At 70.7% G+C, this 82455-nt stretch carries 87 protein-coding genes and 1 pseudogene; 51 read left to right on the plus strand and 37 right to left on the minus strand.

Features of this window, described 5'->3' with window-relative positions; translation table 11 throughout:
* The coding region (locus HII36_RS08000; protein WP_173522433.1) for an alpha/beta hydrolase family protein at positions 1-1019 on the plus strand (1019 nt) is incomplete at its 5' end.
* A 27-nt stretch (positions 1020-1046) separates the two neighbouring features.
* Here HII36_RS08000 and HII36_RS08005 read toward each other — a convergent pair.
* Genes HII36_RS08005 through HII36_RS08015 form a run of 3 tightly spaced genes read right to left on the minus strand, consistent with a single transcriptional unit; the run spans position 1047 to position 3381 of the window.
* Positions 1047-1787, minus strand: coding sequence for an ABC transporter permease (locus HII36_RS08005; protein ID WP_173522434.1), 741 nt, complete (start codon positions 1785-1787; stop codon positions 1047-1049).
* Complete coding sequence (locus tag HII36_RS08010; RefSeq protein WP_173522435.1) at positions 1784-2689, minus strand: ABC transporter ATP-binding protein; 906 nt, start codon at positions 2687-2689, stop codon at positions 1784-1786. The genes HII36_RS08005 and HII36_RS08010 overlap by 4 nt, the downstream gene beginning before the upstream one ends.
* Positions 2686-3381 (minus strand): DUF998 domain-containing protein, encoded by a 696-nt coding sequence (locus HII36_RS08015; RefSeq protein ID WP_173522436.1) that lies wholly within the window; start codon positions 3379-3381, stop codon positions 2686-2688. The genes HII36_RS08010 and HII36_RS08015 overlap by 4 nt, the downstream gene beginning before the upstream one ends.
* A gap of 119 nt (positions 3382-3500) precedes the next feature.
* Between HII36_RS08015 and HII36_RS56395 the strand changes: the two genes are divergently transcribed.
* Together HII36_RS56395 and HII36_RS08025 are read left to right on the plus strand one after the other, a co-directional pair.
* The gene (locus tag HII36_RS56395) at positions 3501-4688 is read left to right on the plus strand and encodes a sensor histidine kinase (protein ID WP_217369296.1); all 1188 of its coding nucleotides are present in this window, start codon (positions 3501-3503) and stop codon (positions 4686-4688) included.
* Positions 4682-5329 carry a response regulator transcription factor gene (locus HII36_RS08025; RefSeq protein WP_173522437.1) on the plus strand — a complete coding sequence of 216 codons (648 nt, stop codon included), beginning with the start codon at positions 4682-4684 and terminating at the stop codon, positions 5327-5329. Before HII36_RS56395 ends, HII36_RS08025 begins: the two co-directional genes overlap by 7 nt.
* 28 nt (positions 5330-5357) lie before the next feature.
* Here the strand turns inward: HII36_RS08025 and HII36_RS08030 are convergent, their stop codons facing one another.
* Complete coding sequence (locus HII36_RS08030; RefSeq protein WP_173522438.1) at positions 5358-6125, minus strand: FadR/GntR family transcriptional regulator; 768 nt, start codon at positions 6123-6125, stop codon at positions 5358-5360.
* A 164-nt stretch (positions 6126-6289) separates the two neighbouring features.
* Here HII36_RS08030 and HII36_RS08035 point away from each other — a divergent pair, with 164 nt between their 5' ends.
* The 5 genes from HII36_RS08035 (at position 6290) to HII36_RS08055 (ending at position 10153) form a co-directional block, all read left to right on the plus strand.
* Positions 6290-6613: a 2Fe-2S iron-sulfur cluster-binding protein gene (locus HII36_RS08035; RefSeq protein WP_173522439.1), complete on the plus strand. Its 324-nt coding sequence runs from the start codon at positions 6290-6292 to the stop codon at positions 6611-6613.
* Positions 6614-6682: 69 nt separating this feature from the next.
* Positions 6683-7966, plus strand: coding sequence for an aromatic ring-hydroxylating dioxygenase subunit alpha (locus tag HII36_RS08040; RefSeq protein WP_173522440.1), 1284 nt, complete (start codon positions 6683-6685; stop codon positions 7964-7966).
* Positions 7967-7989: 23 nt separating this feature from the next.
* Complete coding sequence (locus HII36_RS08045) at positions 7990-8469, plus strand: 3-methyl-2-oxobutanoate hydroxymethyltransferase (protein WP_173522441.1); 480 nt, start codon at positions 7990-7992, stop codon at positions 8467-8469.
* A complete protein-coding gene (locus HII36_RS08050; RefSeq protein WP_173522442.1) occupies positions 8466-9296 on the plus strand; it encodes a 3-methyl-2-oxobutanoate hydroxymethyltransferase in 831 nt (276 codons plus the stop codon). The genes HII36_RS08045 and HII36_RS08050 overlap by 4 nt, the downstream gene beginning before the upstream one ends.
* Positions 9297-9304: 8 nt before the next feature.
* Entirely contained in the window at positions 9305-10153 is an 849-nt protein-coding gene (locus HII36_RS08055) for an alpha/beta fold hydrolase (protein WP_173522443.1), read from the plus strand.
* Here HII36_RS08055 and HII36_RS08060 read toward each other — a convergent pair.
* Together HII36_RS08060 and HII36_RS08065 are read right to left on the minus strand one after the other, a co-directional pair.
* Positions 10147-10611: an RpiB/LacA/LacB family sugar-phosphate isomerase gene (locus HII36_RS08060; protein ID WP_173522444.1), complete on the minus strand. Its 465-nt coding sequence runs from the start codon at positions 10609-10611 to the stop codon at positions 10147-10149. The genes HII36_RS08055 and HII36_RS08060 overlap by 7 nt on opposite strands.
* Positions 10612-10614: 3 nt before the next feature.
* Positions 10615-11547 (minus strand): ABC transporter substrate-binding protein, encoded by a 933-nt coding sequence (locus HII36_RS08065; RefSeq protein WP_173522445.1) that lies wholly within the window; start codon positions 11545-11547, stop codon positions 10615-10617.
* A 46-nt stretch (positions 11548-11593) separates the two neighbouring features.
* Here HII36_RS08065 and HII36_RS08070 point away from each other — a divergent pair, with 46 nt between their 5' ends.
* Genes HII36_RS08070 through HII36_RS08090 form a run of 5 tightly spaced genes read left to right on the plus strand, consistent with a single transcriptional unit; the run spans position 11594 to position 16154 of the window.
* Positions 11594-12739 carry a zinc-dependent alcohol dehydrogenase gene (locus HII36_RS08070; protein ID WP_173522446.1) on the plus strand — a complete coding sequence of 382 codons (1146 nt, stop codon included), beginning with the start codon at positions 11594-11596 and terminating at the stop codon, positions 12737-12739.
* Positions 12736-13440 carry a 4-carboxy-4-hydroxy-2-oxoadipate aldolase/oxaloacetate decarboxylase gene (locus tag HII36_RS08075; protein WP_217369303.1) on the plus strand — a complete coding sequence of 235 codons (705 nt, stop codon included), beginning with the start codon at positions 12736-12738 and terminating at the stop codon, positions 13438-13440. The genes HII36_RS08070 and HII36_RS08075 overlap by 4 nt, the downstream gene beginning before the upstream one ends.
* Positions 13437-14432 carry an amidohydrolase family protein gene (locus tag HII36_RS08080; RefSeq protein WP_173522447.1) on the plus strand — a complete coding sequence of 332 codons (996 nt, stop codon included), beginning with the start codon at positions 13437-13439 and terminating at the stop codon, positions 14430-14432. The genes HII36_RS08075 and HII36_RS08080 overlap by 4 nt, the downstream gene beginning before the upstream one ends.
* Position 14433: 1 nt before the next feature.
* Positions 14434-15420: a substrate-binding domain-containing protein gene (locus HII36_RS08085; RefSeq protein ID WP_173522448.1), complete on the plus strand. Its 987-nt coding sequence runs from the start codon at positions 14434-14436 to the stop codon at positions 15418-15420.
* Complete coding sequence (locus tag HII36_RS08090) at positions 15420-16154, plus strand: class II aldolase/adducin family protein (RefSeq protein WP_173522449.1); 735 nt, start codon at positions 15420-15422, stop codon at positions 16152-16154. Before HII36_RS08085 ends, HII36_RS08090 begins: the two co-directional genes overlap by 1 nt.
* A 13-nt stretch (positions 16155-16167) precedes the next feature.
* On the opposite strand, the gene HII36_RS08095 is transcribed toward HII36_RS08090, so the two are convergent.
* Entirely contained in the window at positions 16168-17433 is a 1266-nt protein-coding gene (locus tag HII36_RS08095) for an NAD(P)/FAD-dependent oxidoreductase (protein ID WP_217369297.1), read from the minus strand.
* Positions 17434-17571: 138 nt separating this feature from the next.
* Here HII36_RS08095 and HII36_RS08100 point away from each other — a divergent pair, with 138 nt between their 5' ends.
* Both HII36_RS08100 and HII36_RS08105 read left to right on the plus strand, forming a co-directional pair.
* Positions 17572-18564: a cupin domain-containing protein gene (locus HII36_RS08100; protein ID WP_173522450.1), complete on the plus strand. Its 993-nt coding sequence runs from the start codon at positions 17572-17574 to the stop codon at positions 18562-18564.
* Between the two features lie 2 nt (positions 18565-18566).
* Positions 18567-19349: a phosphoglyceromutase gene (locus HII36_RS08105; protein ID WP_236003297.1), complete on the plus strand. Its 783-nt coding sequence runs from the start codon at positions 18567-18569 to the stop codon at positions 19347-19349.
* A gap of 1 nt (position 19350) precedes the next feature.
* Here the strand turns inward: HII36_RS08105 and HII36_RS08110 are convergent, their stop codons facing one another.
* The 5 genes from HII36_RS08110 to HII36_RS08130 all read right to left on the minus strand — a co-directional run bounded on the left by HII36_RS08110 (position 19351) and on the right by HII36_RS08130 (position 25823).
* Positions 19351-20565 (minus strand): MFS transporter, encoded by a 1215-nt coding sequence (locus tag HII36_RS08110; protein WP_217369298.1) that lies wholly within the window; start codon positions 20563-20565, stop codon positions 19351-19353.
* A gap of 2 nt (positions 20566-20567) precedes the next feature.
* A complete protein-coding gene (locus HII36_RS08115; RefSeq protein WP_173522452.1) occupies positions 20568-21719 on the minus strand; it encodes an ABC transporter ATP-binding protein in 1152 nt (383 codons plus the stop codon).
* Positions 21720-21746: 27 nt separating this feature from the next.
* A complete protein-coding gene (locus HII36_RS08120; RefSeq protein ID WP_173522453.1) occupies positions 21747-23474 on the minus strand; it encodes an ABC transporter permease in 1728 nt (575 codons plus the stop codon).
* A 79-nt stretch (positions 23475-23553) separates the two neighbouring features.
* Positions 23554-24627: an ABC transporter substrate-binding protein gene (locus tag HII36_RS08125; protein ID WP_173522454.1), complete on the minus strand. Its 1074-nt coding sequence runs from the start codon at positions 24625-24627 to the stop codon at positions 23554-23556.
* A 71-nt stretch (positions 24628-24698) separates the two neighbouring features.
* Positions 24699-25823: an ABC transporter substrate-binding protein gene (locus HII36_RS08130; protein ID WP_173522455.1), complete on the minus strand. Its 1125-nt coding sequence runs from the start codon at positions 25821-25823 to the stop codon at positions 24699-24701.
* 376 nt (positions 25824-26199) lie between these two features.
* Between HII36_RS08130 and HII36_RS08135 the strand changes: the two genes are divergently transcribed.
* Positions 26200-27453: an MFS transporter gene (locus HII36_RS08135; RefSeq protein ID WP_173522456.1), complete on the plus strand. Its 1254-nt coding sequence runs from the start codon at positions 26200-26202 to the stop codon at positions 27451-27453.
* Between the two features lie 32 nt (positions 27454-27485).
* Here the strand turns inward: HII36_RS08135 and HII36_RS08140 are convergent, their stop codons facing one another.
* On the minus strand, positions 27486-28223 hold the full coding sequence (locus tag HII36_RS08140; protein WP_173522457.1) for a FadR/GntR family transcriptional regulator: 738 nt from the start codon (positions 28221-28223) through the stop codon (positions 27486-27488).
* Between the two features lie 166 nt (positions 28224-28389).
* On the opposite strand from HII36_RS08140, the gene HII36_RS08145 reads away from it, so the two are divergent.
* Positions 28390-29526 carry a cupin domain-containing protein gene (locus HII36_RS08145; RefSeq protein ID WP_173522458.1) on the plus strand — a complete coding sequence of 379 codons (1137 nt, stop codon included), beginning with the start codon at positions 28390-28392 and terminating at the stop codon, positions 29524-29526.
* On the plus strand, positions 29523-31061 hold the full coding sequence (locus tag HII36_RS08150; protein ID WP_173522459.1) for an ethanolamine ammonia-lyase reactivating factor EutA: 1539 nt from the start codon (positions 29523-29525) through the stop codon (positions 31059-31061). Before HII36_RS08145 ends, HII36_RS08150 begins: the two co-directional genes overlap by 4 nt.
* 250 nt (positions 31062-31311) lie before the next feature.
* Here HII36_RS08150 and HII36_RS08155 read toward each other — a convergent pair whose 3' ends face one another.
* On the minus strand, positions 31312-31932 hold the full coding sequence (locus HII36_RS08155; protein WP_173522460.1) for a TetR/AcrR family transcriptional regulator: 621 nt from the start codon (positions 31930-31932) through the stop codon (positions 31312-31314).
* 129 nt (positions 31933-32061) lie between these two features.
* On the opposite strand from HII36_RS08155, the gene HII36_RS08160 reads away from it, so the two are divergent.
* From HII36_RS08160 to HII36_RS08170, 3 genes are all read left to right on the plus strand, one after another.
* Positions 32062-32490 carry a MarR family winged helix-turn-helix transcriptional regulator gene (locus HII36_RS08160; protein ID WP_173522461.1) on the plus strand — a complete coding sequence of 143 codons (429 nt, stop codon included), beginning with the start codon at positions 32062-32064 and terminating at the stop codon, positions 32488-32490.
* 346 nt (positions 32491-32836) lie between these two features.
* A complete protein-coding gene (locus HII36_RS08165) occupies positions 32837-33682 on the plus strand; it encodes an endonuclease/exonuclease/phosphatase family protein (protein ID WP_173522462.1) in 846 nt (281 codons plus the stop codon).
* Positions 33683-33801: 119 nt separating this feature from the next.
* Positions 33802-34398, plus strand: coding sequence for a hypothetical protein (locus tag HII36_RS08170; protein ID WP_173522463.1), 597 nt, complete (start codon positions 33802-33804; stop codon positions 34396-34398).
* A 71-nt stretch (positions 34399-34469) separates the two neighbouring features.
* Here the strand turns inward: HII36_RS08170 and HII36_RS08175 are convergent, their stop codons facing one another.
* Entirely contained in the window at positions 34470-35561 is a 1092-nt protein-coding gene (locus HII36_RS08175; protein WP_173522464.1) for a hypothetical protein, read from the minus strand.
* A 322-nt stretch (positions 35562-35883) separates the two neighbouring features.
* Between HII36_RS08175 and HII36_RS08180 the strand changes: the two genes are divergently transcribed.
* Entirely contained in the window at positions 35884-36882 is a 999-nt protein-coding gene (locus HII36_RS08180; protein WP_173522465.1) for a TetR/AcrR family transcriptional regulator C-terminal domain-containing protein, read from the plus strand.
* 27 nt (positions 36883-36909) lie between these two features.
* Here the strand turns inward: HII36_RS08180 and HII36_RS57785 are convergent, their stop codons facing one another.
* The 3 genes from HII36_RS57785 to HII36_RS08195 form a co-directional block, all read right to left on the minus strand.
* Complete coding sequence (locus tag HII36_RS57785) at positions 36910-37116, minus strand: transposase (RefSeq protein WP_173522466.1); 207 nt, start codon at positions 37114-37116, stop codon at positions 36910-36912.
* Between the two features lie 60 nt (positions 37117-37176).
* Positions 37177-37719: a DUF6882 domain-containing protein gene (locus HII36_RS08190; protein WP_217369299.1), complete on the minus strand. Its 543-nt coding sequence runs from the start codon at positions 37717-37719 to the stop codon at positions 37177-37179.
* Positions 37720-38051: 332 nt separating this feature from the next.
* Positions 38052-38261, minus strand: a complete 210-nt coding sequence (locus tag HII36_RS08195; protein ID WP_173522467.1) for a hypothetical protein — start codon at positions 38259-38261, stop codon at positions 38052-38054.
* A 158-nt stretch (positions 38262-38419) separates the two neighbouring features.
* Here HII36_RS08195 and HII36_RS08200 point away from each other — a divergent pair, with 158 nt between their 5' ends.
* From HII36_RS08200 to HII36_RS08215, 4 genes are all read left to right on the plus strand, one after another.
* The gene (locus HII36_RS08200) at positions 38420-41188 is read left to right on the plus strand and encodes a hypothetical protein (RefSeq protein ID WP_173522468.1); all 2769 of its coding nucleotides are present in this window, start codon (positions 38420-38422) and stop codon (positions 41186-41188) included.
* A 62-nt stretch (positions 41189-41250) separates the two neighbouring features.
* Positions 41251-41778: a hypothetical protein gene (locus tag HII36_RS08205; RefSeq protein WP_173522469.1), complete on the plus strand. Its 528-nt coding sequence runs from the start codon at positions 41251-41253 to the stop codon at positions 41776-41778.
* Between the two features lie 255 nt (positions 41779-42033).
* On the plus strand, positions 42034-42861 hold the full coding sequence (locus HII36_RS08210) for a hypothetical protein (RefSeq protein WP_173522470.1): 828 nt from the start codon (positions 42034-42036) through the stop codon (positions 42859-42861).
* A 29-nt stretch (positions 42862-42890) separates the two neighbouring features.
* Positions 42891-43403 carry a hypothetical protein gene (locus HII36_RS08215; RefSeq protein WP_328807637.1) on the plus strand — a complete coding sequence of 171 codons (513 nt, stop codon included), beginning with the start codon at positions 42891-42893 and terminating at the stop codon, positions 43401-43403.
* 320 nt (positions 43404-43723) lie between these two features.
* Here the strand turns inward: HII36_RS08215 and HII36_RS08220 are convergent, their stop codons facing one another.
* From HII36_RS08220 to HII36_RS08235, 4 genes are all read right to left on the minus strand, one after another.
* The gene (locus HII36_RS08220) at positions 43724-44125 is read right to left on the minus strand and encodes a hypothetical protein (RefSeq protein WP_173522471.1); all 402 of its coding nucleotides are present in this window, start codon (positions 44123-44125) and stop codon (positions 43724-43726) included.
* On the minus strand, positions 44122-44796 hold the full coding sequence (locus HII36_RS08225; RefSeq protein WP_173522472.1) for a DUF6461 domain-containing protein: 675 nt from the start codon (positions 44794-44796) through the stop codon (positions 44122-44124). Before HII36_RS08225 ends, HII36_RS08220 begins: the two co-directional genes overlap by 4 nt.
* 306 nt (positions 44797-45102) lie before the next feature.
* Complete coding sequence (locus tag HII36_RS08230) at positions 45103-45729, minus strand: MarR family winged helix-turn-helix transcriptional regulator (protein WP_173522473.1); 627 nt, start codon at positions 45727-45729, stop codon at positions 45103-45105.
* Positions 45730-46130: 401 nt separating this feature from the next.
* On the minus strand, positions 46131-47501 hold the full coding sequence (locus HII36_RS08235; RefSeq protein ID WP_173522474.1) for an MFS transporter: 1371 nt from the start codon (positions 47499-47501) through the stop codon (positions 46131-46133).
* Positions 47502-47663: 162 nt separating this feature from the next.
* Between HII36_RS08235 and pdxR the strand changes: the two genes are divergently transcribed.
* Positions 47664-49037 (plus strand): MocR-like pyridoxine biosynthesis transcription factor PdxR, encoded by a 1374-nt coding sequence (gene pdxR, locus HII36_RS08240; RefSeq protein WP_173522475.1) that lies wholly within the window; start codon positions 47664-47666, stop codon positions 49035-49037.
* Between the two features lie 214 nt (positions 49038-49251).
* Complete coding sequence (locus HII36_RS08245; RefSeq protein ID WP_173522476.1) at positions 49252-49413, plus strand: hypothetical protein; 162 nt, start codon at positions 49252-49254, stop codon at positions 49411-49413.
* Positions 49414-49590: 177 nt separating this feature from the next.
* Here HII36_RS08245 and HII36_RS08250 read toward each other — a convergent pair whose 3' ends face one another.
* The 3 genes from HII36_RS08250 to HII36_RS08260 are packed head-to-tail and all read right to left on the minus strand — an operon-like array spanning position 49591 to position 51311.
* The gene (locus HII36_RS08250) at positions 49591-50535 is read right to left on the minus strand and encodes a serine hydrolase (RefSeq protein ID WP_173522477.1); all 945 of its coding nucleotides are present in this window, start codon (positions 50533-50535) and stop codon (positions 49591-49593) included.
* Between the two features lie 42 nt (positions 50536-50577).
* Positions 50578-50883, minus strand: a complete 306-nt coding sequence (locus HII36_RS08255) for a winged helix-turn-helix domain-containing protein (RefSeq protein WP_173522478.1) — start codon at positions 50881-50883, stop codon at positions 50578-50580.
* Positions 50880-51311 (minus strand): hypothetical protein, encoded by a 432-nt coding sequence (locus HII36_RS08260; protein WP_173522479.1) that lies wholly within the window; start codon positions 51309-51311, stop codon positions 50880-50882. The genes HII36_RS08255 and HII36_RS08260 overlap by 4 nt, the downstream gene beginning before the upstream one ends.
* An 82-nt stretch (positions 51312-51393) precedes the next feature.
* On the opposite strand from HII36_RS08260, the gene HII36_RS08265 reads away from it, so the two are divergent.
* The 3 genes and pseudogenes from HII36_RS08265 to HII36_RS08275 all read left to right on the plus strand — a co-directional run.
* A complete protein-coding gene (locus HII36_RS08265) occupies positions 51394-51981 on the plus strand; it encodes a DUF6192 family protein (RefSeq protein WP_268959472.1) in 588 nt (195 codons plus the stop codon).
* 4 nt (positions 51982-51985) lie between these two features.
* Entirely contained in the window at positions 51986-52402 is a 417-nt protein-coding gene (locus tag HII36_RS08270) for a hypothetical protein (RefSeq protein WP_173522481.1), read from the plus strand.
* Positions 52403-52406: 4 nt separating this feature from the next.
* Positions 52407-52586 (plus strand): annotated as a pseudogene (locus HII36_RS08275) (transposase); the annotation flags it as partial.
* A 462-nt stretch (positions 52587-53048) separates the two neighbouring features.
* On the opposite strand, the gene HII36_RS08280 reads toward HII36_RS08275, so the two are convergent.
* The 3 genes from HII36_RS08280 to HII36_RS08290 form a co-directional block, all read right to left on the minus strand.
* Positions 53049-53402, minus strand: a complete 354-nt coding sequence (locus HII36_RS08280; protein WP_173522482.1) for a hypothetical protein — start codon at positions 53400-53402, stop codon at positions 53049-53051.
* A 628-nt stretch (positions 53403-54030) separates the two neighbouring features.
* Positions 54031-54861, minus strand: coding sequence for a hypothetical protein (locus HII36_RS08285; protein WP_173522483.1), 831 nt, complete (start codon positions 54859-54861; stop codon positions 54031-54033).
* A 379-nt stretch (positions 54862-55240) separates the two neighbouring features.
* Positions 55241-55822 carry a TetR/AcrR family transcriptional regulator gene (locus HII36_RS08290; RefSeq protein ID WP_236003289.1) on the minus strand — a complete coding sequence of 194 codons (582 nt, stop codon included), beginning with the start codon at positions 55820-55822 and terminating at the stop codon, positions 55241-55243.
* Positions 55823-55950: 128 nt separating this feature from the next.
* Between HII36_RS08290 and HII36_RS08295 the strand changes: the two genes are divergently transcribed.
* From HII36_RS08295 to HII36_RS08325, 7 genes are all read left to right on the plus strand, one after another.
* The gene (locus HII36_RS08295) at positions 55951-56709 is read left to right on the plus strand and encodes an ABC transporter ATP-binding protein (RefSeq protein ID WP_173522484.1); all 759 of its coding nucleotides are present in this window, start codon (positions 55951-55953) and stop codon (positions 56707-56709) included.
* The gene (locus HII36_RS08300; RefSeq protein WP_173522485.1) at positions 56694-58577 is read left to right on the plus strand and encodes a hypothetical protein; all 1884 of its coding nucleotides are present in this window, start codon (positions 56694-56696) and stop codon (positions 58575-58577) included. The genes HII36_RS08295 and HII36_RS08300 overlap by 16 nt, the downstream gene beginning before the upstream one ends.
* 236 nt (positions 58578-58813) lie before the next feature.
* Positions 58814-59959, plus strand: a complete 1146-nt coding sequence (locus HII36_RS08305) for an MFS transporter (protein ID WP_173522486.1) — start codon at positions 58814-58816, stop codon at positions 59957-59959.
* A 28-nt stretch (positions 59960-59987) separates the two neighbouring features.
* A complete protein-coding gene (locus HII36_RS08310; protein WP_173522487.1) occupies positions 59988-60386 on the plus strand; it encodes a cupin domain-containing protein in 399 nt (132 codons plus the stop codon).
* A gap of 64 nt (positions 60387-60450) precedes the next feature.
* Positions 60451-61149, plus strand: a complete 699-nt coding sequence (locus tag HII36_RS08315) for a DUF2975 domain-containing protein (RefSeq protein WP_173522488.1) — start codon at positions 60451-60453, stop codon at positions 61147-61149.
* Positions 61149-61388: a helix-turn-helix domain-containing protein gene (locus tag HII36_RS08320; RefSeq protein WP_173522489.1), complete on the plus strand. Its 240-nt coding sequence runs from the start codon at positions 61149-61151 to the stop codon at positions 61386-61388. The genes HII36_RS08315 and HII36_RS08320 overlap by 1 nt, the downstream gene beginning before the upstream one ends.
* A 32-nt stretch (positions 61389-61420) precedes the next feature.
* The gene (locus tag HII36_RS08325; protein WP_173522490.1) at positions 61421-62143 is read left to right on the plus strand and encodes a hypothetical protein; all 723 of its coding nucleotides are present in this window, start codon (positions 61421-61423) and stop codon (positions 62141-62143) included.
* Positions 62144-62214: 71 nt separating this feature from the next.
* Here HII36_RS08325 and HII36_RS08330 read toward each other — a convergent pair whose 3' ends face one another.
* Positions 62215-63213, minus strand: coding sequence for a zinc-dependent alcohol dehydrogenase family protein (locus HII36_RS08330; protein ID WP_173522491.1), 999 nt, complete (start codon positions 63211-63213; stop codon positions 62215-62217).
* 280 nt (positions 63214-63493) lie between these two features.
* On the opposite strand from HII36_RS08330, the gene HII36_RS08335 reads away from it, so the two are divergent.
* Positions 63494-64216: a DUF3558 family protein gene (locus tag HII36_RS08335; protein WP_173522492.1), complete on the plus strand. Its 723-nt coding sequence runs from the start codon at positions 63494-63496 to the stop codon at positions 64214-64216.
* Positions 64217-64313: 97 nt separating this feature from the next.
* On the opposite strand, the gene HII36_RS08340 is transcribed toward HII36_RS08335, so the two are convergent.
* From HII36_RS08340 to HII36_RS08355, 4 genes are all read right to left on the minus strand, one after another.
* Positions 64314-64892, minus strand: a complete 579-nt coding sequence (locus HII36_RS08340) for a TIGR03086 family metal-binding protein (RefSeq protein WP_173522493.1) — start codon at positions 64890-64892, stop codon at positions 64314-64316.
* A gap of 52 nt (positions 64893-64944) precedes the next feature.
* Positions 64945-66156, minus strand: a complete 1212-nt coding sequence (locus HII36_RS08345; RefSeq protein ID WP_173522494.1) for an MFS transporter — start codon at positions 66154-66156, stop codon at positions 64945-64947.
* Positions 66157-66290: 134 nt separating this feature from the next.
* Entirely contained in the window at positions 66291-67541 is a 1251-nt protein-coding gene (locus HII36_RS08350; protein ID WP_173522495.1) for an MFS transporter, read from the minus strand.
* Between the two features lie 57 nt (positions 67542-67598).
* Complete coding sequence (locus HII36_RS08355) at positions 67599-68063, minus strand: winged helix-turn-helix transcriptional regulator (RefSeq protein WP_173522496.1); 465 nt, start codon at positions 68061-68063, stop codon at positions 67599-67601.
* Between the two features lie 114 nt (positions 68064-68177).
* On the opposite strand from HII36_RS08355, the gene HII36_RS08360 reads away from it, so the two are divergent.
* The 7 genes from HII36_RS08360 to HII36_RS08390 all read left to right on the plus strand — a co-directional run bounded on the left by HII36_RS08360 (position 68178) and on the right by HII36_RS08390 (position 76292).
* Positions 68178-69134 (plus strand): NADP-dependent oxidoreductase, encoded by a 957-nt coding sequence (locus HII36_RS08360; RefSeq protein WP_173522497.1) that lies wholly within the window; start codon positions 68178-68180, stop codon positions 69132-69134.
* A gap of 194 nt (positions 69135-69328) precedes the next feature.
* Positions 69329-70708: an ATP-binding protein gene (locus tag HII36_RS08365; protein ID WP_173522498.1), complete on the plus strand. Its 1380-nt coding sequence runs from the start codon at positions 69329-69331 to the stop codon at positions 70706-70708.
* A gap of 2 nt (positions 70709-70710) precedes the next feature.
* Positions 70711-71466, plus strand: coding sequence for a response regulator transcription factor (locus tag HII36_RS08370; RefSeq protein WP_173522499.1), 756 nt, complete (start codon positions 70711-70713; stop codon positions 71464-71466).
* Positions 71463-72146 carry a hypothetical protein gene (locus HII36_RS08375; RefSeq protein WP_173522500.1) on the plus strand — a complete coding sequence of 228 codons (684 nt, stop codon included), beginning with the start codon at positions 71463-71465 and terminating at the stop codon, positions 72144-72146. The genes HII36_RS08370 and HII36_RS08375 overlap by 4 nt, the downstream gene beginning before the upstream one ends.
* 143 nt (positions 72147-72289) lie before the next feature.
* A complete protein-coding gene (locus tag HII36_RS08380; RefSeq protein WP_173522501.1) occupies positions 72290-72466 on the plus strand; it encodes a hypothetical protein in 177 nt (58 codons plus the stop codon).
* Between the two features lie 257 nt (positions 72467-72723).
* Complete coding sequence (locus HII36_RS08385) at positions 72724-74046, plus strand: S1 RNA-binding domain-containing protein (RefSeq protein ID WP_173522502.1); 1323 nt, start codon at positions 72724-72726, stop codon at positions 74044-74046.
* A 320-nt stretch (positions 74047-74366) separates the two neighbouring features.
* A complete protein-coding gene (locus tag HII36_RS08390) occupies positions 74367-76292 on the plus strand; it encodes a tetratricopeptide repeat protein (RefSeq protein WP_173522503.1) in 1926 nt (641 codons plus the stop codon).
* A gap of 119 nt (positions 76293-76411) precedes the next feature.
* Here the strand turns inward: HII36_RS08390 and HII36_RS08395 are convergent, their stop codons facing one another.
* Both HII36_RS08395 and HII36_RS08400 read right to left on the minus strand, forming a co-directional pair.
* Entirely contained in the window at positions 76412-76840 is a 429-nt protein-coding gene (locus HII36_RS08395) for an Ohr family peroxiredoxin (RefSeq protein WP_173522504.1), read from the minus strand.
* A 26-nt stretch (positions 76841-76866) separates the two neighbouring features.
* On the minus strand, positions 76867-77241 hold the full coding sequence (locus tag HII36_RS08400; RefSeq protein WP_173522505.1) for an RICIN domain-containing protein: 375 nt from the start codon (positions 77239-77241) through the stop codon (positions 76867-76869).
* Positions 77242-77257: 16 nt separating this feature from the next.
* Here HII36_RS08400 and HII36_RS08405 point away from each other — a divergent pair, with 16 nt between their 5' ends.
* The gene (locus tag HII36_RS08405; RefSeq protein WP_173522506.1) at positions 77258-77527 is read left to right on the plus strand and encodes a hypothetical protein; all 270 of its coding nucleotides are present in this window, start codon (positions 77258-77260) and stop codon (positions 77525-77527) included.
* Positions 77528-77542: 15 nt separating this feature from the next.
* Here HII36_RS08405 and HII36_RS08410 read toward each other — a convergent pair whose 3' ends face one another.
* On the minus strand, positions 77543-78466 hold the full coding sequence (locus tag HII36_RS08410; RefSeq protein ID WP_173522507.1) for an LLM class flavin-dependent oxidoreductase: 924 nt from the start codon (positions 78464-78466) through the stop codon (positions 77543-77545).
* Positions 78467-78701: 235 nt separating this feature from the next.
* On the opposite strand from HII36_RS08410, the gene HII36_RS08415 reads away from it, so the two are divergent.
* The 4 genes from HII36_RS08415 to HII36_RS08430 all read left to right on the plus strand — a co-directional run bounded on the left by HII36_RS08415 (position 78702) and on the right by HII36_RS08430 (position 81489).
* Entirely contained in the window at positions 78702-79652 is a 951-nt protein-coding gene (locus HII36_RS08415; protein ID WP_173522508.1) for an NmrA family NAD(P)-binding protein, read from the plus strand.
* A gap of 37 nt (positions 79653-79689) precedes the next feature.
* On the plus strand, positions 79690-80022 hold the full coding sequence (locus HII36_RS08420; RefSeq protein WP_173522509.1) for a hypothetical protein: 333 nt from the start codon (positions 79690-79692) through the stop codon (positions 80020-80022).
* A 2-nt stretch (positions 80023-80024) separates the two neighbouring features.
* A complete protein-coding gene (locus HII36_RS08425) occupies positions 80025-80396 on the plus strand; it encodes a nuclear transport factor 2 family protein (protein ID WP_173522510.1) in 372 nt (123 codons plus the stop codon).
* Between the two features lie 115 nt (positions 80397-80511).
* Complete coding sequence (locus tag HII36_RS08430; protein ID WP_328807638.1) at positions 80512-81489, plus strand: sigma-70 family RNA polymerase sigma factor; 978 nt, start codon at positions 80512-80514, stop codon at positions 81487-81489.
* On the opposite strand, the gene HII36_RS08435 is transcribed toward HII36_RS08430, so the two are convergent.
* On the minus strand, positions 81486-82455 hold a 970-nt coding region (locus tag HII36_RS08435), incomplete at its 5' end, for a TIGR04222 domain-containing membrane protein (RefSeq protein WP_217369300.1). The two genes, HII36_RS08430 and HII36_RS08435, sit on opposite strands and share 4 nt — an antisense overlap.

The raw sequence follows: 82455 nt of genomic DNA on the forward strand, positions 1-82455 counted from the left end.
CCCCCACCGGTCCGCACCCGGTCGGCACCACCGCCTTCCATCTCACGGACGCCTCCCGTCCCGACCCCTGGAACCTCGACGCCGAGGCCCGGGAGCTCAAGGTCACCCTGTGGTACCCGACCGGGCGACGCGACGGCGAGCGGGCGCCGTACATGACGCCCAAGGAGTCGGAGCTCCTCATCAAGGGCACCGGGATCGCGGGCGCGCCGGACGACACGCTGAGCAAGATCCGGACGAACGCCGTCAAGGACGCCGAACCCGCGGGCCGGTCGCTGCCGCTGGTGGTGCTCTCCCCCGGCTTCACCAAGCCGATGAGCACCCTCACCTCCCTGGCCGAGGACCTGGCCAGCCGCGGGTACGTGGTGGCCGGAATCGACCACACCTACGAGAACTACGCCACCACCTTCCCCGGCGGGCGGGTGGCCGAATGCCTGGCCTGCGACAGCAATACCGACCCCGGCTTCGGGGCCGGCCTGGTGCGGGGCCGGGCCGCCGACGTCTCGTTCGTGCTCGACCGGCTGCCCTCCCGGTGGGACGGCTCCGACCGGATCGACCGTTCCCGCATCGCCATGGTCGGGCAGTCGATCGGCGGGTCCAGCGCCATGGCGGCCATGCTCGAAGACTCCCGCGTGCGGGCCGGAATCGACATGGACGGCACCGCCTACGCCCGGATCCCCAAGCGCGGCTTCTCCCGGCCGTTCATGTTCCTGGGCTCGGCGCAGCACGTCTCCGGCGGCCCCGCCCCCACCTGGGACCGCGACTGGAAGCTGCTCACCGGATGGAAACGCTGGATCGTGCTGTCGGGCGCCGAACACCAGTCCTTCACCGACAGCCCGTTGCTGTCCGGCGCCCTCGGCATCGCGCCCCTGCCCGGGGTGCTGCCCGCGGCGCGCGCCGCCGAGCTCACCCGCGCCTACGTGGCGGCCTTCCTCGACCAGCACCTGAAGGACGAGCCGCAGCCCCTCCTGGACCGGCCGTCCGCCCGCTACCCCGAGGCGAGGTTCTGCCCCGGATGCTGAACGGCTCCGCCGTGCCTTCGGCCGGGCTCACGCGTCCTTGCGGCGGAACGTCACCAGAGCCGCCCCGGTGAGCGCGGCGACGAAGGCGGCGTACAGCAGGAAGCCGGGCCAGGGCGAGGAGTGCGGCAGCGTCGCGACGACCTGCGTGCCGGCGACGGTCGGCCAGAGGCCGGCGACCTGCGGCGGCAGCAGTTGCAGCACGGCCAGGACGAGGACGGTCATCGACGTCAGCAGGGTGACGCCGGCGGCGGTGGACCGGGTCAGGAACCCCAGCGCCAGGCCGAGCGGCCCGATCAGCGCGAGGTAGAGCCCGCCCCCGAGCACGGCCCGGGCCACCTCAGGATCGCCGAGGCCCGCGTGCGGCACCCCGTTCGCGGCGAGCGCGGCCTGGCCGACGAGGAACGAGCCGAGCGCCGCCGTCAGCCCGGCGACGGCGGCGACCAGGCCGACGACGACGGCCTTGGCGGCGAACAGCCGGCCGCGCCCGGGCACCGCGGTCAGGCTCGCGTGGATGGTGCCGGTGGCGTACTCGGAGGTGATCGACAGCACCCCGAGGAGGCCGACGACGAGCTGGCCGAACATCATCCCGCCCTGGAGGCTGAGCGCGGTGGGGTCGAAGTCGGCGGGCCGCTCGCGATGGATCTCGCTCGCGCCGCCGCTGAACAGCGCCGCGAAACCGACGCTCAGGAGCGCCAGGGCGGCCAGGCAGGCGGAGGTGGACCGGAGCGTGCGCAGCTTGCGCCATTCGCCCCGCAGCGCCGCCTTCACCGGTCCGCTCCGCGTGCCCCGCCGAACTCGGCGCTGCCGGCGGTCAGATCCAGGTACGCCTGCTCCAGGGTGGCCCGCTGCGGCGTCAGCTCGGTCAGCGCCAGCCCGCGGGCGGCGGCGAGCGCGCCGACGGCGGCGCTGTCCATGCCGGTGACGGTCAGCGCCGGCCCGGACCACCGGATCGAGGCGCCCTCGCCCGAGAGGAGACGGGCCAGCTCGGCCGATCGGGTGGCCCGCACCAGCACCGACTGCGCGCCGGTGAGCTCCGCCAGCCCCGTGTCTGCCAGGAGCCGGCCGCGCCCGATCACGATCAGGTGGTCCGCGGTCAGCGCCATCTCGCTCATCAGATGGCTGGAGACGAGGACCGTGCGCCCTTCCGCGGCCAGGTCGCGCACGAGTCCGCGGATCCACCTGATGCCTTCCGGGTCCAGGCCGTTCACCGGTTCGTCGAAGATCAGCACTTCGGGGTCGCCCAGGAGCGCCGCCGCGATCCCCAGACGCTGGCTCATGCCGAGCGAGAACGTCCCCGCCCGGCGGTGCGCCGCCTGTTCGAGCCCGGCGAGGCCGAGCACCTCGTCGACGCGGCGGTCGGGGATGCCGCCGCTCGCCGCCAGGCAGTGCAGGTGGTCGCGGGCCGTCCTGCGCGGGTGCACGGCGCGCGCGTCGAGCAGGGCGCCGACGGTGCGCAGCGGGTGGGCCAGGTCGGCGTAGCGGCGTCCGGCCACGGTCGCCGTCCCGTGTGTCGGCCGGTCCAGCCCCATGACCAGGCGCAGCGTGGTGGATTTGCCCGCGCCGTTGGGTCCGAGGAACCCGGTGACGACGCCGGGTTCGACGGTGAACGTGAGCTGGTCGACGGCGCGTCCCGTGCCGTAGGTCTTGGTGAGCGAGGAGACCTCGATCATGACCGTGCCTCCCCGGACCGGGTCCTGAGCAGGCGGAGCGGCACCAGCGCGGCCCAGACCCAGCCGAGCGGGATGACCATCCGGCCCGCGATCCCGTCGAGGGCGGCGTACCATTCGCCGGAGACGGCCAGCGGCTGGAGGACGAGGCTGCCGCCGTACATGATCGACGGGGCCAGGACGCCGGTGGCGGCGAGGCAGGCCGCCCAGGCGCGCCCGCCGGGCTCGGCGGCGAAGCGCCGGGCGAAGGTGAAGCAGGCCAGGGTGGTGGCGGCGTAGATGACGAACGCCGTCATCCAGTGCAGCTGCCCATGCCAGCTCACCTGGGCGTTCACGCCGGGCAGGAGGTCCGACGGGGTCCCCGGCGGGTAGCCCAGCTGCGGATCGGTGACGAACACCCCGGTGGCGATCATGGCCGCGCCGTACACGGCCACCAGCCGGGGACCCCATCGAGCGGCGCGCCCGGCGGGCAGCGCGCGCCGGATCCCGGCGGCGCAGGCGATCATCAGCGTCCCGGTGATCACGAAGTTGGCGATCTGCAGCCAGCCGCGGTCACCGGTCATCATCGAGCTCGGCGCGTGGCGCAGCGGGTCGTACCCGGCGCGGAACGCCATGTCGAGGTGGAAGACCAGCAGCGAGGCGAGCGGTGCGACGGCCCCGCAGATCAGCAGGGCCCGTGTCGTTCGGTAGGACATGCCCCGATTCGACCGTGGGGTGAAGGTGCGGCGGGAGCTGCGATGGTGGGGTTCTCCGCGCCCCAAGACCCTACTTTCGTAGGGTCCGCGCCGGCGGGCCGCCGCCTAGGGTGAGGGTTGTGCGTGCCCGGCTGATCCGCGACACGGTCGTCGACGCGGCGATCGTGGTGTTCTGCCTGATCCTGGCGGGGGAACAGCTGGGGCACGGGCCGGCCACGACCGTCGTGCTGATCGCCGCCGCGCTCGCGCCGGCGCTCCGCAGGCGGGCGCCGGTGGCCGTCGCCTGGCTGGTGTGCGGCGCCGCCGTGGCGCTCGCCCTCCTGCCCGGCGGCGTCCCGAGCGACCCGGCCGTGCTCTGGTGGCTGCCCGCGGCGCCGTTCGCCGCCTACGCGGCGATGCTCTTCCCGGCCGATCGCCGCCTGGCGGCGATCCCGGTGGTCGCGCTCGTCGTGCTGCCCACGCCCGTGCTCCCGCCGGGCGAGGTCGGCCTGCGCAGCTCGCTGGTCACCCTGGCCGGCGCGTTGCTCGGCCTGTACGTGGCCGCGCGCCGGCAACTGATCGCCTCGCTGCGCGAACGGGCCGAACGCGCCGAGCGCGAGCGGCACCTGGTGGCCGAGCAGGTCCGCGGCGAGGAACGGGTGCGGCTGGCGGCCGAGATCCACGACGTGGTCACCCATCGGGTCAGCCTGATGGTCCTCCAGGCGGGGGCGTTACAGGTGTCCTCCGCCGACGCCCAGGCCAGGGAGGCCGCCGAGACGCTGCGGGTGACCGGCTGCCAGGCGTTGCGGGAGCTGCGCGACCTCGTCGGGATCCTGCACGACCCCGACGGCGACGGGATGCGCGAGCAGGAGCTGCCCGACCTCGTCACGCTGGTCGCCGAGTCGGAGTCCGTGGGCGTCCGGGTCGAGCTCGTCGAGCACGGGGACCGGTCGCCGATCTCGCCCGTCGTGGGGCGTACCGCCCATCGGGTCGTCCAGGAGGCGCTGACCAACGTGCGCAAGCACGCGCCGGGCGCGTCGGCCCGCGTCGAGGTGCGCTACGAGCGCGACGGCGTGCTGCTGCTCGTGCGCAACACCGCGCCCACGCGTGCCCCCGACCCGGCGCTGATCGGCGTCGGCCCGGCCGGTGCCGGGCCGGCACTGACCGGTGCCGGGCCGGCACTGACCGGTGCCGGTCCTGCGGCCGGGACCGGGCTGCTGGGCCTGCGGCAGCGGGTCGAGCTGGTCGACGGCACGCTGCTGGCCGGCCCGTACGGCGACGGCGGCTTCGAGCTGCGCGTGACCCTGCCCCGGGGCACGCGATGGTGAGGGTCGTCGTGGTCGACGACGAGCCGATGGTGTGCACGCACCTGCGCACGATCCTCGGCTCGGCCGGCGACGTCGAGGTGGTCGGCGAGGCCTACGACGGGGCGGCGGGCGTCGAGGAGGTCGTCCGGCACCGGCCGGACCTCGTGCTGATGGATCTGCGGATGCCGCGCGTCGACGGGATCACGGCCATCGGCATGATCGCGGCGCTGGCCGGGCCGCCGCATGTGGTCGTGCTGACCACGTTCGACGCCGACCAGTACGTGCTGCGCGCACTGCACGCGGGCGCCTCGGGTTTCCTGCTCAAGTCCACCCCGCCCCAGGACTTGATCGGCCTGGTCCGGGTCGCCGCCGAGGGCCACACCGTGATGTCGCGCACCGCCACCAGGCGGCTGCTCGCCACCGCCGACGGCCGGCGCGCCGCCCGTGATCACCGGCTGGCCCTCCTGGAGGAGCTGACCGAGCGGGAGCGGGAGGTGCTGGTGTGCGTGTCCCGTGGCATGTCGAACGCGGAGATCGCCGCCGCGCTGTTCCTGAGCGAGACCACCGTCAAAGGCCACATCTCCCGCATCCTGGCCAAGACGCAGTGCACCAACCGCACTCAGGTCGGCCTGCTCGCCTACGAGGCCGGCCTGGGCCGTTAGCCGGCCGTGTGCGTCGAGCGGCGCGCGCTCACTCCTCGGCCTCCGGGTTGGCCAGGCGGTCGGCGGTGCGCTGCAGGTGGCGGGTCATGACGGCGCGGGCCCGCTCGACGTCGCGCTGCTCGATCGCCTCGACCAGCTCGAAGTGCTCGTGGGCGCCGCGAAGGCCCATCAGCGGCGCGGAGACCTGAGCCCGCTGCAACGACATGAGCAGCGGGCCGTGGAAGGTGTGCACCAGCATCTCCATCGCCGGGTTGTGCGCCGACGAGGCGACCCGCACGTGGAAGGCGGCCGACATGGCCATCGTGTAGGTGCCGTCCTCCAGCGCGCTGAGACCCTGGTCGACCAGGACGCGCAACTCCGCGATGTCCGCCTCGGTGGCGCGCTCCACCACCAGGGGCAGGATGCCGAGCTCGACGACCATCCGGGCCTCGGTGACGTCGAGTGCGGTCATCGGGGCCAGGGTCAGCAGCTCCGCGAGCCCTTTGCCGACGCGTTCGCTCGACGGGCGGGTGACGAAGGCGCCGCCCCGCGCCCCGACGCGGATCTCCACCAGGCCGCTGGCCTCCAGGACGCGAAGCGCCTCGCGGACGGTCACCCGGCTGACCCCGAACTGCTCGCACAGGTTGCGCTCGCTGGGCAGCCGGTCACCGGGGACGAGCTTGCCCTCCCTGATCAGGAGCCGCATCTGCTCCACGATGACCTCGGAGATGCGATCGACGCTGACCGGGCTGAACAGGTCTGCGGTGCTTCTCTTGCCCGGTGTGTCGTCCGACGGCCTCACTGACGCACTGGCCATGCCGGCGCCCCCTTCACGATCTCGGTCGGTCCCCCGGCTGCATCGTATCAAGAAATGGTCTAACCAATCTCTAGAACAGTCCACTGGTTGGCTCCCGGGCTGTTGACCTACCCGATACGCATCTAGGTATATTGGTTAGGCCATTATCCCGGAAGGAGTCGTACGTGCCGAAGGTCGTCTATGTCAGCACCCAGGGCGACGAGCACGTCGTCGAGGCCGCGGCCGGTGACACGGTGATGTCCGCCGCGGTGCGCAACGGAGTGCCCGGGATCATCGGCGAGTGCGGGGGCAACAACTCCTGCGCCACCTGCCACGTCTGGGTGCGCGCCGACTTCGCCGAACGCGCGGGAGGCCCGGGCGACCTCGAGGACGACCTGCTCGACCTCGGCGTCGAGGACCGGCGGGCCACCAGCAGGCTCGGCTGCCAGATCGAGGTCACCGAGGACCTCGACGGCCTCGTCGTCGAGGTGCCGCCCAGCCAGGCGTGAGCCTCCACTCGCCCATTGCTCGGCCAAGAATGGTCTGATAGTTATTCCTTATAGTGAAAGGACCATAGGATGCTACGCCCCGAGATCAACGAGCTGCTGACCCAGACCGGACCCGGCACCCCGATGGGCGACCTGTTCCGCCGCTACTGGCAGCCGGTGTTGCTGGCGGAGGAGCTCCCGGCGAACGACGGCCCGCCGGTCCGCGTCAAGGTCCTCTCCGAACGGCTGATCGCCTTCCGCGACTCCGAGGGCCGCTACGGCCTGATGGACGAGTTCTGCGCCCACCGCGGCGTCTCGCTCTGGTTCGGCCGCAACGAGGAAGGCGGCCTGCGCTGCCCGTACCACGGCTGGAAGTACGACTACACCGGCCAGGCCATCGAGGTGCCCAGCGAGCCCGAGACCAGCAACTTCTGCGCCAACGTGAAGCTGAAGTCCTACCCCCTGGTCAAGCGCGGCGACGTGCTGTGGGCCTACCTCGGCGACCCCGACAAGCGGCCGCCGCTGCCCGAGTGGGAGTTCGCCACCGTTCCTGAGACCCAGACGTACACCTCCAAGCGGCTGCAGGAGTGCAACTGGCTGCAGGCGCTCGAAGGCGGCATCGACTCCAGCCACGTCACCTTCCTGCACTCCGGCAGCCTCGACAGCGACCCGCTGTTCAAGGGGTCGCGGGGCAACGCGTACAACAGGGGCGACCTCAAGCCGTTCTTCGAGGTCGTCGACTACGAGGGCGGCCTGCTGATCGGCGCCAGGCGCAACGCCGAGGAGGGCCACTACTACTGGCGGGTGACGCCGTGGGTGCTGCCCAACTTCACGATGGTGCCACCGCGCGGAGACCACCCGATGCACGGCCACTTCTGGGTGCCGATCGACGACGAGAACTGCTGGGCCTGGAGCTTCGACTACCACCCGACCCGCCCGCTCACCGAGGACGAGGTCACGGCCATGCGGGCCGGCATGGGCGTGCACAGCGCGAACGACGAGAACTACCGCCCGCTCGCCAACAAGGACAACGACTACCTGATGGACCGCGAGGCCCAGCGCCGCGGCGAGACCTACTCCGGGATCAAGGGCATCGCCCTCCAGGACGCCTCGCTGCAGGAGTCGATGGGCCCGATCGTCGACCGCACCAAGGAACGCCTGGTCGCCACCGACGCCGGCATCATCAAGGCACGTCAGAAGCTGCGCAAGGCGGCGCTGGCGCTCAAGCAGGAGGGCGCGGAGCCGGTCGGCAACCGCGCGCGGGATCAGCGGGTGCGCTCGGTCGCCATCGTGCTGCCGGCCGACCAGTCGTTCGTCGACGGCATCGGCGAGGCCATGGTCGCCAGGCCCGGCGTCCCGCAGACCACCGTCTGACATCCCATCAGAGGAGCACTCCGATGACACCATCGCGCCTGGTCAGCAGCTGCGCCCGCGCGGCGACCGCCGAGGAGGCGGCCTTCAGGATCGACTATCCCCTCTCGGCCGCCAGGAACACCCGGGTGGTGGCGCTGGACGCCGCGGCCGAGCAGATCGTGCGCCGGGCGGCGCGGATGCGGTGGGCGCAGGCGAAGTTCTACCTCGCCGCCGATCCCGGGCACCACCTCGTCACCCTGTCCGGCGAGAGCGTGCCGCTGGCCGGGGAACTGGCGGACAGCAACACCCTCATGCTCGTCTCGACCAGCGGAGAGAACGCCGAGGCGGCCGCGACCATCGGCGCGGCCTGCAAGGTGCGCGGCATCATGACGGCGGGCCTGGCCGTCACACCGGGGCGGCTGACCAGCGAGGCGCTGTTCGCGCTGCGGCCCCACGCCCGCATGCTGCTGGTCCCCGCCGAGGAGGACGACCTCTTCGAGCTGCTCAGGGCGACCCGCGCATGAGCGCCGCGACCGCGTCCGGCAAGGTGACCGTCCCGTCGCTGCGGGCGATGAAGGCCGCCGGGGACAAGAGCGTCTGCCTCGTCGCCTGGGACTACCAGATGGCGCGCATCGCCGACCGGGTGGGCGTCGAGATCGTCTCGGTGGGCGACACCGTCGGGGTGAACCTCTGGGGCCAGCCGCATCCGCTGCGGATCACCATGGAGGAGATGCTGGTCGTGGCGAAGGCGGTGCGGCGCGGGGTCAGCCGCGCGCTGCTGAGCTGCGACTTCCCGTTCGGCCCGCTGCAGGAGGGCCCGGCCGCGGCCGTCCGCGCCGCCGTCCGGCTGGTCAAGGAGGCCGGCGCCGACCTGGTCAAGCTCGACGGCGCGGCGAGCTTCCCCGAGGCCGTGGAGGCGGTGACCCGGGCCGGCATCCCCGTCTTCGCGCAGTTCGGGATCACCCCGCAGACCGCGCTCAAGCACGGCGTCGAGTACTCGGCGGCCGCGTCCGCGCGCGTTCCCGACGAGCTGCTGGACGAGCTGGTCGGCGAGGCCAGGCGGCTGGAGTCGGCCGGCGCCATCGCGCTCAACTTCACCAACTCCGGTCCCGTCGTGGGGCCGGCCGTGGTCGAGGCGGTGTCGATCCCCGTGCTGGGCGGCTTCGGCGGCGGGCCGTGGCTCGACGGCCGGATCAGGATGACCACCGCCGCGCTCGGCTACTCCGCCGACAACCTCGACCACGAGCCCGACACCTACCTCAACGTCGCCCGCCTCGCCTACGACGCGCTCAGCCGGTGCGCGGCCGACATCCGCGCCGGGCGGCAGATCCGCGGCGGCATCACGATCTAGGAGGCTCCATGCCCTTCGCCGACCTCGACGGCATCCGCACCCGCTACGAGACGGTGGGACAGGGCCCGGCGCTGCTGATGTTCAGCCCGGGCGGCTTCGACTCCGGGCTGGAGAACTGGACCGGCTTCGGCCGCTACCGTGACCTGGGCTTCGTCGAGGCGTTCGCGCCGCACTACACCTGCGTGATCTTCGACCGGCGCGAGGCCGCCGCGTCGGGCGGCCGGGTCGAGCGGCTGACCTGGGACAAGTACGCCGGCCAGGCGCTCGCGCTGCTCGACCACCTCGGCATCGACTCCGCCCACACGATGGGGGGCTGCGTGGGCTGCTCGACGGCCGCCGCGCTCGCCGTCGCGGCCCCGGACCGGGTGCGGAGCATGGTGCTCTTCTCCCCCGCCGGCGGGCCCCGCTACCGGATGGCCCAGCACCGGCGCTTCGCGCGGCATCTGGCGTTCGTCGCCGAGCGGGGGCTGGGCGCGGTCGCCGAGCTGGCCCGCGCCACGACGGACGGCTTCGGCAAGGACCCGCGGGTCGGCCCGTGGGCGGCTCCGCTGCGTACCGACGAGGCGTTCGCCGCGTCCTACGCCGCGCTCGACCCGGCCCGCTACGAGCTGGTCGTGACGGGCAGCGTGGGCGGGCTCTTCGACCGCGACACCGTCCCAGGCCCGGGGGCCGAGGAGCTGATGACGCTCGACGTGCCGGCGCTGATCGTGCCCGGCCAGGACGCCTCGCACGCGCCGTCGGCCGCGCGCTATCTCCAGGAGTGCCTGCCCGTCCACGAGTACTGGGACGTCCCGGTGGCCGAGCAGACCGCGCGGACGGCTCCGGCCCGCATCCTGGAGTTCCTCCGCTCTCACTGACCGGCGGACCCGAGCCGACCGGCGTCTTCGAGCGCGCCGATCTGCGCCACCCGGGCCGCGTGCACACCGCCCTTGAACGGCGTGGCGAGCCACAACGCGAGCAGGTCCTCGGCCTCGTCGTCGCCGAGGACCTTGGTGCCCAGCACCATCACGTTGGCGTCGTTGTTGCCACGGGAGATCTCGACCGCGAAGCGGCTGTAGGCCAGCCCGGCGCGCACGCCGCGCACCTTGTTGCAGGCGATCACCTCGCCCTGGCCGCTGCCGCCGATGACGACGCCGAGGTCGGCCTCCCCCGCGGCCACCCGCCGGCCCACCGCGGCGCACAGCGGCGGGTAGTCGGCGAGGTCGGCCGTGTGGGTGCCGAGGTCGTCGACCAGGTGGCCGCGTGCCGTCAGCCAGCCGGTCAGCCGGCTCTTGAGCGCGACACCGTGGTGGTCGCCGGCGATCACGACGCGCACGGCTCAGCCCGCCAGCTTCAGGGTGGCGGGCGCGAACAGGTCCTCGATCCTGGCCGGCGCGGCGAGGATGCGCTGCCGCACGGCATGACCCATGAGCTCCTCCAGGACGGCCCGGTTGGGCTCCAGCCCGTACGGCAGGGGGTCCGCGCCGGTCTCGGCCAGCACGCGGGCGTACATCCGGTCGGTGGCGTCGGCCACCTCCCCTGACCTGAGCCGTTCGACGTAGCGCCGCTTGGACTCGGCGAACGCCTCGAAGACGGCGGCGGCGATCCCCGGCCGCTCGGCCAGGACGTCGTCCTTGACGACCACGAGATGGTTGATCGGGTACAGGCCGCGCGAGCGCAGGGCGGCGAAGCCGGCCTCGACGGGGTCGGCGATGAGCGGCGCGAGGTCCGGGTCGTCGGTGTCGACGCCGATCACCGCGTCGAGCTCACCCGCCTTCAGCAGGTCGACCAGCGTGCGGCCGGCGGGGGCCGAGACGACGTTGGCGGGCGGCCGGTAGCCGGCGACGTGCTCGTCACCGGAGCGCACCCACGTGACCGAGTCGAGGTCGAGCCCGCCCTCGGTGCCCAGGATCGCCCGGCCCCAGACGCCCGTGGTGACCGTGTAGCCGCGGTTGACGCCGACCCGCCGGCCGCTCAGCTGCCCGGCCTCGGTGATCGAGCCGTCGCCGCGCACCAGGATCGCGCCGTGGTGGAAGCCGCGGACCAGGAAGATCGGCAGCGCGTTGAAGCGCACGCCGTGCTCGCGGGCGCACAGGTAGGTGGTCAGCGCCATCTCACTGACGTCGTAGGCCAGGTCGCGGACCATCTTGCGGAACCCCTGGACGAGGACCGCCTCCTGGGCGAACTCGAGCGGGAAGCCCTCGGGAGCCACGCTCCCGTCGATGACGGCCCGGTTGTTGCCCTGGGCTCGGGTGAGAGTTACGCAACGCATTGGCCTATGGTACTAATGGCATGACCATTTGGCCATAAGGAGCGACATGAGCGACACAGTGCGCGCGGCGGTGCGCGTCGCGCCAGGCACGACCGAGATGCAGGAGTTCCCCTTCCCGGCGATCGACGCGGATTCGGCGCTGCTGCGGGTGGAGGTCGCCGGCATCTGCGGCACCGACGTGAAGATGTACGGCAGCCCGCCGAGCGCGATCCACGGCCAGGTGATCATGGGCCATGAGAACGTCGGCGTGATCGCCCAGGCCGGCGCCCGCTTCAAGGCCCGGCACGGCCTGAGCGAGGGCGACCGGGTCTTCGTCGAGCACTATGTCGGCTGCTTCACCTGCGAGTGGTGCCGCATCGGCGAGTACCGCCACTGCGCGGCCACCGACTGGCGCACCAACCCCGACGCCCGCCGCTACGGCTACACCTCGGCGGAGAACCCCGGCACCCTGTGGGGCGGCTTCAGCGAGTACATGTACCTGCCGTGGAACGCCGTGCTCCACCGCGTGCCCGACACCGTCACCGCCGAGCTCGCCGGCCTGGTCACCCCCCTGTCGAACGGCATCGAGTGGGCGCTGCGCGCGGCCGGCGTCGGCTACGGCCACACCGTGCTGATCCAGGGCCCCGGCCAGCAGGGCCTCTCCCAGGTGGTGGCCTGCAAGCAGGCCGGCGCCGCGCGGATCATCGTCAGCGGCACCACCCGCGACCGGGCCAGGCTCGACCTGGCCCGCGAACTCGGCGCCGACGACGTCGTCGACGTCCTGACGCAGGACCCGCTGGAGCAGGTCATGGACCTCACCGGCGGCCGCGGGGTGGACTTCGTGCTCGACTGCACCTCGCGCGCCGGGACCGCGCCCGTGCTGCTCGGCATCGACGCGCTGGTGCGCAGGGAGGGCACGCTGCTCGTCCAGGGCGAGCTGGCCGCCTTCCCGGACTTCCCGATCAAGAAGCTGACCGAGAAGGCGATCACCGTCAAGAGCGCCCGCGGTCACTCGTTCAAGTCCTGCGAGCTCGCCCTCGACCAGCTCGCCTCCGGCCGCTTCCCGCTGGAGCGGCTGGCCACCCACCGCTACGGCATCGACCAGGTCGACCACGCCATCCGCGTGCTGGCGGGCGAGACCGAGGAGGACGCCATCCACATCTCGCTCATGCCCGAGCTGATCGGCCAGGCCGGTGGGGCGGTGGCCCGGTGAACGGCATCGTCGTCACCGATCCGCCGCGCACCCCGGCCGGCCTGCGCGACGGCCTCGGCAGATACGGCGTCGCCACCGTCCACGAGGCGCAGGGCCGCACCGGGCTGCTGGCGCCGTCCATCTCCCCGGTCTACCGGGGCGCGCACGTCACCGGCACGGCGGTCACGGTCAGCGTGCCGCCTGGCGACAACTGGATGATCCACGTCGCCGTCGAGCAGTGCCGGCCGGGCGACGTCGTCGTGGTGTCGCCGACCTCGCCGTCGGACGCCGGCTACTTCGGCGACCTGCTGGCGACCTCGCTGCAGGCGCGCGGGGTGCGCGGCATCGTGGTCGACGCCGGCGTGCGCGACGTCGCCGAGCTCGAGGCGATGCGCTTCCCCGCCTGGTCGAGATGCGTCTCGGCCGAGGGCACGGTCAAGGAGACCCTCGGCGCGGTGAACGTGCCGATCGTCTGCGCCGGGCGGCTGGTCGAGCCGGGCGACGTGATCGTCGCCGACGACGACGGCGTGGTGGTCGTCCGCAGGGCCGAGGCGGCGGCCGTGCTCGCGGCCGCCGAGGCGCGCGAGGAGAAGGAGGCGCTCTCCCGCCTGCGCTACGCCGACGGCGAGCTGGGGCTGGACGTGAACGCCATGCGCGAGCGGCTCGAACGCAAGGGCCTGCGCTACCTCGACCACGAGACCTACCGGAGGGAGCACGGATGATCATCGACGTCCACGGCCACTACACCACCGCCCCGCCCGCGCTCCAGGCCTTCCGCGACGCCCAGCTCGCCGGCGGCGCCGCCGCCATGGCCCCCGTCTCCGACGACGAGTTGCGGGAGAGCGTCGAGGGCAACCAGCTACGCGTCCTGCGCGAGCGCGGCGGCGACGTGATGCTGTTCTCCCCCAAGGCCTCGGCCATGGAGCACCACGTGCCCGGCGCCGCCGTGGCCGACGCGTGGGCCCGCGCGTCCAACGACCTGGTCCACCGGCTCTGCGAGCTGTACCCGCGCCACTTCGCCCCGGTCGCGCAGCTGCCGCAGACGCCCGGCGGCGACCTCGGCGGCGTGCTCGCCGAGCTGCGCCGGACGGTCGGTGAGCTGGGCTTCGTCGGCTGCAACCTCAACCCCGACCCGTCGGGCACCTGGGCGGGGCTGCCGCTCACCGACGAGTCGTGGTTCCCGCTGTACGAGGCGCTCCAGGAGCTGGACGTCCCGGCCATGGTGCACGTCTCGACCGCGTGCAACCCGAACTTCCACACCCTCGGCGCGCACTACCTCAACGCCGACACCAGCGTCTTCGTCCAGCTGCTGCAGAGCGACCTGTTCCGGCGCTTCCCCGGCCTGCGCCTGGTCATCCCGCACGGCGGGGGCGCGGTCCCCTACCACTGGGGCCGCTACCGGGGGCTGGCGACGCGCAACGGCTGGCCGGATCCGGCCGGGCTGCTCGGCAACGTCTTCTTCGACACCGCGGTCTACCACCAGGCCGGCATCGACCTGCTGACGCGCGTCGTCCCGGCCGCGAACGTGCTGTTCGCCTCGGAGATGCTCGGCGCGGTGCGCGGCGCGGACCCCGACACCGGCATCGCCTGGGACGACACGCTGAGGTACGTCGAGGCCGCGGGCCTGTCCCCCGCCGACCGGACGGCCGTCCTGGAGGCGAACGCGCTGCGGGTCTACCCCCGGCTCGCGACCCGACTCACAACAGGGGCCTGACATGGGCAGACTCGGATTGACCCTCGCCTGCGGCGACTACGACCGCACCCGCGCGCTCGAGGACGGCAGCATCCGCCCCGACGGCATCGACCTGACCTACCTGCGGCTCCCGGTCGAGGAGACCTTCTTCCGCATGTTGCAGCACCGCGAGTTCGACGTGGCGGAGATGTCGCTGTCGACGTACGTCGCCACGCTCGACGCGGAGACGCCGCCGTTCGTGGCGCTGCCCGTCTTCACCTCGCGGATGTTCCGGCACGGCGGCATCTACCTCAACGCCGGAGCCGGCATCGAGCAGCCGTCCGACCTGCGCGGCAAGCGCGTCGGCAACCCGGAGTTCCAGCTCACCGCGGGCGTGTGGATCCGCGGCATCCTGGCCGAGCACCACGGCGTGCCGCTCGACTCGGTCACCTACGTCTCCGGCGGCCAGGAGTCGCCGGGGCGCGTGGAGAAGGGCCGGGTCGAGACGCCGTTCAGGATGGAGACGGCGCCGCCCGGCCGAACTCTGTCCGACCTGCTGGCGACCGGCGAGATCGACGCGCTCTACACCCCGCGCGTGCCCAGCCCCTTCCAGCAGGGGGATCCCCGGGTCAGGCGGCTGTTCCCCGACGTCGCCGTGGCGGAGCGCGCCTACTTCGCCGCGACGGGCATCTTCCCGATCATGCATGTGGTGGTCGTCCGCCGCGACGTCTACGAGCGGTACCGCTGGGTGGCGCAGTCGCTGTGCAAGGCGTTCACGGCCGCGCGCGACGACGCCTACGGCCGGATCTACGACTCCTCCGCGCTGCGTTTCATGACCCCGTGGCTGATCCAGGAGATCGAGCAGGCCCGTGACCTGCTCGGCGCCGACTACTGGTCCTACGGCGTGGCGGCGAACCGGCACGTGCTGGCCACGTTCCTGCGTTACCACCACGAGCAAGGTCTGTCGCGCGTGCTCCGCGAGCCGGAGGCGATCTTCGCCCCGGAGAGCCTGGAGGCGTTCGTCATCTGATGGCCGGCGAACTCGACGAGTTGCGCAGGACGGTCGCGCTCGGCTGCCGCATCGTGGCGGCGGCCGGGCTGACCACGCCACTGCTCGGGCACATCAGCCTGCGCGTCGGCCGGGACCGGGTCCTGGTCCGCTGCCGCGGCCCGCGTGAGCGCGGGCTGCTGTTCACCACCGTGGCCGACGTCCGGCTCGTCTCGCTCGACGACGAGGGTGACGTCGGCGACGGCTACCGGCTGCCCCACGAGTATCCGATCCATGCCGAGATCCTGCGCGCCCGCCCGGACCTGGTGTCCGTGCTGCACGCCCACCCGCGCTCGGCGCTGCTCGGCGGGCTCGCGCGGGTGCCGCTCCGCCCGGTCTTCGGCGCCTACGACATCCCGGCGTTCCTGCTGGCCGACGGCGGCGTGCCCGTCTACCCGCACGCCGGTCTGGTGCGCACCGCCGCCGCGGGCGCGCGGCTGGCCCGCGTGCTCGGCGGATCCGCGGTCGTCCTGCTGCGCGGCCACGGGGTCGTGACGGCCGGGCAGGACGTGCCGCAGGCGCTGAGCCGGCTGCTCGCGCTCGACGAGCTGCTGCGGATCAGCGTCGAGCTGGCCCGGCTGGGCGCCGCGCCGGCCGAGGTCTCGGAGCAGGATCGCGCGCATCTGCCCGATCTGGGCGCGGCGTTCAACGAGCAGGCGCTGTGGCGCCACCACGTGGCGCTGCTGGAGCTGCGGGGGCTCGCCGACGCCGGCTGATTCGCGACCGCGCTCAGGCGACCGCCGTCGGCGGGTTCACCAGGTTCTTCAGCGAGATCGACTCGTCACCGACGCGGTCGGGCGGCAGCGTGCCTCCGTCGCCGAGCACCTTGCGCACCAGCATGTAGTCGCGGGGCGCGTTGACGGAGTCGGAGGCGATCAGCCGGCCGGTCTTGTAGTAGAACACCGAGAACCGCTCGGTGGCCGGGTCGCCGCGCACGACGCAGTCGTCGTAGCCCGCGGACAGGCCGGCGATCTGCAGTTTCAGGTCGGCCTGATCCGACCAGAACCACGGCACGGCCCGCGTCTCCTGGGTGAGCCCGAGCAGCGAGGCGGCGGCGACCTGCGCCTGCGCCACGGCGTTCTGCACCGACTCGATCCGCACCCGGCCCTGCCGGGTCAGCGGATGGGGCAGGACGGTGCAGTCGCCTGCGGCCACGATCGCCGGGTTGCTGGTGCGCGCGGCGGCGTCGACGACGATGCCGTGCTCGACCCGCAGCCCCAGTTGCCCGGCCAGCTCGGTGCGCGGTTCCAGGCCGATGCCCACGACCACCACGTCCGCGGGCAGCAGGGTGCCGTCGCTCAGCCGCACGCCGCGTACGCGCTCGTCGCCCGTGAACGCGGTCACCGTCGTGCCGGTGCGCACCTCGGTGCCCCGGCGGCGGTGGGCGTCGGCGTAGAAGCCGGAGACGGCGGGCGCGACCGCGCGCGCCATCAGCCGGTCGGCGGCCTCGACCACGACGACGTCCTTGCCGGCGGCCCGCGCGGCGGCGGCGGCCTCCAGGCCGACGAATCCGCCGCCGACGACCACGACGCGCCCGGCGCCCGCCAGGTCGCGGCGCAGCGCGAGCGCGTCGTCGACGTCGCGCAGGTAGTGGATGCCGCTCAGGCCGTGTCCTGGCACGCGCATGCGCCTGGGGGTGCCGCCGACGGTCAGGGCGAGCCTGGTGAAGGCGAGCCGCCGGCCGCCGCGCGTCACGGCCTCACCCGCGCCCGTGACGGGGTCGGTGAGACGGATGGTCTCGATCCATTCGCCGCAGATCAGCTCGATCCCGTTGCTCGCGTAGAAGTCCGCGCCGCGCAGCGCGAGCCGGTCCTCGGCGAGATCGCCCTGGAGGAACCGTTTGGACAGCGGCGGTCGCTGGTAGGGCGGGCGCGCCTCGCCGCCGATCAGGGTGATCGGCTCGGTCGCGCCCAGCTCCCGAAGGCTCGTCGCCACCTGCAGCCCGGCCTGGCTGGCACCCACGATCAGCGTGCCCACGCGGTCGCTGGAGTTCACCGCACCTCCCTTGAAAGGTCTAACATTTATACCTTAGTCGGGCGCGAGCCTCCGTTCAACCTTGACGGTCGTTGCGGGCTTCGGTAGGAAGGTAATACCATTAAGCCTAATTGTGTAGGGCCGATGCTAGGAGGACCCATGGGCAAGAGCGGACGAGTGTTCGTACGCGGCCTGATCTCGCAGACCTACGGCCTCGGGGAGTTCCGCCGCCGCCAGCTGGCGGTCGAGCGCGTCCGCGACGACAGCGTCGTCGTGGACGACGCGAAGGTCGCGCACTCCGGTGACAGCGCGAAGAGCAAGACCTGGTGGCGCATCGGCCCCGGTGACGAGGACTTCCTCACCCAGACGATCCAGGTGCACTTCGTGGAGTTGCCGCCGGAGTCGTCGAACCACGGCCACGGCCATCAGAACGAGGCCGCCTTCTACATCCTGGAGGGCCGCGGCTACGAGATCCACGACGACCAGCGCTACGACTGGGCCAAGGACGACCTGGTCTTCGTGCACACCGACTCCGTGCACCGGCACTTCAACCCCTACCAGGAGCGCGCCGTCGCGCTGGTGGTGAAGGCCAAGTGCACGTGGATGTTCATGGGGCTGATCCAGCAGGGCCGGTCCGGGCCGGTCGAGGAGGAGGAGCGTTTCGGCCCGCGCGAGGACTGGTCGCGCATCTGGACGCCGGGCGTGCTCGACCGCAAGAAGGTGATCTCTCCCGCCGACACGACCTGGGAGCGGACCCCGCTCGGGCGGGTGCGCGTCATGTCCTCGGCCGAGCGCACCGACGGCCGCATCTTCAGCGTGGACGCCTTCGAGCTCGACATCCCCGCCGGCGGCCACAGCGGCAAGTACTGGAAGATGGCCGACGAGGTCTACTACGTGCTCGACGGCGACGGCTACGCGCTGCAGTGGGAGGTCGAGGCCGAGATCGCGGAGAAGTACTACGCGCGGATCGCCCTGGAGCCCAAGCGCTACGAGATCAGGCGGGGCGACACGCTCTACGTCCCGCAGAACCACGTCTGCCAGATCTTCGCCGCGGACGGCACCCCGCTGCGGCTGTTCAACGCGCAGAACCGCGTCTTCAAGCACCTCGGTTACGACACCGTCCACTACTTCGAGCCGGCCTCGGCGGAGTGACCCTGCGGCTGAAGGACGCCCCGTTCCGGCACCCGGAGCGGGGCGTCTCCCCGTTGGTCCTGCTGCGGCACGGCGAGAGCGAGTGGAACGCCGGGAACCTGTTCACCGGCTGGGTCGACGTCGACCTGACGCCGTCCGGCGCGGAGCAGGCGCGGCGGGCCGGGCGGCTGCTGCGCCGGGCCGGGCTGCCGCCGACCGTGGCGCACACCTCCCTGCTCACCCGCGCGGTGCGCACCGGGGATCTCGCGCTGGCCGCGGCAGGCCGGGCCTGGGCGCAGGTCCGCAGGAACTGGCGGCTCAACGAGCGGCACTACGGCGCGCTGCAGGGCAAGGACAAGAGGGAGATCCTCCGCGAGTACGGCGAGGAGCGCTTCCGGCTCTGGCGCCGCTCCTACGACGTGCCGCCGCCGCCCGACCCGGACGACGCCTGGCACGTGCGTGACGACCCGCGCTACGCCGATCTGCCCCGCGACCTGCTGCCCCGGGCCGAGTCGCTGGCCGACGTCGCCGCCCGCCTGCTGCCCCACTGGTACGACGGCATCGTGCCCGACCTGCGCGCCGGGCACACGGTACTGGTCGTGGCGCACAGCAACTCGCTGCGGGCGCTCGTCGCGCACCTCGACCGCCTCGACCGCGAGGAGGTCATGGGCCTGAACATCCCGACCGGCATCCCGCTGCGCTACGACCTCGACGAGGATCTGCGTCCGCTCCAGCGCGGCGGCCGCTACCTCGACCCGGCGGCGGCCGCGGCGGGCGCCCTGGCGGTGGCCGGCCAGGGGCGCTGAGCTACCGCTCGGCCTCGGCCATCCCGGTGTAGGAGCGCACCACGCCGCCGCGCAGCCACGCCCATCCGGCGACGAGCACCGGACCCAGCCCTCCGACGGTGAGCGCCGCCACGGGGCCGATCACGCCGGCCACCGCCCCGACGACGACGTCCCCGATCGCCGGGCCGCCCCGCGAGGACATCTGGTAGAAGGCCGTGACCCGGCCCCGGATCTCGTCCGGGGTGTCGATCTGGACGGCGGCGTGCCTGATCGTGGTGGCCATGGCGTCGAAGGCGCCGAGCAGCAGGGCGGCGAGCACGGCCAGGGGGAAGACCGGCGAGTGCGCCAGCAGCATGGCCGAGACGCCGTAGCAGAGCGTGGCCGCGAGCAGGACCCGGCCCTGCCGCCGGCTGCTCCGCACCGTGCGGACGATCGCGTAGGTCGCGATCAGCGCCCCGGCCGACGGGGCGCCGGACAGCACGCCGTACCCGGTCGCGCCGACCTGCAGCACGTCCAGCGCGAGCGCCGGCAGCAGCACCCGGTAGGCGCTGAACACCGTCGCCGACAGGTCGAGCAGCATGAGGTGGTAGATGAGCGGCCGGCGGGCGATGTATCCGGCGCCGTCGGCGATCGAGCCCAGGATCGAGCGGCGCTCGGCGGCCGGCGCCGGCGCGGGGAGCCGCAGCAGGGCGAGCACCCCGACCAGCACCGCGTAGGTCACCGCGTCGACGACGTACATCAGCCCGGGCCCGGCCACGCTGATGAGCACGCCCGCCAGCAGCGGGCCGGCCAGCACGGCCAGCTCGCGCGACGGGTTGAGCAGCGCGATCGCCTCCCCGATCCGGTGCTTCGGCACCAGCGCGGGGATCAGCGCCTGCCTGGCCGGCTGGTCGAACGTCGCCGCGGCCGTGGTGAGCACCACGGAGACCACGACGTGCCAGGCCTCGGCCCGGCCGGTTAGCGTCAGCCAGGAGAGCGCGGCGGCTACGAGCAGCGCGACGGCCTGCGCGGCCTGCAGCAGCCGGCGCCGGTCCAGGCGGTCGGCCAGCGCCCCGCCCAGCGGGCTGAGGACGAGCAGCGCGACCGCCTGCGCGGCGCCGACCAGCCCGGTGTGCACCACCGAGCCGGTCAGCTGGTAGACCTGGTAGAAATTGGCCGCCACGGTGCCGCGGGTGCCGATCTGGGACAACACGACTCCGCACCAGTACAGCGCGAAGTCGCGGTTGCGCAGAATCACGGTCAATCGACGGGGACCAGCACGAGCTTGGCCGGATCCATCCGCAGATAGACCTCGGTCCCTGGTTCGATCGAGGTCGAGGGGTTCCCGCGGGTGCGCAGCTCGTGCTTGCCGACCGCCACCACGTGGTCGAGGCTGTCTCCCAGGTAGGCGCGGGTGAGCACGGTGCCCTTCCACTCGTTGGGCACCTCGCCCGCCCTGGAGGTGGTGCTGACCTCCACCACCTCAGGACGCGCCGACACGATCACGTCGGTGCCCAGCGGCAGGGCCATGGCGGAGTCGAGCGCGAGCTGGCCGTCGAGGGTGTTGACGGTGTAGCGGTCGCCGTCCCTGGCCACCACGTTGCCGGACAGGAAGTTCGACGTGCCGATGAACTCCGCGACGAACCGGCAGTTGGGGTTCTCGTAGATGTCGCGGGGCCGGCCGAGCTGCACGACGCTGCCGTTGCGCATCACCGCGATCGCGTTGCTCAGCGCCAGCGCCTCGACCTGGTCGTGCGTCACGTACACCGAGGTGATGCCGAGTTCGCGCTGCACCCGCTTCAGCTCGTAGCGCAGCGACTCGCGCAGTTTCGCGTCCAGGTTGGACAGCGGCTCGTCGAGCAGCAGGAGCGGGGGTTCGATGACGAGGGCGCGGGCCAGGGCGAGCCGCTGCTGCTGGCCGCCGGACAGCTTGGTGGCCTGCCGGTCTGCCAGGTGGGCCAGCTCCATCGTCTCCAGCACGCGCAGCACCCGCTCGGAGATCTCCTTGCGGCCCAGCCGGTCGCCGCGCTTCTTCACCTGCAGGGGGAAGGCGACGTTGTCGAAGACCGTCATGTGCGGCCAGATGGCGTAGGACTGGAAGACCATGCCCAGTCCCCGCTCGTTGGCGGGGACGTTGACCGATCTCCTGCCCTCGTCGGCGGAGAAGAGCACGCGGTCGCCGACCTCGATGGTGCCCGAGTCGGGGCGTTCCAGCCCGGCGATCGCGCGCAGCGTCGTCGTCTTGCCGCAGCCCGAGGGCCCGAGCAAGGTGAACAACTGGCCGTTCTCCACGGTGAAGCTGACGTCGTTGACCGCGAACACCCGGGCCTCCTGTGCCGAGGCGGCGCGCGAGTCACGCCGGCGGCGGCGCTCCCCGTCGAAGGTCTTGACGAGGTTGTTGATGCTGAGCATCTGTCCTCCTGATGAAAGCCCGGTGGGTCAGTCCTGCCGGAGCCCGACTTTGGCGCCGAGCTTGTAGGCGATGACGACGAGCACGGCGAGGGTGAGCACCATGACGACACCGAGTGCCGCCAGGACGGTGAACTGGCCGTTCTCGTACTGCTCGAAGATGAGAATGGAGAGGACCTCGTTGCCCGGGCTGTAGAGCAGGATCGAGCTCGACAGTTCGCGGAAGGAGACGACGAGGATGTAGATCCACCCGTCCAGCAGGCCGGGCGAGAGGAGGGGCAGCAGCACCCGGCGGAACGTCTGCCACCAGCTCGCCCCGCTGACCTGGGCCGACTCCTCCAGCTCGGCCGAGATCTGGTGCATCGAGGTGACCGCGTAGCGCATGCCGTACGGCATGTAGCGGGTGCAGTAGGCGATCAGCAGGATGAAGATCGTGCCGTAGATCGGGATGGGGCTGCGCAGGTACACGAAGGAGAGCGCGAGCCCGAGCACCAGGCCGGGGATCACCAGCGGGACGAACGAGAAGTGGTCCACGAGCTGCCGCCCGGGGATGCGTGAGCGCACGACGATCCACGCGCCGACCGCCATCAGGATCATGACGAGCGTCGCCGACCCCAGACCGAGCGCCAGGGAGTTCGTCAGCGCCGTCATCGCGTCGGACATCTCGAAGAGCTGGCGGTAGTTGTCCAGCGACATCGAGGCGAAGGCGTCGCCCGACGGCGCCTGGTAGAACTTCAGCAGCGAGGTGTAGAGCAGCACGAGCAGCGGCCCGACGACGGTGAAGAAGAAGTACAGCACGATGAGTGCGCCCATGACCGGCCGCCACTTGCCGAGCTCCATCGGCCGCGGCCGGAACCCCTTGCCCGTCACGGTCTGGTAGGTCTTGCCCGACCTGCCGACGAAATTGGAGATCGTCACGCCGATCAGCGCGAGCACCAGCAGGCCCACCGCCAGCGCGCCGGCCGAGGCGAGGTCGGGCGGGTAGGAACGCAGCACGAAGTAGATGCGGCTGGTGAAGACGTAGATCCCGTTCTGCAGGCCGAGCAGGGCGGGCACCTCGAAGCTCTCCAGGCTGCGCACCACCATGATGAGCACCGCGGCGACGATCGCCGGGCGCGTCAGCGGCACGGTGATCCGGCGGAACACCTGCCACCTGCTGGCCCCCGACATCAGGGCCGACTCCTCCAGCGAGGGGTCCATCGACCGGAACGCGGCGACCATGAGCAGGAACACGATGGGAGAAAGGTGCAGACCTTCCACCCAGACCATCCCCCACACGGTGAAGATGTCGAGGAAGGCCGGGCCGAAGACCGGTTCGAGCAGCTTGTTGAGCAGGCCGATGTCCGGGCTCGCCAGGAAGATCCACGAGATGGTGTACAGGATGCCCGGGATGATCAAGGGGATGATCGAGGCCGCGAAGAAGAGTCCCTTGAACGGGACGTCCGTCCGCACGTTGAGGTAGGCGAGTGCGGTGCCGACGACCAACGACAGCACGGCCGATCCCACCGCGAACCACAACGAGTTCCCGATCATGTCGCCGACGCGCGGATCACCGTAGGCGCGGGCGAAACCGCCGAGCGTGAAACCGTCGGCGTCGAAGAAGGTGCCCCAGATCAAGTAGTAGAGGGGCACGAGCGCGAGATAGCCGATCAGACCGGCGACCACGGCGATGATGACGATCTTGGGGGTTGCCAACCGGCGCAGCCGGCCGAGCACGGCTGCCTTGCGGGCAGGGACGGCGGGAGACGCCGTGGTCATGCCCTCACCTCTTTCCGAACCAGGTTGCGATGATCAAGCGCGCGGCGGCACCGGGGGCGCCGCCGCGCGATCGGGTGACTCACTTGCCGTCGACCTGCTCACCGTTGGAGATGACCTGGTCATAGCGCTTGCTCCACTCGTCACCGTTCTTCGTCAGCTCAGCGACGTCGATCGGGACGATCTCCACCCCCTTGAGCGGGTCGTCGCCCTCCACGATGGCCGGGGTGAGGCCCTGCTTCACCAGCAGCTCCTGGCCCTCCTGCAGCATCCAGTCGGCGAACAACATCGCCGCGGCGGGATGCTTGGCCGTCTTCATCAGGCCGAAGCCGTTGGGCCTGGCGATGACCGGCTGCACGAGGGGCAGGTAGTCGACCGGCGCGCCCTTGGCCTTGGCCTGCTCGACGATGTAGGTGTAGTTGGAGGCGGCGACCGAGAACTGGCCGGCCGACAGCAACTGGCCCTGCACCGTGTGGCCCTTGACGATCTTCGCGCCGCCGGCCATGCCGGTGAAGAGCTTGTCGATCTCCTCCTTGGTCTTGCCCTGCTTCTCCCAGTACCGGTAGAGGGTCAGGTACCAGTCGGAGTCGCTGAGCTCCATGGCCAGCTTGCCGTCCCACTTGGGGTCGGCGAGCTCCTCCCAGGTCTTCGGCGCCTGCTCCGAGGTCACCATCTTGGTGTTCCAGCTCGGCGCGAACAGGTTCATGCGCGTGGCCGTCCAGCCCTGCTGCCGCCCGGCCTCCTGGACCATGCGCCGCCGTTCACCGTCGTAGGTGGCCAGAACGCCTTCGGTGTTCAGGTCGAACAGCTCGGTCGCGTTGGTCTCCACCACGTCGTTGCCCTGGTAGCCGGCCTTCTGCTCCTGCACGATCCGCTGCAGCACCGTCTCGGACCCGGCGCGGTACAGGTTCACCTTGACGTCGAACTGGCCTTCGAACGCCTTCAGCACGGCGTCGGCCACCTCGCTCGTCATGGACGTGTAGAGGTCGAGCGTGCCCTCCTTCTCGGCCAGCGGGACGAGCTTGTCGCGCCGCTGCTGCCCGGTCATCGCGTTGACCTCGGTGTAGAGCTGCTCCGCCGCGGTGGGCCCGCCGCCGGTCGCGGCCTTGGGCACGCCGGCCGTGGGCGGGCCGCCGCAGCCCGCGAGCAGGAGCACGAGCGCGGACCCTGAGGCCAGAGCGTGCTTGACGGGCCTACCTCCGCGGTGGCCCGGCACAGGTGCGGTGTTCACTGGACCTCCCGGCCTGACTGGACGATCTCCTCGTAGAGGGCGTCCCACTTCTTGGGGTTGTCGAGCATCTCCTGCTCGGGCACGGTGATCGTGGTGAGCCCGGCCAGGGGATCGTCCGCGGTGGGGATCGATCCGACCCGGAAGGACTCGCCGAGGATCTTCTGACCTTCGGTCAGCTCGTAGTCGATGAAGAGCATCGCCGCCGCGGGGTGTGTCGCCGTCTTCATCAGCGCCACGCCGTTGGGCCGGATCACGATGGGCTGCACCGGGGTTCCCGAGGCCGGGTGCCAGCTCACCGGGGCGCCCTGGTCGGCGGCCTTGTCGATGGTGTGGCTGTAGGAGGAGGCCGTCACCGCGAACTGACCGGCCGAGAGCAGCTCACCCTGCGCCGTGTGCCCCTTGGCGATCTTCGCGTTGGCGACGACCCGGTTGAACAGGTCGCGGACCTCGGCGTCCGTCTTGCCCTGGGCCAGGTAGTGCTTGTACATGGCGGCGAACCAGTCGACGTCGCCGACCTCCAGGGAGACGAGTCCCTTCCACTTCGGGTCGGCGAGCTCCTCGAACGACTTCGGCTCCGCGCCGGGCTTCACCTTGGCGGTGTTCCAGCCGACCACGAACACGTTGAACCGGGTCGCGGTCCAGCCGTCCGCCTGGCCCTCCTTGCGCACCGCGGCCCGCAGCGCGCCCTCGTAGGGGTAGAGCATGTTCTGCTTGGCCATGACGTTGAGCTCGCCGGCGTTCGTCTCGACGAGATCGTTGCCGTGGTAGTTCGCCTGCTGCTCCTGCGCCACCCGCTGGAGCACCGACTCCGAGTTCCCGCGGTAGACCTCCACGTCGATCGGGTAGGCCTTCTCGAACCCGTCGATGACCTTGTCCAGGTCGGTGTTCGAGGTGTAGATCGACAGCGCGCCTTCCTGTTTCGCGAGGTCGAGCAGGACCTTGGTCCGTTCGTCACCGGTGAGCCCGTTGACGCGGTCGTAGACCTCCTGAGCTTTCGTGCCGGACGCGCCGGCCTTGTCGGCCGGTGCGGGCCCGCCTGCTGACGGCGAAGCGCCGCAGGCCGTCAGGAGGAGGACGGCGGCGGCCGCCGCCGCCGATCCGAAGATTTTCTGGTGTTGCATGGATGCTCTCCCGCGAGCTCGGCGGGGCGGTGTGCGCACCGACCCGGCGATGATGCGTTTGTGGTCCCCCCGCGAGAAGTAGTGCTCAGATCACGCCCGTCTCTCCGGCGAGAGCTCCAGCCCGATAGTCATCGCACATCTTGCCTCCTTTGAGCGAATTACCCGAGTACACACCGTGGTCGGACTAAAGGTCTAACCTTTCGGCCAAGTTTTATCGGACCGTTACCTCGGGGCCGATTCAGGCCACGTACGGGCACGTCGCCCACCTGACCGGCCACGCGATCGTCCAGCGAGGCACGTCACGGCGATGGCCGCGAGCCTCTTCCTCTCGACTCGAAAGGTAATACCATTAGCCGAATCTAGAGAAGGGGCTTTCATGGGTTCGGCAGACGACACGTTCACCGCCCGCATCCGCACCGCGCCCCGGCGGGTCTTCCGCTCGCTCGCCGTGCCCAACTACCGGCGCTTCTTCGCCGGCCACGCGGTGAGCGTGATCGGGACCTGGATGCAGCGGGTGGCGCAGGACTGGCTCGTGCTGGAGCTGACGGACTCCCCCGTCGCGCTCGGCATCTCGACCGCCCTGCAGTTCCTGCCCACGCTCCTGCTCGGCCTGTGGGGCGGCGTCCTCGTCGACCGGCTCGACCGCCGCCGTACGATCATGGCGACGCAGGCGGTCAGCGCCGTGCTCGCGGCCGTGCTCGCGGTGCTCGTCCTGGGCGACCTGGTGCGGCTGTGGATGGTCTACGCGCTCGCACTCGGGCTCGGCCTGGTCACCGTGCTCGACGTCCCCGCACGGCACGCCTTCATCACCGAGCTGGTCAGCCCGGACAACTACGTGAACGCCCAGGCGCTGAACTCGACCGTGCACAACGCCGGCCGCCTGGTCGGCCCGGCGATCGCCGGGGTCCTCATCGCGACCGTCGACATCGGGGTGGCGTTCGCGATCAACGCGCTGTCGTTCGTGGCGGTGCTGCTCGGGCTCTGGCGGGTCGACCCCCGCGAGCTGCACCGGGTCCCCGCCCTGCCGCGGGCCAAGGGCCAGGCCAGGCAGGGCCTGCGCTACGCGTGGGCGCACCCCGAGCTACGCGCGTGCCTGTTCCTCGTCGCCGTGGTCGCGCTGCTCGGCCAGCACTTCCGCGTCGTGTTCCCGCTGCTGGCGCGCGACACCTTCGGCGGCGGCGCCGAGGTCTACGGCTGGCTCACCTCCGCGCTCGGGGTGGGCGCGGTGCTCGGGGCCCTGGCCAGCGCCGCGCGCGTGAGCGCCGGCGCGTGGTCCCTGCTGCTGTGGACGTTCGCCTTCGCCGGCGTGAACCTCGCCGCCGCGGCCGCCCCCACGCTCGGCCTGGCGCTGGCGGCGGTCGTCGCACTCGGCGTGGCGAACATCTGCTTCAACACGCTCGCCCGCACGCTGCTGCAGATCAAGGCCGACCCGACGATGCAGGGACGGCTGATCGCCCTGCACAGCCTGATATTCCTGGGCAGCACCCCGTTGGGCGCGCCGATCGCGGGGTGGGTGTGCGAGCAGTGGGGGGCGCGCACCGGGCTCCTGCTGGCCGGGATCCCGGCCGGGCTCGCGGCGCTCGCGCTGCTGCCGTGGCTGCGGAAGATCCGCACCCCGCGAGAGGAGTGACGGAGGCGCGGCCCTGCCCAGAAGGGGTCCGGTCAGGTGTCGCGCCGGACGCGGCGGGCCGTCCGCTCGAGGTGGCGGGTCATCACCGCGCGGGCCGCCGCCTCGTCGCGGGCCTGGATGGCGCGGGTGAGCGCCAGGTGCTCCTCGGTCCCCTGACGCCCCATCGGCGCGTCGGCGTGCGACTCCTCCAGCGACATCAGCAGCGGGCCGTGGAAGCTCTGGACCAGCATCTCGATGGCGGGGTTGTGCGTGCACGCGGCCACCCGGGTGTGGAACGCGGCCGACATCTCGATGGCGTATTCGCCCCGCTCGACGGCCCGGCCGCTCTCCTCGGCCATGGCCAGCAGGTCGGCGATGTCGGCCTCGGTCGCCCGCTCGACGACCAGGGGAAGGATGCCCAGTTCCACGACCGTGCGCGCCTCGGTGACGTTCGCGGCCGTCAACGGCGCCAGCGAGATGAGGTCGGCCAGCCCGGCGCCGAGGCGCTCGGCCGAAGGCGCGGTCAGGAAGGCGCCGCCGTGCGAGCCGACCTTGATCGTGACGAGCCCGCCGGCCTCCAGCACGCGCAGCGCCTCGCGCACGGTCACCCGGCTGACGCCGAAGCGCTGGCCCAGCTCGCGCTCGCTGGGCAGGCGATCGCCGGCGCTCAGCCGGCCGTCGCGGATGAGCAGCTTGATCTGGTCGACGATGACCTGCGAGACGCGGTCGACGTTGACGCGGCTGAAGAGCTCCGCCGGGCCGTCGCCGTCCTCGGCCCTCTTCGTCCCCATGTGCGCTCCTCACGTCCGCGGTGGCCGTTTGCCAGGTCTGATGGTATGTCCTTTGGCGGGGTCGCCGCGCAGGCGCGGGAGGGCCGAGCTGCGCGTTCGATCGGGTGTGGTTGACGTCACGTCGCGATTGGTCTTACCGTTGGACCACATGAATGCGGAGGTTGCAATGGCAAAGAATGCGCTCGTTTCGGACGGCATGGCGAAGAACTTCGCTCGCGAGAAGGACACCCCGTACGCCTCATGGGTCCGCAACGAGGGTCTGGACATCATCTCCGCCCACTACATCCCCGATCTCAACACCGTCGAGCTGAAACCATGGGAACGCCGCGGCGGCCGGGGCGTCTTCATCAACCACGAAGCCTCCCGCACGTCCAACGACTGTTACGTGTGCGAGATCCCCGCCGGCGGCAAGCTGGCCCCGCAACGCCAGCTCTTCGAAGAAATGATCATGGTGCTCTCGGGCCACGGCTCGACCAGCGTGTGGAACGACGCCGGCCGGAAGGTCACCTTCGAATGGGGGCCGGGCTCGCTCTTCGCGATCCCGCTCAACACCTGGCACCAGCACTTCAACGGCTCCGGAAGCACCGCCGCCCGCTTCGTCTCCTCGACGAACCTGCCGCCTGTGCTGAACATGTACGACGAGCCGGAGTTCGTCTTCGGCACCGCGCACGACTTCGCCGGCCGCTTCAACGGCGAACCCGACTACTTCGCCGACAAGGACGAGGTCGAGGGCCTGCTGCTCAAGACGAACTTCGTCGCCGACGCGGTGAACCTGCCGCTCATCCACGCCAAGGAACGCGGTGCGGGCGGCGGCCACATCCGCTTCATGATGGCCAAGGGCTCCATGAACAGCCACATCTCGCAGTTCCCCGTCGCCACGTACAAGAAGGGGCACCGCCACGGGCCCGGCGCGCACGTCATCATCATGAGCGGTGAGGGCTTCAGCCTGATGTGGCCGGAAGGCGAGGAGCCCAAGCGCTACGACTGGCAGCCCGGCACGCTCATCGTCCCGCCCAACATGTGGTTCCACCAGCACTTCAACACCGGCGACAGCCCGGCCAGGTACCTGGCGTTCAAGCACGAGGTGGTCTCGATCCGCAACGCCCAGGGCGTGCCGAAGGCCTGGATCAGCCGGCGGATCGGCGGCGACCAGATCGACTACGCCGACGAGGCGCCCATCGTCCGCGACACCTTCGCCAAGGCGCTCGCCCACAAGGGGCTGACCCCGCAGATGGACGCCGCCTACGCGGCCGAACTCGAGGACCTGCCGCCGCTGCCGGGCGAGAGCACCGCCACGGCATGAGCACAGGCCACGGGCATGGGCACGGTCATGGGCATCACGACGACCACGACGACCACGACGACGTGCCCGATCTCCCCGCGGAGGAGAACCCGATCTGGCAGCAGGACAACGTCACGCTGCACAGCGTCGGCGTCGACATCGGCTCCTCCGGCACCCAGCTCGCCTTCTCCCGGCTCCATCTGCGGCGCCTGAGCGAGGACCTCACCAGCCGGTACGTCGTGGTCCGGCGCGAGTCGCTGTACGAGTCGCCGGTCCACCTGACGCCGTTCGGCCCGGACCTGCGGATCGACGCGGCCCGCCTCGGCGTGCTCCTCGACGAGGCGTACGCCGAGGCGCGGGTCACCCCCGAGTCGATCGACACCGGCGCGGTCATCCTCACCGGTGAGGCGCTGCGCCGCCGCAACTCCGAGGCCATCGCCGAGGTGGTCAGCGAACGCGCCGGCGACCTGGTCTGCGCGACGGCCGGCCATCACATGGAGGCCATGCTCGCCGCCTACGGCTCGGGGTCCGTCCGGGCCTCCAGCCGGGACCACGGCCGCCTGCTCAATGTCGACATCGGCGGCGGCACCACCAAACTGACCCTGGTGGACGACGGCCGGATCACCGCGACGGCGGCCTTCCACGTCGGCGGCCGGCTCATCGCGGCCACCGACGGCGTCGTCACCAGGATCGAGCCCGGCGGCCGCCGGCACGCCCTGCGGGCCGGGCACGACCTGGCACTCGGCGCACCGGTGACCGCCGACCAGCTCGACGACGTGGCCGCGCTCATGGCCGCCGACCTGCTGAACGTACTCAACGGGCGGCACACCGAGGCGACCGCGGACCTGTGGCTCACGCAGCCGCTCGCCGTCCCCGGGCGGCTCGACGGCATCGTCTTCTCCGGCGGCGTGGCCGAGTACGTCTACGACGCCCGCACCGCCGACTTCGGCGACCTCGGCCGCCGGCTCGGCGACGAACTACGACACGCCGCAGAACACGGGCTCCTGCCCGCGCCCGTACTGCCCGCCGCCGAACGCATCCGCGCGACGGTGTTGGGCGCCTCGCAGTACACCGTCCAGCTCAGCGGCATCACCAGCCACATCGACGCGGCCGAGCGCACCCTGCCCCGGCGCAACCTGCCGGTGGCGCGGCCCGCGTACGCACTCGGCGACACCGTCGACTCCGCGGCCGTGGCCGACGCGCTCGGCGAGCACCTCGCCCGATTCGCCCAGGGCGACCTCGCCGTCGCACTCACGTGGAGCGGCGACCCGGAGTACCACCGGCTGCGCGCCTTCGGCGAGGGCATCGTCAAGGGGCTGGCGGCACGGATCGACGCCGGTGAGCGGCTCTACCTCGTGGTGGAGTGCGACATCGCCCGCACGCTCGGCCGCATCCTGCGCGACGAGCTGGGGGTCGCCAACGACCTCCTGATCCTGGACGGGCTGTTGTTGCGCGACTTCGACTACGTCGACCTCGGCCGCGTGCGACAGCCCTCGGGCACGGTGCCGGTGACGATCAAGTCGCTGCTCTTCGACGACATGAACGCCACCGGCTGAACACCCCCTGTCGACCCGCCGGACGGCGCGGCTTCCGTCGACGGAGGCCGCCCGCCGACGTCTGGTGGATTTGCTCTGGCGTCGGCGGGTGGCAGGGCGGATCCACCCTCAGGCGAGCCGAGGGAGCCTGCAGGCGGTCGCCCGCAGTGGGCACGAAGAACCACCGATAGTCGAGCCACGCCACCCCATTGACGCCGGGCAGCGAACGGCGCGGATGAGCAGCCACCCCAGTGGGGATGACGTCCAGCAGTCACGGCGCGGCGAGGTGCAGGCTCGCCGGGATGGCTTCGAACGCGCCCTCCAGCCGCCGGACGAGGGCCCGCCGCCCGCCGCGCCCGCCCTCGCGAACCCAGTCGCGGCCCGACACGCTCCAGGCGGTGACGGCCAGCTCGGCCAGCACGTGCAGGCGCAGGTCATCGGCGTCCAGGCCGAGCTTGCCCGCCAGGCAGCCGATCACGTCCTTCTTGACCCCGGATCGGTGGTGCTCCACGTAGGCGAGCAGCGCGGGAGCGGTGAGCACCAGCCGGCGGGTGGCGACGTAGCGTTCGTCCCAGCCCGGCTCCAGCGCGGAGGCGGTCTCCAGCAACGCATCGCGCAGCTCACCCAGGACGAGGCCGGTCAGCTCCCGCCGCTCCAACGTGGCCAGGTACGCCGACCACAGGTGGATCTCGGCCTCGATCGCCACCGCCTCCTTGGCCGGGAAGGTGCGGAAGAACGTGCTCTTCGACACCTCCACCTCGGCGACCAGTTCCTCCAGCGTGGTCGCGTCGAAGCCCTTGTCGCTGAACAGTCGCAGGGCGGCGTCGGCCAGTGCGCGGCGGGTGCGCAGCTTCTTGCGTTCGCGCAGCGGGAGTGGACGGTCGTCGGTCATGCGCGCCATCCTAGCCGAATCGACCCCGAGACTCAGATGACCCTGAGCACTAGTTGGCACTTGCTCTTATTTGAGACTGAGTGTCATTATTGGCGGCGTCCGGGAAACCACTCCAGTCAAGGAGCGACCATGACCGCGCCGATCACCCTCAACCCTCAGATCCTCGGCCAGGCCGAGAACGCACACCGAGCCCTGCTGGAGCGCACCCTGACCGGCACCGGCCTCACCTACCGCCACTGGGTCACCCTCAAGATCGCCGCTGTCAGCGGCCCGGCCATCCAGCACGAGCAACTCGCCGCCCGCGCCGCCGGCGCCCTGAAGATCGATGTCCAGGCGGTGGGCGAGTCCATCACCCACCTGGCCTCCTCCGGGCTGCTGGACGTCCGCTCCGGCGCCGTCGGCCTCACCGCCCGAGGCCACGACCTGCACCAGCGCCTCAGCGCCGCCATCGGCCAGACCATCTCCCGGCTCTACAGCGCGGTGTCCGCCGAAGACTTGCAGGTCGCCGGACGCGTACTGGCCACCATCACCGCCCACGCCAACACTGAACTCACCTAAATCCGCCGCCTTTACGCATGGGCGCGCACTGATGGGTATGTCGCACTCTTGAGCCAGGCAGAAGGGACGCCACCACCCCTTGGTCCACCGGCTTCAGAACACGGACCAACGGCTACAAAAAATGCAGGTGGCAAGTGTCAGGTCAGGTATGGCGGGCGACAGAAAGAATTCACGCCATTCCGTGGCGTGCAGGCCGCCGGTCGCCACGTTCCGCGCGGGCCGTTCGACACCCCGAGGTTCGGAATCCCCCGGCGTCCCCAGCTCACCGAACCTCGCGAAACGCTCGCACCGCGGCGAACCCGCCCGCTCGCCCCCAGGCACCCCCTGCGGGAGAGGAAGGACCACAGTGAAGCGCAAGTTGATCGGTGGCATGACCGCCGCGGCCGCCGCGGTACTGATGAGTGCGGGCGCTACGGCGTCGGCGCAGGAGCAGCCGACCGACCCCACCCGGCTGAAGGTGATGACCTGGAATCTCGACTACCAGCGGGAGAACTTCGACGGCTGGGTCGACACCATCGACAAGCTCAAGCCGGCCGTCGCCGGGCTGCAGGAGGCCTGTGTCACCGATCTCTCCGGTCTCAACGGCGTCCTCTGGCAGCTCAGGCAGAGGGGCCTGCACTACTACAAGGCGCACGGTACGTGGACCTACAAGTACCAGTGCGCCCAACTCTCCCATAAGGGCCAATACGGCAGTGCGATCATCTCGCTCTACCCGATGACCCGGGTCAAACACGTCCCGTACAAGGCCGACGACGGCGAGGGCCGCGGCTTCACGGTCGCCACGATCGATGTGGCCAGGATCGGCAAGATCCGCGTGTACGTCACCCACCTCGGTTCGGGCGGGAACGCGCAGAGCGAGCGCGTGCGCGCGAAGGAAGTCGCCCAGTTGATGAGGTTCCACAAAGCCGACGCCAGGAAGCACAAGGTGCAGGGCACCGTGATCCTCGGCGACTTCAACACCGGCCCGGCCGGCAAGGCGCTCAAGCCGATCTGGCGCGCCGGGTTCCGCGACGTCGACCCGAACTGCTACAAGCGCTCCCCCGGCTGCAAGACGACCCATACCAACGAGGACAACGGCAAGAAGAGCAAACTGGACTACATCTTCCACAAGGACCTGCGAATCGCCGACCGGCACCTGTCCAGGACAGGCCACTCCGACCACGACATCTGGCAGATGACCATAGCCGGGTAGCCCCCTCACATCGGGCGCGAGAAACGGTCCGCTCGGCGGCGCCACCCTCGGTGTTCCAGACGCCCATCATGAGTACCCGGACATCCGTTCTTCGCCCGCTTCCCGGGTACTTCTCCGTCATGTCTGATCCCCTCATCACCGCCATGACCACCGAGCATTTCGTGCTGCAGAGCGCTGCCGGCACGGCCACCAGCGAGGAGTCCGCCCGCGCGAGCCTGTACGTGATGGCCCTGTCCAGCACGCTGGTGGCGATGGGTTTCACGGTCCAGACCCCGGCGTTCGCGCCGCTGGCCGCGATCACCCTCCCCGTGCTGGTGCTGCTCGGCCTGTTCACGATCGCGCGCCTGGTGGACACCGGCCTGCAAACCATTCATCTCCGTACGGCCATCGCCCGGATTCGCGCCTACTACCGCCGGCTCAGCCCCGACGCCCCCGAGCACATCCCCGCGTGGGGCACCGACGCCGCGACCGAGGCGATGAGCACGCTCACGGTCACGGGACGGCGCGACTGGCAGGTCGGCCTGGTCACGATCGCGACGATGATCGCCACCATCAACAGCGTGGTGACGGGCGCCGGGATCACGCTGCTCGTGCTCGTCCTGGCCGATTCCCTGGCCGTCGCCCTCGTCGCGGGCATCGTCCTGGGCCTCGCCCACCTGGCGGGCTTCCTCCTCTACCAGCGCCGCCGTTACCGCAACAGGCCCACCCCTTCGTGAAGGCACCCATCACAGCCGAAACTGACGAAGCCCTGACGCGTTTCTCAGCCCAACCTCCGACAGTCCGATGTTCAGCCCCAGCGGGTCGGCGTTGAGCCGGAGGGACGGGCCGGGGTGATCGCCGCATCGAGGTGCGGGTCCGTCTCCCTGGAGCCGGCGGGTGTCGTCGTCTCACCGGGCGCGAGCCCATTGCGGTGCGCCGCCTTCCCGCGGCGGACCAGCTCGCTTCGACTCGCCGCCTCGGCGCGTCGAGCAAGCTCGGTGCGATGAGCAAGCTCGGTGCGGTGGGCGGCCGTGACGGCCAGGGCCGCCAGCAGCGCGGTCAGGACGGCCGTCGCCGCGAGCGCGCTCCAGGTGGCCGCGTCGGGGTGGATCAGCGACTGACCGCGCAGCGCCTGCCAGGCGGTGATGGCGAACAGCGCGCCGTAGCCCACGATGACGACCCCGGTGAGTTGGGCGCGTGTGCGTTCGTGGCGTAAGTGACCGATCCGAGGCGCGAGGGCGGCGAGAACCAGCACCGTGAGCACGAACACCTGGATGGAGTGCAGGCCGATGAAGTGCGGAACGCGCAGGTCGCCGCCGGTGCTGCTCCAGTTCGTGATCGGCATGCCGCCGCCGTCCGGCGCCCCGACCCCGTGTCCGCCCACCAGCGGGACCGGGCTGCCGTAGGCGTCCTGGACGGTGCGGGGTCCGGCCGAGGAGGTCCACCCGGTGATGAAGGACGCCAACGCCATGCCGAGGACGGCCAGCCCGAGCCCGGCACGCAGGGCCCAGGTGAGCGCCGCATCACCGATGCGCTGGAACAGCAGCATGATGGCGACGATCAGGCTCGCTCCGAACAATCCGAACACACCGGTGGCGAAGATCTGCTGTCCGATCTGGTTGAACGTGTCGGTGCCGGCGTTGAAGTGACTGAAAGTGCCGCGGGCGGCCTGCACCGCGACGAACCCGACGTCGAGCAGCCCGGCGACGGCGAAGAGCGTTCCGACGGTCCACATCGTGCGCCGCGCTCGGTGCAATTTGGGTATCAGCCAGGCGAGCGTCGCGCCGTACATGACGAACGACACCCCGAACTTCAACGGCTTGGCCCAGATCGACTGCCGCAGGAGCTCGCGGCCGTCGACGAAGAGACCGACACTCGCGACGATGACCAGCGCGGACATGGCCGCCACCATGATCATAAGCGGCCGATGCCACGACCGCACCTCGGTATACGAGGTGGACAACCGGCTCCCCCACTGGTTCATGCGTCCTCCGCCGACCATGCCGAGTCCCCCGCGCAATGCCCTCGCCGGCATGCCGGCTTCGCGTGCCACAAGTATGCGTACGGCGTATCAGATGTCATGCGTACATCGTACGAGCATGCTTTGCCGAAATCACGCTGTTCACGCTCACCAAAGGTATAAAGTGCACTAGTATGTCGATTGAATGAACTAGTACATTGGAAGCCGCGCGCGACCACCGTCAAAGGATGGGAAGGCACTCATGACCTCGGCCACGCAACGTCCGGATCCGCCCTACCGGCGTATCCTCGCGGAGTTCCGTACCCGGATTCTGGCCGGTGACCTGCGGCCAGGCGATCGCGTGCCATCCATCAGGCAGATCGCCCAGCGATGGGGTGTCGCGGTCGCGACCGCGACCAAGGTCGTGGCGGCCCTGCGTGACGAGGGGCTGGTCGAGGCGAAGGTCGGCGCCGGTACGGTGGTCGCCGCACGCGCGAGCCGGCAGGAGCGGTCGCCCGATCCGACCGATCCGACCGATCCGGCCGGGCCGCCGACGGCGCGGCCGGCCGGCGCCCCCAAGGGCTCGCTGAACCGCGAGCACGTCCTGCGTGCCGCCATCGCGATCGCCGACGCCGAAGGGCTCGGCGCGGTGTCCATGCGGCGGCTCGCCGCCGAGCTCGGCGCGGGCCCGATGTCGCTGTATCGGCACGTGACGAGCAAGGACGAACTGGTGACGCAGATGGCCGACGAGGTCTTCGGCGAGGTGGAACTGCCCGTCCCCGGGCCGGAGGGGTGGCGGGCCAAGCTCGAGCTGATCGCCCGCCGGCAGTGGGAGCTGTCCCGGCGGCACCTCTGGCTCCCCAGGGCCGTCTCGTTCACCCGCCCCTTGCTGGCGCCCAACATGATGGCCCACACCGAGTGGACCCTGCGCGCACTCGACGAGCTCGGCCTGCCCATGGAAACCCGGATCCGGGAGGCGCTCACGCTGCCCGCGCTGGTCCACACGGTGGCGCTGTCCATGGCGGAGGAGGCCGAAACCGAGCAGGAGACCGGCGTGACGCTCGACGGGTGGCGGCTGCTCCAGCGCAAGCGGGCCGACGAACTCCTCAGCACCGGACGATTCCCGCTCCTGGCCATGCTCCCCGAGGAGACGGTGTCGGACCTGGACGGGATGTTCGACTACATCCTGGCACGCCATCTCGACGGGTTCGCCGTCATGCTGAGCAGGGATTCTGCCGCTGAGGGGCGGTCGGCACGCTAATTCGCTTGGAGCTGTTCGGAGTTCGGATCATGTGGTTGAGGCGAGGAGTCTTGACCACTTGTCCAGGACGGTGGTGAACCGCGGGCAGTCAGCGGCTTGACCGAGCGTGAGCACGCGCGAGCCGGCCTCGGCGATCAACGCCTTGGCCCAGCCGTTGAACCGGGAGTAGACCGTGGACCAAGGCCCGTACCGTTCCGGCACGTCCCGCCGGCCCGACCCGGACAGAGATTCCAATCCTCCAGAGTTCAGCCGGACAACCTTCGGTTCGTATGGACCTTTCTTGGCGACTGGAGATCAGTCGATGGCGATTCTGAAGGTCGAGGTCGTGCCGTCCTGGTCGGTGAGGGTGACCGGCCCGAAGGTGATGATCGGGACGGAGACGCTTCCGGTTCCTCGATAGAAGCCCGTGCCCTGGGTGATTCTCAATGAAAGCGCGGCAAGCGTCGCGGCCTTCGCCTCGTCGGCGTGGATCTTCGGCTCGGTGAGCGAAGAGTGGCCCTGGGCCGTCGCCCAGTCGCGGATGGCGCGGGAGTCCCGGCTCATCTCAGGCAGGATGCTCTCGTTGGCCCAAGCCCAGAGCCATGAGGCTGCCGAGGGATTGTGAGAGGCGATGATCTGCGCCGGAGCCGTGGCTGTCTTGTCAGGGAAAGTCCAGGTGATGAGGCCAGTGCGCTGATCGAGCCCCCAGCGGAGCGCCGATCCCAGCCCCCATGACATGTGTGCCTGGGCCAGTTGTTCGATCATGTCCTCGCCCTGCAGGAGCAGGACACCCAGATCAGCCTGATCGAGTGCGGCCACAGCCACGTCCGCCTTGTCGTTTCGCTTGAACAATGCCACGCCGCGAAGTCTCGCATACCGGACAATGTCCTGGTCACGAGGGTTAGGTCAGCTTGAAGGCCAGCCGGTTTTGGGGATTGCGACCAGGGCATCGGTACCTGTCTTCCTTTTCACGACCGAAGCATGGTGGTGGCGGCCGGATCGCTGACCACGGACGCCTCGACAGGGACGTGACGGGGACCGACTCTCACGAGTTCCCGCCAGGCGGCCTTCCGGGAATCACCAGAAGCGACGACTGACCGCGGGCTGGCACGAGCAGAGGCTAGAGTCGAGGTCATGGCCCTCGTCGTCTCCCTGAGGCGTGCTCGCCGATCTTCTCCCGCCACCCCCGCTCAGTCTCCTGACCCGTCGGGCACGGACGGCTCCCCGACGTCGCCCGTGATGGCCGCCCGCACCTCCTGCGCTGCGGCGATCAAGGGCAGGCAGGCACGTAGCAGCCGGGTCAACGCGGCCACCAGCGTGGCCAGGCTGTCGGGGATTCGGGCGGCGGCGGCTATCACGACGATGCCGGCGGCCAAGGCGGTCAGCAGGGTGCTGGTCATGAGCGGTCTCCCGGAGTCGGTGTCCGGGCCGGGCGGCTCGGGCCACCCCAGGACGTCATGTCCGCCCAGGCGCCGGCAAGGGCTCCCACCCTCGCTCCCCCACGTGAGCAGGGACGATGTCTTATCCGGACCGGTCCGGACCGGAGCCGGGAGTACGTGTGCCGAATGAGCAGGAGCCCGATCCGCGTCACGTACTGGCCGGACGGCTACGCGAGCTGCTGACCGCCGCCGACGTCAAGCGGGCGGCCATCGCGCGGGAAGCCACCAGCCGCCTGCGCGCGTCCGCCGCAGCCCCGGGGCAGGGGCCAGGACCGGCGTCAGCGTCGAGGAGCGCGCCGCAGGAGATCACCGAGCAGCGGATCAGCGACTGGTGCAAGGGCAAGCACCTGCCCGCCAGGAAGGAAAGCCTGCTCGCCGTGGTGCGCGTGGCGCTGCGGCTCGCGCACGGCCCGGCCGGCGAAGCCCAGCTGAAATCCTGGAGCCAGCTGTACGACACCGCAGTCCAGGCGAATCGGGACAGGCACACCCCCGCTCCACCATCGCAGGACGAGCAGCGCCCGCCCGACGCGGACACCGTCGCCCAGGCGGACCCGCTGCGGCTCGGGGTCCATCCCGCGCTGGGCGCGGAGCCGGCGGCGACCCCGTCAGAGGCTCGGCTGCCGGACTACTTGACACGCCCGCACGACGACCTCCTGCGGGCGACGCTGGCACGGGCCGCCGACCCGGCCGACGGCAGGTCGGTGCTCGTGGTGCTCACCGGGGACTCCTCGGTCGGCAAGACCCGCGCCTTGTGGGAGGCCGTGCACGAGGTCGCGCCCGGCCACTGGCGGTTGCTGGCCCCCGCCGACGCCGCCGACCTGCACACCCTCCTCCAGGATGAGGGCGTGGCGCCGGACACGGTGCTGTGGCTCAACGAGATGCAGCGGCACCTGGACGGCGACGCCGGCGCGGCCGCCGCCCGTGCTCTCGAACGCGTGCTGGCGACCGTCCCGCGAGTGATGGCGGTGGGAGCGATGTGGACGTGGCCCTACTGGCACGCCTTCACCACCCAGGGCGGCTTCCCGGACGGCGTCGCCGCAGCCAGAACACTCCTCACCGGACCGCACACCCACCGCATCGAGGTCCCCGACCGCCTCGACGACGGCCAGCGGCGGGAACTGGCCCGCAAGAATCGGCACCACGCGGACGGTGCTGACCAGCGCCTGATCAGCGCCCTGGCCGCCGGCTCCGACGACGGCCGGGTGATCCAGCATCTGACCGGCGGTCCCGCGTTGCTGGACGCCTTCCGGCACGGCGGCCTGTTCACCCCCGTCGAACAGGCGCTGATCACCGCGCTGCTGGACGCCCGCCGGATGGGACGTCTCGCTCCCGTCCCGGCCGAGTTCCTGGTCGCGGCGGCCGATGGTTATCTGTCGCCCTGGGAACGTCCTGCCGATCCGGGTGCGTTCGCCGTCGCGCTGGAGGATCTGACCCGCGGTCACCGCGCGGACGGGACGCCCACCAGCGTCCGCAGGGCGCTGACCGCGCTGACGGCGCGGCGTGAACACGCGGGCGGCCCCGCCGATTTCGAGCCCAACGACTATCTTCAGCAGCACGCCTTCAGGGAACGCCGCTACCGGATCCCGCCCGGCAGCTTCTGGACCGCCGCGACCCGTCCTGGCTCCTCCGTCGCGGGCAGCCTCGCGTACGCGGCCGAGGCGCACGGACTCAGCCGCCATGCCGCACGGCTGCGCAAGCACGCCGCCGCCGCTGGCGACACCCTCTCGGCGGCGGAACTGCTCATGCAGTTGCAGCGGCTGCATCCGGACGACGTACGACCCGCCGTCTGGGTCACCACGCGACCAACGATGATCGAGCCCTACTTCCTCGGCCGGATCATCGATGCCCTCACCAAGGCGGGCGGCCGGCGGCAGGCCGCCGTGCTGGCCGAATACGCCGCAGCCCACACCGACGTCACCGACCCCAGCAGCGTGAGCTACGTGCTGGAGGCGCTGCACCAGGCCGACGCGCGGGAAGCGATCGACACGCTGCTGGCCCGTGACCCGGCCGGCCACGTCCGTGCGGACTCACCGGGCGACCTCGCCAGGCTGCTCGGCGTCCTGGCAGGGCTCTCGGCTGAGCGCCAGGTCGACGGGCTGGCCGAGCGCGCCGGCCGGATCGAGACCGAGCGCCTGTTCGGGCAGGAGCAGTGGGGTCTGGAATCCCTGTTGCGAACCCTGCACGACGTCGGCGCCCAGCAGCAGGTCCATGACCTCGCCGACCGGATCGTCGCGAACGCCGACGCGTACCCGATCGGGCGGTTTCTCCATGAGTCACTGCGGAAAGCCGGCGCTGAGAGGCAGGCCGCGGCGCTCGCCACCAGATTCAAGGACGCCTCGCCGCTCCCCGCCGACTTCTGGCCGGCCTTGCTCGCTTCCGGTCCCGAGCGGACGGACGAAGACACCGCACCCACCGACCCGGACGATCCAGAAGTCCTGGCCGAGAGCATCAGGGATGCCCTTCTCGCCATCCGATGGATGGGAGGTGACCCGCAGCTCCTCACCGCGCTCCTGGCCGGCGACCCCGCGGCACGTGTCAGTCTCGAGGATCCGGGCAAGGTGGCCGGGCTGCTCCGCACCCTGCTGGACGCCGGGGCCGGCCCGCAGGCCGAGGCCCTGGCGCACCGCGCGGCCGCCCAACTGGGTCTGCGCACGTCCACCTATTTCATCCATGAACGGGCGATGGGCACCGATCAGCTCCTCAGCGCCATGGACGCCGCCGGCCTGGACGGCCCGGCCCGGGTGCTGACCGACCGGCTGCCGGACGCAGGACTGTTCCACCTGTACCTCCGCCGCGGCGATCACGCGCACCGCTTCCGGTTCGGCCGCGATCCGGAGGACGGCACCCCCGCCCCCGCCTGGGACTGGAGCGACGTGTCCGGCCAGTGACCCGGCGACCCTGCCTGCGATGATCCTTTCGCCCGGCGGACAGCGGAGAGGCGGACGAGGCCATGGGAATCTGGGACGTCAAGAAGGACGAGGACCGTCTTGCATGGGATCTCACACCGCTCGTCGGCGTGGGCCCGCTGGCCTTCGGGATGCGTCCCGGCGAAGTGTCGGAAGCGCTGGGCGGGGGCCCTGCCACGTCCCAAGGGCGCTGGGACCGTGACGCCCAGACCACCCGGATCGACTCCGCGACATACTCCGAAGTCGGCGTCACCGTGTACTACACGGACTATTCCTGCTTGGCCGGCGTGGCCGTCGATGCTCTGACGGGGCCGCAGGTGACGCTGGACGGTGTCGCGCTGGTCGCGCGCGTGCCGTCCGAGCTGGAGCGGTGGCTCATCGATCACACGGAGTCCCGGGAGCTGGATCTGCACTACGTCCCCGAGGGAAATCCGGCATCCGCCGACCTCGGCCTGATGCTTCGCGCGCAGAGGGCCGGCGACGCCGCCGTGACCCGGCCGCTCTTCCTCATGCGGCAGTGGATGCGGGACGTCTGGGAGTCCCTTCCCGCGTCCGAGTGGGCGACGTTCTGACGAGCCGGTCGATCAGGCTCGCACGTCGCAGACGTCCGCATGGGTCGAGGTTCTCCCTGCGCGACCGCCCTCCCTTCGTTACGAACGGAAGCAGGGCGGCGATATCAGGACATGAAGGTCAACGACCTCGCCCATGGAACCCACCGCCGACGACGGCGGTGGGTTCCATGAGCGAGCCGGTCACGGCCAACAGCACCACCACCGGCAGCACGAGCCCCCATTTCCAGGGCGGCCCGAACCGATGTGGAGGAAGTCGTGCGTCTGCTGCATCGTCTCGCCGCGCCCGCGGCCGCGGTACTCGTCTCGGCGGCACTCATCACCGTCCCGCACCCGGCCCACGCCGCCGCCGCTCCCTCGGTGATCACCGTCCGACCCGCCGCCGCCCCCGGCTCCCTGGACCCGGTGATCGCCGCCATCAAACGTCAGTTCGCCGGGAAGAGCGGTGTACGGTTCACCGCCAAAGCGGTGGAACGGACATACGGCTTCATCGGAACGGTGATCTCCTCCGGCGCGTACCGCTTCTCGGCTTCCGGGGTGTACGCCTCCGACGTCATGAGCCGTGACGAGGACGGATGGCGCTTTCGCCTGCGCAACGTCGGACGGGTCAGCTACGTCCAGGACAGCAGGTACGACTCCCTGCCCAAAGGGAAGAAGTGGCGCTTGCAGGGGGACGCTCCCAACTTCCGCTGGAACAACGATCTGGTCGACGGAATCAACCTCGGCTTCCTCGCGCTGGCGGCCTCCCAGAGCCACAGCGTCGCCGACGGCGGAACCGTCGAAGGCACCCCCTGCACCCTCCACAAGGGGATGGCGACCGTGGCCGTCCTCAGCACGACCCAGCCCGGCGTCAGGTTCGGCATGAAGGACGAGGATGACACCTGGGCAGGCGGCACGATCTCGTGGCGGCTCTGGACCGGCCCGGACCACCTGCCACGCCGCTTCAACGCCGTGATCACCTGGGACAAACCCCCGGACGAGAAGGACATCGGCTTCGACTACGTCAAGCTCAACAAGATCTACCGGCACTGGGGATCCGACTTCACCATTACGCATCCGCCGAAGGCGCTCGTCGCTCCCGAGTGAGGGCGGCGGACCTCCGGCACACTATCCACGTGAACCGGCGATATCACTATGTCGGCCCTGCCGAGATCCGCGACCAGACACGTGCGGGAAGTCCAGGGCACGTGATCTCCGACCAGAATGATCTCGCTGACTGGCTGCAGAAGCAGGCGGCGGAAGATCGTGCGGAGCCGTTCACCTTCGTCGTCGATGTGCGTGGGAACCTGCGGCTCGCGCCGCAGCGAAGTGAACACGTCGCCTGCGCCGGAGGTGCTCCCGTCCTGAGCGCCGGCGAGATCAGCTTCGCCTGGGACGGCACGCGCTGGCTGGTCTCCGAGATCAGCAACCAGTCCACCGGTTATTGCCCTGACGTCCAACCCTGGACGGCGGTGAAGGCCGCGCTCCTGCGTGCGGGGATTGATCACCCTGACGCCTTCACCCGTCCCATCGTCTTTCGCCGCTGTCCGCGATGCCGCCAGCGCAACATCGTCAAGGACGACGACTTTGCCTGCGGCGTCTGTCAGGCGCCGCTGCCCAGAATCTGGAACGTGGACCAGCCGGACTGAAGCGCCTTCAGCTCGATGAGCAGGGGACGCGAAGCTCGATCAACGCGGGTCGCGGCGTTGTCGGGAGCGTCTGGCCACCGCGGGAGCGTCCGGCCACCGCGGGAGCGTCCGGCCGCCGCCCGATCCGGCACTGCGGAACAATCCATGGCGAACCCGCCGCTGCCACCGCCCACCTGCCCCCCGATCCGCCTCCGGTCACGGACACTTCGTGGGCTGGGCGAACGGGCTTCGCGTGCGTTCCCGGCCCTGAGTAGTCCGGGGGGAGCGTGCGTTGGCGAACCCCGGCGAATCGGTCGGCTGGCGTTCCCAACCTTTCGGGGTCAAGACGCGGGCGGTCCCGGTGTCCCCGTCCGGTCGATCCGGCGCAGGCACCGCTCCAGGATCACGATGACCGCCTCCGGGTCGTCGGTGAGATGTGCCAGGTAGGCGTGGTCCGCACCCCTCTGCGCGGACGCCGTCGCGTCGTCGCCCAAGGCGTCCAGCAGCACGTCGACGGGTCGCAGCCGGTGCGCGGGATCCGGTGGCCCGGCTTCCCGGGCGAGGTGGTCGCGCAGAGACGCGATCGTCCGCCGGAGGTTCCGGCTTGGCACGTCGTCGCCGCGCAGCGCCTCGAGTGCCGCGTCCACGGGCGGGTGCCGCAGCCGCGTGCATTCCACCATCGCGGCCACCATCAGGTATCTGATCCTGGGCAGCTTGTCGGGCATGGGTTCGGCGACGATCATCCGGAGTCCGTCCGGAGTTCGGGATCGGCGAGCACGTGGTGGTCGTGGTGCCGCTCGGGAACAAGGTCGTCCGGGAGCGGGTCCGCGACGAGCAGGCGCGTGAGACCGTCGTCGAGTAGCCAGGCCTCGGTGAGCCGGACGCCCGTGATGCGTTCCGCCGCCAGGAGCACCGCGGCCCGGCTCGTGACGGGGTCCTCGACCTCGGCCGGTTCGGCGGGGACCGCGTCGATGATCGCATCCGCGTCCCCTGGCAGTAGGCCGGGGCCGGTGAACGGGACGGCCGTCGTCCTGACCGCGACCACTTCGCCACCGGCGGCGTAGCTCAGCAGGTCACCGCGCCCGCCACCGAGCAGGACGCTCACCGCCCGCCCACGTACGGACAGCGCGCGCAGCACCTCGGGCCTGGCGCCCTCGCAGCCGTTCGGCTCGACGACCAGCGCCCAGCCGCCGCACGTCCCGGCCACGAGTGTGGGCAGGATCCCCGGGATGTCCGCGTTGTACTGCTCGATCTGGGCGTCCTCCACGTTCATGCGCTCCCCGGCTGCGGGGTCGGCGCCGAACGCGCGGGCCACGTCGTCCAGGTCGGTCGGCGCGGACCAGGTCAGGCAGGTCGGGTCGGCGAACCAGGCGGAAACGAGCTCCTGGTAGTACACGAAGTCCTCAGGCCGCACGCCTCGTCTCCCCCACGATGAGGAGCCGGGGAACGCTCCGCCGACTCGGCGATCTACTGTTCGGGCGGTTGCCCGTTGAAGATTTTCACGTAGCAGGTGTCTCCTGGAAGCGCGACTTTCTGGCAGTGGATTGCCAAGGCCAGAGGAGCGAGCAGGCGTACGTGCCGAACCCACCGCGACGCGACCTGATCCCCTCTGATCCCAGCCATGTCCCGGCAGCCCGGCTAAGCCCGGCAGGACCGGCCGCATCTCAGCGGCCCGTATGCGGGGGGTGGCACGGCCTCACTCCGGTGGGCCGTTGGGCGGTCAATCCGTGGCCGGCTGGTGCTCCGAGCAGTCGGTCCGTAGGTCCGCCAGGGGCAGTGGCACCCGTAGCAGGTGGCAATGGTGCGGCGCACTGGCGTCGGCGTGGGCGTCCGGCTCGAAGAAGCGGCACGTCGTGCACGTGCGCGCGACGCTCACCACGCCCTGGCGCTGCAGGTCCGCGATCACTCGCAGGAGGCTGTGCAGCGTCGTGTCACGGTCGGGGGCGGGCAGTCGCGCGAACGCCTCCAGCAGCGGCCCGTCCCACGGCGCCAGTTCCCTGGCGACCTGCTGGCCGGCGTCGGTCAGGCTGAGCAGCCGCCGGCGCCCGTCGAGGCCGGGCGAGCGCGTCACGAGGCCCTTGCGCTCCAGCGCGGCGACGGCGTCGGACATCGTCGGCGAGGTGACGTCGAACTCCGCGGCGAGCGCGCTCACCTCGCGGCGGGCGGCAGGTTGCCGGACGAGCGCGAGCACCGCCTGCTGCTGCAGCGGCGACAGCCCGTGCTCGCGGGCGCTGCGCTGGGCCAGCGAGCGCAGACCGTGGCCGAGGCGTTCGAGCGCGTCGGCCAGCCGCCGCTCCACCTCGTCCGAGGCGTGCCGCCTGGTGCTCGTGCCGCTGGTCTTGGTCATGTACCCGCCCATTGCAAGTAGGACTCCTAATCTTGCCAGGATACGGCGGGCGACGAGCGGGCCGTCCCTTCCACACCCACTCCTACTCCCCTACCGGCGAAGCGGCGCATTGCCACGAACGCGGCGTTCCTGTCATTGATCACCGCCGTGACGGCAGCCGCGCCGGCCGCCACCTTCCGCCCGGACTTCGACGACACCCCGCTCTACGACGAGGACGGCAACGGCCGACCCAACGACGACGGCGGGCGCTGATACGACCACCGGCTGGCCCTCGTCCCGGATATCACCCTCGCGGACAAGGCGCTCAAGGTGCGAGACATCGTCCCGGCGAGCGTCCCGACCGGCCCGCGACCTGCCCGCGCCCTGGCCCGGGGTGCCGCAAGCCCAGCTCCCAACGTTGATCACTTCACGCTGGAGGCCGGTGGTTCGGCCCGGCTGCCGGTCTTGGACCGAGCCGCCCGGCCGGTCGCACGTCCGCGGGGCATGGGTTCGACGGCGAGGGTGAGCATCGCGGCGGCCGCCGAAACCGCGAGCGGCAGCACGTACGCCCCGCTGACCGCGTGCGTGAGATCGTCGGCCGAGCGCAGGAGCGCCCCGGCGCCCGCGCTGCCGATCAGGGCCCCGATCCGGGTGACCGTCGAGAAGACGCCCGAGGCCGCGCCGGACATGACCGGAGGCACCCGGTACATGGCGATCGTCCCTGGCGGCGCGTAGACCAGGCCCATTCCGGCGCCGAACACCAGCAGGCCGGGCAGCAGGTCCGGCCAGGGACCGCCGATGGTCACGGCCGCCCAGGCCAGCCCGGCCAGGAACAGCAACAGCCCCGCGAACAGGACGTACTTGCCGCCGTAGCGGTCGGTGAGCCGTCCGGACAGGGCCGCGAACGGCACCGAGACCGCGGGGGCCGCCGCGACGACCAGACCCGCCCCTGCGGCGGGCAGGCCGCCGGCGTTCTGCAGATGGTAGACGGTCAGGAACATCATCGACCCGACACTCGCGGGCAGGGCCAGGTTGACCACGGTCATCAGGGTGAAGCCGCGGTCCTTGACGAGCGCGAGCGGCAGCAGCGGGTCGCGGTGCCGTCGCGTCCGCTCCACCAGGACGAAGGCCGCCAGCGGGACGGCGGCCGCCACTGCCGCCGCCGCGCGGCCCTCGATCAGCGCGAAGGCGACGGCGAACAGCGCCAGGGCGAGCAGGGCGGAGCCGAGCAGGTCGAAGCGGCGCCTGCGTTCCGCCCGCGGGTTCGGGCACACCAGCGCCACGGCGACGAGCCCGAGGCCCCCGAGCGGCAGGTTGACGTAGAAGATCCAGCGCCAACCCAGTGAGCTGACGATCAGCCCGCCGACGGCCGGGCCGAGCGCGACGACGATCCCGGCCACCACTCCCCACAGGCCGAACGCCCGGCCCCGGCGCTCCGGCGGGAAGATGTGGGTGACCATGGACATGGTCTGCGGCAGCAGCAGGGCCGCGCCGACGCCCTGCAGCACCCTGGCCGCGATCAGCGTGCCCGCCCCGCCTGCCGTCCCGGCGAGCCCGGAGGCCGACGTGAACACGGCCAGACCGATGAGGAAGAGCGTGCGCGGGCCGTACAGGTCGGCCAGCCGTCCGCCGATGACCAGCAGCATCACGAGCGCGAGCACGTAGGCGTTGACCACCCACAGGAGGTCGTCGAGTCCCGCGCCCAGGTCGAGCATCATCGCGGGGATCGCCACGGTGACGGCCATGCCGTCGAGCGCGCAGATCGCGCTCGACAGCAGGAGCGTCCAGAGCACCAGCCAAGGGCGGGCAGCACGGTTCACAGGGACAGCACGGTTCACGGGGACACCACTGCTCTCGGGGCAGCACGGCTCTCGGGGGCAGGGCGGTTCGGCGGCGTGGCATGGTTCATGGGGGCAGCTTGGCGGGGCGGTGGCCCAGGTTTAAGCTCCACTTCCATGCCAGGCGAATGGACCACCTTGCGCGAGCTGCTCCTGCCGGACCTGCACGGCGAGCGCCGTACCCGGGGGCTGGAACGCGCGTTGCGCGAGGCGGTGCGCGACGGACGGATCCACGGCGGCACCCGCCTCCCGGCCAGCCGCGACCTGGCCGGCCAGCTCGGGCTGGCCAGGGGAACCGTCACCGCCGCCTACGCCCAGCTCGTGGCCGAGGGGTACCTGGTCGCCCGGCGCGGCTCGGGCACGTGGGTCGCCGACGGCGTGGCCACCGGCGGGCCCGGCCCGGGGAACCTGTCCAGGGCCGGCGGCGCCGCCTACGACGTCCGTCCGGGGCTGCCGTCCATGGCGCAGTTCCCGCGAGCGGCCTGGCTGGCCGCCTGCCAGGCGGGGCTGGCCGCGCTGAGCGACGCCGAGCTGTCCTACCCCGACCCGGCCGGGCTGCCGTCGCTGCGCGCCGAGCTGGCCGCCTACCTGTCCAGGGTCCGGGCTGTACGGGCCCGCGCGGACGACCTGATGATCACGCACGGCACGTTCGAGGGGCTGGGGCTGCTGGCCGGGGCGCTGCGGCGGCGGGGGCACCGGCAGGTCGCGGTGGAGGACCCCAGCAACCCCGAACAGGGCGAGTTGCTGCGCAGGCACGGGCTGCGGCCGGTCCTCGTCCCGGTCGACGAGCGTGGCCTGCGCGTGGATGCGCTGGCGGCGACCGGGTGCCGCGCGGTGATCGTCACGGCCGCGCACCAGTATCCGCTCGGCACGGCGCTGCACCCGGAGCGCAGGCACGCGCTGCTCGACTGGGCGCGTGCGCACGACGGGCTGGTCGTGGAGGACGACTACGACGCCGAGTACCGCTACGACCGGCCCGCGGTGGCCGCCCTGCAGGGCGTCGATCCCGCCCGGGTGGTCTGTCTCGGCACGCTCAGCAAGACCCTCGCGCCCGCGATTCGCCTCGGGTGGCTGGTCAGCGCCCTGGACTGGGTCAAGGACGAGGTGCGGACCGGCAAGCGGCTCAGCGATCGCGGCTGCAGTTCGCTGCAGCAGGCCGCCTTCGCCGAGCTGCTGCGCACCGGCAGTTACGACCGTCACCTGCGCAGGACCACCGCCGTCTACCGGCGGCGGCGCGACGCCCTGCTGATGGCGCTGCCGCCGGAGTGGACGCCCATCGGGATCGCCGCCGGCCTGCACGTGGTGGTGCGGCTGCCGGACGGCACGGACGACCGGGAACTGGCCGCGCGGCTGGCGGAGCACGGAATCCTGGTGACCCCGCTGTCGGAGTACGCCCACGCGGCCCCGTCCTTCCCGGCGCTGGTGGTCGGCTACGCCCGGCTGACCCCCGACCGGCTCCGCGCGGCGGCGGCCCGCTTCGCCACGCTCTGACCCCGACGGCGATCCCGATGGGCGTCCACCCTCGCGGTGCCGTTACGCATTCGCCGCGCTCCAACCCCGACGGCGCCTTCGCGCATGGTGAGACTTGAACGCGCGTCACGTGAAAGCTGCACGTCCCACCGGTGACGGGAAAACTAGGCCCGCCGTCCACCGAACGGCAAACTCGTACTCAGTCGGAAACAACACCGGACCTGAGGGGCACGAAATGGCGACCACGCTGAAGACCCGCGACTGGCGCTACACCGAACTCGTCATGAAGACCTGGACCGAGACCGCTCAGACGTCGGCCGGCCACGGGGGCCACGTCCTCATCGAGGACCTTGATCATCCGGCGCCCGTCTGCGCGCCCTGGAGCTACTGCGGCTGAATGAGAACGCCCCTGACGAGTCCGCCGCCGGCTGTGCCGGCGGCGGACTTTCCATTTCGTGCGCACCCGGCCTCCGGCCGCTCCAATCTCGGATATGCCCGCCTGGGGACGTTCAGGTCTGCCCGCTGAAGATCCCCCGTGAGTTCGTGAATTCTGAAGGGCCTCGGGGACGTGGGTTCACTTCAATGCTGTGCGGACTTTCGCGAAGAAGACGGAATCCGTCGCCAATCGCACAAGGAACTGCTGGTGAGCATAGCTGCGCATCCCGGAGTGCCAGGTCGTTTCAGGTAGTCGCCGCAGTGCGAGGACGGTCTCGCGCGGTTTCTGACCTGGCCGCACGATGTACATGGCCTCGCTGATGACACCGGGCAGCGAGCCGCCCTTGGTGCCGATGAGGAGCGTTTTGGAATCGGCGCCGGGCTGGCGCATCGGCCATTCCAGATGCCGGCTCGCCGTCTTGTCCGTCCTGAGGCCGGCGAGCACTTTGCGCAGAACGCCGGGTTCGACGCGGGCCACGGTGTCGCTCCAGGCAGCCTGCCGGGCGAAGCCGGGAAGCGTGAGCCGTACCGGCTTCGCGTCCTTGACGTAGTTCTTCAGGCAGACGTCGGCGGGGAGCGTGCAGCCGCCGAAAGCACGGAGCATCTCGCCGTTGATGGTGCTGACGCGAGTGTGTGCGATCTTGCGCAGCGCGCCGGGGCCGAGGCGGTCGCGCAGCAGGTCGGCGGCGGCGTTGTCGCTCTCCTCGATCATGGCGGAGACGAGCTGGTCGAGCGTGACGCTCTTACCGGGCTTGAGTCGTTGCAGCGCCGCCTCGTGGGCGCCGCCATCGGTGCCGGGCAGGTGGTAGGAGTTCCACAGGGCCACGGAGACAGGTTCGTCCGGCTTGGTCTTTCCCCGTCGGACGGCGTCGGCGTAGGCGGCAAGGTGGACGATCTTGATGACCGACGCCACGGGGGCGAGGCGGTCGGCATTGTGGCTGATGCCCCGCGTCACCAGCGCGACGTCGTCGGGATGAGCGCGGATGTAGGCGAGTACGGCCTCAGCGTCCTTGAGGTCGGCCGGGGCGGCGGCCGTCGGGGTCACCAGCAGCGGGGACAGGAGCATGGCAACGATGGTTCGCATATATCAGTCCAACCTTTCGAGATGATCGGTCAGTTACCGCGTTCAACTGCGAGGGGTGCCCTCGGTGATCTGCCGGAGTGTGGCCATGTAGTTCTGGAAGGCGTCGCGTCCGACGTCGGTCAGCGCCAGCCAGGTCCGAGGCCGTTTGCCGACGAAGCCCTTCGTCACCAGCACATAGCCCGCCTTCTCCAGCGTTTGAATGTGCTTGGACAGCAGCGAGTCGCTGACCTCGATCGTGTCCCTGAGGTAGCTGAACTCGACCGTCTCCGCCGCCGCGAGCATGGCCACGATGGAGAGCCGCACCGGCGCGTGGATGATCTCGTCCAGCGCGTGCCGGGGATGGCTCACCGCTCACTCTCGGAGCGGAGCACGCGCACCGCGCCGTACAGCAGGGGGGCGCCCGCGATCAGCGTGACCACGACGTCGGGCACCACCCACCCCGGCCCCGGCTCCATCGGGTGCAGGAACATGTTGTAGAGCGACGCGAGCACGGTCGTCCCCACGAATGCCCCGGTGACAGGGTAGATGATCCGGGACATCAGCCGGCTGTAGACCCGCTCGCGGAAGACGAGGCGAGCGCCGAGCACCACACCGACGACGAGGAAGAGCCCTAGGCCGCTGTAGTCCTGGACCGCCTCGGTGCCGAGCAGCGCGGCCAGCCAGTAGGCGGTGCTGATCAGCCACAGCGACAGGAGGAAGATCGCGCCCCGTCGGCCGGACCTTCGTACGGCGCTCTGCGCGCGGTCCACTTCGCGAAGGGCGGCTTCCGCTGACAAGTCATCATGTTCCGGCATGTTTCCTCCAGCTCATGTCCTTTACTCACAAGAGAGTACTCAACCGGCGTTCAAGTATCCAGAGATGAATGGATCGTACCTGGTGGGGCTGGATGATCAGCTAGCACGCATAGCCGGCACCAAGCGTCGCGAGCGGCAGGCAGGAACTAACGGGCGTTGGACAGCGCCTCGCGCCAGGCCCCCGAACAGGGCATCGACATCGTCGAGCGGGCGAGTCCGGCCTTGTGTACGCATCCACGACTTGGCCCGCGACGAGCAGGTCGCCGCCGCCGTAGCCACCGATCTGCTACGCCGCCCGGAGGTCGCCTTCAAGGCGATGACCGACACCACCGCCCGGCACCTGGTCAGCCGAGCGCAGGTCGACCAGGCCCGGCAGGCCGGCGAGGCGGTCCGGGAGCGCACCCCGGCGCTGCCCCGGATCGAACGCAGCCGCGACTTCATCGAGCTGGTCGGCGCGTGCTCGGTGTTCGTGGCCGAGGTGGGCCGGGTGCTGCCGACGCTGCGCGGGCACGCCTTCGCCGCCGATGAACAGGCCACCGTGGCACGCAACCTCGGCCGGGTGCGCGCCACCGCCGACTGGCTGGAGGCGGCCGTCGAGTCCGGGGACGTGAGCCTGGACGAGGGCCTGGCCCGGCTGCTGCGCGGCGAGTAGCGCCATGTCCTCCAGGGGCCTGGCCGCCAACGTCCGCGGCGACCAGGTTCGTCTCGCGCCGCTGGAGGCCCGCCCTGCCGGACTGACCGCCCGGCAACTGGTCGGCGCCACCGAACTGAGCCTCTACCAGGCCCGCAAGGGCATCCTCCACATCCGGGAGGTCTCGGCGATGGCCCACTTGACCCTGCTGATCTGGACGCGAGACGACGGCTACCGCTTCTCCTCCCAACCCGATGACTGGATCGCCTACGAGCGCTCGTGGATGCGCACCGAGCTGACCCGGATCAGCCGCCTGTTGTCGGCGACGGTGGCACCGCATGCGGCCGCTCGCCCGGAGGAGGAGTGGGTCAACCTGGTGCCGGGTCGGCTCAATGTGGTGCAGGCGGCGCTGGCCCTGCTCAACAAGGCGGGGACGGCGTGAGCTGATGCGCCCGCGCCTCTACCCGTCTGACACCTCCGACGCCGAGTGGGCCTTGATCGAGCCTCTCCTGCCGGTGCCCGCCTGCCGGACACGCACAGGCGGCCGACCGGAAACGCACCACCGCCGCGACATCTTCGACGCGATCAGGTATGTGACCGACAACGCCTGCAAATGGCACGTTGTTTCGAATATGCGGTAACGGCGCCGGCTGGTGAGCGGACGTCTGATGGTGCTCGGGTCGGGTGAGACGGGTGTCGGTTCTGGTTTGGGATGGGCTCTGGCAGGCTGATCATGTGACAGGGAGTGCATCGGATCCTGGTGAGCGGTTCCGGGATCGGCGCGAACGGAAGTACGGGTACGACCTCATCGACGAGGTGTTGGTGCGCTGTCCTCGGTGCGACGGGTGCGCTGTCGTCTTGGCGCATCCGGGGACCCTTGAGGACGGCGAGGCGGCTTCCGGGGTCATGGATCTCCGCCGGCGCTTGCGCTGCAGGGAGTGTGGTTACTTCAAGGACGAGATGGTCGGCTCCGCTGTCGTCGGCGGCCCTGTCGACCCCTTCTTTCAGCGGCCGGTGTGGTTGCAGGCGAGTTGCTGCGGACATGTGCTGTGGGCCTATAACGTCCGGCATCTCGATCTCTTGGAGGCTTACGTGGCGGCGAAGCTGCGCGAACGTGGAGATCTTGTGGCCGGGACTCCGGCGAGCCTCGTCGAGCGCCTGCCCACGTGGCTCAAGACCGCCAAGAATCGTGCCGAGGTCTTGCGAACGATCGGGCGCTTGCGCTCGGCGCTTCCCGCTGACGGGAACAGCCAGACGCCGACCAGCGCCTGGACCATTTCGATCGGGTAGTAGTTGGTCTGGTAGCCCGCGTCCTTGGCACGTGGGCTCCCGTAGGGCTTGAGGTCTTCGGAGTTGAGCGTCAGCCCGGCGGCCATCAGCTTGGCCCAAGAGGCGTTGCCGATGGCGGCATTCATGGTGTCGGCGACGTACTCGGCCGCCACGTCCCGGCTCCACGAGTCGGGGCAACGGCATCTGGATGCTTGTCTGCGGCCCACCGGCCGGCGATCAGCACCATCGGGAACTTGGACTTGATGGTGGAGGGTTCGCAGATGGTCAGGGCGCGCCAGCGTTCGGCTATCTCCAGCCACTAGGCCGGGACCGTGGCCAGGGTTTCAGCCCGGGTGCCGCGCTGTTGGTCGTTGCCGTGAAGCGGACGGCTGGTGATGCCCTTATGCGCCAGGACACGAGAGGTTTTGATCAGACCGCGTCGGCGGCTGCCCACCGGATACTGCGCCGCCAGCGGGCCTCAGGTCCCAGACCGCGCAGGTGATCTGGTGGTCGAGCGTGTCGACAGAGGTCACGCCCAGGAACGCAACGTGTCGCGAACCTCGGCCAGGGCGGAATCGCCTCGGCCGGGGCCGAAGACCAGCTCGCCGAGCACGGCCAGACGCTGCACAGCGAAGCCCACCTGACCGTCGCTTCGATCACGCTCATGACCAGACGATCGACCAGGAAAAGGCCACCAGCATGGACCAGGCATCGGACCGACGCAGCCCCGGCGGCCTGACCCACCCGTGGAGCCGGATCGAAGCCGCCTCCTCGGGAGCCGGGCACGCGGTCGAACCTGGTTCACCAACGCCCTGTCAGGCTTTTCGACGCAAGGCCAGGGTCGTCGGCGTAGAAGCGGATCGTCGTGATGTGCTCGCGACGGCCGAGGGGCCTGGTGACGGTGATCGGCCCGGTCAGGTTGACGATCAGGTTGGTCTGCGCGTCCACTCCCAGCGTGAGGTGGCCGTCCGTCACTTCGATCACACGGCGCGCGTTGTAGTTACGGCTCACCTTGACCGAGGCGATGAGCTCGCGCGGGACGCGCAGGTCGAAGTACGCGCCATGGCGAATGCGCAACTCCTCCGAGGTCACGACATGCGGCCGGGTGGCGGACGCCGCCCCGAGGGCCAGCACGAACAGGAGCTGGTAGGCATCGAGCACCATGACGATGACGCGCAGGCCGGCCGCAGCGTTCGAGACCGCCAGCATCCACTCCAGGGCGACAGCCTGCACGGCCACGGCGAACAGCAGCATCAGCAGCAGCGGCCGCTGATTCTTCGCATACGCCAGGGCAATGCCACCCGGCGGCACCCCGTCCTGACGCCGCCTGACCCACAGGGCGAAGCTGGCCAGGTTCCTGTGTTCCGCTCTCAGGAGCATGCGCAGCTGCAGCGGCACCAGAGCATCGGCGACCGTCCTCAGCGCGTCCCATGGCGCGGCGCCGACCTCACGAGCGGCCTTGAACAGCCGGTACGCGTGCATGTATCCCATGGCGGACAGCGGCGCGACCACCGCCGCGGCCCCCAGTCCCGCAGGGGTGGGCGTCAATCGTCCCGCAACCATCAACAAGGCGACGAGCAGATCTAGGGCCGCCACCGCCAGCAGGCCGTTACGAGGGAGGCTGAACCGCATTCTCATGTCCTTCCATCACAGGAGGAGGGCCATGAAGATCATAGAAATGTCGGATCATCGCTCGCCATGCAGGCCTTCCTCGGAGCTCCATCGACTCCACGACCAGACAGGCACCATGCCCGATGCAGGCGAATCCACCTTGGTGAGTTCGACGCGTTGGTCGCCAAGCCGCCCGCCCAGGCCCTCTCACGTGAACCAGGGTTGGCCAGCGGACCAGCTCCATCACGACCGGATGGAACTCGGAGAACCCGGGATACCCGGTTCCACCGGCCGGCCGTGCTGGGTCCGGCGGCGTGATCCTGAGGCGTGCCAGATGCGTCCGCCGTCAATGAACACGGAACGCCGCGCAGCCGGTATCGCCGTGAGCCCCGTCCCCCGCTCAACGCCGCGGGCTCAGGCCGGCGAAGAGCGCGTCCAGGACGCGATCGATGTAGGAGTGCGTCAGGGGCTCCTGCGTGATCAGAAGCCCGAAGTACAGCGGCCCGGACAGGATCGCCATGACCAGGTCGAGATCGAAGTCGGGTGAGACCTGGCCCTGGTCCTGGGCCGCCTTGAGACGGGCGATGGTCTTGTCGGTCTGCGGGCGGATGAAGCGTTCGTGGAGAGCGTCGGCGACCGCGGGGTCGTGCTGCGCCTCGCCGATCATGGCCCGGTAGAGCGGGCTCCACGGCGGTTTGCCCAGCAGGTCGACCGCCGCGTAGATCTGCCGGCGCAGGTCGGCCCGGACGTCGCCGGTGTCGGGATAGTCGAGGTCGGGCTCGTTCAGCGACAGCAGCGAGTCGAGGAACAGCAGCCCCTTGGAGGGCCAGCGGCGGTAGATCGTGTGCTTGCCGACCCCGGCCCGTGCGGCGACCGCTTCGATGCTCAGCTTGGCGTAGCCGGACTCCTGCGCCAGGGCGAGCGTGGCCTGCATGATCACCGCGGTGCGGGCGGTGGCGCGGTCGGGGCGGTTGCCGGTCATGCCCGCCACCCTATCGGCACGGCACGTGCCGGATTGACGCCGACAGCGGATCTCCCCCAGAATGACCACACGCTACGGCACGGCCCGTGCCGTGCCACAGTCGCCGCACGGAGGACCGGAAACACCTCATGACCCCCGCCCTCAAGATCGCCGGTCTCGCCAAGAGGTTCGGCGAGAAGATCGCCGTCGACCGCGTCGACCTCACCGTCCCTCAAGGATCCTGCTACGGCCTGGTCGGGCCGAACGGAGCGGGCAAGACCACCGCGCTCTCCATGGCCGTCGGCCTGCTCCGGCCGGACGAGGGACGCGCGCTGGTTCACGGCGTCGACGTGTGGGCGGAGCCGCTGCGGGCGCGGCGCCTGATGGGTGTGCTGCCCGACGGGCTGGCCATGCCGGAGCGGCTCACCGGCCGCGAGCTGCTCACCTACCTGGGGCAGTTGCACCACCTGAGCGCCGAGGAGTCCGACCGGCGGGCGGACGAACTGCTCGCCGTCATGGAGCTCGACGGGTCCGCCGAACGCACCCTCGTCGTGGACTATTCCACCGGCATGCGCAAGAAGATCGGCCTGGCGACCGCGCTGCTGCACGCCCCCAAGCTCCTGGTGCTCGACGAACCCCTGGAGGCGGTCGACCCGGTCTCCGCCGCGACCATCAAGAAGATACTCAGGAGGTTCGTGGGCCACGGCGGCTCGGTGCTGATCTCCAGCCACGTCATGGCGCTCGTCGAGGAGCTCTGCGACACCGTCGCCGTCATGGCCAGGGGACGCGTCGTCGCCGAAGGCCCGCTCGACCGGGTCCGGGGCGGCCGCTCGCTGGAGGAGACCTTCGTCGACCTGGTCGGCGTCACGATCGGCGGCGAGGAGGGACTGTCGTGGTTGGCGTCCTGATCCGGATGAAACTGGCCGTGCTGCGCCACAGCACGACCGACGCCAAGCGGGCGCTCAACGCCCTGGGCCACGGCGCCGGCGTCTGTCTCGCCGTCGCCACCCTCGTCCTGGCCTTCCTGGACTTCTCCCGGCCGCGGCTGCTGATGGACCTGCTCGCGGTGACGTTCGCGCTGTGGGCGCTGGGCTGGATGGTCGGCCCGATCTTCGCGGGCGAGCCGGCGCTCAACGGGGAGCACTTCAGGCGCCAGCCCGTTCCGCGTCGCACGCTGGCCATGGGGCTGCTGGCCGCCGCCCTGGTCGCCGTCACCACCGCCGTGACCCTGCTGGCGTTCTGCGCGCTGATCGTCTTCGCCGCCCGGCTGAGCTGGATGGCCGTCGTGGTGTCGGTTCCCGGGGTGGTGCTGCTCCTGCTCCTGGTGGTGCTGCTGTCGCGGGTGGTCACGCTGCTGTTCCGGATGCTGGCCAGGTCCCGGCTCGGCGGGGTGGTCACCGCGACCGTCACCGCCGCGATGGTCTCGCTGTCCTCCTTCTCCTGGATCCTGATCATCGGGGTCTCCCTGCTGCTGGAGTACGGGTTCCCGCCCGCCTTCTCGTCCGTGGTGCGGTGGCTGCCGTCCAGCTGGAGCCTGATCGCCGTGGAGGCGGCCGGGCGCGGCGACTGGCCGTGGACGGTGGCACCGCTGCTCGCCCTGGCCGGGGTCGTGGCCGCGCTGTTCCTGGCGTGGAGCGCCCTGCTCGGACCGCAGCGGATCGCCCGCCCGGTGGTCCGCGGTTCGTCCGCGCGACGGACCGCCCGGCGAGGCCCGCTGTTCCGGGGCGACCAGGGCGCGATCTACCTCAAGGAACTGCGTACCTGGTGGCGCGACCCGGTACGCACGCAGGGCATCGTGATGGGCCCCGCCTTCTCGATCATCACCGCGCTGTTCCCGCTGATCTTCGGCTTCACCGCCGCCTTCCCGTTCGTCGGCGCGGCGGGCGCGCTGATGGCCGCCGCGACTTGCGCCAACTCCTACGGCCAGGACGGCACCGCGCTCTGGCTGACCCTGACGGTGCCGGGCAAGGAGAAGGCGGACGTCCGTGCCCGCCAGCTGGCCTGGCTGACCGTCTTCGGCCCGCTGACACTGGCGCTGACGCTCGCCGGATGCCTGCTGCACGGCGACCCCGCCCTGGTGCCGTGGGCGCTGGCCGGCACCCTCACCGCGCTCGGCGGCGGCTCCGGCCTGCTGGCCTGGGTCTCCGTGGTCGCCCTGGTGCCCGGCCCGGACCCGCACAAGAGCAAGAACTCGCCGATGGACCACGGTGACGTCACCGGCCAGTCTTTCCTGACGTTCTTCCTGGTCGCGCTCGCGATGTGTCCCGCGCTCGGGGTCGCCTGGGCGGGCCACGCCCTGGACCTGCCCGCCCTGCTGTGGTCGAGCGTCCCGGTCGCCCTGCTCACGGGCGTCCTCTGTCACGTGCGGCTCGGTTCCGTCGCGGCGAGGACGTTGCGCGACAAGGGTCCCGAACTGCTGCAGCTGATGCGGTCGGGCAAGCCCGCGTCCGCCGCCGCCGAGACGGACGCGGACGCCGCCGAGTCCCCGTTCACGACGATGCCGGGCCGGCGTCAGACCCTCATGTGGTCGGCGATGGCCGTGGGCGTCCTCGGCCTGTTCCCGCAGGGACTGGCGCCGCTGGGCATCAAGCTCAGCGGATCGCCGGCCAAGGTCTGGTTCCTCGCACTCCACGTGCCCGAGCCGTGGCAGTGGCCGGTGATCGCCGTCATGATCGCGATCGGTCTGGCCGGCCTTCGCGGCGCATACCTCGTGTACCGGACCGAGAAGACCAGACTCCAGGCCGCGACCCCGGCGGGACCGGGCACCCGGGCCTGAAGCGGGATGAGCATGGCGAGGGCCGCCGATCCGGCTCGCACCCGGTGAACGAACCGGCGGCCCGTCACTCAAGGGCGATGTCGCTAATGCGATGTGTTTTGGCAGATTTTCCCTTGAGGGCGAATGGCCTGGTTCCGGCAGACTGATCTTTCGAAGTTCCGCCGGTGAGACAGGGGGTCTCCGGAAGGATGGAAACCAACGTCACGCGTGGGTCACGGCCGCGGGCGATCATGGGCATGGCGGCGATCTTCCTGACCACCTGCGTACTGAGCAGCGTCGGGCCGCTGGCGGCCGGGGACTTACCGGTCGCCGACGCCGAGCTGGACCCGTCGACGGCCGATGCCCGGCAGCTGGCCGCGACCGCCTTCACGCTGGGGCTGGTCGCCGGCGGGCCGCTGGTGACCCTCGTCAGCGCGCGGCTCGGACGGCGTCCGCTGCTGCTGCTGGCGGTCGCGGCGACCGCGCTGGTCATCGTGCTCCCGGCGTTCCTGGCCGGCACCACGGTCCTGGTCGCGACCGCGGCCGCGGTCGGATCCCTGTACGGTCTGGCGTTCGGGGTCGCCTGCGGTCTGGCGGCTTCGATGGCGACCGCCGCGTGGGCCGGGCGGGCCGTCTCCGTGGCCTTCGCGGGCATCGCGGCCGGAGCCATGCTGGGGCCGGTGACCCAGGCCTGGCTGAGCGAGTTGTTCCTATCGAGTTCGCTGCTCATTCTGGCCGGCGCGGTCCTCATCGTGATCGTGCTGCCGCTCCTGCTGCTCGTCCCCTCGCCCACCGCCGTGCGGCGGGAGCGCGGTGGCACGGTCAGGGGGATCTTCCGGCCGCGCGCGCTCGCCCTGCTGGGCCTCGGCGCGCTTCTCCTGGGCGGGCAGCCCACCATGGTCACCAGCGGTCTCGATCTCGGGGCGTGGATCCAGGCGTTGTCGTCGTCCCAGCTCATCGCGCTGGTGGCCGGATTCGCGGGCGTCGCGGTCGTCCTGACCGTGGCCGGGGGCTGGGCCGCGGACCGCGGCACGCTCGGCGCCATGCTCGCCGCCAACACCGTTCTCGTGCTCTCGCCGGCCCTGCTGTTCTTCATGGACGGCGGCGCCACGGCGGTCGCGGTCGTGGCGGTGTGGGTCCTCGCCCACCACGCGCTGCAGGCGCCGATCCTGCTCGGCCTCATCAAGGTGGCAGGGCCGGCCGGGTATCTGGCCGCGCCCGTCCTGCTGTCGGCCGTCCACCTCGGCTCGGTGGCCGGTTCGAGCCTCGTGGGACGGATATCGGAGTTCGGCGGGTCGCCGCTGGTCATGCTCAGCGCCCTGGCCGTGGGGTTGGTCGCGTTTCCGCTGATGGCGGCGGCCCGCCAGGCCAAGGCTCCGGCCGAAGCCGGGCATCCCCGTTGAAAGATCGCAACAGGAAGGCCATCCCGGTATGACCGTCGTCCCCTCCATCGACCTTTTCGGCTCGTCCATCCACCTGCACCAAGGCGGCGAGATTCACGCCGAACGAGGACTCAGGGACGAGCACTCCGACCAGGACGGCTGGCGGCTCACCGCGTTCCACGCGAAGTCCGGCGCGGACGTCCACGCCGACCATTGGGAGGTCCATCCCGAGGCCGAGAAGATGGTGTCCTGTCTCATCGGGAAGATCCGTCTCTACCTGCGGCCGGAGCGGCCGGGGCAGGAAGAGGAGGAGATCAGGCTGACCGCCGGGACCGCCACCGTCGTCCCGCGCGGACGATGGCACCGCATCGAACTGGACATTCCCAGCACCATCATGGCCGTCACCCTGCCCCGTGGCAGCCGGCTGGAGGAACGGACCCGCGCTTGACTCCTTATCGTTCATCGATATTATCGAAACACGATAATATCGAGCAACGATATGGAGCCAAGCGGTGCCCCTCGACAGATCCACTCCCCCGAAGTGGACGGCGATCGTCGTCCGCGTTCTCCTGGTGCTGTTCGCCGCGACGATGGCCTACGACGTCGGGCGTGCGATCCTGACCGGCGGAGAGAACGCCGAAGGTTCCGACGGCGTCCGAAGCCTGGTGTGCGTGCCGTCGCCGAGCGTCCTCGACGTGAAGGAGAACTTCCTCCAGAACCCCCAGAACCGGAAGGCCGTGGCGGAAAGCAGCGGCGTCGACGGTCCCTATCCGGTGGAGAACGGCGTCGACTTCGCCTACCCGCCGCCTCAGCTCTGCAAGGACGACTCCGGCTTCGCCACCCAGTCGCTCTATCAGACCTCGCGGTTCGCCACCCCGCTGGTGTTGCTCGTCGCGCTCTTCCTCCTCGACCGGCTGATCAGAGTCGCACGACGGGACAGCGGCTTCGACGAGGTGGTCGTCCGCCGGCTGCGCTTCCTCGGCGTGTTCCTCATGGCCGGCACGGTGGCGGCGTCGCTCTACACCACCGCCGTAGAGACCGGCCTGGCCGTGTCGATGGTGGCCGGGACCGTCAGAGAGGTAGGTTGGATGGCTCTGTACGGTTGGGCCTTCCCGTGGCCGTCCCTGATCGCCGGGCTCGGGCTCGTCGTGATGTCCAAGGTCGTCCGCGTCGGCGCGCACATGCGCGAGGAACTCGAAGGAACTGTCTGATGTCGCCCGCCGAAAATCCCGAGCACGCCATCGAGGTACATCTGGATCGATTGCTCGAAGAGCGCGGCATGACGGTGGTCGAGCTGGCCGACAAGGTGGGCATCACCAACGTGAACCTGTCGATCCTGAAGAACAACCGCGCCAAGGCGATCAGGTTCTCGACGCTGAGCAAGATCTGCGAGGTCCTCGGCTGCCAGCCCGGCGACCTCCTGTCCTTCGCACCCCGCGCTTCGAACTGATCGCGTACGACCCAGCGATGTACCATCCGGAAATGAGCTGGTTCGGTAGGAAGAGCTCCGTGAGCGCCACCGGTTCCGACCTCATGGCGGGCATGCCGCCGGTCACCGAGCCCAGCAAGACGGAGCAGTTCGCCGAGGACGCACGTCAGCACCGCCCGGCCGACGAGCACTGGACGCACACTCAGATCTTCGCCTACCAGGAGCTGCTGCAGGACCGGTACGACTCACCGCTCTACGTCGGGGTGAGCGGCAGGCCCGCGATCCTGTTGTGCCTGTCCGGCCGCATGCGCGCGGATCTCGACGGCCTCGAAGAGCTGATCCGGGACATGGGCGCCGATCTGTTCCTCGAGGGGCACCGGCTCGGACGCTACGGGATGGTACGCGCCGTGCTGGAGCTGCCGGAGCGCAACCTGATCTTCGAGACGCCGCTGACGCTGGCACATGGCGACGTGCAGGAGTTCGTCTCCGCGGGGTACCGGGCCAAGGCCGTCGAGCTGCACCTGTCCCACGCGAGCGATGCGCGGTCGCAGCGGTTCACCTGCCGGGCCGCCGGGTTGCGACCCGTGGTCGAGGCCGCGCTGGACGCGGTGCGCGGCCTCGACCATCCGACGACACCGGCAGAACAGGCCGCACCCGTCGCCGAGCTGGAAGCCAGGTTCCCCGACATCGGCGACGGGCTGACCGGCCGGACCCGGATCCGGCTGACGGTCACCGGGCCGGCGGACGACGTCGTGACCGTGGAAACACGCAACTGACGCGAGCGGGCGCGAATCGGAGACGTCAGCGGGCGCGAATCGGGAACGTCAGCGGCAGCGAATGGGAGACGTCAGCGGGGCACGGTGACGACGATCTTGCCGATCTGCGCGTTGGACTCCAGGTACTCGTGCGCCCGCACGATCTCCTCCAGCTCGAACGTCCGGTCCACCACCGGGCGGAACGCGCCGGTCTCCAGCCCCGAGGCGACGAACGCCTCGGCCCGGCGCAGCCGCCGCGGGTCGCGGGTGACCTCGAAGAGCGTGTAGGTGCGGACGTTCAGCGCGGGCATGCCCAGCTCCATCCCGGGATGCGGGGTGGGCCGGCCGCTCAGCGCGCCGTACAGGAAGATCGTGCCGTCCGGGGCGACGGCGCGGGCCAGGTCGGTCACGCCCGGGCCGGCGACGGCGTCGAGGACGTGGTCGGCGCCCCGGCCGCCGGTCAGGCCGCGCACGCAGGCCACGACGTCCTCCTCGTCGGAGACGATCACCGCGGCCGCGCCCTCCTTGTGCAGCCGTTCCTTCTTCGCCGCGGTACGGGTCACCGCGATCGGGATCGCGCCCAGCCGGTTGGCCGTCTGGATGGCGGCCAGCCCGACGCTGCTGGAGGCGGCGTTCAGCACGACCGTGTCCCCCGCCCGCATGCCGCCGATCTCCACCAGCGCGCCGTAGACGGTGACGAACGGCATCCAGAAGGCCGCGCCGGAGACCGCGTCGACGTTGTCGGGACGGCGCACGACCGCCGCGGCTGGCACGATGGCCTGCTCGGCGTAGACGCCGTAGTCGTTCTGGGAGAAGGCGGGCACGACGCTGACCCGCTGGGCGGGCGACAATCCGGTGACTCCCGCCCCGACGGCCTCGATCACACCCGCCGCCTCGTAGCCGAGCCTGGCCGGCAACCGCTTCACCGGCTCGATGTACCGGTCACGGCGGAACATCGCCTCGGCGCGGTTGAGCCCGATGGCCTCCACCCGGATGCGTACCTCGCCCGGGCCGGGCTCCCCCACCTCCAGTTCCTCCAGGCGGAGCACGTGCGGGTCGCCGGTCTCGTGGAAGCGTACGGTCCTGGCCATTTCACAAATCCTTCACTGGTATCTGGGTGAGCGCCGAAACAGCTCGCGATCGCCTTTCCAATGAATGCATGCTGCCAGCACGCGAATATTCCAGCCACGGGTTAATACGCCATTCACCGCGGCTATTCCGCCGATCGGCCGCGCGGCCTGGCCGGAATCAAGCGGAGAATGGCAGGAATCGCTCTCATCATCGAGGCCGTACCTTTGTCATTCTGCTACGTCACTCGCGCGGCCGCTGTGCGCTCCGCGCGACCACACACGGCTGTCTGCGGGGGAACGAATGGCGAAGAGGCTGCGCGCGGCATGCGCGGTGACGTTGGCGGCGCTGATGGGGGGATGCGGGCTGGTCCCGTCCGCCCAGCCGGTGAGTGACGGCGACCCCACACCGCCCGCGCGGAGTTCCGCCGAGCCGGCCCGGCCCGAGAAGAGCCCGGAGACCGCCGCGCTGGCCGTCCCCGCCGACCCGTGCCGCGTCCTGACCGCACGGACGCGCGCCAAGCTCGGGATGAAGGTGGCGAAGAAGGAGAAGTTCGACGTGGCCTGCAAATGGTCCAACGAACCAGGATCCGCCCCGCCTTACACCTTCAGAGATCTCAAGGTCACCTACGACGCGGGCATCGCCGGGATGGACTTCACCGAGCAGGACGCGAAGGCCGGCTTCAAGCGGGCGATGACCGACGACTACCGCCGGCCCAGCGTCTTCGGCGGGGCGCCCTCGGTGAAGGGCGTGCTCCGGCAGGTGGGCTCGGCGCGCCGGGGCGAACACTTCGACGAGGGCTACTACGTGTACTTCGTCTACGAGATCGGCGGTGCGCGGAGAGGCGAGGGCAGAGCCGTGGTCCGCAAGGGCAACGTGATCGTCACGATCGGCGTCAGCGGTTCCGACGTGCCCGGTCGCAGCGTGCGTCAGGGCAGGCCGATGGGCAACGCCACCGCCCAGGCGATGATCGACGCCGTGGCGGACCAGGTCATCGGCGCCGTGCGGGCGCGGCCGGCGACCTGAGCGACCGCCGACGCGTGCCCGCACGGCGGCCTGAGCGACCGCCGGCGAGTGCCCGCACGGCGTGAACTGTCGCGCTCCGAACGTCCTGGCGGGGGATTCAGCGGTCCTGTGGCGTCCAGAGCGGGTCCCGGCCACTGGCGGCCAGCGCGCGGTCGAGCGGCGAGGCGTCCTGGGCGACGGGCCGCGGCGGGCCGTAGATGCCCATCTGCCGCCCCTGCTCGGCGCTGTCGGCGGTGAACCGGTGGGTCAGCTCGGCGGCCGCCTCGTCGCAGTGGAAGTCCTGGCCGGTGGCCCGGGCCAGGTCCCAGGCGTGGATCACCAGGTCACTGGCCAGCATGGTGACGACCAGCTGGGCCGGCATCTCCGCGCCGCCCATGGCCGGCGTCGACCGCCACGCCGCGGGCTCGTTCCAGGCGTCGAGCGCCTGGGACGCCTGCTCGTCGAATCGCTCGGCCCAGCCGTCGGTCATCAGGTCACGGCCCCACAACTCGTCCGGGACGGCCTGGCCGCCGCCCGCGCCGCCGAGCGCGGAGACGACCTGGAGGAGGTGGTTGGCCAGCGCCCGCACGTCCCACTCCTGGCACGGCGTCGGCGCGCCCAACTGCTCGGGTTTGACGCCGCGGAACACGGCGGCCGAGCACGTCACAGCCTGGGTGAGCGTTGGGAGAAGATTCATGCGCACACGCTAGCCTTCCGGGAATCGGGCGTCTTGAACAAACACGACGCCGTCACGCGCCCGACCCGGTGGTGCGGGTGGGGACGTCGGCTCCGCCCTGGACGGCGGGCTCCGGCGCGTGGCCGCCGCGCGTCCTGATCGATCCGGCGACCAGGACGAGGAGACCGGCGACGGTGGTCCCGGCCCCCACCCAGAGCGGCGAGGTGAACCCGTGCCCGGCGGCGAGTGCCAGCCCGCCCAGCCAGGCGCCGAGCGCGTTGCCGAGATTGAAGGCGGCGATATTGGCGCCGGAGGCCAGCGCGGGGGCGTCCTGGGCGTACTTCATGATCCGCAGTTGCAGGCCGGGCGCGGTGGCCAGGCCGATCGCGCCCATGAGCACCAGCGAGACGACCGTCATCGGCTGGCTGCGCGCGGTCAGCGCGAACAGCGCGAGCACGGCCGCCAGCAGCGCCAGGATGACGATCAGCGCGGGGTTCAGCGCCCGGTCTGCGGCCTTGCCGCCCGCCAGGTTGCCGACGAACGTGCCCGCGCCGAACAGCACCAGCAGCCACGGAACCGTGGTCGCGGCGAACCCGCTGACCTCGGTGAGGGTGAAGGCGATGTAGGTGAAGGCCCCGAACATGCCGCCGAAGGCCAGCACGGACACCGTCGCCGAGACCCAGACCTGCGGCCGGCGGAAGGCGCCGAGCTCGCCGCGCAGGCTCGCCCCGGCGGGCACGGGCGTGACGGGCACCAGCAGCCGGATGCCCGCCAGCGCGGCGACGCCGATGACGGTGATCGCCCAGAACGTCGAACGCCAGCCGAGCTGCTGGCCGAGCAGTGTGCCCAGCGGCACGCCGAGCACGTTGGCCGCGGTGAGCCCGCCGAACATCAGCGCGATGGCGCCCGCCCGCCGGTTGGGCGCCACCATGTCGGCGGCGACGACGGAGCCGACGCCGAAGAACGCGCCGTGGCACAGTGCCGCGACGATCCGTCCGCCCATCAGCACCCAGTAGTCCGGCGCGATCGCCGAGATCAGGTTGCCGGCGACGAACAGGAACATCAGCGCGAGCAGCACCTTCTTCCTGTCGAAGCGGGCGATCGCGGCGGTCAGCGCGATGGCTCCGACGGCGACGCTCAGCGCGTAGCCGGACACCAGATGGCCGGCCACCGGTTCGGTGACGTTCAGGTCGGCCGCGACCTCGGGCAGCAGGCCGATGATGCCGAACTCGGTGAGCCCGATGCCGAAACCGCCCAGTGCCAGGGCGAGAAGCCCGATGGGCATGATCAACCTCCATATGCATACGCTTCTATACGGCGTTCGCAATAGTTGCGCGAGCCGGACGGTTCCGGCGAGTGGCCCGGAAGCCAATATGCGAAAGAATTAGGCCAACACCGCGAGCGGGCCGGGCCCGGGCCTCAGGCCGGCACCGGTTCGGCCGGCAGGGAACGCACCTTGACGACCGGGGAGACGACCAGCCCGACCACCACGCAGGCCGACGCCACGGCGGCCACGATCAGCGCCCCGTACGCGCCGAGCCACCCCGCCAGCAGGCCGGCCGCGAGCCCGCCCAGGGCTCCGCCGCCGAACAGCAGGGTGCGGAAGACCGCGGTCATCCGGCCCATCATCGCCTGCGGCGTGCTCGCCTGCCGCAGGCTCACGATGATCACCCCGGCCACGCCCAGCCCCAGGTAGGTGGTGAAGAACGACAGGATGAACAGCGCCACCATCACCGGCCGCGGCCCGCCCGCGACGACGATCAGCGTCGGTCCGAGCAGCAGGGCGGTCTGGGCCACCAGGTACACCCGGCCGAGCGAGAAGCGCCTGATGATCCGGCCGGCCAGCATCGCGCCGATCAGCCCGCCCACCGACGCGGTCGCGAACACGGTGCCGAGCGTCGCGGGTGACAGGCGCAGGTCGTTGGTGCCGTACAGCAGGAACATCGTCCAGACGGTGATCATGGAGAAGTTGCAGCAGAACCCGATCAGTGCCAGCGCGCGCAGGATGGCGTTGCCGAACACCCAGCTCAGCCCGTCGCGGAGCTCGGCCAGGGCGTTGCGTCGTACGGCGTTCCGCACGCGCGGCTCGGGGGTGCGGATGAGCAGCAGCGAGAAAACGGACACCGCGTAGGAGCAGGCGTTGACGATCAGCGCGGTCGGCGCGCTCACGGCCGAGATCAGGGCGCCGGCCAGCCCAGGCCCCGCGACGTCCGCCGCCGAGGAGCTCATGCTCAGCTTCGCGCTCGCCTCGACGTAATGCTCACGATCGCGCACCAGAGCCGGCACGTAGGACATCCAGCTGACGTCGAAGAGCACCGAGGCGACCCCGACGACGCAGGCGATGCCCAGCAGCAGGCCGAGCGTCAGGACGTCGAACCAGTACAGGACGGGCACGAGGGCCAGGAGCGCCATCCTGACGAGGTTGGCGATCAGCATGAGCGGCTTGCGCCTGAGCCGGTCGGTCCAGACGCCGATCAGCAGGGCCAGCCCGAGGAAGGGCACCAGTTGCAGGAAGCGGAGGAGCCCGACCTGCTCGTCGGTGGCGCCGAACGCGGTGATGGCGGTGAGCGGCAGGGCGAGGGTGGTGACCTGCGTGCCCATCAACGAGACGCTCTCACCGAACCAGAACGTCAGGAAGTCGCGATTGCGCAGCAGCGGCGTCCGGGTCATCGGCCGGGCTCCGCGACGCGCGCTGGTAGTGCTTCCGGGAAATCGTCAGTAGTGCTATTAAGATCTCTCACGAAGGAGAGTAGCACTTCTATCCGACGTGCTCACGTCCGGACCGGCCGGGCGGTTGTCGTAGCTCTCGCGGGCGGCGGCGACCTGTTCGATGTGCGTCTCTGCCCAGTCCTTGATGGCCCGCATCACGGGCAGCAGGCTGACCCCCAGCGGCGTGAGGGCGTAGTCGACCCGTACCGGGACCGAAGGGGTGACCGCACGGGAGATCAGGCCGTCTCGTTCCAGGGTGCGCAGGGTCTGGGTGAGCATCTTCTGGCTGACGCCCGCGAGGGTCCGCGCCAGGCCGCCGTAGCGCTGCGGGCCGTCGGCGAGCGCGGTGAGCACGAGACTCACCCATTTGTCGCTGATCCGGTCGAGGAGCTGACGTGCCGGGCAGTCGGCGAGGTAGGCGTCGTAAGCGATGCGGGCCTGCGCGCGCCGCTGGGCGGAGGTGCGGGTGGTGCCGGTGGTCATCACGTTTCCCGTCCGTGCGGTAGGCACTTCGAAGTGCCTACTTCCCGACAGAGAGTAGCTCTCCATAGGGTCGTGCTCAAGGAACGAAACCTTCGCAAACGACGAGGAGAGCTCATGCGCGCGGTTGTCGTCCGCACGTTCGGCGGGCCCGAGGTCCTGCGCGTCGAGGACGTGCCCGTCCCGGTTCCCGCGGCGGGGCAGGTCCGGATCCGGGTCGAGGCCGCGACGGTCAACCCGGTCGACCTGGCGACCCGCTCCGGCGCGCTCACCGAGGCGGGACTGCTGCCGGCGCGAGAGGTCATCGGCCTCGGCTGGGACGTCGCGGGAACCGTCGAGCGGATCGGCCCGGGAGTCGTCGGCATCAGGCCGGGCGACCACGTGATCGGCCTGTCCGACCGGCTGGACGTGCCGCTCGGCACCCAGGCCGACCACGTCGTGCTCGACGCCGCGGCGGTCGCGGCCGCGCCCGCGGGCGTCTCCCCGGCGCAGGCGGCGACGCTGCCACTGAACGGTCTCACCGCCGCCCAGGCTCTCGACGGGCTCGGCCTGGAGCAGGGGCGGACGCTGCTGGTCACCGGCGCGGCCGGCGCCGTCGGCGGCTTCGCGATCCAGCTGGCGGTCGCGCGCGGGCTCAGGGTGATCGCGGTGGCTGGCGCCGCGGACGAGCCACTCGTCCGCGAACTCGGCGCCGAGCTGTTCGTCCCTCGCACGGCCCGGCTGGGCGAGGCGGTCCGGGCCCTGGTGCCCGGCGGCGCGCACGCGGCCCTGGACGCCGCCGTGACCGGGGCGTCCGCACTCGACGCCGTCCGGTCGGAGGGCGCCTTCGCCGCGCTGGTCGCGGGCGGTGCGCCGGTCCCGCTGCGCGGCATCCGGGTCTTCAACCACTGGATCCGCGCCGACGGCGCGCTCCTGTCCAGGCTCGCCGCTCAGGTCGAAGCCGGCTCACTCACCCTGCGCGTGGCCGCGACCATGCCCGTCGAGGACGTCGCCACCGCCCACCGCCGCCTGGCCGAAGGCGGATTGCGGGGCCGCCTGGTCCTCACGACGGCGACGGAACGGCCCGGCGGCTGAGGGGTTGCGATGAGGTCGTCGCGGCAGGCACGTCCGAGGTGCGGACAGGCGCCGCGTTGGACTGCGGCGCATGCCGTCCGGCGAGCGTTCCTTTCCTAGCTGCGCAGCGCATCATGCGAAGTTTTCCTGGCCTCGCCCGGACATTCTCAGGAACATGGGGGATCTCGCCGTCAAATGCTTGGAGGTGGCCGTTCGTGGATCGCTTGGCCATGATGTGGGCCACCGCCGTACGGGCGATGGACGCGCAGCACCAAACCTCCAGCTGGGTGCGACTCGGCCTGGTCGCGATCTTGTGGGTGTCGGTGCCCGGAGTCGCCGACGAGGACCGGACCCGGGTGGCCCTCCAGTTGATTCCCATGACGATCGGCTCCGTGCTGGCCTACATCCACCCGCGGCCCGCGCTTGTCGATCGACTGCCGTACCGGTTCGGGCTCGGGGCGCTGGCGGCGCACCTGACGAGCACCCGAGGGCGCACCAAGATCGACATCCCCGGCCTGTTCGAAGGGTTCGGGCTGGTGGCCGCCGCCATGGCGTACGCCGGGCCATGGGCGGCCCAGGGACTGTCCGTCGATGCCCGGATCGTCGCCATGGTCGCCGTGACGGTGTTCGGCTGGTCGATATTCGTCAACGTGGAGCTGGATCCCGGTTACTACGCTCCCAGGAACACGGTGCGGATCGGGGGCGAGGTCAGCTCGGGGCCGCCGACCAGCATACTGATCATGCTGCGCTATCTGTTCCCACCGATCGTCGCGCTGGCCGCGGGTGCGTTGTTCGTCCCCGCCTGGACACCCGAACTGGCGGCCGTACCCGCTGCGCTGCGGTGGATCCTGGCCGCCAGTTACCTCGGGCTGTCGCTGGTCAAGATCTGCTTCGATCAAGTTCTGGAAGCAGCGGCGGCGACGGTGGCCGACGCCGAGAATCTCGTTCGCCGGGCGGCGGCCGAGGACCTGCACAGCTGGTCCAAGAACTCGGTCAGCAGCATACTCAACGCGGTCGAGAGCCCGTATCTGGAGTGGGCAGAGGTCCGCGGTCTGGCACGAGACACGCTCAGCCGCATCGAGCAGATGCGGCGGGAGTGGGTGCGCTTCGATCGCACGAGCGATTTGCGCCCTCTGGAAGAGCTCTGGGAAGCCACGCTCACGGTGCTGCCGCGCTTCCAGCGCGAGCGCTGCACGATGGACAAGGAATCGCTCGGGCTCCGCCTGGGCTCCACGGACCTGCAGCTGGTCGGGAGACTGCTGATCGATCTGGTGATCAACGCGCTGAAGGCAGGCGCGGAGCACGTGGCAGTCGCGGTGCGCCCGATCAGCCTGAAGGGACAGCGAGGGGTGGAAGTGACCGTCCGGGACGACGGGCCCGGCATGCCGGACGACGTACTGGACGATCCGCACACCAGCCTGGCGATCTTGTCATGGGAACTGTCGCGCTACTCCGGCGGACTGGACTTCGCCCCGGGCCCCGACCGTAACGGCACTGTCGTCCGCGCCTGCTGGTGCTCAGCGGACATCTCACCCCAATCCACCTCCTCCGCAACCGCCTCGGCCGAGGCCGCCTCTGCCGGTGAAGGGAGATGAGCATGCGCATCCTCGTCATAGACGACGTCCAGGCCCACGAGGCAGGAGTCGCCCGTGCGGTCGAGAAGCACGGCGATCACCGGGTCACCGGTGTGCGCACCCCCGCGGAGCTGCGCCTGCTGCTGACCCAGGACAGCGATTTCCAGCTGGCCTTCGTCGATCTGCACTACGGCCGCGAGGTCGGCGAATCCGGGCTGGCGGCGCTCGAGGCGCTGGACCAGTACGAGATCCCGGCCGTGATCTACAGCGCGGACGCGGAGTACAACCGCACGCTGTATCTCCTGGCGGCCTTCGAGTTCTTCCCGCAGACCTGCACGCTCGTCTCCAAGCACGCCGGCGACGAGGTCGTCTCCCGGACGGTGGAGGCCGTCCGGCTCGGCCACAATCCGGCAGGCGCGGCGGCTCTGCCCTACCGGCCGCCACGCCGGGGGCCTTCGCTGCTGCACCGTCTGATCGACAAGAGCGATGATCTGCGGATCTGGCGTGCGCTTGCGCGGTACAGCACGTTAACCCTGGTCGCGAAGGAGGCCGCCTACAGTGTGAAGACGATCTCCAATTTCAACGACAGCAGGGCTCCGGTCATCGTCGAGTTCGAGCACAAGTTGCGGGGCAGGCCGCTGCCCGATTCCGGAGAGGTCGACAGCCAGCGTGGCACCCCGCTGATGGAGGCTCACACCTTCGCGCTACGGAACGAGGATTTCTTCAGCGACCCGGATGCCGAACGATTGGTCCGCTTGAACTGGGACCGACACAAGTGAGTGGCTGGCTTCCCGGTCTGGGCGAGGCCCTGGCGCATGGGCCGCTGGTCGCGTTCGCGGCCGCGTTCGCCATCAGTCCCGGAATCCCCGCTGTGCTGGCTCTGGTGCTCGAACGGCGGCTGCTCCGGCCCCGTGCGGAGTTCGTCGCCTTCATCTACGGTGACCCGCTGCTGGCCCTCGCCACCGCACTCGGGGTGGGGCTGTGCGGCTCCCGTCCACCCGACACGGTGGCGCCGCTGCTCAACGGCTGGCCGGCCTGGCTCATCATTCTGGTCTGGCTCGGTTTCGGGCTGGGCCAGTGGTACGCGGAGGTACGAGCGGGCAAGTACACCCGGGCTCAGGCACTCGCACCCACCAAGATCTGGCATCAGATCGTCATCTACCCAGTGCTCGGCTATGTGGTCACCGCGGCCGTCACCGCCGGCATGGCGAGCCCTCAGGGCGTGGGGGCCAAGGCGCTGATGACGGGCTGCGCCCTGGCGTGGGTGGTGGCCAACGTCTACGACCGCGTCCATCTCAAGCTCGGCCATCCGCCGTACGAGTGGCGCCGGCTGCGTCCGTATCCCGCGCCGTGGGAGCCGGACTCCGAGTCGCTGCGTCAGTCGGGCCTGGCCGACAGCGCGTGTCGTGCCAAGAACGGCAAATCTCAGAGCATCGATGCCTCTGATCCGACGCCATGAGTGGCAGGATCTCGCGCCGACGTCGAGCACATCTCACCAGGTCTCTTGGCTGGAAGCCGCTCCCTCGTCGCGGGAGGCTCATCGCACGGCCGGTGACGTCCCGGCCGCGCTGTACGAGCCCGTCGAGATCCCTTGGAGAGGTCATGGTCTCAATCAGTCTGCGCGCGGCCGTCGTCGTCGGTATCGCGCTCGGCGCCGCGGTCGCCACCGTGGCGCTGCTCCGCGCCGACGAACACTCCTGGCCGACCGCACTCCTCGGTGGCGGCGCGGCCTTCGGCGGCGCCCTGACGCTCGCCAACAACACGATCGCCGCCGCCTGAACGCCGCCTGAACGCCATCGCTCGAACGCCGTCCGGCCGCGATTGCGAACCTCCGCAAGCGCGGTTGCCCAACCACGTCCGGGCGGACGCGGAAAGCGGCACCGCCCCGCTCCTCCTTCCGCAGCTGAGAGTGCCTCCTTTGGCTGGAGCCTCCCTACGCCGGCGAGAGACGCTCCTCGTGTCGGCGGTGAGCCGAATGTCGACCGGCTCACCGAGTACCGCACTCGAAACCTCGAGACTCACAAAGGAGCGCCATCATGTCCCACTCGCTCGTCACCGCCTTCGCCGGCAGGACCACCCTGACCGGGCTCGCGCTCACCCGGACCCACCAGCCGGAGAAAGGCGTCGTGTTCACCGCCATGCCCTTCGGCGTGAAGCACTTCAACGGCGCCGACGGAGCCACCTGCGACTTCGACAAGGTGTACAAGGCCATCGAGAAGACCATGCACGAGGCCGGGCTGCGGCCCGAGCGCCTCGACGGGCTCTACGGGCCCACGCCCATGATCGAGCTGATCTCCCGGGCGATCCAGCGCGCCGAGTTCGTACTCGTGGATTTCACGACCAAGAACCACAACGTCACCTTCGAGCTGGCCATCGCGCTGATGTTCGGCAAGAAGGTCGTCATGATCACTCAGGACCTCTCGCACGTACCCTCCGACTATCAGGGGCATCGAGTGCTGACCTACAGCCTGATGTGGGACGCGATGGACGAATTCAAGAAGGCCCTCATCGAGCAGCTCAACGCCTTGCGCGCCGAGCCCGGCACGGAGCAGACGCTCGCCCCGCTCCCCGGCCCCAACCACGTGGTGAACGCACCCGCCACGGTGATCCAGGCCGAACGCGAATACGCCGTCGTACGCATGGACGACCCGGCGTCGGCACCGATGATCCTCAGCAACGCCGATGTCGACTACGGCCGCCACGTCTCCGACATGGGCCGCCTGTTCAAGATCGGTGACCGGATCGACGGCGCGCTCGTCGTCGACACCATGAAAGGCAGCGTCCGCTACACCCTGCTGGCGGGCCAGGAGGATCCATGGCCGGCCATCGTCCAGCGCTTCTCCATTGGGACGATCTTCACCGGGATGGTCCGGCGCACGGTTCCCGGCAAGGGCTTCTTCGTGGAGATGACCGGCGAGGTCAACGGATTCATCCCGGCCTGGACCCTCGCCGGGCCCAGCCCCGCCGTGGGCACGCAGGTGGAGGCCAAGGTGATCAAGGTGGACGCCGCCAACCGCAAGATCACTCTACGGCTGACCGGCGCTCCCGTCCTCGATGAGCGACGACCTGCCGATCCGCTCCAGGGACACCGCGGCTACGGACGCGTGGTCAGGGCCGTCCCGTTGAAGGACGGGCACGGCGGCTACCTGCTGCTGGAGATCGAGGGACGCGAGCGGCCCGCGCTCCTGATCGCCAAGCACATGAGTCAAGAGCTGCGTGACGACCTCAGCGAGGGACAGGTCGAGCTGGGAGAAGAGATCTACGTCGAAGTGATCCACGTCGACCCCGCGCAGGACAAGGTGCTGCTGCGCGAACTGCCGGATCCGGAGGACGAGGCGGAGCCGGCCCAGGCGGCATGACACCCATTCGCGGATTCCACGAAGAGCCCGGCGACCGAACGGCCCCGGGCTCTTCGACGCGCGGTCAAACGGCGGACGGACCTTCACTCGGTGAGCTGCGAGGTCGACACCGTTCGGGGCTCATGACATGTTCGTGGCCGGCCCCCGAATTGGCCGGAATCCGGCGGTGATTGGCCGTATTCGGTCCTGCTCCCCCGAGCGGGACTGCTGCAGGATACGGGACAGTGTGTCTGAAGAACACCGATGCCGGGCCGGCGCGCGCGTCCAACACCAGGGGGAGAACCGCGGCGCCTGCCCCGTGCCCATCGAAAGGGTGGATTGTGGCCAGGGTCCCGAATGAAGCCGGCGAGGTCGAGCGCGCACGCGCACTGATCAAGCAGGGAATACGCCTGTCGGAGCAGGACCGGCCGGTTGAGGCGTTGCGCGCGGAGGAGGAGGCGGTCGCCATTTACCGGCGGCTGGCCGCGTCCGATCCCGGCCGTTTTCGCGCCGATCTCGCCAAGACCTTGTACAACCTCGGGGTGACGCTTTCCGGGTTGGACCGTTCTGCCGAGGCATTGCGGGCGGAGGAGGAGTCCGTCGCCGTTTACCGGGAGCTGGCGGCGTCCGATCCCGGCCGTCATCGTGCCGATCTCGGTGACTCCCTGGCCAATCTCGGCGTGAGCCTGAACGAACTCGACCGGCCGGCCGAGGCCGTGCGGGCGCAGGAAGAAGCCGTCGCCATTCACCGCGAGCTGGCCGCGGACGATCCGCACCGCTACCGACTCACCCTCGCGGAATCCCTGGCCAGGCTCGGGGTCACGCTCTCCGCTCTGGAGCGCCCGGCCGAGGCCCTGAACGTCGAGCGGGAGGCCGTCGGCCTGTACCGTCAGCTGGCCGCCATCGACCCCGAGCGCCACCGTCCCGACCTGGCCGAAGCGCTGATCAACCTCGGCGTGACGTTCTCCGAGATCGGTGAGCCGTCCGGCGCGCTGAGCATCGAGCGCGAGGCCGTCGGCATCCGGCGGGAACTGGCCGCCGCCGACCCCGACCAGTACCGTCCCGAACTCGCCGCGTCCCTGGACAATCTCGGATCGACCCTCTCGGTGCTCGGCCACGACGGCGACGCCCTCGACGTCCAGCAGGAAGCCGTGACCCTGTACCGGCTGCTGGTCGCGGACGACCCCGACCACCATCGCGCCGGGCTCGCCAAGTCGCTCACCCGCCTCGCAGCGACGCTCTCGGAGCTGGACCGCCCGGCCGACGCCCTGGAGGCCGAGCAGCAGGCCGTCACCATCTTCCGGGACCTGGCCGGCGCCGACCCCGACCCCGATCTCGCCGACGCGCTCTTCAACCTGGGCTTCAGGTTCTCCGAGCTGGACCGCCCGGCCGAGGCCCTGGAGGCCGAGCAGCAGGCCGTCACCATCTACCGGAAGCTGGCCGCCGACGGCTCCGAACCCCATCGCCGTGATCTCGCCAGGTGCCTCGTCCATCTCGGCGCGTCCCTGTCCGAGCTCGACCGCGACACCGAGGCCCTGGAGGCCGAGCAGCAGGCCCTCGCCGTCTACCGGGACCTGGCCGCCGCCGACCCCGAGAGCTACCGCCACGACCTCGCCATCTGCCTGGCCAGCGTCTCCATGACCCACTCGGCGCTCGGCCGCCACGCCGACGCGGTGCACGCCCAGCAGGAAGCCGTCACGGTCTACCGGCTGCTGGTCGCGGCCGACCCCGACCACCACCGCGCCGATCTCGCCAAGTCCCTGACCCATCTGGCGATACGGTTCGCGGAGCTGGACCGCTGGGCCGACGCGTTGGAGGCCGAGCAGCAGGCCGTCACCATCTACCGGGATCTCGCCACCGCCGACCCCGGCGACCACGACCATGACCTCGCCAACTCCCTGCTCAACGTCGGCGTGTGGTTCGCGGAGCTGGACCGCCCGGCCGACGCGCTGGAGGCCGAGCAGCAGGCCGTCGGCGTCTACCGGGACCTGGCCGCCGCCGATCCCGACCGCTACGACCCGGACCTCGCCAGGTCCCTGACCCATCTCGGCGTGACCCTCTCCGCGCTCGACCGCCACGCCGAGGCCCTGGAGGCCGAGCAGCAGGCCGTCACCATCCGGCGGGAACTGGCCGCAGCGGATCCTGACCGTCATCGGCCTGGCCTGGCCGAGTCCTTGAAGAATCTCAGCGTGACCCTTTCCGAACTGGGCTACGAGAAGCAGGCGAGGCGCACGCACGAGGAAGCGGAGCGGCTGAGCGAGGATTGACGGAGGAGCGGCCGGTTCCCCCGGCCGCTCTCCGGCCTTGGCGCCCGACCGCTCCCCGGCCTTGGCGCCTGGCCGCTCCCGGATCGCCCGGTTCTCGTCGATGGACGGCGGCGCGCGCGTCAGGCGGCGGCGTACGCCCGGAAGGTGACCGGCATACTGTCGCGGACGGACTTGGAGTAGGGGCAGATCCGCTCGGCGGCCGCGCCGAGTTCGGCGGCGGTCTGCTCGTCCACGCCGCCCAGTTCCAGGTTGATGACCGCCTCGAGGGTGAAGTCGTCGCCGCTGTTGTGGTTCAGGGTCAGCTCGACCGTGACGCTCGTGCTCGTGAGCCGTACGTTGCGGCGCGTCGCCGCCCTTCTGACCGAGCCGAGCAGGCAGGCGCCCCAGCCCGCGGCGACCAGTTGCTCCGGGTTCGGGGCGCCGCCGGCGCCGCCGAGCTCCTTGGGGATGGCCAGGGTGGTGTCGAGGAACCCGTCGTCGGCCGAGGCGCGGCCGCCGTTGCGGCCTTCCCCTGTCACGGTGACGACGCCGGTGTAGCTGCTGATCATGGCTTTTCCTTTCTCGGACGGTCCGGTCAATCCACCGGGTAGAGCTTCCAGAACTGATCGGCGTATCCCGTGTTGCAATCCGTCTGAACCAGCGGGGTCTCCGGCACTCGGGTGCGGACGACCAGGCAGAGGTAGGAGTTCTCGTTGGACAGCCGGAAATAGCCCTCAGGGCCGGAGAACCGCCACCGCTGGTCGCGGTACCTGGCGTCGCAGGTGGTCTGCACCACGTACGACTCCCCCATGCCGCGGGCGACCAGGCACCTCTTGCTGTTGAGGTTCTGCAGCAGGAATATCTCCCCGAACCGGTCTCCCGTCGGGACGAAATACCAGAGCTGGTCACGGTAGGAGTCGCACCCGGTCTGAACCGCCCTCGCGCCCTCGCTCTCACCCCGGACGACCACGCACAGGCCGCTGTTGATGTTGATGACCCGCGAGATGGGCGGCTTTATCGCGGTGGCGGCATGGGCGGACGGCACGCCTCCCGCCAACACCACCGAACAGGCGAGCACGACCGCGAAAGCAAAATGCGACAGGAGATTCGCCGTCGTTCGCATGAATGGATTCGACATCTACTTCCCTGGATCGGCCGGTTCGTGCGATTACTCGGCGGCGAAGAGCCGCCTCTCGTTGGACTTTATTCAGGCCCATGAGCAATACAAGTGGAAATACCGCCATTCAGGGACGTGAAGCCGCCGCCGATAATCAGGTCTCCGCGAGGAGCCTGGGCAGGATCGGGGCCAGCCGGTCCAGCACCGCCGCCCGGACCACGTAGCGGGTGACGCCCCAGCGGCTCTCGTGCTCGCGTATCGCGGAGATGATCTCCTCCGCCGTGCCGGCGAGGACGAAGGGCGAGGCCAGCAGCTCGGCCTCGGCGATGCCGGTGCGCCGCACCACGTCGGCGACCGCCGCGCCGGCGTCATCGGTCACGTGAACGTGCTGCACCAGCGCTTCCAGCGCTGGCGTCCGCCCGCGCCCGGCGGCACCACGGGCGACCTGCTCCAGCTGCTCGTCGATCTCGTGCGCGCGCCAGCGCACCTCGTGGCTGTGCCCGTCGGCGAGGGTACGTCCGAAGCCGGTGAGGCCGACGACGTCGGCGTGCGCGCCCGCCCATCTCAGCAGCCGCGCGTTGCCGCCCCCGATGGTCAGCGGGATCCTCCGCTGCACGGGCACCGGCCAGCTCAGCCGGGCGGCCCTGGCCACCAGGTCGGGCGTGTCGACGTCGATCTCCTCGCCGTCGAGCAGCGCGAGCACGGCCTCGGCCACGGCCGTGCACCGCCGTATCCTGCCGCCGACGTCGGGACGGCTGCGCCCGACCGCGGCCCACTCCCCCGGGGTGTGGCCGGCTCCCAGCCCGAGCCGGGCGCGACCGCCGGAGACGACGTCGAGCGTGGCGACGTCCGCGGCGAGCAGGAGCGGCTCACGGACGCCCGCGTTCGAGACGTACGAGCCGAGGCCGACGGTCGAGGTGACCGCCGCCGCGGCGGCGAGTGCGACGAAAGGAGAGGCGGCGATTCCCGGGTGGTCGGCGGTGAGCATCGCGTCGAAGCCCAGGGCTTCGCACCGGCGCGCCAGGCTCGTCCATGAATTCAGGTCGGTGAGATGGGATTGGAGAGAGAATATCGCCATGCTCGGGAGAATGCCGCACCCTGCGGTAACTCGGCGGTTCATCGCCTCTTTTCCGCTGAGAGCGGAGGAGCGGTCAGGAGAATGGCGGGAATCACGCGGTATTCGGCGGATTCAATGTGCATCCAGCGGCACCGACCGGCACACTCCCGATTCCAGGTGTGTCTTCCGATGAGTTCCGCGCGGCCGGCGGATCTATTCAAGTAGACGACCCGAAACACCGGAGGACTGACGACCGATGCACCACAGCGTACGCACCTACGCGGTGACCGCGGCGACCGGCCACGTCGGCGGCCACGCGGCACGCGAACTCCTGCGAGCCGGCCACCGCGTCCGCGCGATGGGCCGCGACGGCGGCCGGCTGAAGGAACTGGAGGCGGAAGGAGCCGACCCCTTCGTCGGCGACCTGGCCGACCGGGGCTTCGTGGAAGAGGCGTTCGCGGAGGCCGACGCGGCTCTGCTGATCGTCCCGCCGCATCCCGCCGCCCCGGACTTCCCCCGCTATCAGCACCGGATCGCCCGGGTCTACGCCTCGGCCGCCGCGCACACCGGGCTGCGGCACGCGGCGTTCATCAGCACCCAGGGCGCCACCGACGATCGCGTGGACGGCCTGATCGCCGGGCACGCCGCCATCGAATCCGTACTCAACCAGGTGGCCGGGCTCCACCTGGTGCACGTCCAGCCGCCGAGCTTCTTCGAGATCCTGTACTACTTCCTGGGGCCGATGCGCGAGCGTGGCGTGCTCAGCTCGCCGCTGGGCGTCGACGCCGTCCTTCGGCTGGTCGGCGCGCGCGACGTGGCGGCCGTCGCGGCAGGCCTGCTCGCGGATCCGCACTTCCGCGGGGTCGGCAACGTGCCGGTGCCGCCCGCCGAGCTGATGACCATGCGGCAGATCGCGGAGCTGATCAGCGAGCACCTCGGCAGGCCCATGGGGGTGGAGCAGATCTCCGCCGAGGCCGACGTCGCCGATCTCGTGGCCGCGGGCACCGGCCGCAGCTTCGCGACGCTGCTCAACCGGACCTGGGCGCTGGCCACCGCGATGGGTGACACCGTCCAGGACGAGGTCACGGCCGTGACCCGGCCGGCGTACCGCATCGAGGACTTCATCCGCGACGAACTGGTGCCCGCCATTCGCTCGTCGCGGCCGATCTCCGACTATTCGACCGCGACCCGGCCGCGGCGCGCATGAGCGCCGCCGATCGCCGCGACCACCCCGAGGAGCGCACATGAGCAGAACCGTGCTGGTCAAGTACCAGGTGAAGGAGGAGTCCGCGGATGCGAACCAGCACCTGGTCGAGCAGGTGTTCCAGCAGCTCCACGCGGAGGACCCGGGCGGGCTGCGATACGCCACGCTGCGCCTGGCCGACGGCGTGACGTTCGTTCACATCGCCCTGATCGAGGGCGACGACGACCCGCTGTCCCGGCTGAGCGCGTTCGGCGAGTTCCGGCAAGGACTGGAGGACCGCGTCGCCGACGGGCCAGGCCGGACGGACGCCACCCTGGTCGGCGCCTACCGCTTTCTCACGCCGTGTCCCACCGAAGCAGCAGGAAAGAAGTGATCATGACAGGGAACAGGCCGGCCGTCGAGGTCGCGACGGCGTTCATCGAGGCGTTCGGGGCCGGGGACCTGGCCACGATCGGCGAGTGCCTGGCCGAGGACGTGGTGTTCGAAAGCCCTCGGATCCAGGTGAAGGGCGTCGCGGCGGTGACCGAGGTGATCGGGCGGTTCAGCCAGGTCGTCGCGGGCGTGGACATCATCGCGGCGCTGGGTGACGCCGAGCAGGCGATGGTGATCTACGACATGAGGACCGGCCCGTTCGGGACGCTGCGCGTCGTCGACCACCTGATCGTGCGCGACGGCAGGATCACCTCCGACGTGGTGGTGTTCGACACCTACGAGATGCGCAAGGCCGAGGAGGCGGCGGCCGGTTGAGCCACCGCCACGTCCCGGCGGTCCGGCCCGGCGCATGCGCCGGGATCCGGGCCGCCGGGGCGTCCGCCCGACGATCCGCCGCCACGCGAGCCGGGCGAAGCGGACAGGAGTTGATGTGACGACACAGATCGCCGAACCGGGCGAGGAGTTCGCTCGCCTGACCGGCCCGTACCGGGACGAACTGCTGAAACTGTGCTACCGGATGGTGGGCTCGGTGCACGACGCGGAGGACCTCGTGCAGGAGACCTACCTGCGCGCGTGGCGTTCCTACGAGACGTTCGCCGGGCGTTCCTCGCTGCGTACGTGGTTGTACCGGATCGCGACCAACGCCTGTCTGCGCGCCGCCGAGCAGGCCGGCCGCCGGCCGCTGCCGTCCGGGCTGAGCGGGCCGGGCCACGATCCCGCGGCGCCGCTCGACCCGCGCCGGACGGACCTGCCGTGGCTGCAGCCCTTCCCCACCGCGACGCCGGGCGAGGCGCGGGACCCGGCCGAGGTGATCGCCGATCGGGCGAGCCTGCGCCTGGCGCTGATCGCCGCCCTGCAGGTGCTGCCGCCCAGGCAGCGCGCGGTGCTGATCCTGCGGGACGTGCTGATGTGGCGGGCCGCCGAGGTGGCCGAACTGCTCGGGACCACCGTGGCGTCCGTCACCAGCCTGCTGCAACGCGCCAGGACGCAACTCGACTCCAGGCCCGGGCCTGGGCTCGCGGAACCCACCGAGGAGCGGCAGCGCGAGCTGCTGCGACGCTACGTCGCCGCGTTCGAGCGGGCCGACGTCGACGAGCTGACACGGACACTGGCACGGGAGGCGACCTTCGAGATGCCGCCGATCCCCACCTGGTTCGCCGGCCGGGAAACCGTCGCCCGCTTCCTGGCCCCCCGGTTGCCGGCGCCCGGCCGGCTGCGGATCGTCCACGCCGAGGCCAACGGCCAGCCCGCCCTGGCGCTCTACCTCGGCGCCCGGGCGGGTGACCGGCGCGCCCACGCGCTGCACGTGCTCGACGTCTCCCGGGCCGGCATCGTCCGGATCGTCGCGTTCATGGATCCCGCGGTCTTCTCGCCGTTCGGCCTGCCCCAGACCGAACCGGTGCGCTAACCGCCCCCGGCGTCACCGCCACCGCCCCCGAAATCACCGCCACCGCAACCGGCGGACCAGCCGGTGCCGCCGGTGCCGTCGGCACCGCGGTCGCCGGTGCGGTCGCCGTCCTCGAACCAGGGGCCGAAACCGCACCCGCCGCTCGCGTCGCCGGAACCGCCTGCCTGCGCCGGGTACAGGTGACCGTCCTGGGTCACCCGCCTGCTGAGCACGTCCGACATCTCCGGGGCGCCGAGATGGCTCAGGCCGTACAGGGCGAGTGCCGTCGCGTCGCCGGCCGTGCCGTGCGGGGTGGCCGCGCGCGCCTCGCGCAGGAGGCGGCGTCCCGCTCGGCCGAGCGTGAGCGGACGGCCCCTGGCGTACCGGACGTCGGCCTTCCTGGACACCAGCCGGCTCGCCCCGAATCCGAACAGGGCGGCCAGGCTCAGCTCCTTCGTCCCCATCGCGATCATGATGAGCAGGTCGGCCACCATCACGGGGACCGTGGCCATCGCGATCGCACGCAGCACCGTCCGGCACTCGCGGAGGCCGGGAACGGCGCGCGGGTCGACGAGCAGGCCGAGCCCGACGAGGAGTTTCCTGATCTCGGCCACCTCGCGGCCGGTCGCCACCTGGCGCTTGACCTCGGCCACCGTCCGGCCTCCCGCACGTCCGGCCAGGATCGCGAGCACCTGCTCCTCCACCGCGTAGCCGGCCGAGACGGCGGTGGAGACGGGGTACAGCCTGCCCGTGCGCGCCACCCGGATCTCGCCTTCCGCGGCCAGCAGGCCGAGGGCGGTGTCGGCCACCCGGGCCGGGCCGCCGGCGAGATAGGCGAGCTCGTAGTGGCCGAGTTCGGCGTCCATCAGCCCGCGCAGGCGCAGCCGGGCCCGTGACCTGACCGATTCCGCGACGGCGATCGTGCCGAGAGTCAGCGCCCCGGTGAACGCGGCGAGCAGCGCGAGGACGACGTCCATCCCCACCCCC

The organism is Nonomuraea antri (assembly GCF_013283785.1).
GTDB classification, from domain to species: domain Bacteria; phylum Actinomycetota; class Actinomycetes; order Streptosporangiales; family Streptosporangiaceae; genus Nonomuraea; species Nonomuraea antri.

What these genes read in the sequence shown, in the direction of transcription:
- HII36_RS08070 (WP_173522446.1), top strand. Translation starts at nt 11,594, where the DNA reads ATGAGCGACACAGTGCGCGCGGCGGTGCGCGTCGCGCCAGGCACGACC.
- HII36_RS08085 (WP_173522448.1), top strand. Translation starts at nt 14,434, where the DNA reads ATGGGCAGACTCGGATTGACCCTCGCCTGCGGCGACTACGACCGCACC.
- HII36_RS08425 (WP_173522510.1), top strand. Translation starts at nt 80,025, where the DNA reads ATGACAGGGAACAGGCCGGCCGTCGAGGTCGCGACGGCGTTCATCGAG.
- HII36_RS08245 (WP_173522476.1), top strand. Translation starts at nt 49,252, where the DNA reads ATGGCGACCACGCTGAAGACCCGCGACTGGCGCTACACCGAACTCGTC.
- HII36_RS08345 (WP_173522494.1), bottom strand. Translation starts at nt 66,156, where the DNA reads ATGCCCATCGGGCTTCTCGCCCTGGCACTGGGCGGTTTCGGCATCGGG.
- HII36_RS08040 (WP_173522440.1), top strand. Translation starts at nt 6,683, where the DNA reads ATGCTACGCCCCGAGATCAACGAGCTGCTGACCCAGACCGGACCCGGC.
- HII36_RS08045 (WP_173522441.1), top strand. Translation starts at nt 7,990, where the DNA reads ATGACACCATCGCGCCTGGTCAGCAGCTGCGCCCGCGCGGCGACCGCC.
- HII36_RS08100 (WP_173522450.1), top strand. Translation starts at nt 17,572, where the DNA reads ATGGGCAAGAGCGGACGAGTGTTCGTACGCGGCCTGATCTCGCAGACC.
- HII36_RS08025 (WP_173522437.1), top strand. Translation starts at nt 4,682, where the DNA reads ATGGTGAGGGTCGTCGTGGTCGACGACGAGCCGATGGTGTGCACGCAC.
- HII36_RS08230 (WP_173522473.1), bottom strand. Translation starts at nt 45,729, where the DNA reads ATGACCAAGACCAGCGGCACGAGCACCAGGCGGCACGCCTCGGACGAG.
- HII36_RS08155 (WP_173522460.1), bottom strand. Translation starts at nt 31,932, where the DNA reads ATGACCGACGACCGTCCACTCCCGCTGCGCGAACGCAAGAAGCTGCGC.
- HII36_RS08160 (WP_173522461.1), top strand. Translation starts at nt 32,062, where the DNA reads ATGACCGCGCCGATCACCCTCAACCCTCAGATCCTCGGCCAGGCCGAG.
- HII36_RS08290 (WP_236003289.1), bottom strand. Translation starts at nt 55,822, where the DNA reads ATGACCGGCAACCGCCCCGACCGCGCCACCGCCCGCACCGCGGTGATC.
- HII36_RS08220 (WP_173522471.1), bottom strand. Translation starts at nt 44,125, where the DNA reads ATGATCGTCGCCGAACCCATGCCCGACAAGCTGCCCAGGATCAGATAC.
- HII36_RS08090 (WP_173522449.1), top strand. Translation starts at nt 15,420, where the DNA reads ATGGCCGGCGAACTCGACGAGTTGCGCAGGACGGTCGCGCTCGGCTGC.
- HII36_RS08310 (WP_173522487.1), top strand. Translation starts at nt 59,988, where the DNA reads ATGACCGTCGTCCCCTCCATCGACCTTTTCGGCTCGTCCATCCACCTG.
- HII36_RS08010 (WP_173522435.1), bottom strand. Translation starts at nt 2,689, where the DNA reads ATGATCGAGGTCTCCTCGCTCACCAAGACCTACGGCACGGGACGCGCC.
- HII36_RS08360 (WP_173522497.1), top strand. Translation starts at nt 68,178, where the DNA reads ATGCGCGCGGTTGTCGTCCGCACGTTCGGCGGGCCCGAGGTCCTGCGC.
- HII36_RS08170 (WP_173522463.1), top strand. Translation starts at nt 33,802, where the DNA reads ATGTCTGATCCCCTCATCACCGCCATGACCACCGAGCATTTCGTGCTG.
- HII36_RS08140 (WP_173522457.1), bottom strand. Translation starts at nt 28,223, where the DNA reads ATGGGGACGAAGAGGGCCGAGGACGGCGACGGCCCGGCGGAGCTCTTC.
- HII36_RS08415 (WP_173522508.1), top strand. Translation starts at nt 78,702, where the DNA reads ATGCACCACAGCGTACGCACCTACGCGGTGACCGCGGCGACCGGCCAC.
- HII36_RS08330 (WP_173522491.1), bottom strand. Translation starts at nt 63,213, where the DNA reads ATGGCCAGGACCGTACGCTTCCACGAGACCGGCGACCCGCACGTGCTC.
- HII36_RS08115 (WP_173522452.1), bottom strand. Translation starts at nt 21,719, where the DNA reads ATGCTCAGCATCAACAACCTCGTCAAGACCTTCGACGGGGAGCGCCGC.
- HII36_RS08065 (WP_173522445.1), bottom strand. Translation starts at nt 11,547, where the DNA reads ATGCGTTGCGTAACTCTCACCCGAGCCCAGGGCAACAACCGGGCCGTC.
- HII36_RS08195 (WP_173522467.1), bottom strand. Translation starts at nt 38,261, where the DNA reads ATGACCAGCACCCTGCTGACCGCCTTGGCCGCCGGCATCGTCGTGATA.
- HII36_RS08380 (WP_173522501.1), top strand. Translation starts at nt 72,290, where the DNA reads ATGGTCTCAATCAGTCTGCGCGCGGCCGTCGTCGTCGGTATCGCGCTC.
- HII36_RS08335 (WP_173522492.1), top strand. Translation starts at nt 63,494, where the DNA reads ATGGCGAAGAGGCTGCGCGCGGCATGCGCGGTGACGTTGGCGGCGCTG.
- HII36_RS08325 (WP_173522490.1), top strand. Translation starts at nt 61,421, where the DNA reads ATGAGCTGGTTCGGTAGGAAGAGCTCCGTGAGCGCCACCGGTTCCGAC.
- HII36_RS08180 (WP_173522465.1), top strand. Translation starts at nt 35,884, where the DNA reads ATGACCTCGGCCACGCAACGTCCGGATCCGCCCTACCGGCGTATCCTC.
- HII36_RS08050 (WP_173522442.1), top strand. Translation starts at nt 8,466, where the DNA reads ATGAGCGCCGCGACCGCGTCCGGCAAGGTGACCGTCCCGTCGCTGCGG.
- HII36_RS08395 (WP_173522504.1), bottom strand. Translation starts at nt 76,840, where the DNA reads ATGATCAGCAGCTACACCGGCGTCGTCACCGTGACAGGGGAAGGCCGC.
- pdxR (WP_173522475.1), top strand. Translation starts at nt 47,664, where the DNA reads ATGCCAGGCGAATGGACCACCTTGCGCGAGCTGCTCCTGCCGGACCTG.
- HII36_RS08355 (WP_173522496.1), bottom strand. Translation starts at nt 68,063, where the DNA reads ATGACCACCGGCACCACCCGCACCTCCGCCCAGCGGCGCGCGCAGGCC.
- HII36_RS08135 (WP_173522456.1), top strand. Translation starts at nt 26,200, where the DNA reads ATGGGTTCGGCAGACGACACGTTCACCGCCCGCATCCGCACCGCGCCC.
- HII36_RS08145 (WP_173522458.1), top strand. Translation starts at nt 28,390, where the DNA reads ATGGCAAAGAATGCGCTCGTTTCGGACGGCATGGCGAAGAACTTCGCT.
- HII36_RS08385 (WP_173522502.1), top strand. Translation starts at nt 72,724, where the DNA reads ATGTCCCACTCGCTCGTCACCGCCTTCGCCGGCAGGACCACCCTGACC.
- HII36_RS08175 (WP_173522464.1), bottom strand. Translation starts at nt 35,561, where the DNA reads ATGTCCGCGCTGGTCATCGTCGCGAGTGTCGGTCTCTTCGTCGACGGC.
- HII36_RS08130 (WP_173522455.1), bottom strand. Translation starts at nt 25,823, where the DNA reads ATGCAACACCAGAAAATCTTCGGATCGGCGGCGGCGGCCGCCGCCGTC.
- HII36_RS08320 (WP_173522489.1), top strand. Translation starts at nt 61,149, where the DNA reads ATGTCGCCCGCCGAAAATCCCGAGCACGCCATCGAGGTACATCTGGAT.
- HII36_RS08410 (WP_173522507.1), bottom strand. Translation starts at nt 78,466, where the DNA reads ATGGCGATATTCTCTCTCCAATCCCATCTCACCGACCTGAATTCATGG.
- HII36_RS08205 (WP_173522469.1), top strand. Translation starts at nt 41,251, where the DNA reads ATGGGAATCTGGGACGTCAAGAAGGACGAGGACCGTCTTGCATGGGAT.
- HII36_RS08015 (WP_173522436.1), bottom strand. Translation starts at nt 3,381, where the DNA reads ATGTCCTACCGAACGACACGGGCCCTGCTGATCTGCGGGGCCGTCGCA.
- HII36_RS08305 (WP_173522486.1), top strand. Translation starts at nt 58,814, where the DNA reads ATGGCGGCGATCTTCCTGACCACCTGCGTACTGAGCAGCGTCGGGCCG.
- HII36_RS08295 (WP_173522484.1), top strand. Translation starts at nt 55,951, where the DNA reads ATGACCCCCGCCCTCAAGATCGCCGGTCTCGCCAAGAGGTTCGGCGAG.
- HII36_RS08265 (WP_268959472.1), top strand. Translation starts at nt 51,394, where the DNA reads ATGAATGGATCGTACCTGGTGGGGCTGGATGATCAGCTAGCACGCATA.
- HII36_RS08030 (WP_173522438.1), bottom strand. Translation starts at nt 6,125, where the DNA reads ATGGCCAGTGCGTCAGTGAGGCCGTCGGACGACACACCGGGCAAGAGA.
- HII36_RS08285 (WP_173522483.1), bottom strand. Translation starts at nt 54,861, where the DNA reads ATGCGGTTCAGCCTCCCTCGTAACGGCCTGCTGGCGGTGGCGGCCCTA.
- HII36_RS08080 (WP_173522447.1), top strand. Translation starts at nt 13,437, where the DNA reads ATGATCATCGACGTCCACGGCCACTACACCACCGCCCCGCCCGCGCTC.
- HII36_RS08350 (WP_173522495.1), bottom strand. Translation starts at nt 67,541, where the DNA reads ATGACCCGGACGCCGCTGCTGCGCAATCGCGACTTCCTGACGTTCTGG.
- HII36_RS08370 (WP_173522499.1), top strand. Translation starts at nt 70,711, where the DNA reads ATGCGCATCCTCGTCATAGACGACGTCCAGGCCCACGAGGCAGGAGTC.
- HII36_RS08250 (WP_173522477.1), bottom strand. Translation starts at nt 50,535, where the DNA reads ATGCGAACCATCGTTGCCATGCTCCTGTCCCCGCTGCTGGTGACCCCG.
- HII36_RS08340 (WP_173522493.1), bottom strand. Translation starts at nt 64,892, where the DNA reads ATGAATCTTCTCCCAACGCTCACCCAGGCTGTGACGTGCTCGGCCGCC.
- HII36_RS08270 (WP_173522481.1), top strand. Translation starts at nt 51,986, where the DNA reads ATGTCCTCCAGGGGCCTGGCCGCCAACGTCCGCGGCGACCAGGTTCGT.
- HII36_RS08420 (WP_173522509.1), top strand. Translation starts at nt 79,690, where the DNA reads ATGAGCAGAACCGTGCTGGTCAAGTACCAGGTGAAGGAGGAGTCCGCG.
- HII36_RS08055 (WP_173522443.1), top strand. Translation starts at nt 9,305, where the DNA reads ATGCCCTTCGCCGACCTCGACGGCATCCGCACCCGCTACGAGACGGTG.
- HII36_RS08150 (WP_173522459.1), top strand. Translation starts at nt 29,523, where the DNA reads ATGAGCACAGGCCACGGGCATGGGCACGGTCATGGGCATCACGACGAC.
- HII36_RS08120 (WP_173522453.1), bottom strand. Translation starts at nt 23,474, where the DNA reads ATGACCACGGCGTCTCCCGCCGTCCCTGCCCGCAAGGCAGCCGTGCTC.
- HII36_RS08405 (WP_173522506.1), top strand. Translation starts at nt 77,258, where the DNA reads ATGTTGATGACCCGCGAGATGGGCGGCTTTATCGCGGTGGCGGCATGG.